This is a genomic window from Enterobacter cloacae complex sp. R_G8 (assembly GCF_024599795.1).
Lineage (GTDB): Bacteria > Pseudomonadota > Gammaproteobacteria > Enterobacterales > Enterobacteriaceae > Enterobacter > Enterobacter dissolvens.
Genome location: NZ_CP102246.1, coordinates 687,162 through 802,504, shown reverse-complemented (window position 1 = coordinate 802,504; position 115,343 = coordinate 687,162). Strand labels below are relative to the sequence as shown.

Here is a 115,343-nt window from a genome sequence, read left to right as displayed (position 1 = left end):
TAAGGTGATGGCAATCAAAAAGATTACGGGCTGATGTTTATGTCGTCAGCTATTGCTGGTCCGATTCTGCCAGGTCGTCTTGCTCCTGGCCCAAGAGCGATAATTCCAACAATGCATAACGGTGCTCAACGAAGTTGTGTACGTTGTTAGCAACCGCTAATTTGAACAGTGCCGTAGCGCTGTCCTTATCCCCCAGACTTAGGTAGTACTTACCTAAATAGAAGTTGGTTTCACTGAGATGCTCAGCGAGCGAGGTGTTATCCGTTGCGTCCGCCTTGAGGCGTTCCATCAGCGTTGCTTCGCTAATGTTGCCCAGGTAGAACTCGACAATGTTCCATCCCCACTGTTCCTTGTCCGATTTGTCGAAGCGCTGTTTCAGTGCCTCTTTTGCCTGCTTCTCATCGAGCTTCTGCTCAACGATGTAAAGCCACAGGCTACGGAAAGGATCATTAGGATCGTCTTGATAAAACGCCAGCAGATCATCTTGCGCTAACTTATCACGACCGCCGTAATACAATGCGATACCGCGATTCAAGTGCGCGTAGTTGTAAGTTGGATCAAGCTCAAGTACAGAATCAAACGCTTCATAGGCAGCATCAAAATTGCCTGCCTGCGTTAAATAAATGCCTAAGTAATTGAATACTTCAGGCATATCAGGTCGGATAGCCAGCGCTTGTGAGAAATCATTTCGCGCTAATGCCCTCAGACCGAGACTATCATACAACACTCCGCGCTCATATAAAAGCTGTGCGCGTTCGTCATCGGTTAAAGCCCGACTGGCAAGAATTTGTTCCATGCGTGCCAGAATCACTTCCTGTTGCAAAGTCGGTTGCAATGGCACTGCGAGGACTTCGCTCTTACGCCAGGCAGAGTTGCTGCATCCTGCCAGCGTTAAAGCTGTCGCAACGAAACACCAGCGCAAAAAAGGCTTCATTTCCCACTCCCGAAGACAACTATTGGATGAACGTCCTGTCCCCCGGCGGCTTAACAAGGCGTCCTGCCTGATAACGGCCCTCCGCGATGCGGAGGGCAAATGGCAACCTTACTCGCCCTGCTGTTCTGCTGCCGGTGCTTCTGGCGCAGCAGCTGGCTGAGACTGCTCGGTTGCTTCTTTAATGCTCAGACGGATACGGCCCTGGCGGTCAACTTCCAGAACTTTAACCGGTACTTCCTGACCCATCTGCAGGTAATCGGTCACTTTCTCAACGCGCTTGTCAGCGATTTGAGAGATGTGTACCAGACCTTCTTTACCGCCACCGATGGCAACGAATGCGCCAAAGTCAACGATACGGGTCACTTTACCATTGTAGATACGGCCCACTTCGATTTCTGCAGTGATTTCTTCGATACGACGAATGGCAAATTTCGCTTTCTCGCCGTCGGTCGCTGCGATTTTCACAGTACCGTCATCTTCGATTTCAATGGTGGTGCCGGTCTCTTCGGTCAGCGCACGGATCACGGAACCGCCCTTACCGATAACATCTTTGATCTTGTCTGGATTGATCTTGATGGTGTGAATACGCGGAGCGAATTCAGAGATATCACCGCGTGGCGCGTTGATAGCCTGTTCCATCACGCCCAGGATGTGCAGACGTGCACCTTTAGCCTGGTTCAGAGCAACCTGCATGATCTCTTTGGTGATACCTTCAATTTTGATATCCATCTGCAGCGCAGAGATACCGTCGCGGGAACCCGCCACTTTGAAGTCCATATCGCCCAGGTGGTCTTCGTCGCCCAGAATGTCAGACAGAACAACAAAGTTGTCGCCCTCTTTCACCAGACCCATTGCGATACCCGCAACGGCGGCTTTGATTGGCACGCCTGCATCCATCAGCGCCAGAGAGGCACCACATACGGAAGCCATGGAAGAAGAACCGTTAGATTCGGTGATTTCAGAAACCACACGAACGGTGTACGGGAATTTGTCTGCGTCTGGCATCACTGCCAGTACGCCGCGCTTCGCCAGACGACCGTGACCAATTTCACGACGCTTCGGCGAACCCACCATACCGGTTTCCCCTACGGAGTACGGAGGGAAGTTATAGTGGAACAGGAAGCTGTCAGTGCGCTCGCCCATCAGCTCGTCGATGATCTGTGCGTCACGTGCAGTACCCAAGGTCGCGGTAACCAGCGCCTGCGTTTCGCCACGGGTGAACAGCGCAGAACCGTGAGTACGTGGCAGTACGCCAGTACGCACGTCCAGACCACGGATCATGTCTTTTTCACGACCATCAATACGCGGCTCGCCAGCCAGTACGCGGCTACGAACTACGTTTTTCTCGATTGCGTGCAGAATCTCGCTCAGCTCGTTAGCATCCAGCGTTTCGTCTTCAGCAACCAGCGTGGCGATGGTTTCGTCTTTGATCACGTCAACCTGAGCATAACGCTCCTGTTTGTCGGTGATACGGTATGCATCGCTCAGACGCGCTTCAGCCAGCGCAGCAACGCGTGCGTTCAGCGCGTCGTTTACTGCTTCAGGCTGCCAGTCCCAACGTGGTTTGCCGGCTTCTTTCACCAGCTCGTTGATGTTCTGGATAACAACCTGCTGCTGGTCGTGGCCGAAGACCACAGCGCCGAGCATCTGGTCTTCGCTCAGCAGTTCAGCTTCAGATTCAACCATCAGAACAGCGGCTTCAGTACCCGCAACAACCAGGTCCAGCTTACTTTCTTTCAGCTCTTCCTGAGTCGGGTTCAGCACATACTGGTCGTTGATGTAGCCAACGCGCGCAGCACCGATTGGACCATTGAATGGAATACCGGACAGAGACAGCGCAGCGGATGCGCCGATCATCGCAACGATATCCGGGTTAACCTGTGGGTTAACGGAAACCACGGTCGCGATAACCTGCACTTCGTTTACGAAGCCTTCCGGGAACAGCGGACGAACCGGGCGGTCAATCAGACGCGCGATCAGGGTTTCGCCTTCGCTTGGACGGCCTTCACGACGGAAGAAGCCACCCGGGATTTTACCGGCAGCGTAAGTACGCTCCTGGTAGTTAACGGTCAGAGGGAAAAAGTCCTGACCTGGTTTTGCTTTTTTCTGGCCAACAACGGTCACGAATACCGCGGTGTCATCCATGCTTACCATAACGGCAGCAGTAGCCTGACGTGCCATCATGCCGGTTTCCAGCGTGACGGTATGCTGACCATACTGGAATTTACGAACGATCGGATTCAGCAAAATTCTGTCCTTTCTTAAAAGTTTGACAGCACACCACCGGTGTGCTGACGATTTAACCCGACCTTCTTCGCATCCTCGCGACTAATGACAACCAACACCCCCATGGGTGAAGCCTCTCATTAGCCGCGCGAACCTCTGCAAGGAAGATCATTTATAGCAACAATACAATAGTTTCCAGTGAATTGCTGCGGTCTGGTTGAAAAAAGGGGCCATCAGGCCCCCTTTTCTGAAACTCGCAAGACTTAGCGACGCAGACCCAGACGCTCGATCAGCGCGGAGTAACGTGCAACATCTTTACGTTTCAGGTAGTCGAGCAGTTTACGACGCTGAGAAACCATACGCAGCAGACCACGACGGCTGTGGTGATCTTTTTTGTGCTCTGCAAAGTGACCCTGCAGGTGGTTAATCTGTGCAGTCAGCAGTGCAACCTGAACTTCGGTAGAACCGCTGTCGTTAGTACCACGACCAAACTCAGAAACGATTTTAGCTTTAGCTTCAACGCTTAGAGACATTTTCAAACTCCAAAGTATAAAGAATGTAAGGATGCCGATCTCTAATTCAGCGATCCCCGTATACGCCCCGCAAAATTGTTAAACAATTTGCCGGACGTTAAGCCGCGATATTCTACTCGCCTCACCGGTTTACCGCAAGGTGAGCTGATATCGCCGTCAGCCTTCGACCGGGTATTCCACCACCAGACGGCGGGGCGCAACGCGTCCTTCACCGTCCATTTCACCCATGCCGATAAACTTACCGTCATCCCCTTCGGTCACGCGTACCAGCCCTTCCAGCGGTGCATTCATGGTCCGAACCGGGTTTCCGTTCTTAAAGTAAACGGACGATGTTAAAGGAAGATTAACAACCGGGAAGTCCGCCGCCGGGCTGTCCATCGGCATCAGCAGCGGATCGAGCAGTTCTGCTGCTGCCATCCCTTGCGCTTGCGCCTGCTCAACCAGCGCGTGCAGATGTTCAAGGGTCACCATCCGCTCAACCGGATACTTACTGACGGCCAGGCGACGCAGATAGATAACATGCGCGCCGCAGCCCAGTTTCTCGCCCAGATCGTCGATGATGGTACGAATATAGGTGCCTTTCGAACAGTGGACTTCCAGCTCCAGTTCGTCACCCTCGTGGCGAATAAAGAGCAGTTCATACACGGTGATCGGGCGGGCTTCACGCGGCACTTCAATGCCCTGGCGCGCATATTCGTAGAGTTTTTTGCCCTGATATTTCAGTGCAGAATACATCGACGGCACCTGCAGCGTATCGCCACGGAAGCTCTCCAGCGCCGCATCCAGTTGCTCTGCACTAAACGTCACAGGACGCTCCTCTACCACCTGGCCATCGGCATCGGAGGTGTCCGTGCGCTGGCCCAGTCTGGCGATGACGCGATAACGTTTATCGGAATCCAGCAGGTACTGAGAAAACTTTGTAGCCTCCCCCAGACAGACAGGCAACATTCCCGTCGCCAGAGGGTCCAGCGCACCAGTATGGCCCGCACGGTTGGCGTTAAAAATTCGCTTAACTTTTTGCAGCACGTCGTTGCTGGAAGCGCCCTGGGGTTTATCCAGCAGCAGCACACCATGCACGTCGCGACCACGACGACGAGGACGACTCATCAGTCCTCCTTGCTGTCGTCCGCCGGATTAACACGACGTTCGTCGTCATGTTTCACCACGCTGGTCACCAGGTTGGACATACGCATACCTTCGACCAGGGAGTTGTCGTAGAAGAAGGTCAGCTCAGGCACGATACGCAGGCGCATCGCTTTACCGAGCAGAGAGCGGATGAAACCAGAGGCTTCCTGCAGCGCTTTAATGCCATTTTTCACTGCCGCTTCGTCCTGATCGTTCAGGAACGTCACGAATACTTTGGCATACGCCAGGTCACGGGACATCTCCACGCCGGACACGGTGGTCATCATGCCCACACGCGGATCTTTAATTTCGCGTTGCAGGATGAGCGCGATCTCTTTCTGCATTTCCTGCGCTACGCGCTGCGGGCGACCAAATTCTTTCGCCATAATAAATTCTCCAGACAAAAAAGGGGCTAAAGCCCCTTTTTAAAATTATTGCCGGGTGGCACGAGGCGATCCCGGCCGACATATGGACCTATCCCAACAGGATTAGTCGATGCTGCGTTGGATCTCGATGATTTCGAACACTTCGATCATATCGCCAACGCGAACGTCGTTGTAGTTCTTCACGCCGATACCACATTCCATGCCGTTACGGACTTCGTTAACGTCATCTTTGAAGCGGCGCAGGGATTCCAGCTCGCCTTCGTAGATAACCACGTTGTCACGCAGTACGCGGATTGGGTTGTGACGCTTGATGGTACCTTCGGTAACCATACAGCCCGCGATCGCACCGAATTTCGGTGATTTGAACACATCACGCACTTCAGCCAGACCGATGATCTGCTGTTTCAGCTCTGGAGACAGCATACCGCTCATCGCTGCTTTCACTTCGTCGATCAGGTTATAGATGACGGAGTAGTAACGCAGATCCAGGCTTTCCGCTTCGATCACGCGGCGAGCAGACGCGTCAGCACGCACGTTGAAGCCAACCAGGATGGCGTTGGAGGCAGCCGCCAGGGTTGCGTCGGTTTCGGTGATACCACCTACGCCAGAACCGATGATCTTCACTTTAACTTCGTCGGTAGACAGTTTCAGCAAGGAGTCGGAGATCGCTTCCACAGAACCCTGAACGTCTGCTTTCAGTACGACGTTCACTTCGTGAACTTCGCCTTCAGCCATGTTCGCAAACATGTTCTCGAGTTTAGATTTCTGCTGACGAGCCAGTTTAACTTCACGGAATTTGCCCTGACGGTACAGTGCAACTTCACGCGCTTTCTTCTCGTCACGCACAACGGTCACTTCGTCACCGGCAGCCGGCACACCGGACAGACCGAGGATTTCCACTGGAATGGACGGACCTGCTTCCAGCACTTCCTGACCCAGTTCGTTACGCATCGCACGAACACGACCGTATTCGAAACCACACAGGACGATATCGCCTTTATGCAGTGTACCTTCGCGAACCAGAACGGTAGCCACTGGGCCACGGCCTTTATCCAGGAAGGATTCGATGACCGCGCCGCTCGCCATACCGTTACGGATCGCTTTCAGCTCCAGAACTTCAGCCTGCAGCAGGATCGCGTCCAGCAGCTCGTCGATACCGGTACCTGCTTTCGCAGACACGTGTACGAACTGGCTTTCACCGCCCCACTCTTCTGGCAGGATGCCGTACTGGGACAGTTCGTTTTTAACACGATCCGGATCCGCTTCTGGCTTATCGATCTTGTTCACTGCAACCACAACAGGCACACCCGCCGCTTTCGCGTGCTGGATAGCTTCGATAGTCTGTGGCATGACGCCATCGTCTGCAGCAACAACCAGAACAACGATATCTGTCGCCTGAGCACCACGCGCACGCATTGAGGTGAACGCGGCGTGACCTGGGGTATCCAGGAAGGTGATCATACCGTTGTCGGTTTCAACGTGATATGCACCGATGTGCTGGGTAATACCACCCGCTTCACCGGAGGCCACTTTCGTAGAACGAATGTAGTCGAGCAGCGAGGTTTTACCGTGGTCAACGTGACCCATGATGGTCACAACTGGCGCACGCGGTTCTGCCGCAGCACCGGTATCACGGTCGCTCATTACCGCTTCTTCCAGCTCGTTTTCACGACGCAGGATAACTTTATGGCCCATCTCTTCGGCAACCAGCTGTGCGGTTTCCTGGTCGATAACCTGGTTGATGGTCGCCATTGCGCCCAGTTTCATCATCGCTTTGATGACCTGAGAGCCTTTAACCGCCATTTTGTTCGCCAGATCGCCAACGGTGATGGTTTCGCCGATCACAACGTCACGGTTAACGGCCTGAGCTGGCTTCTGGAAGCCCTGCTGCAGGGAAGAACCTTTACGCTGTTTGCCGCCTTTACCGCCACGCACGGCTGCACGCGCTTCTTCACGATCAGCTTTAGACTCGGCGTGTTTGTTGCCTTTTTTCGCCGGACGCGCTGCTTTCGCATTGCGACCACGACCACGGCCGCCTTCAACTTCACGGTCGTTATCATCTTCAGCCTGACGCGCGTGCTGAGAAGTGGTCACGTGATAGTCGCTGGTATCTTCAGTCGGTTCAGCGGTATTCACACCATTCTTCTCGTTTTCTTCTGCCATACGGCGCGCTTCTTCAGCCACACGACGCGCTTCTTCTTCCAGCTTGCGGCGTGCTTCTTCTTCCGCTTTACGCTTCAGCTCGGCAGCTTCATTTTCACGGCGGGCTTTTTCAGCCTGGGCGGTTTTGGTCATTTCGTCTGTCTGTTGATTGCTCACTTTGTCTTTTTCCGCAGCTTCACGCTTCACTTTATCACTTGCGTCGCGTTTCGCTTTTTCTGCGGCCTCACGTTCAGCTTTTAATTCTGCCTCACGTTTGGCAGATGCTTCCGCCTCACGCTGAGCTTGTTCTTCCGCTTCACGCTGTGCCTGCTCTTCCGCGGCAAGGCGTTCTGCCTCTTGCGGATCACGTTTTACAAAGGTGCGCGTCTTGCGGACTTCAATTTGTACCGATTTACTTTTGCCACCGGTACCAGGGATATTCAACGTGCTGCGCGTTTTGCGCTGCAGCGTCAGCTTGTCAGGCGCAGAGCCGTGTTCACGGTTCAGGTGCGCTAACAAGGTTTGTTTTTCGTTTGCCGTCACCGAGTCATCAGCGGTCTTCGGGATCCCTGCATCAGCAAATTGCTGTACCAGGCGGTCCACGGAGGTCTGAATCTCGGCAGCCAGCGATTTTACAGTTACATCAGTCATGCTGTTCCTTCCTGCTACAGTTTATTACGCTTCGTCGCCGAACCAGCAAATATTACGTGCGGCCATGATGAGTTCGCCGGCTTTCTCGTCGGTTAAACCTTCGATATCAGCCAGGTCATCAACGCCTTGCTCAGCGAGATCTTCCAGCGTACAAACACCACGGGCAGCCAGCTTGAACGCAATCGCACGATCAAGACCTTCCAGATTCAGCAGGTCATCAGCCGGCTTTTTATCGCCAAGGCTTTCTTCCTGAGCCAGTGCCAGGGTGGTCAGTGCGTTTTTAGCGCGTTCACGCAGGGCTTCAACGGTTGGTTCATCCAGACCGTCAATTTCCAGCAGCTCTTTCATTGGCACATAGGCCAGTTCTTCCAGCGTAGAGAAACCTTCTTCTACCAGAACCGTGGCGAACTCTTCGTCAATGTCCAGGTATTTCGTGAAGGTATCGATCGCCGCATGGGCTTCAGCCTGATGCTTGGCCTGCAGGTCATCAACGGTCATGACGTTGAGTTCCCAGCCGCTCAGCTGTGACGCCAGGCGTACGTTCTGACCGTTACGGCCGATTGCCTGCGCCAGGTTGCCCGCTTCAACAGCGATATCCATGGTGTGTTTGTCTTCGTCAACAACGATAGACGCCACATCCGCCGGAGCCATTGCGTTGATCACGAACTGCGCCGGGTTGTCATCCCACAGAACGATATCGATACGTTCGCCGCCCAGCTCGGTAGAGACCGCCTGAACACGCGCACCACGCATACCGACGCAAGCACCGACCGGGTCGATACGCTTGTCGTTGGTTTTCACCGCAATTTTCGCACGGGAGCCCGGATCGCGAGCCGCCGCTTTAATCTCGATAACTTCTTCACCGATTTCCGGCACTTCGATACGGAACAGTTCAACCAGCATTTCTGGTTTAGAACGGGTCACGAACAGCTGTGCACCACGCGCTTCAGGGCGAACGGCATACAGCACACCACGGATACGGTCGCCAGGGCGGAAGTTTTCACGCGGCAGCATGTCTTCACGCAGGATCACCGCTTCAGCGTTGCCCGGCATCCCTTCAGATTTGATCTCCAGAGAGATGTTGTCGCGGTTCACTTTCTTCACCACACCCGTGATGATTTCGCCTTCCTGATCGCGGAACTGATCAACAACCAGCGCACGCTCGGCTTCGCGAACTTTCTGCACGATAACCTGTTTTGCGGTCTGGGTGGTGATACGGTCGAAGGTCACAGACTCAATCTGATCTTCAACATAGTCACCAACGTTCAGGCTTTCGTCTTCAAAACGTGCCGCTTCCAGAGTGATCTCTTTGGTTGGCTGGGTCACTTCTTCAACGATTACCCAACGACGGAATGTATCGAAGTCACCGCTTTTGCGATCGATTTCTACGCGAACATCGATCTCTTGTTCGTATTTTTTCTTGGTTGCTGTAGCCAGTGCACTTTCCAGCGCTTCGAAAATCTTTTCACGCGGCAGTGATTTCTCGTTGGAGACGGCTTCAACAACAGCCAAAATTTCTTTGTTCATCGCGGGCTTTTCACCTCAATCCAGACTGTTAAAAGTGGGGAACCAGGTTCGCCTTCTGGATATTACTCAGCGCGAACACTTCATCTTTGCCTTCGACTGTCACCGTGATCATTTCACCATCAACGGCTTTGATAATTCCCTGCCATTTACGGCGGTTCTGTACGGCCATACGCAGAACGAGAGCCACTTCTTCACCGGTAAAGCGCACATAGTGCTCGGCCGTGAACATCGGGCGATCGAGGCCAGGTGAGGAAACTTCCAGGTTGTACGCAACGGTAATCGGATCTTCAACATCAAGAACCGCACTCACCTGGTGGCTAACATCAGCACAATCATCAACATTGATGCCATCTTCACTATCAATATAGATGCGCAGCGTCGATGTGCGGCCGCGAACGAATTCGATGCCGACCAGTTCGTAGCCCAGTGCTTCGACCGGTGCAGTAATCATCTCTGTTAATTTTTGCTCTAATGTGGACAAGCCCACCCCCAAGACATAAAAAAAGGGCGTAAAGCCCAGTTATTCTGTAGTCAGATAACAAAAAACCCCGATAAATCGGGGCTTTAGATAACTGAACCCTATAGCCACAACGGTGGCCTGGAGCACTCTCCGAAAGAATTTTTTCAAATCCAGCTACGAAGGCTCTGAGTCTTCACAGTATATTTGAAAAATGACTTTATGGGAAAGTGGTTGCGGGGGCCGGATTTGAACCGACGACCTTCGGGTTATGAGCCCGACGAGCTACCAGGCTGCTCCACCCCGCGCCTGAAACGTGGCAAATTCTACGCTTTTTGGCGAGAAAATGCAAATAATGCTGGGATTTGGTACCGAAGACGGGACGTAAAATCGGCGTTCAGTATATTGATAGTGAACCCCGCCTGTCAACCCAGTTTCCACCAGGCCAAACGGAGGGAAATTTTTACAAAAAACGCACGAGTCTCTTCCGGTCATCGACAAAAGATGATTAAATGAATACTCACTTATTTTGCATAAACATGCATCGAGAGCGAAAGCGGTCTCTAATCAGTCAATCACGCAGGGTTTTATTTTATGACGACGATTCTCAAGCATCTTCCGGTAGGACAACGTATTGGCATCGCTTTTTCAGGCGGCCTGGATACCAGCGCTGCACTGCTGTGGATGCGCCAGAAGGGAGCGGTTCCGTATGCATATACAGCGAACCTGGGTCAGCCGGATGAGGACGACTATGATGCCATTCCTCGTCGTGCTAAAGAGTATGGCGCAGAGAACGCACGTCTGATTGACTGCCGTAAGCAGCTGGTCGCCGAAGGTATTGCCGCTATTCAGTGTGGCGCTTTCCATAATACCACCGGCGGTCTGACCTATTTCAACACCACCCCACTGGGCCGTGCCGTGACCGGCACCATGCTGGTTGCCGCCATGAAAGAAGATGGTGTGAACATCTGGGGTGACGGCAGTACCTATAAAGGCAACGACATTGAACGTTTCTATCGCTATGGCCTGCTGACTAACGCCGAGCTGCAGATTTACAAACCGTGGCTGGATACCGATTTTATCGATGAGCTGGGCGGCCGTCATGAAATGTCTGAATTTATGATTGCCTGCGGCTTCGACTATAAGATGTCCGTCGAAAAAGCCTACTCCACTGATTCCAACATGCTGGGCGCGACGCACGAAGCAAAAGATCTGGAGTTCCTGAATTCCAGCGTGAAAATCGTTAACCCCATCATGGGTGTGAAGTTCTGGGATGAAAACGTCCAAATCCCGGCAGAGGAAGTGACCGTGCGTTTCGAGCGTGGCCATCCGGCTGCCCTCAATGGCAAGACCTTCTCTGATGATGTGGAACTGATGCTGGAAGCGAACCGCATCGGCGGCCGTCACGGTCTGGGTATGAGCGATCAGATTGAAAACCGTATCATTGAAGCGAAGAGCCGTGGCATCTATGAAGCCCCGGGGATGGCGCTGCTGCACATTGCGTATGAACGTCTGCTGACCGGCATTCACAACGAAGATACCATTGAGCAATATCACTCTCATGGCCGTCAGTTGGGTAAACTGCTGTATCAGGGCCGCTGGTTCGATCCGCAGGCACTGATGCTGCGTGATGCTCTGCAACGTTGGGTGGCAAGCGCTATTACTGGCGAAGTGACTCTGGAACTGCGTCGCGGTAACGACTACTCCATCCTGAATACCGTGTCCGACAACCTGACCTACAAAGCAGAGCGTCTGACCATGGAGAAAGGCGAATCCGTGTTCTCACCTGATGACCGTATTGGTCAGCTGACCATGCGTAATCTGGATATCACCGATACCCGTGAGAAGCTGTTCAACTACGTTGAGAATGGCCTGCTGTCAGCCAGTTCCGGTAACGGCCTGCCGCAGGTTGAAAACCTGGAGCACAGCGATAAGAAGTAATCGCTGAGATGAAATGCAAAAGGCGTCCGATGGACGCCTTTTTTTGGTTTTTTTTCGATCGTACTTCAGACGAAAAAAAAGACGTCTTTCGACGTCTTTCTTCTGGAATATTGGTACCGAGGATGGGACTCGAACCCACAAGCCCGTTAGGGCACTACCACCTCAAGGTAGCGTGTCTACCAATTCCACCACCTCGGTACGGAATACTTACTGCGGGATATCGCTGGTTGGCTTAGCCGGTGCAGCTGGCTGAGTCTGCTCAGTTTTCGCTGGCGCGCTCAGGTTTTCCCACTCGCTTCCTTTGCTGGTCTTGTTGCTGTTGATATTGCCCAGCACCAGGCTGATGATGAAGAACAGCGTAGCCAGAATCGCTGTAGTACGGGTCATGAAGTTCGCAGAACCACTTGAACCGAACAGCGTACCGGAAGCGCCTGCTCCGAAGGAGGCTCCCATATCAGCGCCTTTACCTTGCTGCAGCATAATCAGCGCTACGAGAGCGATGGCTACAATAAGGAAAACAACTAAAAGAGCTTCGTACATAATCAACCTGTTCCTTGCGGATTTGCCGCATACCAATGCTTCGACCAATTAGCAGGATTTTTGTTTCCCACTGAAGCGGGTGTGAATACTAACCAAAGCGAATGACCTTCGCAAGGGCAATTTTGACGCATTGTATCAACTGCAGAAAAAAACAGCAAAAAGCCATTAAATGCTTAAAACTAAGGCGGCAAGCGCCGCCTTTTTAAACACTTACTGTGAAAAGTTATGCAGCTTTTACGGCATCCGCAATACGGTGCGCAAATTCCGTCACCTGCGTTTCGTCTTCACCTTCCACCATCACGCGGATCAGCGGTTCAGTACCCGACTTACGCAGCAGAACACGACCACGGCTGCCGAGCGCGGCTTCAACCTCAGTCATGACGGCTTTTACATTTTCATTTTCCAGCGGATCGCCTTTTCCTGCGGTGAAGCGCACGTTGACAAGGATCTGCGGGAACATTTTCATACCGCTGCAGAGATCCTGCAGGGTCATATGATTGCGGGCCATGGCGGCTACCACCTGCAGTGCCGCGACGATGCCGTCACCGGTGGTGGTTTTGTCCAGCAGGATCACGTGACCGGAGTTTTCTGCGCCAATACGCCAGCCTTTCTCCTGCAGTTTTTCCAGCACGTAGCGGTCACCCACTTTCGCACGAACAAACGGGATACCCAGCTGTTTCAACGCCAGCTCCAGTCCCATATTGCTCATCAGGGTACCCACGGCGCCGCCGCGCAACTGCCCCTGACGCAGGCCTTCACGGGCGATGATATAAAGAATTTGATCACCATCGACCTTGTTACCTTCGTGATCAACCATGATCACACGGTCGCCGTCACCGTCCAGCGCAATACCGAGATCCGCTTTTTCTGCCAGCACGCGTGCCTGCAGGGCACGAACGTCTGTCGCACCGACCTGTTCGTTAATGTTCAGACCATCAGGCTCACAGCCGATGGTGATCACTTTCGCCCCCAGCTCACGGAAAACATTAGGCGCAATGTGATACGTCGCACCGTTTGCACAGTCCACCACAATTTTAAGGTGAGCCAGGCTTAGCTCGTTCGGGAAGGTCCCTTTGCAGAATTCAATGTAACGGCCAGCTGCATCAACAATACGGTTTGCTTTGCCCAGTTCAGCGGAATCGACGCAGGTGATCTCTTTTTCCATTTCGGCTTCGATCGCCTCTTCCACTTCATCCGGTAGCTTGGTGCCATCGATGGAGAAGAACTTGATGCCGTTGTCATAGAACGGGTTATGCGAGGCAGAAATCACGATGCCAGCTTCCGCGCGGAAGGTACGCGTCAGATACGCAACAGCCGGGGTTGGCATTGGCCCCGTAAAGGAAGCTGAAAGCCCCGCTGCGGCCAGTCCGGCTTCCAGCGCGGACTCCAGCATATAGCCGGAGATACGGGTATCTTTACCAATGATAATTTTACGCGAGCCATGACGTGCCAGAACCTTGCCAGCAGCCCAACCAAGTTTAAGCACAAAATCAGGGGTGATTGGAGCATCGCCTACGCGCCCACGGATACCATCGGTACCAAAATACTTACGATTACTCATAGCGTTTCTTTTCCTTCGCTGCCAGTGTGGCTTCCACCACACGCATGGCTTCTACTGTTTCTTTAACATCATGGACACGGATAATGTGTGCGCCTTGCATTGCCGCAATCACCGCACAAGCCAGGCTACCGCTCAGGCGTTCACTCGGCCCTACATTGAGCAACTGCCCAATCATCGACTTTCTCGACATGCCAACCAGCAGCGGCAGGCCGAAATGATGAAACTCTGATAAGCGCGCAAGCAACTCATAATTGTGAGAGAGATTTTTACCGAAACCGAACCCCGGGTCGAGCAGCAATTTCTCTTTTGCGATACCTGCACCCTCACAGCGTGCAATATGCTCATTAAAGAAGCGATTCACATCCGCAAAAACATCCTCATACTTAGGCGCATCCTGCATCGTTTTCGGCTGGCCTTGCATATGCATCAGACAAACCGGCAGCCCGGTTTCCGCAGCCGCCTCAATCGCCCCTGGCTCGGTGAGAGAGCGGATATCATTGATGATGTGAGCACCCACTCGCGCCACTTCGCGAATGACCTCTGGCTTGGACGTGTCGACGGATATCCACACCTCAAAACGTTGTGCGATCGCTTCTACCACCGGCACCACCCGCGCCAGCTCTTCTTCCACCGAAACCTCTGCCGCCCCTGGACGCGTCGATTCACCGCCGACGTCAATGATTGTGGCTCCCGCGTTGATCATCAGATTGGCGTGCTTAACCGCCTCGATAAGCGTGTTATGCGTGCCACCATCAGAGAAGGAGTCAGGCGTGACATTCAGGATCCCCATCACATGCGGATGTGAGAGATCGAGATGCGAGTCCTGGGCGAATAGTTTCATGGTTAAATCCCTGGTATTAATGTGGTTTAACAGAAAAGAAAAACCCCGGAGCAAGCTCCAGGGTTTGAGGTACAGACATACTCACCAACAGCAGTGACTTACTTGTCGCCCAACTGTTCTGACATGGTGTTGCCCGGGTTCGGCGTACGTGGTTCATCAACCGGACGCGGCGCACGCGGGGTGCCATTGTTGTCAGAATTGTTGGAAGCACCTGGGTCTTCCCAGCCTGCTGGCGGACGCACTTCGCGGCGAGCCATCAGGTCGTCAATCTGCGGAGCATCGATGGTCTCATATTTCATGAGCGCATCTTTCATCGAATGCAGAATGTCCATATTGTCGTTCAGGATCTGACGTGCGCGACCGTAGTTACGTTCAATCAGCGCTTTCACTTCCTGGTCGATGATGCGAGCTGTCTCATCAGACATATGTTTCGCTTTCGCCACAGAGCGGCCCAGGAACACTTCGCCCTCTTCCTCTGCATACAGCAGTGGACCGAGTTTGTCGGAGAAGCCCCACTGGGTCACCATGTTACGCGCCAGGTTTGTCGCCACTTTAATATCGTTGGACGCACCGGTAGAAACATGTTCCGCACCGTAGATAATCTCTTCCGCCAGACGACCGCCGTACAGGGTTGAAATCTGGCTTTCCAGTTTCTGACGGCTGGCGCTAATCGCGTCGCCTTCAGGCAGGAAGAAGGTCACACCCAGCGCACGACCGCGCGGAATGATCGTCACTTTATGCACCGGATCGTGTTCCGGCACCAGGCGACCGATAATCGCGTGGCCCGCTTCGTGGTATGCCGTGGACTCTTTCTGCGCTTCCGTCATCACCATGGAGCGGCGTTCCGCCCCCATCATGATTTTGTCTTTCGCTTTTTCGAATTCCACCATCGATACCACGCGCTTGTTACCGCGAGCAGCAAACAGTGCAGCTTCGTTGACCAGGTTAGCCAAATCCGCACCGGAGAAGCCCGGTGTACCGCGCGCAATGATTGCCGCGTCGATATCTGGCGCCAGCGGTACGCGACGCATGTGAACTTTCAGAATCTGTTCACGACCACGGACATCCGGCAGACCAACCACAACCTGACGGTCGAAACGGCCTGGACGCAGCAGCGCCGGGTCAAGAACGTCCGGACGGTTAGTTGCCGCAATAACGATAATACCCTCGTTACCTTCAAAGCCGTCCATCTCAACCAGCATCTGGTTCAGAGTCTGCTCACGTTCATCATGACCACCGCCCAGGCCTGCGCCACGCTGGCGACCTACGGCGTCGATTTCATCGATGAAGATAATGCACGGTGCTGCCTTTTTAGCCTGCTCGAACATGTCACGCACACGAGATGCACCAACACCCACGAACATTTCTACGAAGTCAGAACCCGAAATAGTAAAGAACGGCACCTTCGCTTCACCCGCGATGGCTTTCGCCAGCAGGGTTTTACCGGTACCCGGAGGGCCGACCATCAGGACGCCTTTCGGGATCTTACCGCCCAGCTTCTGGAAACGGCTCGGCTCGCGCAGGTATTCAACCAGTTCACCCACCTCTTCTTTTGCTTCGTCACAACCGGCGACGTCTGCAAACGTGGTTTTGATCTGATCTTCCGTCAACATACGCGCCTTGCTCTTACCGAACGACATGGCACCTTTGCCACCGCCGCCCTGCATCTGGCGCATAAAGAAGATCCAGACGCCGATAAGAAGCAGCATCGGGAACCAGGAGATGAAGATAGAAGCCAGCAGGCTTGGTTCTTCTGGCGGCTCACCTACCACCTTGACGTTTTTAGTCAGAAGGTTATCAAGCAGCTTAGGATCGTTCACCGGGATGTAAGTCGTGTAACGGTTACTATCTTTCTTGGTAACGTTGATCTCACGTCCGTTGATACGCGCTTCGCGAACCTGGTCCTGATTGACCTCCTGCAGGAAGGTAGAATAATCCACCTTGCGGCCATTCGACTCGCTGGGCCCAAAGCTCTGGAATACTGACATCAGCACAACGGCAATGACCAGCCAGAGTATTAGGTTTTTCGCCATGTCACTCAAGGGATTAACCTCATATTACAACTGTGTTAAAAACAGCGTCAGGATACTCTATATCCAGTGTCATTCAAACTTTCGTCTGAAATCCACCAGCTATCATTTTCGCCCGGTCGCTACAATATACACTTCACGGGAACGGGCCCGGGAAGAGTCCGGCTTACGAACTTTGACCTTCGCAAACAGGGAGCGAATTTCCTTAAGGTACTCCTCGAAACCTTCGCCCTGAAACACCTTCACAACAAAACTACCACCAGGCGCTAGTACATCACGACACATTTCTAACGCTAGCTCCACCAGATACATGGCGCGGGGGATATCCACCGCCGGTGTTCCACACATATTTGGTGCCATATCTGACATGACAACCTGGACCTTACTGTCACCTACACGATCAAGTAACGCTTTCAGCACTAATTCATCACGAAAGTCGCCCTGAAGGAAGTCGACACCAACGATGGGATCCATTGGTAAAAGATCGCATGCGATGATTCGGCCCGTGCCGCCAATCTGCGTTACCGCATACTGGGACCATCCGCCAGGTGCCGCACCGAGGTCAACCACCGTCATCCCCGGCTTAAAAAGTTTGTCACTTTGCTGTATTTCATCAAGTTTAAACCAGGCACGGGAACGCAACCCCTTTTTCTGTGCCTGTTGAACATATTTATCGCTAAAGTGTTCCTGAAGCCAGCGGCTGGAACTGGCAGAACGCTTTTTACCTGTCATTTAACATTTCCGTCCTGGTTCATCGTTGCTTGCCTGTGACGTAAATTTCTACGCAGCTATTTGGCGATATAAGGGAGATGGCGGTAGAATGAACCGTTTTCAATCCCAACGTAAGCAAAAATATACGATGAATCTGAGTACTAAACAAAAACAGCACCTTAAAGGTCTGGCACATCCGCTCAAGCCTGTAGTCATGCTTGGCAACAATGGTTTGACCGAAGGGGTGCTTGCCGAGATTGAACAAGCGCTGGAACACCACGAGCTGATCAAGGTGAAAATTGCCTCTGAAGACAGAGACACGAAGAACTTGATCGTGGAAGCCATCGTGCGCGAAACCGGTGCCTGTAATGTACAGGTCATCGGTAAAACGCTGGTGCTCTATCGCCCAACTAAAGAGCGTAAAATCTCGCTGCCACGCTAAGGATATCCTGAATTAAACACATTTTCTGTGTAAAACGAGGGATTTCTGTCAGCAGGTGAGCAAAATGCCATGCTCCTTGAGTTGTTAAAAGGCCGCTATGCGGCCTTTTTCCTTTCTTTACAATGTATCAACATCTATGTGGCGAGGCGAATTACAGGTACTCAACCTTGATAATTTCGTATTCCACTTCCCCGCCCGGGGTACGGATGGTGACCACATCGTCCTGCTCTTTGCCAATCAGGCCGCGGGCAATCGGAGAGTTCACTGAGATCAGGTTCTGTTTGAAGTCAGCTTCATCATCGCCCACGATGCGGTAAGTCTGCTCTTCGTCAGTGTCCAGGTTCAGCACGCTAACGGTCGAACCGAAGATCACACGGCCATTGTTTGGCATTTTGGTGATATCGATAACCTGCGCATTGGACAGTTTTGCTTCGATATCTTTAATACGCCCTTCACAGAACCCCTGCTGCTCACGCGCCGCATGGTATTCAGCGTTCTCTTTCAGGTCGCCATGCTCACGCGCTTCCGCGATAGCGGCGATGATTTCAGGGCGACGAACCGATTTCAGGAAATCCAGCTCTTCGCGCAGTTTTTCGGCACCACGTAAGGTCATCGGAATAGCTTGCATTTGTTATACCTCTTAAACATTCCTGTTGGGAGCAGTGTTCCCTGCCCCGGCCCTCATGAGCGGGCCAGAAGCAAAAAGAAAACCGACCCGGGAGCTACGCCCCAGGTCAGCAGCAATTTTCAATTTGATACGCATTTTACCGCGAAGTTCACTATGGGTCATCGTTTACTTTGCAGTGCTATGCACCGTAGTATGACGGTTTGTTTTCGGGTTGTTAGCGCGAGATTATGCGATTTTCCAGATTTATCATCGGATTGACTACCAGTATAACGTTCAGCGTTCAGGCCGCGAATGTTGATGAGTACATTAATCAGCTACCCGCCGGTGCTAACCTTGCACTGATGGTGCAGAAGGTCGGGGCACAGGCACCAGAGATTGACTACCACAGTCAACAAATGGCGCTGCCTGCCAGTACCCAGAAGGTGATCACTGCGCTCGCCGCCCTGCTTCAGCTCGGGCCTGACTTCCGTTTTACCACCACCCTTGAGACCAAAGGCAAGGCTGAAGACGGTGAGTTGAAAGGCGATCTCATCGCCCGCTTTGGCGGTGACCCCACCTTCAAACGCCAGGATATCCGCAACATGGTGGCGGTGCTGAAAAAATCCGGCGTGCAGAAGATCGATGGCAACGTGTTGATCGATACCTCCATCTTTGCCAGCCACGATAAAGCCCCTGGCTGGCCGTGGAACGACATGACGCAGTGCTTTAGCGCGCCGCCAGCGGCCGCTATTGTTGACCGTAACTGCTTCTCGATTTCGCTTTACAGCGCGCCAAAACCGGACGATTTAGCGTTTATTCGCGTAGCGTCTTACTACCCGGTCACCATGTTTAGCCAGGTCCGTACGCTGGCCAAAGGCTCCCCGGACGCACAGTATTGCGAACTGGATGTCGTGCCCGGCGATCTTAACCGCTTCACCCTTACCGGATGCCTGACGCAACGCGCCGATCCCCTACCGCTGGCCTTCGCCATCCAGGATGGTGCAAGCTACGCGGGCGCAATTCTCAAGGACGAACTGAAACAGGCTGGGATCACCTATACCGGTACTCTCCTGCGTCAGACGCAGGTTAATCAACCCGGCACGGTTATCGCCAGCAAACAGTCTGAACCGTTGCACGATTTGCTAAGGATCATGCTGAAGAAGTCTGACAATATGATCGCCGACACGGTATTCCGCATGATTGGTCACGCGCGTTTCGGTGTTCCGGGAACCTGGCGTGCAGGCTCCGACGCCGTGCGTCAGATCCTGCGTCAGCAGGCGGGCATCGATCTGGGCAATACGATCGCTGTCGATGGTTCCGGGTTATCGCGTCACAATTTGATCTCTCCGGCAACCATGATGCAAGTGCTTCAGTACATTGCACAACATGACACTGAGCTAAACTTTATCTCGATGCTGCCCCTTGCCGGGCATGACGGTTCACTTCAGTACCGGGCCGGCCTTCACGCTGCCGGTGTGGACGGTAAAGTGTCCGCTAAAACAGGTTCACTGCAGGGGGTTTACAACCTTGCAGGCTTCATCACTACCGCCAGCGGGCAACGCATGGCATTCGTGCAGTATCTTTCCGGCTATGCCGTCGAACCGGCCGACCAGCGCAATCGCCGTATCCCGCTGGTACGCTTCGAAAGCAGGCTTTATAAGGACATCTACCAGAATAACTAGCGATGAAACTACTTATAGTTGAAGACGATCTGTTATTACAGGAAGGGCTGGCGCTTGCGCTGGCCAATGAAGGATATGCCCTCGACTGCGCCGCCACGGCGGCAGAGGCGGATGCCCTGATCCAGAGCGGGGAATACAGTCTGGTGATCCTCGATCTTGGCTTACCAGATAAAGACGGTGCCACATTGTTAAGCCAGTGGCGCCGCCGCGGTGTCGACAACCCGGTGTTGATCCTGACGGCACGTGATGCCATCGAAGATCGTATCAACGGCCTTGATTCCGGCGCGGATGATTATCTGGTGAAGCCTTTTGCCCTCGCAGAGCTACAGGCACGCGTGCGGGCGTTAATCCGCCGCTATCAGGGGCATAGTGATAACTTACTCACCGACGGGGATATTACGCTGAATCTGCAAACCCAGCAGGTGCTGCGTGAGTCACAACCCGTTGAGGTCACCCCCAAAGAGTTCGCTCTGCTTACGCGTCTGATCATGCGGAGCGGACAGACGGTACACCGAGAAACCCTCCAGCAGGATATTTACTCCTGGCAAGATGATCCGGGGTCAAACACCCTTGAAGTGCACATTCACAATCTGCGGCGCAAACTCGGTAAAGACAGAATAAAAACCGTACGCGGTGTGGGCTATCGTCTGGAGAGCCAGAAATGAACAGCATGCGTCGGCGATTGATGGTTCTGCTGGCGGTTATTCTGTTATTTTTCCAGTTGATAAGCGTAATCTGGCTCTGGCATGAAAGCCGCGAACAGATTGGTTTTCTGGTCAATGAAACGTTGTCGGCAAAATCACGCAACAACCACGTTGAAAAAGAGATCCGCGAAGCGATTGCCTCACTGCTGGTCCCCTCCCTGGTGATGGTTGGCTTCACCCTGCTCTTCTCCTTCTGGGCAGTTACCTGGATAACCCGCCCCCTGAACAAGCTGCGTGCCAGTCTGGCGAATCGTTCCGCGGACAACCTGACCCCGCTGCCAATGTATTCCGATATGGAAGAAATCGGTGCCGTCACCACCTCTCTGAATCAGTTGCTCGCCAGGCTGGATCACACCATCCAGCAGGAAAGACTCTTTACCGCCGATGCTGCGCACGAGCTGCGCACGCCTCTCGCCGGGATCAGGCTGCATCTGGAACTCATGGCGCAGTCAGGTTCGCCGCAGGCTTCGACACTCATCAGCCGTATCGATCAGCTCATGCATACCATTGAACAGTTGCTCATGCTGGCGCGTGCCGGGCAGGCGATGGCAAGCGGCCACTACGAGACGGTGAACTGGACAGACAATATCATCACCCCGCTTGGCCTTGAGCATGAAGCCAAAGAACATACGGTGATATGGCCGGCCAAAAGCCCACTAACGGTGCAGGGGGACGCGGTGCTTCTGCGATTGATGCTGCGTAACCTGCTGGAGAATGCCGGACGTTATAGCCCGGCAGGAACAACCATCACCGTGACATTAACCGGCCTGGACGGCGGTACGCGGGTCAGCGTTATCGATCAGGGACCCGGTATTGATGAAGCGCACCGGCAGTCGATCACCGAGCCGTTCCGTCGTCTCGACCAGCGCTACGGCGGTAGTGGCCTGGGTCTGAGTATCGTGCAACGCATCGTGCAGCTTCACCACGGAAAACTGACGCTGGAGAATGGCGCGCAAGGCGGTCTCATCGCCAGCTGCTGGCTGCCTTCAACACTGGAATAAAAAAAGCCCCTGTATCAACAGGGGCCTTCTGTGGTCATCAGTGCTTGTAGATGAACTCGACGCCTTCTTCGTCGTCTTCATCCCAGTCGTCGTCCCAGTCGTCTTCCTCCTCCGCTTCCAGCTCTTCAAGCTGTTGACGGTGGTAGTCATCCCACATGAATTCGACTTTTTCAGGCTGCTTCGCTTCTTCCGCCTGAACAACCGGGTTCTCGATGATAAAGGTCATCACATCCCAGCAGAGATCTTTCACGCCAACCTGGCTTGCCGCGGAGATCAGGTAGTATTTATCTTCCCACCCCATCGCTTCAGCAATGGCTTTCGCTTTTGCTTCCGCTTCGGCTTTGTCCATCAGGTCAATCTTGTTAAACACCAGCCAGCGTGGTTTGTTCGCCAGTTTCTCGCTGTATTTCTCCAGCTCGCCGACGATGATACGAGCATTTTCTACCGGATCGGAACCGTCGATCGGATCGATATCGATCAGGTGCAGCAGTACGCGGCAACGCTCAAGGTGTTTCAGGAAGCGAATACCCAGACCGGCACCTTCAGCAGCGCCTTCAATCAGACCCGGGATATCGGCAACCACGAAGCTCTTCTCGTTATCCATACGGACAACGCCCAGACTTGGCACCAGCGTGGTAAACGGATAGTCCGCCACTTTTGGCTTCGCTGCGGAGACGGCACGAATAAACGTCGATTTACCGGCGTTTGGCATACCCAGCATACCCACGTCAGCCAGCAGCATCAGCTCCAGCTGCAGGTCGCGCTTATCGCCCGGCGTACCCATCGTTTTCTGACGCGGTGTACGGTTGACGGAAGATTTGAAACGGCTGTTACCCAGACCGTGCCAGCCGCCTTTTGCGACCATCAGACGCTGACCGTGTTTGGTCATATCGCCCATGGTCTCACCTGTACCCTGATCGATCACACGCGTACCGACTGGCACCTTGATGGTCACGTCTTTACCGCGTTTCCCGGTACAGTCACGGCTCTGGCCATTCTGGCCACGTTCTGCGCGGAAAGATTTTTCGAAACGGTAGTCGATCAGCGTGTTGAGGTTCTCATCCGCCTCCAGCCACACGTCACCGCCGTCACCACCGTCGCCGCCGTCAGGGCCGCCACGTGGGATATATTTTTCACGGCGGAAGCTCACGCAACCGTTGCCGCCATCACCTGCCACGACCAGGATCGTCGCTTCATCAACAAACTTCATTTTACTCTCCGTAACTCATTCGCCTGAGCGGGGGACTACTACAACCGCTTCATTTTTGCGCCAACGCCCCCAGAGACGATGACCAATGGCGGAATACATCGCGCCCGCAACCACGACAAACGCACCGAGATAGCCCAACAGGTTGAGCATCGGTCTGACGAAGACATCGGGCCAGGCCATTGATAACAAATCTGAAAATAACAGCGTAAACAGCGGAGTGAGCGTAATCAATGCGCTCACCTGTGCTGCCTGCCAGCGCGCCATTGCTTCGGCCAGCGCGCCATAACCGACCAGCGTATTCAGCCCACAAAATATGAGGCACGCCAGCTGCCAGTCGCTAAGCTGGGTAATCACCCCCGGCTTCGCTAACGGCAATAATGCTATTGTACACAAAGTGTACAGCAAAAAGAGGATCTGCTGTGAAGCAAGACGACGCAATAACACCTTTTGCGCGACACCATAGCTCACCCAGACTGTTGCTGCCCCCACACCGAAGATCACACCCCAGGTGTAATCGGTCAGTCGGGTAAAAATCTCTATCAGGCTGGTATTAAAGAACATCACCAGACCACATAGCAGCATGCTCGCCCCGATAATCTGCGTACCCCGCATCTTCTCCTTGAGGATAAAGACGCTGGCGACCATCATGCCGACCGGTGAGAGTTGACCAATCACTTGCGACGCTGTCGGGCTGAGGTATTGCAGGGAAGAGCTGAACAGTATGAAGTTGCCAAACAGTCCACCGGTCGCGATAGCCAGCAACACCAGCCAGCGCGGTTTACGGAAGAGACGCAATGGTGGAAGCTTGCCTTTAACAGCGAGAATGGCACCCAGGCCGATACTTGCCATCAGAAAGCGATAAAACACCACCGTAGGCGGCTCCATCACTTCCAGTACCTGCTTCATTGCAATTGGCAGCGCACCCCAGCACATTGCGGTTGTGAGCGCCAAAAGAATACCAATGCCGGCCTGCTGCTTCATGCCCGTTTTCCCTACAGAAAAAATTACCGGGTTTCCAATGTAAAAAGCCCCGCAACAGGTTGCGGGGCTTTAATCCGTTACCGGACCGAGAAAACCTTACTCAGCAACGATGCTGATGTATTTACGGTTGTTCGGGCCTTTAACTTCAAATTTCACTTTACCGTCTGCTTTTGCAAACAGAGTGTGGTCACGACCGCAACCTACGTTGTTGCCAGCGTGGAATTTGGTACCACGTTGACGAACGATGATGCTACCCGCCAGAACGGATTCGCCACCGAAACGCTTAACGCCCAGGCGTTTAGCTTCTGAATCGCGACCGTTACGTGTGGAGCCGCCAGCCTTTTTATGTGCCATTTAAATCTCTCCTCAGGTCTTAGGCGCTGATGCCAGTAATTTTCACATCAGTGAACCACTGACGGTGGCCCTGCTGCTTACGGTAGTGTTTACGACGACGAAACTTAACGATTTTAACTTTCTCGCCACGACCGTGAGCAACAACTTCAGCTTTGATAACGCCGCCATCAACGAAAGGAACGCCGATTTTGACTTCTTCACCGTTTGCGATCATCAGAACTTCTGCGAACTCAACAGATTCGCCAGTTGCGATGTCCAGCTTTTCCAGGCGAACGGTCTGACCTTCGCTTACTCGGTGTTGTTTACCACCACTTTGGAAAACCGCGTACATATAAACTCCGCTTCCGCGCACATCCTCGTATGAATCAGAGTGCGCTATAAATATTCACAATAGGGCGCGAATATTACGCAAAACGCGAGCCTTTGACAAGTGCTACCGTCAATACATGAAGAAAAAAAACACAACACGTACGGTAGCGTTTATCTGAGCCGTTTTTTCAGTACAATCAGCAATACTATTGATAAACCGAAACCCTTCGTTACCCCATTGAAGATGGGATAAACAGGATAAAAAGCCCGGCTTTTGCGATGAATTTAGAAAAAATCAACGAGTTAACCGCGCAAGATATGGCGGGTGTGAATGCAGCAATCCTGGAACAACTCAACTCTGATGTTCAGCTAATCAATCAGTTGGGCTATTACATCGTCAGCGGTGGCGGTAAACGTATTCGCCCGATGATTGCCATCCTGGCTGCCAGAGCCGTTGGTTATCAGGGAAATGCCCATGTCACTATCGCTGCACTGATCGAATTTATTCACACTGCAACGCTTCTGCATGATGACGTTGTGGATGAATCGGACATGCGCCGCGGGAAAGCCACGGCAAACGCCGCCTTCGGCAACGCAGCCAGCGTTCTGGTCGGCGATTTTATCTATACCCGCGCCTTCCAGATGATGACCAGCCTCGGTTCTCTGAAAGTGCTGGAAGTGATGTCTGAAGCCGTTAACGTGATCGCGGAAGGCGAAGTACTGCAGCTGATGAACGTCAACGACCCTGACATCACCGAAGAAAACTACATGCGCGTGATCTACAGCAAAACGGCGCGCCTGTTTGAAGCCGCCGCGCAATGTTCCGGTATTCTGGCTGGCTGTACCGCTGCGCAGGAAAAAGGGCTGCAGGACTATGGCCGTTATCTGGGGACCGCATTCCAGCTGATTGACGATTTGCTGGACTACAGTGCTGATGGCGAAACGCTCGGCAAGAACGTCGGCGATGACCTCAATGAAGGCAAACCGACCCTGCCGCTGCTGCATGCCATGCGCAACGGAACGGCTGACCAGGCGAAAATGATCCGTGAAGCGATCGAGCAGGGAAATGGTCGCCATCTTCTGGAACCGGTACTGGAAACAATGGCTATCTGTGGCTCGCTGGAATGGACACGTCAGCGCGCTGAAGAAGAGGCGGATAAAGCCATCGCGGCACTTCAGGTCATTCCTGACAGTCCGTGGCGCGATGCGTTAATCGGTCTTGCCCACATCGCCGTACAGCGCGATCGTTAATGCCTCTCTTCTCCCCGTGCCCGTCGCGGGGAGATTCTTATAAGTGCTTATAAATTCCCTATTCACGTAAAATCATCGGTTTACAGGCCGCATGAATAAAGCTATGTCTTATTCTGAATATTCCTTCAAGTAACACGAACTTTTTAGGACCCGTGTTCGAAATGAGTATAGTAACTCCCGTCGTTTCAGTAGAAATGACATGGGTGATTACGAACACAAGGACAGCTTTATGGATATGAAATTTATCGACTGGCACTCAGCAGATATCATTGCTGCGCTGCGCAAAAAAGGAACGTCGCTCGCCGCAGAATCACGCCGCAATGGGTTGAGCTCTTCAACACTGGCAAATGCCCTGACTCGCCCCTGGCCAAAAGGTGAATTGATCATTGCGTCGGCGCTGGAGACGCATCCGTGGGTAATCTGGCCCTCGCGTTACCACGATCCCATTACCCATGAATTTATCGACAGAACACGCATGATTCGCCAGAAAAAAACGAAGAAAGAGCAGTCAGTCTGAGGCTCTTTTTTGACAGGAACAGCAACCCCCCGGTCATTTCTGGCAGGGGGCTGCCGGAACGATTACTCGCCCTTCACACGCTCGATATTGGCACCCAGCGCGCGCAGTTTGTCTTCAATACGCTCGTAACCACGATCGATATGGTAGATACGATCCACAACCGTCGTTCCTTCCGCGATACAACCCGCTAATACCAGGCTCGCAGACGCACGCAGATCGGTAGCCATAACCTGCGCACCGGACAGTTTCTCAACGCCGTGGCAAATCACTGTGTTACTTTCGATCTCTGCATGAGCGCCCATACGGATCAGTTCCGGTACGTGCATGAAGCGGTTCTCGAAGATAGTCTCGGTGATCACACCGGTACCTTCCGCCACCAGGTTCAGCAACGTGAACTGTGCCTGCATATCGGTCGGGAATGCCGGATGCGGGGCCGTGCGAACGGTGACCGCTTTCGGACGTTTACCGTGCATATCGAGGCTGATCCAGTCTTCACCGGTTTCAATATCCGCGCCCGCTTCACGCAGCTTCGCCAGCACCGCATCCAGGGTGTCAGGTTGCGCATTGCGGCAAACAATCTTGCCGCCAGAAATAGCCGCTGCTACCAGGAAAGTCCCGGTTTCGATACGGTCTGGCAGAACGCGATAAACACCGCCGCCCAGGCGCTCAACGCCTTCGATGGTGATGCGATCGGTACCCTGGCCAGCGATTTTTGCGCCCAGCGCCACGAGGAAGTTTGCGGTATCCACAATTTCCGGCTCGCGCGCGGCGTTTTCAATGATGGTAGTACCTTCAGCCAGCGTCGCCGCAGACATAATAGTGACGGTTGCGCCAACGCTCACTTTGTCCATGACAATGTGCGCGCCTTTCAGACGGCCATTAACGGACGCTTTAACGTAACCTTCTTCCAGTTTGATCTCCGCGCCCAGCTTCTCCAGACCGAAGATGTGGAGATCAACAGGACGCGCGCCGATGGCGCAACCACCCGGTAGTGACACCTGTCCCTGGCCAAAACGCGCCACCAGCGGGCCAAGCGCCCAGATGGATGCACGCATGGTTTTCACCAGGTCGTAAGGTGCTGAGAAGTTGTTCACATTGCTGGCATCGATCCAGACGGAACCATTACGCTCGACTTTCGTCCCCAACTGGGTGAGCAACTTCATGGTGGTGTCGATATCTTTCAGCTTCGGTACGTTCTGAATTTCTACCGGCTCTTCCGCGAGCAACGCCGCAAAGAGGATCGGCAGCGCGGCGTTTTTCGCGCCAGAAATTGTGACTTCGCCCTGGAGGCGCGTTGGCCCCTGTACACGAAATTTATCCATGGTGTGCTCTCTTATAAATTCAACCGTGCTGCGGGCGCATCGCCCTCAGCTCAAAAACCGTTTAGTTTGCGATCGCGTGCCCACTCTTGCGGGGTGAACGCTTTAATCGACAGGGCGTGGATGCGGTTATCCGCAATATATTCCATCAGCGGCGCGTACACAGCCTGCTGTTTCTTCACACGGCTCATACCGTCGAACATCTCACCCACAGCAATAACCTGGAAGTGACTGCCATCGCCAGTGACGTGGGCTTCCTGAAGGGAGAGTGCATTCATCAGCACTGTCTGGATTTCATGATTTTCCATGGGTTCTTAATCATCTGATAGTGAAAACAAGCCCAACATCTTAGAGCAAAGTGGCGTCGTCTTAAACAAGCAAAAAGCCCCGACGATGAAACTGTCAGGGCTTTCAGAAGTAACGCACTGAAAATATTAATGGGGCAGTACGTCCTGAGGGAGATTATAGAGCTGCGCCAGGGTCACGACATTATCGCTCACACCGTGAAGCGTAACGGTTGCCCCCTGCTTTTTCCCCACCGCAACGAGGTGAGCAAGCAGCGCGATCCCTGCCGTATCCACCCGCGTGACGTGGCTTAAATCGATCAGCGTAACGCCCTGCATGGCTTCATGGCGCTTATCCCACAATGGGTTAAGCAGATCCTGATCGAGTTCTCCGGACAGTGTTAACGTCTCGCCCTCACGTGACCAGCTCAGTTGCTGCGACATTACTTCTTCTCGTCCAGGGTGATTTTCTGGCGAGAGATGGACTGCAGCTGGGCGGTCAGGCCATCGATGCCTTTGGTACGCAGCAGGTCGCTCCACTCATTCTGCTTAGTGGTGATCATGCTCACCCCTTCGGCGATCATGTCATACGCCTGCCAGTTGCCGGTCTGGCTGTTTTTACGCCACTGGAAATCCAGGCGAACCGGTGGACGACCGTTAGGATCGATGATTGTGACGCGAATAGGCACAATGGTGGCATCCCCCAGCGGCTGTTCAGGTGCAATCTGGTAGGTCTGGCCATGGTACATCGCCAGCGCCTGGCCGTAAGCCTGTTTCAGGTATTCACGGAATGCAGCAAAGTAGGCTTCACGTTGTGCAGGGGTAGCGTCTTTGTAATAACGCCCCAGCACCAGCGCACCGGCATATTTGATCTGCACATAAGGCAGCAGTTCCTGATCGACCACATCACGCAGATAATCAGGATTAGAACGAATTTTAGGCTGTTCGTTTTTAAGACGATCGAAGGTTTTCTTCGCGGCTTCGTCCATCAGTTTGTACGGGTTGCTCTGATCCGCGGCGTGTGCTGCCGTGAGAGGGGCAATAACCAGCATGGCAACCATTAACAGTCGTTTAAACATGAATGACTTCTCCTGAAATTAATTCGTCGTGCCAGGTGTCGGTGCGACGTTGGTATGATCTTCAGTCTGCGCAGGGGCAGCATCGGACTTTTTATCATCTCCCTTACTGTTGTAAAGGAACTGACCAATCATATCCTCCAGTACCATCGCGGACTTGGTATCCTGGATCACGCTACCGTCTTTAAGGATAGTCGTTCCAAGCTCAGGATCTTCAAAGCCAACGTTCAGTGCCAGATATTGTTCGCCCAGCAGGCCAGAGGTGCGGATAGAAAGCGAGCTGGTGTCCGGGATATGGTTGTAACGCTCTTCAATATCCATCGCCACGCGCGGCAGATAGGTTTTCTCATCAAGCGTAATGTCAGACACGCGCCCGATCACCACGCCACCAATACGCACCGGTGAGCGCGCCTTCAGCCCGCCGATATTATCGAAAGTGGCATAGATGCGATAAGTCGGTTCGGTACGCACGGAGGTGATATCCGCCGCTCTCAGGCAGATAAACAGTGCGGCCAGCAGCGCCAGCAACAGGAACACGCCGACCCAAATTTCATTTTTTCTCGTTTGCATGAACTCAATTCCCAAACATCAGTGCGGTAAGCACAAAATCCAGACCCAGTACGGCCAGCGACGAATGTACGACAGTACGTGTAGTTGCACGGCTGATGCCCGCCGACGTCGGGATGGCATCGTAACCATTAAATAACGCAATCCAGGTGACCGTAATGGCAAATACCACGCTTTTAATCAAACAGTTAATCAGATCCATTCGCAGGTCGATGGCGTCCTGCATGGCAGACCAGAAGAAACCGGCATCAATGCCTTTCCAGTGAACGCCCACCAGCGAACCGCCCCAGATACCGACAGCCACAAACAGGATAGTCAGCAACGGTAAGGAGATAACCCCTGCCCAGAAACGGGGTGAGATAACACGACGCAGCGGATCGACCGCCATCATTTCCATACTGGAAAGCTGCTCGGTGGCACGCATCAGACCAATCTCAGCGGTTAACGCCGATCCTGCGCGTCCGGCAAACAGCAGTGCCGCCACAACCGGTCCCAGTTCACGCAGCAGCGAAAGCGCCACCAGCATCCCGAGGCTGGTTTCCGCACTGTAGGTCGTCAGAACCAGGTAGCCCTGCAGCCCCAGCACCATGCCGATAAACAGACCGGACACAATGATGATGAGCATCGACAGCACGCCGACGTTATAAAGCTGCCGCACCAGTAAAGGCGCATGCTTACGGAATTCCGGCTTGCCGACCAGCGCGTTGAATAACATCAATCCGGCGCGCCCGAACGTCCTGATGGTTTTTATGCCACGGTGTCCAAGAGCGGCCAACGCATTTAACAGCATGAGTGGCTTAACTCCCTATTCCCAATAAATCGTCACGATAGTCGCCCGCAGGATAGCGGAACGGCACAGGCCCATCCGCAATACCGTCGAGGAACTGCCGTACTCGCGGATCGCAGTTTTCCTGCAACGCCTGGGCGCTGCCGTGCGCGACGATCCTTTTGTCTGCCACAATGTAGGCATAGTCGGCAATACTCAACACTTCCGGCACATCGTGAGAAACCACAATGCAGGTGACGCCGAGCGCGCTGTTCAATTCAGAGATAAGCTTCACCAGCACACCCATCGTAATAGGATCCTGCCCGACAAACGGTTCGTCGAACATGATTAAATCGGGTTCTAAGGCAATGGCTCTCGCCAGCGCAGCGCGGCGCGCCATCCCGCCTGACAACTCTGACGGCATCAGTTTTGCGGCACCCCGCAGCCCTACCGCTTCCAGCTTCATCATCACCGTGCTTTTCAGCAGCTCCGGCGGAAGGTGCGTATGCTCGCGCAGCGGATAGGCGACATTATCGAAGACGTCCATGTCGGTGAACAAGGCCCCCGACTGAAAGAGCATGCTCATACGCTTGCGCACAGTATACAGGCGCGATCGCGACATCTCCGGAACGTTTTCACCGTCGAAGAGGATTTCACCGCTATCGGGTGGGATCTGCCCACCGATAAGTCGCAGCAGGGTCGTTTTACCGATCCCGGACGGTCCCATAATGGCAGTAATTTTGCCACGCGGGACGGTCAACGAAATATCATCAAAGATCAATCTGTTGCCGCGAGAAAAACTCACCCCACGGACATCGACTAAATTCGCCGTCGTTTGGCTCATTTACGGTTCCTTTCTTACCCTGCTTCATGCGAAGCGTGAAGCTTAAATCAGCCCTAAACCCCACATTTTTACAGAATATTAGCCGTAGAGGTTAGCGAAAGCTGGCATTTGTTTTACTTTTCCGGCGCATAAAGTCAAAATTAGGAATTCGTTACGTCTTAGGCTGTATGCAGCGCTAACAATTCCCGCGCGGTGGACCGGCGAGTATACCTGAAGAAAGGACTTTTGATGCTTTTAGCAACAGCACTGTTAATAATTGGTTTACTTTTGGTGGTCTACAGTGCTGACCGTTTGGTATTTGCTGCATCGATCCTTTGCCGTCTGAGTGGCGTACCGCCTGTTGTCATCGGGATGACCGTTGTCAGTGTTGGCACCTCCCTGCCTGAAATCATCGTCTCTGTTACGGCATCGCTGCATGGTCAGATAGACCTTGCTGTCGGTACCGCGATTGGCTCTAACATCGTCAATATTCTGCTTATTTTAGGTCTGGCCGCGCTGCTCCATCCATTTCGCGTGCATTCTGATGTTCTGCGCCGGGAATTGCCGCTAATGTTAATCGTAAGCCTGCTGGCAGGATGCGTATTTTACGATGGCGTTCTCAGCTACAGTGACGGCATTTTCTTGTTGGCACTGGCGGTCATCTGGCTGCTGTATAGTGTTAAAATCGCCCGCCAGGCGGAAAAACAGGGTCATGACAGCCTGACGCGTGAGCAGGTCGCGGAACTGCCGCGTGAAGGCACGCTGCCGGTTGCGCTGCTCTGGCTGGGTGTCGCGTTAATCATCATGCCAATGGCAACACGCATGATCGTGGATAACGCGACGGTGCTGGCGAACTATTTCGCCATGAGCGAACTGACCATTGGCCTGACCGTCATCGCTATCGGTACCAGTCTGCCGGAACTGGCCACGGCCATCGCGGGCGCACGTAAAGGTGAAGATGACATCGCCATCGGCAATATTATCGGTTCCAACATCTTTAATATCGCCATCGTCATGGGCCTGCCAGCCCTGATAACGCCTGGGCCGTTTAACCCGCTGGCCTTCTCACGTGATTACGGGGTGATGTTGCTGGTGAGCGTTATCTTTGCCCTGCTCTGCTGGCGGCGGCAAAGACAAATCGGCAAAGGCGCAGGCGCGCTGCTGACGGGTGGATTTATCGTATGGATGGCGATGCTGTACTGGCTTTCGCCTCTTCTCTCTGGGTAAACGGAAACGCATTATGTCGCAAATAGAATTGCAGCCGGGTTTTGACTTTCAGAAAGCAGGCAAAGACGTTCTGGAGATTGAACGTGAAGGTCTGGCGCAGTTAGATCAGTACATTAATCAGGATTTTAGTCTGGCCTGTGAGAAGATGTTCTACTGTGCCGGTAAAGTCGTGGTGATGGGGATGGGCAAGTCCGGTCACATTGGCCGCAAAATGGCTGCAACATTCGCCAGCACCGGAACCTCCTCATTCTTTGTACACCCAGGGGAAGCGGCACACGGCGATCTGGGCATGGTCACGCCGCAGGATGTCGTGATTGCCCTGTCGAATTCCGGTGAGTCCAATGAGATCCTGGCGCTGATTCCGGTTCTGAAGCGACTGCAGGTGCCACTCATCTGCATGACCAGCCGCCCGGAAAGCAGCATGGCGCGTGCGGCGGATATTCATCTCTGCGTGAAAGTGCCGAAAGAAGCCTGCCCGCTGGGCCTCGCACCGACGTCCAGTACCACCGCGGCGCTGGTGATGGGCGACGCGCTTGCCGTTGCGCTCCTTGAAGCCCGCGGTTTTACCCCTGAAGACTTCGCGCTGTCCCATCCTGGCGGTGCGCTGGGGCGGAAACTGCTGCTGCGGGTTAACGATATTATGCATACTGGCGATGAAATCCCTCACGTCAGTAAAGAGGCCTCCCTGCGTGATGCGCTGCTGGAAATCACCCGTAAAAATCTGGGCATGACGGTGGTGTGTGACGACCTGATGAAGATCGAGGGGATTTTCACCGATGGCGACCTGCGTCGCGTGTTTGACATGGGCGTGGATGTCCGCACTCTCGGTATCGCCGATGTGATGACGCCTGGGGGTATTCGCGTTCGCCCGGGCACGCTGGCGGTGGATGTGCTGAACCTGATGCAGTCCCGACATATCACCTCAGTGATGGTTGCCGATGGCGACCAGTTGCTGGGTGTGGTACATATGCATGATCTGCTGCGCGCAGGCGTAGTGTAATGAAGGATAAGACAATGAGTAATGCGGGTGCATCCCTTGCAACCTGTTATGGCCCGGTCAGTACCCAGGTAATGGCAAAGGCGGAAAACATCCGTCTGCTGATTCTGGATGTGGATGGCGTACTGTCCGATGGCCTGATTTACATGGGCAATAATGGTGAAGAGCTGAAAGCGTTCAACGTTCGCGATGGCTACGGTATTCGTTGTGCGCTCACATCGGGTATCGAGGTTGCCATCATCACCGGGCGAAAAGCTAAACTGGTAGAAGATCGCTGTGAAACGTTGGGCATTACCCATCTGTATCAGGGGCAATCCGATAAGATGGCGGCTTTCAACGATTTACTGGGTAAACTGTCTATCGCGCCAGAACAGGTGGCCTATGTCGGGGACGATCTGATTGACTGGCCGGTTATGGCCGAGATTGGCCTGAGTGTCGCGGTTGCGGATGCGCATCCGCTGCTGATCCCGCGGGCTGATTATGTTACCCACATCAATGGTGGCCGTGGTGCCGTACGTGAAGTCTGCGATCTGCTTCTGCTGGCGCAGGGTAAGCTGGATGAGGCCAAAGGGCAATCGATATGAGTAAAACCAGACGTTGGGTTATCATTCTGCTTTCGCTTGTCGCACTGATATTGATTGGCGTGAACCTTGCCGATCGTGACGATACGCAAACGGAAGTGATCAACAATAACGATCCAACTTATAAAAGCGATCACAGTGATACCGTAGTCTATAGCCCGGAAGGTGCGCTGAACTATCGCCTGATTGCCCAGCACGTTGAATATTTTTCAGATGACGGTATTTCGTGGTTTACCCAGCCGGTGATGACGACGTTTGATAAGGACAAAGTGCCGACGTGGTCAATTAAGTCTGACCGGGCAAAACTGACAAATGACCGTATGCTTTATCTCTATGGCCACGTTGAAGTCAACGCCCTGACCGCTGACGCACAACTGCGCAAAATTACGACAGATAATGCCCAGATCAACCTGGTAACCCAGGATGTGACGTCGCAGGATCTGGTTACTCTGTACGGCACAACATTTAATTCCAGCGGTTTAAGAATGCGCGGGAACTTACGCAGCAAAAACGCCGAGCTGATTGAAAAGGTTAGAACCTCCTATGAAATTCAAAACAAACAAACTCAGCCTTAAAGTAATTATCGCCAGCGCGATGCTGGCGGCCAGTCTTCCCGCGCTTGCTGTTACTGGCGATACTGAACAGCCGATCCATATCGAGTCCGATACACAGTCTCTTGATATGCAGGGTAATGTCGTTACCTTTACCGGCAACGTCGTCGTGACCCAGGGCACCATCAAGATTAACGCCGATAAGGTGGTCGTTACCCGTCCAGGTGGCGAACAGGGCAAAGAGATCATTGATGGCTACGGCAACCCGGCCACGTTCTACCAGATGCAGGACAACGGCAAACCGGTGAAAGGTCATGCCAGCCACATGCATTATGAACTGGCGAAAGATCTGGTCATCCTGACCGGCAACGCCTATCTGGAACAGCTCGATAGCAATATCACCGGTGACAAGATCACCTATCTGGTGAAAGAGCAAAAAATGCAGGCCTCCAGCGAGAAAGGCAAACGTGTCACCACCGTGCTGGTGCCGTCTCAGCTGCAGGACAAAGGCAAGGGCCAGGCCCCGGCACAGAAGAAGAGTAACTAATTCGTTATGGCAACATTAACTGCAAAAAATCTCGCTAAGGCCTACAAGGGCCGCCGTGTCGTGGAAGATGTCAGTCTGACCGTCAACTCCGGCGAAATTGTTGGCCTGCTTGGCCCTAACGGTGCGGGTAAAACCACGACCTTCTACATGGTCGTCGGTATTGTTCCGCGCGATGCCGGTAACATCATCATTGATGATGAAGACATCAGCCTTCTGCCGCTGCATGCGCGCGCGCGTCGTGGTATTGGCTACCTGCCGCAGGAAGCCTCTATTTTCCGTCGCCTGAGCGTCTTCGATAACCTGATGGCCGTTCTGCAAATTCGTGACGATCTGACCAGCGAGCAGCGTCAGGATCGCGCCAACGAGCTGATGGAAGAGTTTCACATTGAACACCTGCGTGACAGCCTCGGTCAGGCGCTGTCCGGGGGGGAACGCCGCCGTGTTGAAATTGCACGCGCGTTGGCCGCAAATCCGAAGTTTATCCTGTTGGATGAACCGTTTGCGGGTGTTGACCCGATCTCCGTTATCGACATTAAACGTATTATTGAGCACCTGCGCGACAGCGGGCTTGGCGTGTTGATCACCGACCACAACGTCCGTGAAACACTGGCCGTTTGCGAACGCGCCTACATTGTGAGCCAGGGCAATCTGATCGCCCACGGTACGCCGCAACAGATCCTCGAAGATGATCATGTTAAGCGCGTCTATCTTGGGGAAGACTTCAGACTCTGATAGGGTAGAGGTAACGTAACGCCGAACCGGAGAAAAATGCTCTGAACATGAAGCAAGGTTTGCAATTAAGGCTCAGCCAACAACTGGCGATGACGCCGCAGCTACAGCAGGCGATTCGCCTGTTGCAACTGTCCACATTAGAACTCCAGCAGGAGCTCCAGCAAGCGCTGGACAGCAATCCGCTGCTGGAGCAAGCCGATCTTCATGACGAGGTAGACACTCAGCAAGCGCAGGACACGGAAACCCTTGATTCCGTTGATGCTCTCGAACAAAAAGAGATGCCGGACGAGCTTCCACTGGATGCCAGCTGGGATGAAATCTACACCGCCGGGACCCCTTCCGGAACGCGTGCAGACTACCAGGATGACGAGCTACCTGTCTATCAGGGTGAAACTACCCAGTCACTGCAGGATTACCTGATGTGGCAAGTGGAGCTGACCCCCTTCTCCGATACCGATCGTGCGATTGCCACGTCCATTGTCGATGCCGTAGACGACACAGGCTATCTGACCGTCACGCTCGACGATATTCTGGAAAGCATGGGCGATGACGAGATTGAACTCGAAGAGATAGAAGCCGTTCTGAAGCGCATTCAGCGTTTTGACCCGGTGGGTGTGGCGGCAAAAGATCTGCGCGACTGCCTGCTGATCCAGCTTTCGCAGTTCAGTAAAGAGACGCCCTGGATCGATGAGGCCCGCTTAATCATCAGCGATCATCTGGATCTGCTGGCTAACCATGATTTCCGTACCCTGATGCGCGTTACGCGTCTGAAAGAAGAGGTGCTGAAAGAGGCGGTTAACCTGATCCAGTCGCTCGATCCTCGCCCCGGTCAGTCTATCCAGACCAGCGAACCTGAATACGTCATTCCTGATGTGCTGGTCAGAAAACACAATGGCCGCTGGGTCGTTGAACTCAACTCAGACAGCATTCCTCGCCTGCAAATCAATCAGCAATACGCCTCCATGTGTACCAGCGCACGTAACGACTCCGACAACCAGTATATTCGCAGCAACCTGCAGGAAGCGCGATGGTTAATCAAAAGTCTGGAGAGCCGGAATGATACGCTGCTGCGCGTGAGCCGTTGCATCGTTGAACAGCAGCAAGCTTTCTTTGAGCAGGGCGAAGAGTATATGAAACCGATGGTGCTGGCGGATATCGCCCAGGCCGTCGAGATGCATGAATCAACCATTTCCCGCGTGACCACGCAGAAGTATCTGCACAGTCCTCGCGGTATATTTGAGCTTAAGTATTTCTTCTCCAGCCATGTGAACACCGAAGGTGGGGGCGAAGCCTCCTCAACGGCGATTCGTGCCCTGGTGAAGAAGTTGATCGCCGCGGAAAACCCCGCGAAGCCACTGAGCGACAGTAAGTTAACCACCATGCTGTCCGACCAGGGTATTATGGTGGCACGTCGTACTGTTGCGAAGTATCGAGAGTCTTTATCCATTCCGCCGTCTAACCAGCGTAAACAGCTGGTCTGACACAACCGATAAGGAAGACACTATGCAGCTCAACATCACTGGACAAAACGTCGAGATTACTGAGGCCTTGCGCGACTTTGTGAATACTAAGTTCGCGAAACTTGAACAGTATTTCGAAAGGATCAATCAGGTCTATATTGTGTTGAAAGTGGAAAAAGTGACTCATATCTCGGATGCAACCCTGCATGTCAATGGGGGCGAACTCCACGCCAGTGCGGAAGGGCAAGACATGTACGCTGCTATCGACGGCTTGATTGATAAGCTTGCACGACAGCTCAATAAACATAAAGATAAACTGAAACAACACTAATTGTCCGGGCAGTTAACGGGTGCAGGAAGGCCTGTTGTGGAACACAACAGGCCATTTGTACAGTTAGCGCTTAGGTGAAATTATGATGAACAACGATTCCGCTCTTCAATTGAGCAATGTCCTTAACCAGGAATGTACCCGCAGTGGCGTTCACTGCCAGAGCAAAAAACGTGCCCTGGAAATTATCAGTGAACTGGCCGCAAAACAGCTGGGCCTGCCGCCGCAGGTCGTGTTCGAAGCCATCCTGACCCGTGAAAAAATGGGCAGTACCGGTATCGGCAACGGCATTGCGATCCCGCATGGCAAACTGGAAGAGGACACCCTGCGTGCCGTCGGTGTGTTTGTGCAACTGGAAACGCCTATTGCCTTTGATGCCATCGATAACCAGCCCGTTGATCTCCTCTTCGCGCTGCTGGTTCCTGCCGACCAGACGAAAACCCATCTGCATACGCTTTCACTGGTCGCTAAACGCCTGGCCGATAAAACCATCTGCCGTCGACTGCGCTCAGCGCAAAGTGATGAAGAGCTCTATCAAATTATCACTGAAGCAGAAGGCAGTCAGGATGATGCGTAACCAGGAGATGGCCTTCACATCTGTTGTCCTGAGGAGAAACGGAACATGGTGCTGATGATTGTCAGTGGCCGTTCGGGGTCGGGGAAATCCGTGGCCCTGCGCGCGCTGGAAGACATGGGTTTTTACTGCGTAGATAACCTGCCGGTGGTACTGCTGCCCGAGCTGGCGCGCACCCTTGCAGACAGACAAATCTCTGCCGCCGTCAGCATCGACGTCCGTAACATGCCTGAATCGCCAGAAATCTTTGAACAGGCGATGAGTAACCTGCCGGACACGTTTTCGCCTCAGCTGCTGTTCCTTGACGCTGACCGCAACACGCTCATCCGTCGCTACAGCGATACCCGTCGTTTGCACCCGCTTTCCAGCAAGAACCTCTCTCTGGAGAGCGCAATCGACGAAGAGAGCGACCTGCTGGAGCCGCTGCGCTCACGCGCCGATTTGATTGTCGACACCTCAGAAATGTCCGTTCACGAGCTGGCAGAAATGCTGCGCACCCGTTTACTGGGCAAACGCGAGCGTGAGCTGACGATGGTCTTTGAGTCATTCGGCTTTAAGCACGGTATTCCTATCGATGCGGATTACGTTTTCGACGTGCGCTTCCTGCCAAACCCGCACTGGGATCCGAAACTGCGTCCGATGACCGGTCTGGATAAACCCGTCGCGGCGTTCCTCGACAGGCACACAGAAGTTCACAATTTTATCTACCAGACGCGAAGCTACCTTGAGCTATGGTTACCTATGCTGGAGACAAACAATCGTAGCTATCTGACGGTGGCGATTGGCTGTACCGGCGGTAAACATCGTTCGGTCTACATTGCCGAACAGCTGGCCGACTATTTCCGTTCGCGCGGAAAGAACGTTCAGTCCCGTCATCGCACGCTGGAAAAACGTAAAACATGACCGTAAAACAGACCGTTGAGATCACCAATAAGCTGGGCATGCACGCGCGCCCGGCGATGAAGCTGTTTGAACTGATGCAGGGTTTCGATGCGGAAGTTCTGCTGCGAAATGATGAAGGGACCGAAGCGGAAGCAAACAGCGTCATTGCGCTGCTGATGCTGGACTCCGCCAAAGGTCGCCAGATTGAAGTCGAAGCCACCGGTCCACAGGAAGAAGAAGCGCTGGCGGCAGTCATTGCACTGTTTAACGCCGGGTTCGACGAAGATTAAGGTCTGCTATTCAGGCGGGTGGCGCTGCGCTTACCCGCCCTACATTAATTTATTGCGCTCCATAAAACCTTCCCCTCCCAACTGACGCATCTGGCGCATGATCCACGCCTGACGGCTTCGCACGTACCCTGACGGAGCGTTGGCCTTAAAGCGGATAGGATTTGGTAAGACGGCGGCCAGGAGCGCCGCTTCAGACATACTCAGTCGGCTGGCCGGTTTATTGAAATAGCGCTGCGCGGCGGCCTCCACACCGAATACACCGTCGCCAAACTCAGCGATATTGAGATAAACGGTCAGAATGCGTTTTTTGCTCCAGACCGTTTCCATCCCCAGCGTCAACCCCGCCTCCAGCCCTTTGCGCACCCAACTGCGGCCGTCCCACAGGAACAGATTCTTTGCCGTCTGCTGCGATAATGTCGATGCGCCACGCACGCGGTTTTCATGACGTTCGTTATGCGCCAGCGCTTTCTCGATTGCCGCCACGTCAAACCCCCAGTGCACCGGGAATTTCTGGTCCTCTGCGGCAATCACGGCCAGCCCCATATAAGGCGAGATCTCACTCATGCTTACCCAGTCCGAGTGGGCGACATAGCTGAAATCACCGGTGAACCATGCCCCAAGCTGACGCTCGACCATCACGGCAGAAAACGGTACCGGCATAATGCTGAATAAGGCGAGTCCACCGCCCCAGAACACCGCCAGCACAAGAACAATGCGCAACAGAATACGTTTCACCCATGCGCCTGCACCGAATTTACGACTCATTCAGTCAGCACCAGCACTCTGGCCACCAGCTTTTCGATGCCCGTCGCGGCCTCGGCAATATTCTGCGCCAGCATCCAGGCAGGGGTGGTGACGATCTTGTTGTCTTCATCCACCACAATGTCATCCACCGGACAAGGGACGTGCTCGCCGCCCATCTCCTCGATGATCTCGGCGGTATCAATGTCGGTGCCGATCGTCAGACGCAGCGGGAAATCAAAGATTTTTGGCAGCATCGCCGGCGCGATACAGATAAAGCCCAGCGGTTTACCCGCCGCATGCATCGCCTGTGATAACGCTTTCAGCTGGGGATCGATCTGACACGCCGCCCCTTCTGAAGCAAAGGTACTGAGATTTTTGGCCGCGCCAAATCCGCCCGGCACGATTAACGCGTCGAGCTCTGTCGCATCCGCCTGAATAAGAGGGTGAACATTGCCACGCGCTATACGCGCCGCTTCGATCAGTACGTTACGGGTTTCCGCCATGGGTTCGCCGGTCAGATGATTAATCACATCAGCCTGTTTTTTGTCCGGTGCGAAACAGATCGCTTCTGCTCCCTGCCTTGCCAGGGCCAGCAGCGTGATGACGGCTTCATGTATTTCGGAACCATCGTAAACACCGCATCCGCTCAGTACGACACCAATCTTTTTCATCATGACGTTCCTTCTTTGCAACTCGCTGAAGCACATAATTAATTTTGATTAAAACGCTATGCTTCACACATTTCACTGATTCATGTAACAAATCATTTAAGATTTGCTATCTTATCTGCGTGCGGCCTAAATTTTCAGGCGGCGCCCATGCGAAAACAACACGAAAAATCAGGCGCAGCCACGATTTCCCTGGTGTTGGCGCAGTATTCGCGCACCCCGGTTAAGCCGGGGTCATTTTTTTCTGGCATCCACCCAGGCTTTAAGCACCGCCACATCGTTCTGCCACTCTTGTTTCATCTCTTCGACCCAATCACCCACGTTATCTTCCCATGCTGGTAAATCAGGTGACTGAATCTGTTGACCCAATTGCTGCAGGTGGCGTAACCCGACAGAGCCAGCGGCGCCTTTGATCTTATGTCCTTCTTCCACAATCCCTTTCTGATCGCGCGCGGTCAGGTTGGACTCCAGTACGTTCAGGTAGCCCGGCATCATTTTTTCGAACACGGCCAGACCGTCGGTAATCAGTTTGGGGCCGACCAGGTCGATGTACTGTTCCAGCATGGCAGTATCCAGAATCGTTTGGGCTTTGGCGCTATCAACAGACGTCATGGTGCTCTCCTCTTCATCATGGGTATCCCAGAACTTCTTGATCATGGCGGTCAGAGCAGGCACCGCCAGCGGCTTGCTGAGCACATCATCCATACCGGCATCGAGGTACTCTTTTTTATCTTTCAGTACGTTGGCCGTCAACGCGACCAGCGGCGGCAGTTCATCGGCCGCATACTGCGTTGTCAGCGCGCGGGAGATATCCAGCCCGGTCATGTCCGGTAGCTGAATATCCAGCAGAACGAGGTCATACTCGCCCGGTTTGAACATCTCCAGCGCGGCTTTACCGGTCATCGCCACGTCCACGCTGTTACCCAGTTTTTCCAGCACCGAGCGCGCCACAATCACGTTTAACTCGATGTCCTCCACCAGCAGGACATGCAGCGCCGGGAGCGGCATATCATCATGTTCGAAGGTATCCTCAACCTCTTCCGCCACCGCCGGAGCATGCACCGTCAGGGTAAAGGTTGAGCCTTTGCCCGCCTGGCTGGACACGGTGATATCACCGCCCATGCTTTTCGCGAGCCGTTTCGATACCGCAAGGCCAATGCCCGTGCCGGTAGCAGGCTTACCGCCATTGCTGTCCTTCACCTGATAATACATGGCAAAGATTTTGTCCTGCTCTTCCTGCGGAATGCCAATCCCGGAGTCTTCCACCTCAAAGTGCAGCATGTCTCCTTCGTCATAACGGATACGCACCGCCACCTGGCCCTTCTGGGTAAATTTCACCGCGTTGCTGATCAGGTTCCACAGGATCTGACGCAGACGCGTGCCGTCCGTGACCACTTTGTGCGGCAGCGGCAGGGTTGGCTCCATGACAAAGCGTAATCCCTTCTGCTGCGCCTGCAGACCGGACAGGTTTTCCAGATCGGCAAGGAAGCTGGTGAAATCAACCGGCTGGTTATCCAGCTGGACTTTACGGCGCTCCATCTTATCCATGTCGATAATATCGTTGAAGATATTCCCCAGCGTGACCGCCGAGACATGGATCGTTTTGAGGTATTTCTCCTGCTCCGCCGTCAGGTCGGTGTCCAGCAGAATACGGCTTAAGCCAACGATGCCGTTTAACGGCGTACGCAGTTCATGGCTGATGGTGGAGATGAAGGTGGTCTTATCGCGGCTGGCGCGCTCAAGGGCATCCTGATAGCGCTTACGCTCGGTAATATCGCGGCCAAAGCCCATCAGGCCATGACGTTTCCCGACGCGGTCGTAGTACGGCACTTTACGGATCTCAAAGCACGCTTTGCGCCCGTCCGGGTAATCCAGCCACTGTTCATAGGTCAGCGAGACGTTGTGGCGGAAGACTTTTTCATCCGTCTCCATGACCTTGGCAGCCGCCTCTTCAGAATAGACATCCTGCGGCTTCAGGTGAATCAGCTGCTTTTCACTTTTGCCGGTCAGCAGCTCCATCGCCCGGTTACAGCCGGAGAACTCTTTGTCTTCGTTACGGTAGAAAACCAGATCCGGTGAAGCATCGAGGAACGAACGCAGGAAAGAGGATTGCTGCTCAAGCTGGATCTGCGTCACCTCGCGCTCTTTCATTTCGATTTTCAGCTGCTCCAGCGTTGCCTGACGCTCGGCTTCCGCCTTCTCACGATCCGAAATCTCCTGGTTAAGCTGGGCGATATTGTCTTTCAGCTGCACGTTGAGCTTCAGATCGCGCTCGCGCATCTCTTCCAGCTTATCGACCAGCTTTGACAGGCGCTGGCGGGACTCTTCCAGTTGCTCCACGACGACAGAGAGGAAATAGACCGCCCAGGGGGTGATCAGCAAACCGAAGAAGATAGAGCGGATCACGTCGATACTCTCGACCTGACCATGTAACACCATGGTCACGGCCATTTGTACCACAATGGCCAGAACGACCAGCGCCAGCGCCAGCAGCATGGAGAAACGCACCAGCCCGAGCTTCATCATCAGGTCGACGTAGTACTGGGCAAGCATTCGAATTTGCTTCATAGAGGATCCCTTCACGACTTTATCGCTCAATAATACTCAAATTCGCGGCGCGGCGTTGAAGGTTGTGAGAAAAAGTGCGGGGTGAAACAGGAGATTAGCCTCGCTTCCGGCTAACCGGAAGCGAGGAGAGGACAATCAGGAGCGTTTCAGCAGCAGCCAGAGGCTGATCAGCAGGAAGCTGGCGCTCGGCAGCAGCGCACCAATAATCGGCGGGATGCCGTAAACCAGCGTCAGCGGGCCGAAAATCTGATCGAGGACGTAGAATACAAAACCGAAGCTGATACCGGTGACCACACGAACCCCCATCGGCACGCTACGTAACGGGCCGAAGATAAACGACAGAGCCATCAGCATCATCACCGCCACGGACATCGGCTGGAAGATTTTGCTCCACATGTTGAGCTGATAGCGTCCGGCATCCTGCCCGCTCGACTTCAGGTATTTCACATAGTTGTGCAATCCGCTGATGGAGAGTGCATCCGGATCCAGCGCCACGACACCCAGTTTGTCCGGCGTGAGGTTGGTTTTCCACGTCCCGGACACCGTCTGAGAACCAGTGATCTGTTTTGGATCTGCCAGGTCAGACTCGTCAACCTGGGATAACCGCCACTGCTTGTGTTCAGGGTCAAATTTCGCCGACGACGCATGACGTACAGACTGTAAACGACGCTGATCATTGAAGGCATAAATACTCACGCCGCCCAGTTCATCATCGCCTTTCACCCGTTCGATATAGACAAAGTTATGGCCGTCTTTCGCCCACAGCCCTTGCTGTGTCGAGAGCAGCGAACCACCGTACATCGCCTGCGCACGATAGTTACGCGCCATCTGCTCACCCTGCGGCGCCACCCACTCGCCAATCGCCATGGTTAACAGCACCAGCGGGATCGCGGTTTTCATGACTGACAACGCCACCTGCATACGGGTAAAGCCTGATGCCTGCATCACAACCAGTTCGCTGCGCTGTGCCAGCATCCCCAGCCCCAGCAGCGCGCCCAACAGGGCGGCCATCGGGAAGAAAATCTGCACATCTTTTGGCACGCTGAGCAGGGTATACATCCCTGCGCCCAGCGCGTCGTAGCTCCCTTGCCCGGCTTTTTTCAACTGATCGACAAATTTGATAATGCCGGAGAGCGACACCAGCATGAACAACGTCATCATGATGGTGGTGAAAATGGTTTTACCGATATAGCGATCAAGAACGCCAAACGCCTGCATTAGATGGCTCCTTTACGCGAGAATCGGGCACGAAGGCGGCGCACTGGCACCGTATCCCACAGGTTTAATCCCAGCGCCAGCAGGATGTACAAACTGTTGACGGCCCACGTCCAAACCATCGGATCCAGCTTACCCTTAGCACCGTTGGAGCGAATCGAGGTCTGCAGCAGGAAGTAGATCAGGTACAGGAGCATCGCCGGAAGCATCGAGAGCACGCGTCCCTGACGCGGGTTCACCACGCTCAGCGGAACGACGATCAATGCCATCATAAAGACGGTGAATACGAGAGTGACACGCCAGTGGAATTCCGCACGCGCACCGTCGGTGTTGGTATTCCACAGGGTGAGCATATCCATCTGATCGGTATGGCTTGGATCCAGCGCCACAGCCTGATGGCCGATAATGGCCTGATAGTTCTGGAAATCCGTAATACGGAAGTCACGGAGCATCGCGGTACCTTCAAAACGGGTGCCTTTATTCAGCGTCACGATTTGGGAACCATCTTTGCGCTGAGCAAGCTGGCCAGAGTCAGCCACGACAACCGACGGCCGCGCGTTTCCTTTGGTACGCAGCTGCGCAAGGAAGACGTCGTTGAATTTACTGCCGTCGACGCTCTCAATAAACAGCACCGAGTTACCGTCAGTCGCCTGCTGGAATTGTCCCTGCGCTAACGCCGCCATGCCAGGATTCGCTTTCGCTTCGGCCAGCACTTCATCCTGATGACGAGAGGACATTGGGCCCGCCCACATCACATTCACCGCGGCGACGATCCCCGTGAACAGCGCCAGTATCATGGCGGCTTTCACCAGCACGGCCTTGCTCAGGCCGCAGGCATGCATCACCGTGATTTCACTCTCGGTGTAGAGCTTACCGAGCGTCATGAGCAGACCGAGGAAAAGACTTAGCGGCAGAATAAGCTGCGCCATTTCCGGGATCCCTAAACCAAGCAGGGAAAGCACCAGATTCGTTGGAATTTCGCCGTCAACGGCCGCACCGAGGATCTTAACCAGCTTCTGACAGAAAAAAATCAGCAACAGGATGAAGAGGATCGCCAGTTGGCTTTTGAGCGTCTCCCGCACCAGATATCTTATGATTATCACTTTAAATACGCCCGTAAAAACCCGTCTCTTTGCTGGAAAATCGCTTGTTTCATGGCTTAAACGTCATTTATTCTCTTGAGTCGTCGAAATCATCGCTAAGATTAAAACATCCGGCGGATTCACGCTTCAGGACTTTTTCTGACGTGTCGAAACCGTAATAACGTAAGATTAACACGAAGTCACCACAACAGCGGACTTGAGTTACGAAAGGTTTCAATTCTATCCGTAGCAGCCGCTGTTGTCTTTAAGATTCAGGAGCGTAGTGCATGGAGTTCAGTGTAAAAAGCGGTAGCCCGGAGAAACAGCGGAGTGCCTGCATCGTTGTGGGCGTCTTTGAACCACGCCGACTCTCCCCGATCGCCGAGCAACTCGATAAAATCAGTGACGGCTACATTAGCGCCCTGCTGCGCCGTGGCGAACTGGAAGGCAAACCTGGGCAGACGCTGTTGCTGCACCATGTTCCGAACGTGCTGTCCGAACGTATTCTGCTGATTGGCTGCGGCAAAGAACGCGAGCTGGATGAACGTCAGTATAAGCAGGTGATTCAGAAAACAATTAATACGCTGAATGATACCGGCTCTATGGAAGCCGTTTGCTTCCTGACTGAACTGCACGTCAAAGGCCGTAACACCTACTGGAAAGTGCGTCAGGCTGTCGAAACCGCAAAAGAGAGCCTGTACAGCTTCGATCAGCTCAAGACCAATAAAAGCGAGCCGCGTCGTCCGCTGCGTAAAATGGTCTTTAACGTGCCAACCCGTCGCGAACTGACCAGCGGCGAGCGCGCTATCCAGCATGGTCTGGCGATTGCCGCCGGGATTAAAGCCGCAAAAGATTTAGGCAACATGCCGCCTAATATCTGTAACGCCGCCTATCTGGCCTCTCAGGCGCGCCAGCTGGCTGATTCCTACAGTAAAAATGTCATCACCCGCGTCATCGGCGAACAGCAGATGAAAGAGCTGGGCATGCACTCTTACCTGGCGGTTGGCAACGGTTCGCAGAACGAATCCCTGATGTCGGTCATCGAATACAAGGGCAATCCGTCTGAAGACGCGCGTCCAATTGTGCTGGTCGGTAAAGGCCTGACCTTCGACTCCGGTGGTATCTCCATCAAGCCTGCCGAAGGCATGGATGAGATGAAGTACGACATGTGTGGCGCAGCGGCCGTTTACGGCGTGATGCGTATGGTGGCTGAACTGCAGTTACCCATTAACGTTATCGGCGTCCTGGCAGGCTGCGAAAACATGCCTGGTGGACGTGCTTACCGTCCGGGTGACGTCCTGACCACCATGTCCGGCCAGACCGTTGAAGTGCTCAACACCGATGCCGAAGGCCGCCTGGTGCTGTGCGACGTGTTGACCTACGTTGAGCGCTTCGAACCTGAAGCGGTGATCGACGTGGCAACCCTGACCGGTGCCTGCGTCATCGCGCTCGGTCACCACATCACCGGCCTGATGTCGAACCACAACCCGCTGGCGCACGAGCTTATCGGCGCGTCCGAACAAGCCGGTGACCGTGCATGGCGTCTGCCATTGGGTGACGAATACCAGGAACAGCTGGAGTCTAACTTTGCGGATATGGCGAACATCGGTGGCCGTCCTGGTGGTGCCATCACCGCGGGCTGCTTCCTGGCACGCTTCACCCGCAAGTACAACTGGGCGCACCTGGATATTGCCGGCACCGCCTGGCGCTCCGGAAAAGCCAAAGGTGCAACCGGTCGTCCGGTTGCGCTGCTGTCGCAGTTCCTGCTCAATCGCGCCGGATTTAATGGCGACGAGTGATGTAACACGCCGGGTGGAGGTTACGCCTTACCCGGCCTACAACGCCACTCAACCGTAGGCCGGGTAAGCGGTAGCGCCACCCGGCTTTGCATTTGAATCCAAACTAAGAAGCCCCATATATGAAGAATGCAACGTTCTACCTTCTGGACAACGACACCCATCAGGATGGCCTCAGCGCCGTAGAACAGCTGGTGTGTGAAATTGCCGCAGAACGTTGGCGCGCAGGTAAGCGTGTGCTCATTGCCTGTGAAGATGAACAACAGGCGATTCGCCTGGACGAAGCGCTGTGGGCCCGCCCGCCGGAGAGTTTTGTTCCGCATAACCTGTCTGGCGAAGGTCCGCGCGGCGGCGCACCGGTAGAGATAGCCTGGCCGCAAAAGCGCAACAGCAGCGCGCGCGATATTCTGATTAGCCTGCGGATAGATTTTGCAGATTTTGCCACCGCTTTCACAGAAGTGGTAGACTTTGTCCCTTACGAAGAATCCTTGAAACAACTGGCGCGCGAACGCTACAAAGCGTACCGCCTGGCTGGTTTTAACCTGAATACGGCAACCTGGAAATAATGGAAAAGACATATAACCCACGCGATATCGAACAGCCGCTTTACGAGCACTGGGAACAGCAGGGCTATTTCAAGCCTAACGGCGATGAAAGCAAAGAGTCCTTCTGCATCATGATCCCGCCGCCGAACGTCACCGGCAGTTTGCATATGGGTCATGCCTTCCAGCAGACCATCATGGATACCATGATCCGCTACCAGCGCATGCAGGGCAAAAACACCCTGTGGCAGGCGGGGACTGACCACGCGGGTATCGCGACCCAAATGGTGGTTGAACGTAAGATTGCCGCTGAAGAGAGTAAAACCCGTCACGACTACGGCCGCGACGCCTTTATCGACAAAATCTGGCAGTGGAAAGCAGAATCTGGCGGCACCATTACCCGTCAGATGCGCCGTCTCGGTAACTCCGTAGACTGGGAGCGCGAGCGTTTCACCATGGACGAAGGCCTTTCCAACGCCGTGAAAGAAGTGTTCGTCCGTCTGTACAAAGAAGACCTGATTTACCGTGGCAAACGCCTGGTAAACTGGGACCCGAAACTGCGCACCGCCATCTCTGACCTGGAAGTGGAAAACCGCGAGTCTAAAGGCTCCATGTGGCACATCCGCTATCCGCTGGCCGACGGCGCGAAAACCGCAGACGGTAAAGATTACTTAGTGGTGGCGACCACCCGTCCGGAAACCCTGCTGGGCGATACCGGCGTGGCCGTTAACCCGGAAGATCCGCGTTATAAAGATCTGATTGGCAAATTCGTGGTGCTGCCGCTGGTTAACCGCCGTATTCCGATTGTGGGTGATGAACACGCCGACATGGAAAAAGGTACCGGCTGCGTGAAGATCACCCCGGCACACGACTTCAACGACTACGAAGTAGGTCGTCGTCACGCCCTGCCAATGATCAACATTCTGACCTTCGACGGTGATATCCGCGAAAGCGCAGAAGTGTATGACACCAAAGGCAACGAATCCGACGTTTACTCCAGCGACATCCCGGCTGAGTTCCAGAAGCTGGAACGCTTTGCCGCGCGTAAAGCAATTGTGGCTGCCGTTGACGCCCTCGGCCTGCTGGAAGAGATTAAACCTCACGATCTGACCGTGCCGTACGGCGACCGCGGCGGTGTGGTTATCGAGCCAATGCTGACCGACCAGTGGTACGTGCGTGCCGACGTGCTGGCAAAACCGGCTGTTGAAGCGGTTGAAAACGGCAGCATTCAGTTCGTGCCAAAACAGTACGAAAACATGTACTTCTCCTGGATGCGCGATATTCAGGACTGGTGTATCTCCCGTCAGCTGTGGTGGGGTCACCGTATCCCGGCATGGTACGACAACGAAGGCAACGTGTACGTTGGCCGCAGTGAAGATGAAGTGCGTCAGGAAAACAACCTGAGCGCGGATGTTGCCCTGCGTCAGGACGAAGACGTGCTGGATACCTGGTTCTCCTCCGCGCTGTGGACCTTCTCCACCCTCGGCTGGCCAGAGAACACCGACGCGCTGCGTCAGTTCCACCCAACCAGCGTGATGGTCTCCGGCTTCGATATTATCTTCTTCTGGATTGCCCGCATGATCATGATGACCATGCACTTCATCAAAGATGAAAACGGCAAGCCACAGGTTCCGTTCCATACCGTCTATATGACCGGTCTTATCCGTGACGATGAAGGCCAGAAGATGTCCAAATCCAAGGGCAACGTCATTGACCCGCTGGATATGGTTGATGGTATCTCCCTGGAAGAGCTGCTGGAAAAACGTACCGGCAACATGATGCAGCCGCAGCTGGCAGAGAAGATCCGCAAACGCACCGAGAAACAGTTCCCGAACGGGATTGAATCTCACGGTACCGACGCCCTGCGTTTCACCCTGGCAGCGCTGGCCTCCACCGGTCGCGATATCAACTGGGACATGAAGCGTCTGGAAGGTTACCGTAACTTCTGTAACAAACTGTGGAACGCCAGCCGCTTCGTGCTGATGAACACCGAAGATCAGGATTGCGGCTTCAACGGCGGCGAGATGATCCTGTCTCTGGCCGATCGCTGGATCCTGGCCGAGTTCAACCAGACGGTGAAAGCGTTCCGCGAGGCGCTGGACAGCTACCGCTTCGACATCGCGGCGGGCATTCTGTACGAATTCACCTGGAACCAGTTCTGTGACTGGTATCTGGAGCTGGCGAAGCCGGTCATGAACGGTGGAACGGAGGCGGAACTGCGCGGTACGCGTAACACGCTGATTACCGTGCTGGAAGGTCTGCTGCGTCTGGCGCATCCGGTCATTCCATTTATCACCGAAACCATCTGGCAGCGTGTGAAAGTGATTGCGGGTATCAACGCCGACACCATTATGCTGCAGCCGTTCCCGGAATTCGACGCCGCTAAAGTGGATGAAGCTGCCTCAGCGGATACCGAGTGGCTGAAGCAGGCGATCGTCGCTGTACGTAACATCCGTGCAGAAATGAACATCGCCCCGGGCAAACCACTGGAACTGCTCCTGCGCGGTTGCAGCGACGCGGCTGTTCGTCGTGTCACCGAGAACAACACCTTCCTGAAAACCATGGCGCGTCTGGAAAGCATCACCGTGCTGCCAGCCGATGACAAAGGTCCGGTCTCTGTGACAAAAATCATCGATGGCGCTGAGCTGCTGATCCCAATGGCGGGTCTTGTCGACAAAGATGCCGAGCTGGCTCGTCTGGCGAAAGAAGTGGCCAAAGTCGACGTGGAAATTGGCAAAATCGAAAGCAAACTGGCGAACGAAGGCTTTGTCGCCCGCGCGCCGGAAGCGGTCATCGCCAAAGAGCGTGAACGCCTGGTTGCTTTCGCCGATGCGAAAACCAAACTGATTGAGCAGCAGGCGGTTATTGCGGCCCTGTAATGCTTTTACCCCTTACGCTTCAGGGCGTAAGGGGTACTCTTCCTGAAAACTCCTCGCTTGCACTCCCCTTTCTGCGGTGCTATTAACAGCAGTTGTGTGTCAATTTTTGTCATGAGTAATGCTATGAGCGTGATTACCCCCGTCGCGACGACGATGCGTCGGATCACTGAGCAGGACAACCCGGCGATTGCCGCCGTTATCCGCACCGTCTCTGCCGAGTATGGCCTGACGGCCGATAAAGGCTATACGGTTGCCGACCCGAATCTGGATGAGCTGTTTCAGCTGTACAGCCAGCCAGGCCACGCCTATTGGGTTATTGAACAGAATGGCCAGGTGGTAGGCGGCGGCGGCGTTGCGCCGCTCAGCTGCAGCGAGCCGGATATCTGCGAATTGCAGAAAATGTATTTCCTGCCATCAGTTCGCGGGCAAGGCCTGGCGAAAAAACTGGCGCTGGTTGCACTCGAACATGCCCGCAATCAGGGTTTTACACGCTGCTACCTCGAAACAACCGCCTTCCTCAAAGAGGCCATCGGCCTGTATGAACATCTGGGCTTTCAGCATATCGATGCGCCGCTGGGCTGTACCGGCCACGTCGATTGCGAAGTCAGGATGCTGAAAGCGCTGTAAATTTTGTTCCCGCCCTCTTCTGTTAAGCGATGGTTAACTGAATGCTCTACACTCTCAGTTCACACCACAACGGGGGAAACACGATGTCGAAGATAAAAAGCTACGCCGCACCGCAGGCGGGTGCAGAACTTGAGCTGTACGAGTACGATGCGGGCGAACTAAAAGCAGAAGACGTCGAAGTACAGGTTGATTACTGCGGGATCTGCCACTCGGATCTCTCCATGATCGACAACGAATGGGGCTTTTCAAGCTATCCACTGGTCGCCGGACACGAGGTCATTGGCCGCGTCGTGGCGCTCGGTAGCGCTGCGCAGGACAAAGGCCTGAAAGTAGGCCAGCGCGTGGGTATTGGCTGGACGGCACGCAGCTGCGGTCATTGCGACGCCTGTATCAGCGGTAACCAGATCAACTGCCTTGAAGGCGCCGTGCCAACCATCCTCAACAAGGGCGGTTTTGCCGATAAACTGCGCGCCGACTGGCAATGGGTCATTCCGCTGCCGGACAGCATTGATATCGAATCTGCCGGTCCGCTGCTGTGTGGCGGCATTACCGTGTTTAAACCGCTGCTGATGCACCATATTACCGCCACCAGCCGTGTGGGCGTGATTGGCATCGGGGGTCTCGGTCATATTGCCATCAAGCTGCTGCACGCAATGGGCTGTGAAGTAACGGCGTTCAGTTCTAACCCGGCGAAAGAGCAAGAAGTGCTGGCGATGGGGGCGGATAAAGTGGTGAACAGCCGCGATCCGGAAGCCCTGAACGCGCTGGCGGGTCAATTCGATCTGATCATCAACACTGTTAATGTCGATCTCGACTGGCAGCCGTACTTTGAAGCATTGGCCTACGGCGGTAACTTCCATACGGTGGGTGCCGTGCTGAAGCCGCTACCGGTTCCGGCGTTTACCCTGATCGGCGGGGATCGCAGCGTGTCCGGCTCTGCAACCGGTACGCCGTACGAGTTGCGCAAACTGATGAAGTTCGCCGGGCGCACGAAAGTGTCTCCCACCACCGAACTCTATCCGATGTCGAAAATCAACGAAGCTATTCAACACGTGCGTGACGGCAAAGCCCGTTATCGCGTGGTGTTGAAAGCGGATTTTTGATGTGATTGTGCCGGGGTATGTGCGGCCTGATACCCTCACCCCAACCCTCTCCCACGGGGAGAGGGCGCAAACACTAAAAACGGTAACGGTTGTTACCGTTTTGCTTCTACCATGGCCTTAAACACCTCTGCCACCGCGACCGCCCCCGGATCCATTACCCCATCCAGATTCTCTTTATTCACATACGACGAGCGCCCCGCACCTGCTTTGCCCATTCTGGCCGTTGCCTCTGCGCCCTGCTGTGCCGCCTGCGCTGCTGCCTTAAGATCCCCTTTCTGCAATGCCTCCAGCGCCGGTTGCAGCGCGTCGATCAGTGTGCGATCGCCAAGATCGGCCCCGCCATACTGCTTCATTTGTGCCAGCCCGCTCAGCAAGGCATCCGCAAGCGATTGTCCGTCATGCAGCTTTTGCCCGGCCGCCGTGAAGAAGATCGACATTAATACGCCGCTCGATCCGCCCATCACCGTTGCCAGCCGCTCCCCCACCAGCAGGAGTAATGTCGACACATCGTTAAGGGGCAGGTTGTTCTCCTCCAGACGCTGCGCAATCTCCCGCGCCCCTTGCGCAAAGGTGGATCCGGTATCGCCATCCCCCACTTTCGCATCCAGCGCGTTAAGACGGTTTTCCAGTCGAATCAGGGTGTTTGTCGCCACAGAGACATACTCGCCCACCTGCGGATTCGCGGACGGGGTAAACTCCACGCGGTCGTGGATCGCGCTATGCTCCTGGGTCCGCAACGGTGCAAACGCCACCGGCTTCTGCCAGCCCAACGTCTCCACCTCTTCATGAAGGGCTTTCTCGAACAGATCGTTCAGCTTCAGCAGCGTCAGCGAAAAGCCCTTCATATCCAGGGCACTCACCAGTGGTGCCGGGCCAATCAGGTACGCAATGTTCTCTTTCAGGGCCGAGTGCGCCAGCTCTTTGGTGAGCAGAGCCATCTCAAGCGCTGATACCCCACCCAGGTTATTGATTAACACAGCGAAGCGCCCGTCACCGGCCTGAGCCTTAAGCGGCGTCACCAGCGTGTCGATAATCGCTTTGCTGTTCTGCGTATCCACGACGGAAGCCCCCGGCTCACCATGAATGCCCAGACCCAGCTCGACATGGCCTTGCTTAATGCGCCCTTCTTCCTCGTCGCTTCCCGGCAAATTACACGTTTGCATCGCAACGCCCAGGCTCCAGAGGTTATCGCAGGCCTGTTGCGCAATATCACGCACTTCACTTAGCGATTTTCCATGCTCTGCGGCATAACCCGCGATCTTATGAACCAGCGCCGTACCGGCAATGCCGCGCGGCTGTTTGTTGTCCGGCAGCGCAATATCGTCTGCCACAATCACCATCTCCACCTTCAGGCCGTAGCGTTTAGCCTTTTCTGCCGCCAGGCCAAAGTTCAGGCGGTCACCGGTGTAGTTTTTAACGATCAGCAGGCAGCCACGGTCGCCCGTTACCGCCACAATGGCATTCAGCACCGCATCCACGCTCGGCGAGGCGAACAGGTCGCCACAGACCGCCGCCGTGAGCATCCCTTTACCAACAAACCCGGCATGTGCCGGTTCATGCCCTGAGCCGCCACCGGAGATCACCGCCACGCGGCTCTTGTCCCAGTCGCTGCGCGCCACAATGCGAATGGCGGGATCAACATCGAGCTTGACGAGATTGCCGTGCGGAGCAGAAATCAGAATGCCTTCAATAGCATCGTTGACCAGTTGTTTGCGATTATTAAAAAAGAATCTGGACATACATTCCCAACATGTTGTGAACCGTATGCAAAAGCATAGTCCGCGCTGGGTAATACGCCGCAAAGTAAGGAATTTTTACCGCCATTTTGCCGTCAGGTTGCCTATACTCCACCGAGGACTAAGAGAGGATGAGTATCATGAGTACACCATTGTTGATTGCCAGGACGCTGGAGAAAGAGCTGTTTTTACTGCCTGCGATGGCGAACCGTCACGGCCTGATCACCGGTGCCACCGGGACAGGGAAAACCGTGACCCTGCAGAAGCTGGCCGAATCGCTCTCTGAGATTGGCGTGCCGGTCTTTATGGCCGATGTAAAAGGCGATTTAACCGGTGTGGCTCAGGAGGGGACTCCGTCCGAGAAACTGATTGAGCGCCTGAAAAATATCGGCGTCAATGACTGGACGCCCCACAACAACCCGGTTGTTGTCTGGGATATTTTTGGTGAGAAAGGTCATCCGGTACGAGCCACCGTCTCCGATCTTGGCCCGCTGCTGCTGGCCCGTCTCCTGAACCTCAACGATGTCCAGTCCGGGGTGTTGAACATCATCTTCCGTATTGCCGATGACCAGGGGCTGCTGCTGCTTGATTTCAAAGATCTGCGCGCCATTACCCAGTACATCGGCGATAACGCTAAATCTTTCCAGAACCAGTACGGCAACATCAGCAGTGCCTCAGTAGGGGCTATTCAGCGCGGGTTACTGACGCTGGAGCAACAGGGGGCAGAACATTTCTTCGGCGAGCCGATGCTGGATATCAAAGACTGGATGCGCACCGACAGCAGCGGCAAGGGCATCATTAATATCCTGAGTTCAGAGAAGCTCTACCAGATGCCGAAACTCTACGCCGCCAGCCTGCTGTGGATGCTCTCTGAACTTTACGAACAGCTGCCAGAGGCGGGCGACCTTGAGAAGCCGAAGCTGGTGTTCTTCTTTGATGAAGCGCACCTGCTGTTTAACGACGCACCGCAGGTGCTGCTGGACAAGATCGAGCAGGTTATCCGCCTGATCCGCTCCAAAGGCGTCGGCGTCTGGTTTGTCTCGCAAAACCCGTCGGATATCCCCGATAACGTACTGGGACAACTCGGTAACCGCGTCCAGCACGCCCTGCGCGCCTTTACGCCAAAAGATCAGAAAGCCGTCAAAGCTGCCGCACAAACCATGCGCGCGAATCCGGACTTTGATACCGAAGCGGCGATCCAGGCGCTGGGCACCGGTGAAGCGCTGATTTCGTTCCTTGATGCCAAGGGCAGCCCGTCCATTGTGGAACGTGCCATGGTGATTGCCCCTTGCTCGCGGATGGGACCGGTGACAGACGATGAGCGCAATGCCCTGATTAACCACTCCCCGGTTTACGGGAAATACGAAGACGAAGTGGATCGTGAATCTGCCTTCGAGATGCTACAAAAAGGCGTACAGGCCACCACCGAATCGCAGGATGCGCCTCCTGCCAAAGGCCAGTCAGTCGCGGTGGATGACGGCATTCTGGGTGGGCTGAAAGACATTTTGTTTGGCAGCACCGGGCCGCGCGGCGGCAAGCGCGATGGCGTTGTACAGACGATGGCGAAAAGCGCCGCGCGGCAGGTCACGAATCAGATTGTGCGCGGCATGCTGGGGAGTTTGTTAGGCGGTCGCCGTCGGTAGCGGGGCAACCCACGGTCTTCCCAGCGCCGATCCCTGCACACCGTGCTCATGCAGATAGCGGTCAATTTCCACCATCCCCGTCCAACGGTTCTCACACCACAGCGGTGCCAGAAGCGTTGGACGGCGGGCGCTGGCGGAGATGCGGTGGTAGACAATCTCGGGCGGCGTATGGCGGATCATCTCCCCTGCCGTTTCCGTATACTCATCAAGTGGAATGCCGTTTAACCGTCCGGCTTGCCACGCTTTGGCCATAATGCTGCCCTGTACGATATGCAGCGGGTGCAGCTTGATCCCGTCTACGCCCGTTTCAACGACTTTTTCCAGCGTCTCCAGGCCATGCTGCAGCCCTTCGCCCGGCAGACCGGCAATCAGATGCGAGCAGACCTTCAACCCGCGCTCGCGCGCCAGGCGAGTGGTGCGCTGATAGCAGGCAAAATCATGCCCACGGTTAATACGATGCAACGTTTTGTCATGAGCCGTTTGCAAACCCAGTTCCAGCCAGATCTCGTACCCTTGATCCTGGTACTCGCTGAGTAGATCCAGCACCGCGTCCGGCACGCAGTCCGGTCGCGTGCCTACGCACAACCCCACAATATTGGCCTGGCTGACCGCCTGCTGATACAGGGAACGCAGCACCTGCACTTCCGCCCATGTGCTGGTGTAGGCCTGAAAATAGGCCAGATACTGCTTTGCCCGGTTCACAAGACGGGCCTGATGCGCGAGCTGTTCCGCGATAGATTTATGCTGCTGCGCTTCGTCCGCAAACGAAGCCACGTTGCAGAACGTACAGCCACCACGTCCGAGAGTGCCATCGCGGTTCGGGCAGCTAAAACCGCCATGCAGCGTCAGCTTGTGAACCTTTTGCCCGTAGCGCTGCAAAAGATCCCCACCAAACATATTGACTAATTTCTGTAACTGCATAATCTGATAGACCGTCCCGAAGAAAGGGGACAAGCCTGCCATTTTTAGCCACCGTCGGCGATGACCTGGATCAATCGCCCTGGATGGCCATTACCCTCATGAATAAATACTCAAGATTACTGCAATTTCATTCACGCCAGACGTGATTACTTTTCCTTATGTTCTGATTGTTTTTTTCATTTATCACGCCAGCATTGAAAAACAGTGTCTTTATGCGGGTTTAAACTCCATGACAGCGTATTATTCTGCTAAAAAACCGCTATTCAGCACGCTGCATCGATAATACCGCTTTCATATAGTGAGTCAGATCACACTCCTCGGCGACTTCCCCGGGCGCCAGGTGGTTGTAAAAATAGTTAAATACCTTTTATATACAATAACATAACTTATCTTTAGCACATTTTTGTATAAATAAGATTGCCATTTGACCTGTGTACCAATTCCCGATAAGTTGGAAATCCGCTGGAAGCTTTCTGGATGAGCGGCCTGCTCATCATATTTATGCAGTAATTGAGATTTCCCTCTGAAGCAAGTCCTCAAACTTGTTTACCTGCGCGAAAGGATGAAAAAGAGGGCGAATGCGAGGTCCGCGTATGAAACGCAAACCCCGTCGCCATGCTCTTTCTGTGCCTGTGCGCCACGGTTCAGTGGGAAGCCCGACGAGCCTGGGGAGGTTCACTGATATGTTGTACGATAAATCCCTTGAGAAGGATAACTGTGGTTTCGGCCTGATCGCCCACATAGAAGGCGAACCTAGCCACAAGGTAGTGCGTACTGCTATTCACGCACTGGCCCGTATGCAGCACCGTGGTGCCATCCTTGCCGATGGTAAAACCGGCGACGGTTGCGGTCTGCTGCTGCAAAAACCGGATCGTTTCTTCCGTATCGTAGCGGAAGAGCGCGGCTGGCGTTTAGCCAAAAACTACGCTGTCGGTATGCTGTTCCTGAATCAGGATCCTGAAAAAGCTGCCGCCTCACGCCGCATCGTCGAAGAAGAACTTCAGCGTGAAACCCTGTCTATTGTTGGCTGGCGCGATGTGCCAACCAACGAAGGGGTGCTCGGTGAAATCGCCCTCTCCTCGCTGCCTCGTATTGAACAGATTTTCGTTAATGCGCCTGCGGGCTGGCGTCCACGCGATATGGAACGCCGTCTGTTTATCGCTCGCCGCCGCATTGAAAAACGTCTCCAGGACGATAAAGAGTTCTACGTCTGTAGCCTCTCGAATCTGGTAAACATTTATAAAGGTCTGTGTATGCCGGCTGACCTGCCGCGCTTCTACCTGGACCTGGCGGATCTGCGTCTGGAATCGGCCATTTGCCTGTTCCACCAGCGCTTCTCCACCAACACCGTGCCACGCTGGCCGCTGGCACAGCCGTTCCGCTATCTGGCGCACAACGGTGAGATCAACACCATCACCGGTAACCGCCAGTGGGCACGCGCCCGTACCTATAAGTTCCAGACCCCACTGATCCCGGATCTGCACGATGCCGCGCCGTTCGTTAACGAAACCGGCTCTGACTCCAGCTCGATGGATAACATGCTGGAACTGCTGCTGGCAGGCGGCATGGATATTGTTCGTGCCATGCGTCTGCTGGTGCCACCAGCCTGGCAGAACAACCCGGATATGGATCCGGAGCTGCGCGCCTTCTTTGATTTTAACTCCATGCACATGGAGCCGTGGGATGGTCCGGCGGGCATCGTCATGTCCGACGGTCGTTTTGCCGCCTGTAACCTGGACCGTAACGGCCTGCGTCCGGCGCGCTATGTCATCACCAAAGATAAGCTCATCACCTGTGCCTCTGAAGTCGGTATCTGGGATTACCAGCCTGACGAAGTGGTTGAGAAAGGCCGCGTTGGCCCGGGCGAGCTGATGGTTATCGATACCCGCGGTGGACGTATTCTGCACTCCGCTGAAACCGACCACGACCTGAAGAGCCGCCATCCGTACAAAGAGTGGATGGAGAAAAACGTGCGCCGTCTGGTGCCGTTCGAAGATCTGCCGGATGAAGAAGTGGGCAGCCGCGAACTGGACGACGATACGCTGGCGAGTTTCCAGAAACAATTTAACTACAGCGCGGAAGAGCTGGACTCCGTCATCCGCGTACTGGGTGAAAACGGCCAGGAAGCGGTCGGCTCCATGGGTGACGATACCCCGTTTGCCGTGCTCTCCAGCCAGCCGCGTGTAATTTATGACTACTTCCGTCAACAGTTTGCGCAGGTGACCAACCCGCCAATCGATCCGCTGCGTGAAGCACACGTCATGTCATTGGCTACCAGTATTGGTCGCGAGATGAACGTTTTCTGCGAAGCTGAAGGCCAGGCCCACCGCCTGACCTTTAAATCGCCGATCCTGCTCTACTCCGATTTCAAACAGCTCACCACGCTGAAAGAGGATCACTACCGCGCCGACACGCTTGATATCACCTTCGACGTGACTGAAGCGAGCCTCGAAGAGACGGTGAACGCGCTGTGTGACAAAGCTGAACAGATGGTACGTAACGGTACCGTTCTGCTGGTGCTGTCTGACCGTAATATCGCGAAGAACCGCCTGCCGGTGCCTGCGCCGATGGCGGTGGGTGCTATCCAGACGCGTCTGGTCGATAAGAGCCTGCGCTGTGACGCTAACATCATTGTTGAAACCGCAAGCGCACGCGACCCACACCACTTTGCTGTGCTGTTAGGTTTTGGTGCGACGGCGATTTATCCATACCTGGCCTACGAAACGCTGGCACGTCTGGTCGATACCCGCGCGATCGACAAAGACTACCGTGCAGTGATGCTGAACTACCGTAACGGCATCAACAAAGGCCTGTATAAGATCATGTCCAAAATGGGCATCTCGACCATTGCCTCCTACCGTTGCTCGAAGCTGTTTGAAGCGGTTGGTCTGCATAATGAGGTCGCAAATCTCTGCTTCCAGGGCGTGGTCAGCCGTATCGGCGGAGCCGGTTTTGCCGACTTCCAGCAGGATCTGGTGAACCTGTCGAAACGCGCCTGGCTGGCACGTAAGCCGCTGGAGCAAGGCGGTCTGCTGAAATACGTTCACGGTGGCGAATATCACGCCTACAACCCGGACGTGGTGCGCACGCTGCAGCAGGCCGTTCAGAGCGGCGAGTACAGCGATTATCAGCAGTATGCAAAACTGGTTAACGAGCGCCCGGCGGCCACGCTGCGCGACCTGCTGGCGCTGAATCCGGGTGATGAAGCAGTCAGCATTAACGAGGTGGAGCCGGCGTCTGAGCTGTTCAAACGCTTTGACACCGCCGCGATGTCCATCGGCGCATTAAGCCCGGAAGCCCACGAGGCACTGGCCGAAGCGATGAACAGCATCGGCGGTAACTCTAACTCCGGTGAAGGCGGTGAAGATCCTGCCCGCTACGGCACCAATAAAGTGTCCCGTATCAAGCAGGTGGCATCTGGTCGCTTTGGCGTAACGCCAGCGTACCTGGTCAACGCTGACGTCATTCAGATTAAAGTCGCTCAGGGTGCGAAACCGGGCGAAGGCGGTCAGCTGCCGGGTGATAAAGTCACCCCGTACATCGCCAAACTGCGCTATTCCGTACCGGGCGTGACGCTGATCTCCCCGCCGCCGCACCACGATATCTACTCTATCGAGGACTTAGCGCAGCTGATTTTCGACCTGAAACAGGTCAACCCGAAAGCGATGATCTCCGTGAAGCTGGTTTCCGAACCGGGCGTCGGCACCATCGCTACCGGCGTGGCGAAAGCCTATGCGGATCTCATCACCATCGCCGGTTATGACGGCGGTACCGGCGCAAGCCCGCTCTCCTCCGTGAAATACGCGGGCTGCCCGTGGGAGCTTGGCCTGGTGGAAACCCAACAGGCGCTGGTGGCGAACGGTCTGCGTCATAAGATCCGTCTGCAGGTGGATGGCGGCCTGAAAACCGGCCTCGACATCATCAAAGCGGCGATTCTGGGTGCGGAAAGCTTTGGCTTTGGTACCGGCCCGATGGTTGCGCTGGGCTGTAAATACCTGCGTATTTGCCACCTGAACAACTGTGCGACCGGTGTGGCAACCCAGGATGAGAAACTGCGTAAGAACCACTATCACGGCCTGCCGTTCAAAGTGACGAACTACTTTGACTTTATCGCCCGCGAAACCCGCGAGCTGATGGCGCAACTGGGCGTGAAGCGTCTGGTGGATCTGATTGGCCGTACCGACCTGCTGAAAGAGCTGGACGGTTTCACTGCCAAACAGCAGAAACTGGATCTCGGCAAGCTGCTGGAAACGGCCGAGCCGCATCCGGGTAAAGCGGTCTACTGCACCGAGAACAACCCGCCGTTCGACAATGGCGTGCTGAACGCGCAGCTGCTGCAGCAGGCAAAGCCGTATGTAGATGAGAAGCAGAGCAAAACGTTCTGGTTTGATATCCGCAACACCGACCGCTCTGTGGGCGCGTCGCTCTCTGGTTACATCGCGCAAACACATGGCGACCAGGGGCTGGCAGCGGATCCGATCACCGCGCACTTCAGCGGTACGGCGGGTCAAAGCTTCGGCGTGTGGAACGCCGGCGGCGTTGAGCTGTACCTGACTGGCGATGCCAACGACTACGTCGGTAAAGGCATGGCGGGGGGTCTGCTGGCCGTGCGTCCTCCGGTGGGCTCAGCGTTCCGCAGTCACGAAGCGAGCATCATCGGTAACACCTGTCTGTATGGAGCAACCGGCGGTCGTCTGTTTGCCGCGGGCCGTGCGGGTGAGCGTTTTGCGGTGCGTAACTCCGGTGCCATCACCGTGGTGGAAGGCATTGGCGATAACGGCTGTGAATACATGACGGGCGGGATTGTGTGCGTGCTGGGTAAAACCGGCGTGAACTTTGGCGCAGGCATGACAGGTGGTTTTGCTTACGTCCTGGATGAAGACGGCGAGTTCCGCAAACGCGTGAACCCGGAACTGGTGGAAGTGCTGGACGTTGATACGCTGGCGATCCACGAAGAACACCTGCGCGGTTTGATTACCGAACACGTGCAGCATACCGGTTCTTCGCGCGGCGAAGAGATCCTGGCGAACTGGCCGGCGTTCTCTGCGAAATTCGCGCTGGTTAAACCGAAGTCCAGCGATGTTAAAGCCCTGTTGGGTCACCGTAGTCGTAGCGCAGCAGAGCTGCGTGTGCAGGCGCAGTAAGGAATTCAGATGAGCCAGAACGTATACCAGTTTATCGACCTGCAGCGTGTTGATCCGCCAAAGAAACCGCTGAAGATCCGTAAAATTGAATTTGTAGAAATCTATGAGCCGTTTTCAGAAGGCCAGGCCAAAGCACAGGCAGACCGCTGCCTGTCCTGCGGGAACCCTTACTGTGAGTGGAAATGTCCGGTCCATAACTACATCCCGAACTGGCTGAAGCTGGCCAACGAAGGACGTATTTTCGAAGCCGCTGAGCTCTCTCACCAGACCAACACCCTGCCGGAAGTGTGCGGCCGCGTGTGCCCGCAGGACCGTCTGTGTGAAGGCTCCTGTACGCTGAATGATGAGTTTGGCGCAGTGACCATCGGTAACATTGAGCGCTACATCAACGATAAAGCGTTTGAGATGGGCTGGCGTCCGGATATGACCGGCGTGAAGCAAACCGACAAGCGCGTGGCGATTATCGGTGCAGGCCCGGCGGGCCTGGCCTGTGCAGATGTCCTGACCCGTAACGGCGTGAAGGCGGTGGTCTTTGACCGTCATCCGGAGATCGGCGGCCTGCTGACCTTCGGTATCCCGGCCTTTAAGCTGGAGAAAGAGGTGATGACCCGCCGCCGTGAAATCTTCACCGGCATGGGCATTGAGTTCAAACTGAATGTGGAAGTGGGCCGCGACGTGCAGCTCGACGATCTGCTGAAAGATTACGACGCCGTGTTCCTCGGCGTGGGCACCTATCAGTCCATGCGTGGCGGGCTGGAGAACGAAGACGCGCCGGGCGTGTACGACGCGCTGCCGTTCCTGATCGCCAACACCAAGCAGATCATGGGTTATGGCGAAACGGCTGATGAGCCTTTCGTCAGTATGGAAGGTAAACGCGTGGTGGTGCTGGGCGGCGGTGATACCGCGATGGACTGCGTGCGTACCTCCATTCGCCAGAACGCGGCGCACGTGATCTGTGCTTACCGTCGTGACGAAGAAAACATGCCAGGCTCCAAACGCGAAGTAAAAAACGCGCGTGAAGAGGGTGTGGAGTTCCAGTTCAACATCCAGCCTCTGGGTATTGAAGTGAATGCCAACGGCAAGGTGAGCGGCGTGAAGATGGCGCGTACCGAGATGGGTGCGCCGGATGCCAAAGGCCGTCGTCGTGCGGAGATCGTGGCTGGCTCTGAGCATGTGATCCCGGCCGATGCCGTAGTGATGGCGTTCGGTTTCCGCCCTCACAGCATGGAGTGGCTGGCGAAACACAGCGTTGAGCTGGATTCACAGGGTCGCATTATCGCGCCAGAAGGCAGCGACAATGCGTTCCAGACCAGCAACCCGAAAATCTTTGCCGGTGGTGATATCGTTCGTGGCTCTGACCTGGTGGTCACAGCGATTGCCGAAGGGCGTAAGGCGGCAGACGGTATACTGAATTACCTGGAAGTGTAAAAACGAGCCGGATGGATAACCATCCGGCTTTTTTTATGCGGTTAACAGGCTGGCACGCACTTTCACCACGACCTTTTTTATTTCTCTCGCCGATTCGGTAATACACCCCGGTTTATGCGGTTCCCCCGGCATAAACACCACGAACATACCCGGTCTCAGAATGACGAATTGCTCCCCTTCAATGCGCCTGCAAAGCTGATAATCTTCGGCGTTATGCATTTCCTCGCACTCACGCGCAGAGCCGGTAACACCAAACAGAATGCGCTCTTCTCCGGCTAGCAACAGCTGGATATCGATATATTGCGCGTGCAGTTCTGCCTTTTTCTGTTCCGGCGTCTGCGTGTCAAACTGCATAACATTCATAAAGATATCGTTGCCCGGCAGTTCGTAGTGGCCCGGCGCCTTCTCCTGAGGTTGGGCAGCAACCGCCAGCGAGAGGGCGTTTGCCAGGACAGAAGGCAACCCGGAAGACGCCATTGACCGCAGTTCTCCCAAAATCATTATGTGTCTCCTGGTACTAACAGAGCCGCGGTGAGCATTGTTGCGCCAGTATCCATTGCCAGCATCGTCATTTTACCACCTGCTCGCTTTTTACTGTCCCCGCAGGAAAAGCGCCGCTCAGTGGTTTACCGTCGATGGCGTCATGAGTGCGCAGCGCTTCCGGCCTGATCCAACGCTGTACGCGAGACGGCATATCCAGGCCGATCAACAGAATAACCACAAACGTCAGGCCAAAGGAGAGCGATCCCAGCGCGGTTCCCAGTTCCATTCGTTGTGAAAGGAGTGCACCTACTACCGGCGCAATCGCCCCGCCCAGAGCGCCGACGTTATAGGTAAATCCAAGCCCAGCTGCCCGCTGATCGGTATCGTAATAGCCGCCAATCAGCTTAGGCAAAATCCCGGAAATACCCTGACCTAACATCTGCTGGAAAAAGAGCAATAACCCGAGCACCCAGATATTAGCGCCGCCAATCGCAAACACCGGAATGATGAGCAGCTGCGAGGCCAGCAGGCTATAGACGTAAGCTTTACGCGTTCCCAGCCAGTCGCCAAGAAAGCCGCCTACACAGCAGCCTACCGCCGCACCAAACCCGCTGAAGAACAGCACGCGAGCCACCGTAGCCGGATCGTAGGCCAGCTCCGTTTTCAGATAGGTTGGCAGCAATGCCTGAATCGGCCACGAGTAGAGAAAGGCAAACAGCACCACTACCATCAGCGTGACGCCGGTAGGCCAGCGTTTGCCGCTACTTTGCACCATAAAGCTGATAAAAACGACAGCGCACAGCAGCCCCAGTATGACCACCATCCCGACGTTATTAAGCTCTCCCGCAAAACAGAGCCACAGTGCCACTCCGGCAAACAACGTCATCGCAATGTTGATCACACGGTATTTGCCACGATAAAGAATATCGACCATCGTGTGCACCGGGGTTTTTCCTTCATGCTTCGCTTTCCAGTCCCCGGCTTCCGGGATGTTTTTACGCAGCCACAGGGCAAAGACAATAGGCAAGATGCCGATAAAGAATAATGCCCGCCAGCCCCAGACGGGTACCACAAGGCTGTACACCTGCGCCGCAACCACCGCACCAACAGAGAATCCAGAGATGAGAAAACCGCTGGCCTTATTGCGCAGATGTTTTGGCCAGCTTTCAATAACATAGGTTGCGCTGGAACCGTATTCCCCTGCCATTCCCATCCCAATCACCATGCGGGCGATAAACATGGTGACGTAGCCCGGTGCAAAACCGCAGGCCAGCGTACCGCAGGAAAAAAGCACAATGCTGGTGATCATCGCCAGCTTTCGGCCATAGCGGTCGCCCATCGCGCCCAGCAACAAGCCGCCGAACCAGCGCGAGATAAATGCCGCTGAAATAAGGCTCGCCGCTTCAACGGTCGTCAGACCAAATTCACTTTTTACTTCTGTCAGGACTAAGGCAATCAGTACAAAATCGAAGCCATCAAGCAGATACCCCAGCCAGGCGGCGGAGAAGGCACGCCATTGAGGGCGCGTAAGATGGCGATACCACGGGATGCTTTGGGTAGACATACTCATAACACTCTCCCGAACAGGATTTTTAGCCGGACAAGCAACGCGTCATCCGGCGATGCGTTAGCGTTTTTCCGCCATTAACTGCTCCGCCAGCGCTTTCAGCTCCGGCACATATTGTTCATCCACGGGGGCAAACGGTTTGCGGCACAGCGGCACGGAAACCACGTCCATGTAGTGCAATACCGTTTTTAGTCCACGGAATACACCTGACTTGATAAGCAGATCGATAGCCTTGTTACACTCGCTTTGCAGGCGCTGAGCGGTGGCGTTATCCCCGTCGCGAACCGCTTTTGCGATCGCCTGATAGCGCCAGCCCATGATGTTGTAGGTGCTGCCAATTCCCCCATCGGCCCCCGCCAGCAGGCCAGATGCGAAGATCTCGTCATAGCCGTTATAGAGCACCAGATCAGGATGCGCGCGACGGATCTGCTCCATCTGGAAAAGATCGCCTGAGGTTTGTTTCAGGGCACCGACACCCGGCAGCGTCACCAGGGTGTTGATCTGATCCAGACTTAACTTCACGCCGCTTAATGCTGGAATGTTATAGACCACCATCGGCAACCCCTCTGCTGACTCAATAATGGCGCGGTAGTGATCGCAATGCTCTTCAAAGCTGAAGGGATAGTAAAACGGCGTGACGGCGGACACTGCGTCAAAGCCCAGGCGAGCGGCGGCGATGGCGAGTTGCTGGCTTTCAGCCGTACTGATACAACCCACATGCGCGATGAGCGTGATTTTCCCCTTCGCCTCCTCCGCCACAATTTCCATTACCTGTTCACGCTCTGAAAGGGTTTGCACAAACGCCTCTCCCGTTGAGCCACCAACATAAAGCCCGTCGATCCCCTGCCCAATATTGAACTGGACCAAACGGCGCAGACTCTCTTTATCCAAAGCCTGGTGTTGGGTAAAAGGGGTCAAAAGTGCAGCCATTACGCCTCGTAATTGCGTTGTCATAGATACCTCCAGATTGGGTGAGTCAATAATAACGATATACCTTTATACCTGTTATACCAGATCAATTAAGCAGCAGTGGTGACCAGATCGTTTATATTGCGATCGACTTCACTAAAGGATCGTTATGTGTTGGCTTTGGCGTGCTGTCCGAAAGCGTGCCAGGTGGCTGAAACGCTGTTAAGGTGGGTTTGCAACGCCCGATCGGCTTCATCGGGATCGCGGCGGCGGATCGCATCAACTATCGCGATATGCTGGCGATAGCTGGCTTCATTATGCTGATAAAGCTCTACATCCGGCACTTTAGGGCGTGCCGCTATTAACCAGTCGAGCAGCGCAACGTGGATCGCATTGAAGATCGGATTGCCGGGGATCTCCGCCAGTACGCGGTGAAAATCGACATCGGATCGAATAAACAGCGTATTGTCATCCAGAGACTGGCTATTGATCTCCAGGGCTTTCGTCAGCTGCGTAATCTGATCGTCAGTCGCGTATTCGGCGGCATAACGAACGAGGCTGGATTCAAAGAACAAACGGAGCTGCTCAAAGTGGGCAATGCCGCCTGGCTGAGTCAGGAAGTCTTTCGCCATGCCCGACAATTCACTGATGATGGTATCAGCAGAAGGAATGGAGACGCGAGCACGTTCACCATTGTTAATCTGTACCAGTCCTTTACGCTTTAGTGCCGCCAGCGCTTCCCGCACCGAGGGCCGGCCCACATTAAAGACCTCCATCAGCTCACGCTCAGAGGGCAGTTGCTCTCCCTGTGCAAATTCTTTTCGGCGGATCATCTGCTCCAGCTCTTCTTCCACCATATCGGACAGTTTTTTGCGCGTCAGCGGTCGACGACGCAGGCTGCGCCCAAGAGGTTCATCAGAGTTTTCAGCTTTAAGATCAGTCGGTTTCATTGCAATCCGGTGCCATTGAAGAAGAACAATTCATCATAACACAGGAACAAGAGGGGGCGAAAAAGGACACAAAGCAAAACAGGCCCGTTGGGCCTGTTGAATTATTTCACGACACGTAGCGCCGGACGCCCGCCGCGTGGTGGCGGATCGTCATCCGGATCGTTATCATCCTGATGATCGGGTTTGTCGCCGTCGATAACAGACATCACCGTATCGCTTTCGCGTTCTTCGGTTGCATCGTCGTCATTCAGGCTGGCAACGTCTTCGTCGTAAGCCGCTTCCGGCTCAAACATCGTCCCCGCACCGTTTTCACGCGCGTAGATTGCCAGCACAGCAGCCAATGGCACAGAAACCTGACGCGGCACACCGCCAAAACGCGCATTAAAGCGGACTTCGTCGTTGGCCAACTCCAGATTGCCCACCGCACGTGGCGCAATGTTCAATACAATTTGTCCGTCGCGTGCATATTCCATAGGAACCTGCACGCCCGGCAGCGTCACATCCACAACCAGGTGCGGCGTGAGCTGGTTGTCCAGCAGCCATTCATAGAAGGCGCGCAGCAGATACGGACGGCGTGGTGAAAGTTGTGACATTTCCACAGTCATTAGCCTCGGCCGAGACGCATTTCACGTTCCGGTTCAGTTAAGGATGCCAGGAAGGAGTCGCGTTCAAAGACGCGGGTCATATAACCTTTCAGCTCTTTTGCACCTGGGCCACTGAACTCAACGCCAAGTGTTGGCAGACGCCACAGCAGGGGTGCCAGATAGCAGTCCACCAGGCTGAATTCATCGCTCAGGAAGAACGGTTTCTGGCCGAACACCGGGGCAATCGCCAGCAGCTCTTCACGCAGCTGTTTACGCGCAGCGTCCGCTTCAGCGGCAGAGCCGTTTACGATCACGTTCATCAGCGTATACCAGTCTTTCTCGATACGCTGCATGTACAGGCGGCTTTCACCACGCGCAACAGGGTAAACAGGCATCAGCGGTGGATGCGGGAAACGCTCATCCAGGTATTCCATAATGATACGGGATTCCCACAGGGTCAGCTCGCGATCCACCAGCGTTGGTACACTTTGGCTCGGGTTGAGATCGATCAGATCCTGAGGTGGGTTATCCTTTTCCACATGCTCGATCTCAAAACTGACACCCTTCTCGGCCAGCACGATACGAACCTGATGGCTATAAATGTCAGTAGGACCAGAAAACAGCGTCATTACCGAACGTTTGTTGGCAGCGACAGCCATGAAAACCTCCAGGTATATTCAGAATTTTTACTGCTACCGGCCCGGTGGGGCCAGCCAGATGATGTAGCGCCCATCCCCGAGAAGACACATTGTTCAAGAATCGAACAAAAATCGAGTATTCACCGATATTTGGGCAGAAAATTGGATGATAGTTTACCAGATTTTGATGGCTTTGTGGTGAGGGGATTCTGGAAATGTGGAAAAAGAGGAGATATATGCATTGATATTGTGGATAACCTGAGCATTATCCATAAAAAAACCCGCCGAAGCGGGTTTTTCGCCAATCGTTCTGCGTGAGCAGAAAATGATTAACGTTTGGAGAACTGTGGACGACGACGTGCTTTACGCAGACCCACTTTCTTACGTTCAACCTGACGAGCGTCACGAGTAACGAAGCCAGCTTTACGCAGTTCAGAACGCAGGGATTCGTCGTACTCCATCAGAGCGCGGGTGATACCGTGACGGATCGCACCTGCCTGACCGGAGATACCACCACCTTTAACGGTGATGTACAGATCCAGTTTTTCTACCATATCAACCAGTTCCAGCGGCTGGCGAACTACCATGCGGGCAGTTTCGCGACCGAAGTACTGTTCCAGAGAACGCTGGTTGATAACGATTTTACCGTTGCCCGGTTTGATGAAAACGCGAGCTGCGGAACTTTTGCGGCGACCAGTGCCGTAGTATTGATTTTCAGCCATTGCCTATAATCCCGATTAGATGTCAAGAACTTGCGGTTGCTGTGCCGCGTGGTTGTGCTCGTTACCTGCGTAAACTTTCAGTTTACGGAACATAGCACGACCCAGCGGGCCTTTTGGCAGCATGCCTTTAACCGCGATTTCAATCACACGCTCAGGACGGCGAGCAATCATCTCTTCAAAGGTCGCTTCTTTGATACCACCGATGTGGCCAGTGTGGTGGTAGTACATTTTATCTTCGCGCTTGTTGCCGGTTACAGCAACTTTTTCTGCGTTCAGAACGATGATGTAGTCACCAGTATCAACGTGCGGAGTGTATTCCGCTTTGTGCTTACCGCGCAGGCGACGAGCCAGTTCAGTAGCCAGACGGCCCAGAGTTTTACCGGTCGCGTCAACAACATACCAGTCGCGTTGTACGGTTTCTGGTTTAGCTGTAAAAGTTTTCATTAAAAGCTTACCCAAATAATAAGTTACACGTTGGTGAACACCCAAACGTTTAGTCAGTTGAGGTTCACACGACAAAGTCCGGCAAACCTACCCCTTCGAATAGCTCATGCCGACACATAGAAAGTTTCGGGAAAAAAACCTTCTCGTAACGTGGGGTCGCAAGATTATAGAGAAGTTGAGGTCAAAGATCGACCCTTAAATGTGATTTGGAATGGGTTTTTCGGGGGGCGAGTTTTTGCGGTCCGGTGCCCTCCCCCCCAGCCCCTTTCCCACAGGGCTAAGGGTTCCCCAGTAATTCATAACCAGAAGCGATAATGCTGCTCTCAGAATAACTGAGGGCGTTCAGCGATGCCCTGGTCCGGCTGTAAATCGCTGAGGCGTTTCCTGCAGGCCGGGGCGAGGCGCATGGATGCGCCGAGAGGGCGGCTTTACAGGGACGTTACATCCGCCCGTCCCCGATAAGCCGGAAGGAATAAGCCGAGGGCACCGCGAAGCGGCGATTTACCGCCGGGAGCCCGGGTCGCCAGGGCGGTGGCGATTGAGCCGCCCTGGCACGTTCACAAGTCATGCCGTTACAGAGTAGCAAGGAACATAAAGTGAACGGAATAACCACCAGAGCTGTATGTTCCCCCTCACCCCAGCCCTCTCCCCTGTACGGTCCGGGGACATAGTGAACACTTGTTCGGGGACATGGTAGACACTTACAACTAAGGCATAAGAACCCGTTTATGGAGTCGCTTATGCCCTGGGATGCGAGAGATACCATGTCATTACGTACCGAGTTTGTTTTGTTCGCCTCGCAGGACGGGGCGAACATCCGTTCCCTCTGCCGTCGCTTCGGCATTTCACCTGCCACCGGCTACAAGTGGCTTCGTCGCTGGATGGAGGAAGGTTCCTCCGGCCTTCAGGACCGCCCGCGCATACCGCACCATTCCCCGAACCGCTCATCTGACGACATCACTGCCCTGCTGCGTATGGCCCATGACCGCCATGAACGCTGGGGCGCACGCAAGATAAAGCGCTGGCTGGAAGACCAGGGGCACCGTATGCCCGCCTTCAGCACCGTTCATAACCTGATGGCCCGTCACGGCCTGCTGCCGGGCACTTCACCGGGCATTCCCGCCACGGGACGGTTCGAACATGACGCGCCGAACCGGCTCTGGCAGATAGATTTTAAGGGCCACTTTCCCTTTGGCGGTGGCCGCTGCCATCCGCTCACCCTGCTGGATGACCACTCCCGTTTTTCTCTGTGCCTGGCGCACTGTAGCGATGAACGGCGTGAGACCGTGCAGCAACAGCTGGTCAGCGTGTTTGAACGCTACGGCCTGCCGGACAGGATGACGATGGACAACGGCGCCCCATGGGGAGACACCACCGGCACCTGGACGGCGCTGGAGCTGTGGCTGATGCGCCATGGTATCCGGGTGGGGCACTCCCGGCCGTATCATCCCCAGACGCAGGGCAAGCTGGAGCGTTTTCACCGCAGCCTGAAGGCGGAGGTGCTGCAGGGGAAGTGGTTCGCGAGCGAGGGCGAACTGCAGCGCGCCTTCGACCACTGGAGGACGGTCTATAACCTTGAACGCCCGCATGAGGCGCTGGATATGGCGGTACCGGGCTCGTGGTATCAGCCGTCAGCACGGCAGTACAGCGGCAACATAACACCCCCGGAGTATGACGAGGGCGTGATGGTCAGGAAAGTGGATATCAGCGGAAAGCTGAGCGTGAAAGGGATAAGTCTGAGTGCAGGCAAGGCGTTCAGGGGAGAGCGGGTCGGGCTGAAGGAGATGCAGGAAGACGGCCGCTACGAGGTGTGGTGGTACAGCACAAAAGTGGGGGTGATCGACCTGAAGAAAAAGTCGATCACCATGGGTAAAGGATGTTAAAAAGTGTTCACCATGTCCCCGAACACCTGTCTACCATGTCCCCGGACCGTACACCCCTAAGAGGAGAGGGGGCCGTCCGTGCGCGCTTATTCTGTGGAGATCCCTCAGCCCACAGGGAGAGAGGAGGGCATTTAAGGCATATGCTCCAGCTTCAGATACTCCTCGCTCTGCATCTCCTGCAGGCGCGACAGGCAGCGCTGGAACTCAAACTTCAGACGTTCCCCCTGATACACCTCATATAAAGGCACCTCGGCGCTCACCACCAGCTTGACGTGGCGTTCGTAAAACTCGTCCACCAGCGCAATGAAGCGCCGCGCTTCGCTCTCCATCAACCGTGTCATGACGGGGACATCCAGCAGCATCACCGTGTGGAACAGACGCGAAAGGGCGATGTAGTCGTGCTGGCTGCGGGCATCGACGCAGAGCGTAGAGAAAGAGACCGCCAGCGTTTGATTTTCCACGCCAAGCGTTGGCAACGGTCGATGGTTAATCTCCAGCGTCGGCGCGTTTTCGCGCTTTGCCCCGGCCAGCGCCAGCCAGAGTTTATCCATCTGGCGGGTAGTCTCTGCGTTCAGCGGCGAGAGCCACAGGTGCGCCTGGGTCAGCGTGCGCAAACGGTAATCCACGCCCGCATCAACGTTCATAATGTCACAATGTTGTTTGATGGCATCAATGGCAGGCAGGAAACGCGCCCGTTGGAGGCCGTTACGATACAGCTCATCCGGTGGAATATTCGAGGTAGCGACCAGCGTGATCCCGCGGGCGAACAGCGCTTTCATCAGGCCGCCCAACAGCATGGCATCGGTAATATCCGAAACAAAAAACTCATCGAAACAGAGGACGTCCGTTTCGGCCTTAAACCTGTCAGCCACAATCTCCAGCGGATCGCTTTTGCCCTGCAGCGCCGTCAGCTCTTCATGCACCCGCAGCATAAAGCGGTGGAAGTGCAGACGCTGTTTTCGCTCACCCGGCAGGCTTTGATAAAAGAGATCCATCAGCCAGGTTTTCCCGCGCCCGACACCACCCCACATATATAAACCGCGCACGGAAGGGTTAGCCTGCTGCTCTTTTTTGCCAAGCAGCCGACCCAATGCAGCCTTCAGCCCACCGCTCTGCCCTGCCTCAGCAGGTTTTGCCGTGAGTTCCTGATAAATCGTATCCAGACGGTTAACCGCTTCACGTTGAACGTCATCCGGCTGATGTGAGCCCTCGTCCAGGGCCAGTTGATATCGCGATGCGGGGGACAGGGTTTGCATAATCTTGTTGTTATTCCTTCAATTAAACCTCATCAGCAGGCGTGACTGATGAAAAAAAGGCCGTTCTACACTACGCGATGATACGTCAGGATTCCACTTCTGCAGAAATAGCGGTTATAGTGGCAATATCAGGCACAGGCAGGAGCCGAGCCAACACCCTACGGAACAACAAGACAACGGGAGAAGTTCATGACCTGGGAATATGCGCTAATCGGTTTAGTCGTCGGCATCGTGATCGGTGCTGTGGCCATGCGTTTCGGTAATCGCAAATTGCGTCAGCAGCAGTCACTGCAATACGAACTGGAAAAGAACAAAGCCGAGCTGGAAGAGTATCGCGAAGAGCTGGTCAGCCACTTTGCCCGTAGCGCCGAGCTGCTGGACAACATGGCAACCGACTATCGCCAGCTGTATCAGCACATGGCAAAAAGCTCCAGCAGCCTGCTGCCGGAAATGACCGCGGAAACCAACCCGTTCCGCAACCGTCTGGCAGACTCTGAAGCCGGTAACGATCAGGCCCCTGTTCAGATGCCTCGCGACTATTCTGATGGCGCGTCCGGCCTGCTGCGCGGCGGTGTAAAACGCGATTAATCGCACAACCTGAATTTATTTTACGGGCGCAGCGATTGCGCCCGTCCTTTCTTCCTGACCCCAGCTATTATTTAGTTAAACACCTCATTGTTCAGCGGTTTAAAATTCAATAACATCAACATGTTTTTGGGCCCGTTTTTTCCTTTACTCCAGGTTACGAGAGTCAGCATCGATGAAGAAAAAGAACCAGCTGTTGAGCGCGTTAGCGTTAAGTGTCGGGTTATCTCTCTCGGCGTCCTTCCCTGCCCTGGCCGCCCTTCCTTCGCAGGTGCCGGGCCAGACGGCTATTCCGAGCCTCGCCCCCATGCTGGACAAAGTGTTGCCTGCAGTGGTTAGCGTGCAGGTAGAGGGAACGGCAGTACAAAGCCAGCGCGTACCTGAAGAACTGAAAAAATATTTTGGCGATGAGTCTCCCGACCAGCAGGCTCAGCCTTTTGAAGGGCTGGGGTCTGGCGTCATTATTGATGCGGCCAAAGGCTATATTCTGACCAACAACCACGTCATCAGTCAGGCCGATAAAATCAGCGTGCAGTTGAATGATGGCCGGGAATTTGATGCCAAACTGATTGGTGGCGATGATCAGAGCGATATTGCGCTTTTGCAGGTGCAGAACCCGAGCAACCTGACGCAGATTGCCATCGCAGACTCCGACAAACTGCGCGTCGGCGACTTTGCCGTTGCCGTGGGTAACCCCTTTGGTTTAGGACAAACCGCCACCTCCGGGATCATCTCTGCGCTGGGCCGCAGCGGTCTGAACCTGGAAGGGCTGGAAAACTTTATCCAGACCGACGCCTCAATTAACCGCGGTAACTCCGGCGGTGCGCTGCTGAACCTTAACGGTGAGCTGATTGGCATTAACACGGCAATTTTGGCCCCGGGCGGCGGCAGTATCGGGATTGGTTTTGCGATTCCCAGCAACATGGCCAAAACGCTGGCACAACAGCTTATCCAGTTTGGCGAAGTCAAACGCGGGCTGTTGGGTATTAAAGGGATGGAGATGAGCGCCGATATCGCAAAAGCGTTCAATATCAACGTGCAGCGCGGTGCGTTCGTCAGTGAAGTGCTGCCAAACTCCGGCTCGGCCAAAGCGGGCATTAAATCGGGCGATGTGATCGTCAGCCTGAATGACAAGCCGCTGAGCAGCTTTGCAGAGCTGCGTTCACGAATCGCCACCACTGAACCGGGCGCCAAAGTGAAATTGGGTCTGATTCGTGACGGCAAGCCGCTGAACGTGGAAGTAACCCTGGATAAGAGCACATCCTCCTCTGCCAGCGCGGAGCTAATCGCACCGGCACTGCAGGGCGCGACCCTTAGCGACGGACAACTGAAAGACGGGACAAAAGGCATCAGCATCGATACCGTCGAGAAAAGCAGCCCTGCTGCACAGGCAGGATTGCATCAGGATGATGTGATCATCGGCGTGAATCGCACGCGCGTGCAATCCATTGCTGAGCTGCGCAAAGTGCTGGAAAGTAAACCAACGGTCATTGCCCTGCAAATCATGCGCGGCAACGAGTCTATCTATATTCTGTTGCGCTAAGCATTTGCGATCCCGGGTATCACCGCTGCGTGTGATGTCCGGGATAACTCATGTTATGCTGCAAATCGTTCCTTTTTTAACGACACGCGCATCATGCTTTTAAAGCTCTTTCGTTCAATTGCCATCGGTTTGATTGTTGCAGCCCTGCTGTTAGCGGCCATGCCGTCTTTACGCCAGTTCAACAAGCTGTCGGCGCCCCAGTTTGACAGCACGGATGAAACGCCTGCTACCTATAATCAGGCTGTTCGCCGTGCCGCACCCGCTGTGGTTAACGTCTATAATCGCGGCCTCAACAGTTCCGCCCATAACCAGCTGGAGATCCGCACCCTCGGCTCCGGCGTGATTATGGACGATCGCGGGTACATTATTACCAACAAACATGTGATTAACGATGCGGACCAGATCATCGTTGCGCTTCAGGATGGCCGCGTGTTTGAGGCCTTGCTGGTGGGTTCTGACAGCCTGACCGATCTGGCGGTACTGAAGATCAACGCCACCGGCGGGCTGCCGGTTATTCCGATTAACCGTAAACGTACTCCTCATATTGGCGACGTGGTTCTGGCTATCGGTAACCCTTACAACCTGGGCCAGACCATCACCCAGGGGATTATCAGCGCCACCGGTCGAATCGGTCTGAATCCATCGGGACGGCAGAACTTCCTGCAAACCGATGCCTCCATCAACCACGGAAACTCCGGCGGTGCGCTGGTCAACTCCCTGGGCGAGCTGATGGGCATCAACACCCTTTCGTTCGATAAAAGTAACGATGGCGAAACGCCGGAAGGAATTGGCTTTGCCATTCCGTTCCAGTTGGCTACCAAGATTATGGATAAGCTGATCCGCGACGGCCGTGTCATCCGCGGTTATATCGGGATTGGCGGTCGTGAGATTGCCCCCATGCATACCCAGGGTGGCGGTATCGATCAGATTCAGGGGATTGTGGTCAACGAGGTGGCGCCTGGCGGCCCGGCAGCTAACGCGGGTATTCAGGTTAATGATGTCATTTTGTCGGTGAACGGCACACCGGCGGTATCGGCGCTGGAGACAATGGACCAGGTTGCGGAGATCCGCCCTGGCTCTATCATCCCTGTTGAAGTCATGCGTAACGATAAGAAGCTGACGATTCAGGTCACCATTCAGGAATACCCGGCCACCAACTGACAGCCATAAAAAAACCGAAGCCAGTCAGTGCTTCGGTTTTTTTTGCCGGGTGGCGCTAACGCTTACCCGGCCTGCGGAAGAAGGTTCGTGTTACTTGTTAACGAACTCTTCGCCCAGGGTGATATCTTTTTTCAGCGTATCCAGCATGCCTTCCATCGCGTGTTGTTCAAACGCGCTCAGCGTGCCAATTGGCTTACGTTCTTCAATACCGTTTTTACCCAGCAGCAGCGGCTGAGAGAAGAAGCGCGCGTGTTCGCCATCGCCTTCTACATAAGCGCATTCAACCACGCCCTTATCGCCCTGCAGCGCACGAACCAGTGACAGACCGAAACGTGCAGCCGCCTGGCCCATAGACAGCGTTGCAGAACCGCCACCCGCCTTCGCTTCCACCACTTCGGTGCCTGCGTTCTGAATACGTTTGGTCAGGTCAGCCACTTCCTGCTCGGTGAAGCTCACGCCTGGGATCTGCGACAGCAGAGGCAGAATAGTGACACCAGAGTGACCGCCGATGACCGGCACTTCCACTTCCGTAGGCTGCTTGCCTTTCAGCTCAGCAACGAAGGTGTTAGAACGGATGATATCCAGCGTGGTCACGCCGAACAGTTTGTTCTTGTCGTAAACACCCGCTTTCTTCAGCACTTCTGCCGCGATAGCGACCGTGGTGTTCACCGGGTTGGTGATGATACCGATGCACGCTTTCGGACACACTTCAGCGATCTGCTGCACCAGGTTTTTCACGATGCCTGCGTTGACGTTGAACAGGTCTGAACGATCCATGCCTGGCTTACGCGCCACACCAGCGGAGATCAGCACAACGTCAGCACCCTGCAGAGCAGGACGCGCGTCTTCACCGGAAAAGCCTTTGATTTTTACAGCTGTCGGGATGTGGCTCAGGTCAACCGCCACACCTGGGGTTACCGGAGCAATATCGTACAGGGAGAGTTCTGAGCCTGAAGGCAGTTGGGTTTTCAGTAGTAGGGCAAGCGCCTGGCCGATACCACCAGCAGCGCCGAGGACTGCGACTTTCATCCTAAACTCCTTATTATGGTTAACTTAAGTATCTGTAAATCCGTTGCGGCGACCTTAATTCAGCAGGTAATTAATTACAATTTTCGTAGCTAAAGAATTTGAGGTCACGCGACTTTATCTCTCACCAGAAGACTCTCTGACAACAGACGGCAACGAATTAAGAGGTGGTTACAATACACCCTGCCACGCCACCAAAACAACATCATTTTGATAACATTTAATTTACTTTTAAGCTTATTTGCGTGGCGTGACCCAGGCATGTTTTCTGATAACGAAATCTGATAAAATCACTCCCTTTCATAACATTATTTCAGGCTACTGCCTGGTAGATAATTTGCATAAAAATTCATCCACATGCATAATAATGTTGTTTCTATCGTCATATTCCGGGTGACTTATGCGAAGCTCGTCTAAGCAAGAAGAATTAGTAAAGGCGTTTAAAGCGCTACTCAAAGAAGAGAAATTCAGTTCTCAGGGAGAAATTGTTCAGGCGTTGCAGGAACAAGGCTTCGATAACATCAACCAGTCGAAAGTCTCCCGCATGTTAACCAAGTTTGGCGCGGTGCGTACCCGTAACGCCAAAATGGAGATGGTCTATTGCCTGCCGGCTGAACTTGGCGTGCCGACAACCTCCAGCCCGCTGAAGAACCTGGTTCTGGATATCGACCATAACGACGCCGTTGTGGTGATCCACACAAGCCCTGGCGCCGCACAGCTGATTGCCCGCATGCTGGACTCTTTAGGTAAAACGGAAGGTATCCTCGGCACCATAGCCGGTGACGACACCATCTTTACCACGCCGGCTAACGGTTTTTCCGTGAAAGATCTCCACGAGGCAATCCTGGTTCTGTTCGAACAGGAGCTGTAGTCCTCTCTAGCCCCGTAGCGCCGCTACGGGGTTCATTCTGCCCCCGCTGCGTTTTCCCCTGCTTTCTTCTGTCCCTGATTTGACAAATAGTGCTTTTTACCACCCATTAACATTCATCCAGTGAATGGTAAATCAAAAAATCGCACAAAAAATCAAAATCAAATATCCATATGATTTTCTTAGATATAACCCTTCATTGTGAACAAAAATCGACCAACATTATGCAGTTTGGTTATAAAAATGGCGCTGTTTAACGCGTAATTACCTGTGAAACAATTAGTCTGGTATTAATTTTTACCGTTATTAGTGTATACTTGATTTTGTGATGAGGGTCACGAAACAAAGACCCCACTAAAAATTCGACGAGGTAAAGAATCATGAAAATCAAAACTACTGTAGCGGCGCTGAGCGTCCTGTCTGTCCTGTCATTCGGTGCTTTCGCAGCGGACTCCATCAATGCCGACCAGGCGCAATCCCGTGAGGCTATCGGTACGGTTTCTGTCGGCGCGATCGGCACGTCTCCAATGGATATGCGTGAAATGCTGAACAAAAAAGCGGAAGAACAGGGTGCATCATCCTATCGCATCATTGAAGCGCGTTCAGGTGACCACTGGCACGCGACCGCTGAGCTGTACAAATAAGTTTTAGTAATAGCAAAAGACGAAAATCTCCACTCAACGGCACCAGGCATAAAAATAGCAGTTCAACCCTTCTCGCCGTTGAGCAAAAACCTCTTCAGGAGCAAAGACTATGAAAAGCAAATTAATCATCGCAACCCTCGGTCTGGCATCGGTTCTCTCTTTCGGTGCAAGCGCAGCCGTTCAGCAGGTGAATGCCGACCAGGCGCAGAATCTGCAGTCTATGGGTAGTATCTCCGTGACATCTGTCACCGGCTCTCCGATGGATATCCGTCAGGAACTGGCCGCAAAAGCTGAAAAAGCAGGCGCCAGCAGCTATCGCGTCACCGAACTGAATCAGGGTGACCACTGGCATGCGACGGCAGAACTGTATAAATAAACCCTCGTCGTATCTCATCATACGACTTGCCCCTGACCTCGCTGGTCAGGGGCTTTTTTTGATTAATCACTGGCGCGCGTTGAAACGCAACTGCCCTTCCAGCTCTTCTTCCGCTTCATCAAACAATAAAATCAGTGCACCAAAGCGTCTGCGCAGTTTCTCAGGCAGATGGATAAACTCTATCTCCAGCGGTAAAGGCAACTGACTGCCGGTTACCACATCCCACAACGTATCCAGATTCGTGACGCTTTCCCGTTCAAGATCAAACACCCGGATAAATTCACGATAGAAGTCTTCCTGACTGTCGATCTCGTCAAAATCAAAGGTATAGGTTTTCATTGCCAGCCACCCAGTCCAGGCGAGCGGCAGATGCCGCCCTGTCTATTATAATCCGCCGATATGCAGGGTTTTGACTTCCAGATACTCTTCCAGCCCCAGCACGGACCCTTCACGGCCCAGGCCAGACTCTTTTACTCCTCCGAAGGGGCCAAGCTCCGTGGAGACGGCGCACTCGTTAATCCCGATCATCCCGCTTTCGATCGCCTGCGACACACGGAACACCCGCGACAGATTCTGAGTATAGAAGTAAGCCGCCAGACCATATGGCGTGTTGTTGGCACGCTGGATGACTTCATCTTCAGAAGTGAAACGGAAGCAGGCTGCAACGGGACCAAACGTCTCTTCTTCTGCCAGTTTCATGCCTTCATGACAGTCGCCCAGCACGGTGGGCATCCAGAAATTGCCGCCAAGCGGGTGCGGTTTGCCGCCCGCCAGGACCGTTGCTCCACGGGCAACCGCATCCTCAACGTGCTCACGCACTTTGTTCACTGCGGAGGGTTCAATCAGCGGGCCTACGACCACACCGTCCTCCAGACCATTTCCCACCTTCAGCACGTTCACCGCATCGGCCAGTTTGTTCACAAACTTGTCGTAGACGGTTTCCTGAATATAGAAGCGGTTAACGCTGACGCAGACTTGTCCAGCATTACGGAATTTGTTGGCGATTGCCCCTTTGACGGCAGCATCGATGTCCGCATCCTCAAACACGATATACGGGGCATTTCCCCCCAGCTCCATAGAGACTTTTTTCATGGTCTCCGCGGCGTTACGCACCAGCGTTTTGCCGACGGAAGTGGAGCCGGTAAACGAGATTTTACGCACCTCATGGCTCGCCATAATCGCGTCGCTGATCTCATGCGTATTACCTGCCACGGCGTTGAGCACCCCATCCGGCACACCGGCCTGTTTCGCCAGCGTGAGGAGCGCAAAGGCGCTGAGTGGGGTGTTATTGGCCGGTTTAATCACCCCGGTACAGCCCGCAGCAAGTGCCGGACCTAATTTGCGGGTGAGCATGGCCATCGGGAAGTTCCACGGCGTGATCGCTGCCACCACGCCAACAGGTTCACGGGTAGCCAGAATGCGGGACCCCGGCTTGATCGGCGGAATAATTTCACCGTTAGCGCGCTTGGCCTCTTCGGCAAACCACTGAATAAAACTGGCGGCGTACTCCACCTCACCTTCGGCTTCTTTCAGGGGTTTGCCCTGTTCGGTGGTCATTAACCGACCAAGCCAGCTTTTGTGCTCAATAATCAGTTCGTACCAGCGATAGAGGATAGTCGAGCGCTCTTTCGCGGTTTTGGCTCGCCATGCCGGGAAGGCTTTCACGGCAGCAGCAATAGCTTCTTCGGTTTCTGCTTTACCCGCTTTCGCCACTCTGGCGATAACGTCACCGGTAGCCGGGTTCAACACATCAAAGGTCGTATCCAGCGTCTTCCAAATGCCGTTGACCAGATAACCGGTCTGAAAAAGGATGTTGTCCTGAAGCGCCTGAGTCGTCATGTGTCCTCCCTTTCTGAATGTAAGAGACTGCAGCAATAAGTATAGCTACAAAAAACCGACGCTTTTGGCGTCGGTTTTTTTACTTCAGTCAGTTATCCGTCAGGACGTTCTGGTAGCGGTGCAGCATAAGCACCAGCCGTCCTACCGGCTCTGTCACCTGAGGAGGCGCTTCCCAGACCCTGAGCTTCTCCTGGTAGACATCCAGCTCTTCCAGCAGTTGCTTAAAGTAGCGGCGCCGTTTGTCATCACTGGAGGCGGAAAGCACATGGTCGGCGGTGCGGCGCAACTGGCGATGGAAAGCCGACAAATCGTCGTTGATCGGCACCGGGGCGTTGCGCAGACGCTGGTGCGCAATGATCATCGTTAACGCCAGACGAAAACGGGCAATGTCGCCGGGGAATTTATTCAGCAGTAAAAACAGCTGCTGATAGAGCGCCGGTAGGCGGTTCTCTTTACGGCGCGCAGTATTGGTGGTCATGGACGAAACCGCGGCCGAGACGAACTGGTTCAGCAGCACGCGCCCCGTCCGTGCCTGGGAATTGTCGCGCACCAGCAGGATCACCATCATCGCCAGGAAACAGCCCACCAGCTGACCCAACGCGCTGTCGAGGAACTGGCTGAAATGAAACGTCATCGGGTTATCGAGCACCAGAATGTTAATGGTACTGGCGAGAGCACCCAGCGATCCCAGACGGCGCTTCTGCACTTCGATCCCGATAAAGAACGCCATCACCGCGAGACTGATACAGAGCAGCAACATGCTCTGCTGCGTGGACGGGAGGATCACCAGGAAATAGAGCGCACCAATGGGCAGCGCGGCTATCGTCCCGTACAGGAAATCGATGGCGACCATACGCGGGTTGGGCAGGCGCATTGCCAGCGCCGTGACAACAGCAATCATGACCATCGCGCCATTGCCGGAGGTCCAGCCGGTCCACAGCCAGAACAGCGTACCGAGCATACAGGCCAGCGTGGTACGCCAGAAGTTGACCATTGCGTGATGGCGTTCAGCCGATTCCGCCTTGATCACCACTTCCCCCTGCAGGACCTCTTCTTCCGCGGCGCTGATTTTGGTATTGCCAATCACGCCGCGTTTCAGCAAGAGGTAGCGCGTCGCAGCGCCAACCCAGGTGTATATGGTCACCGGCGTGTCGCGCTCTCCGGTCCAGGCAATGACCCGGCGCATGCGTTTGAGCTGCTTATGCACGTCCTGCACCGTTTCCACCGGCTCGGCAAACAGTTCGCGGAAGGTATCGGTGACCGATTCCGGGCGAGTGTTCTGGATGAGGTAGGTTTCGCACGCCTGGGTAATCAGCGTTAAGGAGACGGTATTGATCGCTTTGAGTCGGCGGTTGGCGCGTGCCCAGCGCGAAGACTCCATGTTAAGGTTGCTGCGCATTCCTTCCAGGGCCTGCGTACGGCGGACCAGTCCGCTCCACGCCTTGTCCACCTCTTCACTGTCACCGTGCTTAATGCACAGCTGCATCAGCTGGTACTGTGCGACAATCAGCGCGTCCAGCTCGCGATCCACTTCCTGTTTGATGGAGCGCGGGGAAAAAAGCAGGTCAGCGACAATTGCGCAGACGATACCAATCACGATCTCGCTACAGCGTTCCACAGCAAACTGCGGCGCGAGCAGCGGTTCGGTTTGAATGGTGATGACAATAATCAGCGCGGTATAGCCCGCCAGCCCCCAGGCATAAGAGTTCTCTACTTTCACCAGCGAGGAGAGCCAGGTGCAGAAACCCGCCCAGATACAGCATACCAACACCATCAGCAGCGGTGTGCGGATCATCAGAATGATGATGGTGAGCGCGGCGATACAGCCGATAAACGTCCCGATGATACGCAGCATGCCGCGATAGCGGATCGCCCCGGAGTAGGGCTCACCGCCGGCCGCAAATGCCGGGCCAGCCGCGACAATCGCCGCCGTCAGCACCGCCCAGCGCGGGGTTTCCAGCTGGAAGTGAAAGCCGACAAACAGCGCCAGCACAATAGCACTCGCCAGCTTCACGGCGAAGCGAATGTGCTGGCTGGCGATAGTAAAGATACCCATAGCGATTAACCAAATTCGCGCAGACGGTGGGCAATTTTACGGAAGATTGAGTCCTGGCTGGCGTCCCGATCTTTCTCACCGGTGATCACCACCGTCGCCGTCGTGCCAGCAGGCCACAGGTTGCCCTGCTGTTCGTCCAGATGAATACGTACCGGCACACGCTGGGCCAGACGCACCCACTCCAGGTTGGAATCGACGGTCGCCATCCCTTTTGCGTCGTTGGAGCTGCTGGAGTTGGTGACGCCAGCCGCGACGCTGTCGACGGTGCCTTTAAAGACGCGGTTGCTGCCAAGCGGCGTGATCTCTGCGCGATAGCCCGGACGAACGCCTTCCAGCTTGGTCTCTTCCATATAGGCAAGCACATAGAACGAGTTCTGTTTTACCAGCGCCACGGCGGTTGAACCGCGGGTAATAAACTCCCCGGCATAGACGTTAAGGTTAGTAACCCAACCATCGGCTGGCGCGCGGATCACGGTACGCTCCAGATCGAGCTTCGCCAGATCGCGCGTCGCCTGCGCTTTTGCCAGCTGATGCAGTACGGTTTGCAGCACGTTGTTGGACTGATCAATCTCTTCCCGGGACATCGCCTGGACACCCAGCTGGTTACGGCGGCCCGCCTCACGGCGTTTCTCTGCGGCCAGCGCCTGGTAATAGGCAACATCCGCTTCCGCTTCTTCCAGTGCTTTCTGGTAACGCGGCTGGTCGATGGTGAACAGCACCTGGTCTTTCTTCACCAGCTGGTTATCGTGGACGTTAACCGCGGTGATAAGACCGGCCACGTCGGGGGCGATCGCCACGACATCCGCGCTAAAACGCGCGTCACGTGTCCACGGTGATTCGGTGTAATAGACCCAGGCGCGAAAAATAGCGATGAACGCGAGGATAACCAGCGCCATGGTGATGGCGGTGCGGGAGATTTTTCTTGTTAGCGTTTTCACATCAACCTCAGACAAACATGCGCGATATCAGGTAGAACAGGCAGCAATACAGCGCGGTATTGAACAATGCAGGGTGCCAGACGAAATCGTAGATCCCGGTAGGAACCAGCACCTTGCGCACCAGCCAGAAGATCGCCAGTGATAAAAGAAGCTCGAAAAATATCGGTGGGAACGACAGACCGAACACCACGATAACGGGAAACAGACTCATGTTGACCTTGATAAGAGAGAGTGCAGGCTTCAGAATTTTTAGCGCACGCCATCGCAGGAGAGCAAGAAACGCCGGGCGAGAATGGCGCAGCCGTTATGTAATTAATAGTATATTAACGTAACTGTTATGCTGTTATCTATAATATGTGATCTAAATCACTTTTAAGCCAGAGTGAACAATGGAACGTTTAAAACGCATGTCGGTCTTCGCCAAAGTGGTTGAACTTGGCTCATTTACTGCTGCTGCCCGGCAGTTACAGATGAGCGTCTCCTCCATCAGTCAGACGGTGTCAAAACTGGAAGATGAACTGCAGGTGAAATTGCTCAACCGCAGCACCCGCAGCATCGGGCTGACGGAAGCGGGTAAAATTTACTATCAGGGCTGTCGCCGCATGCTGCATGAAGTGCAGGATGTTCACGAACAGCTCTATGCCTTTAACAACACACCCATCGGGACCCTGCGGATCGGTTGTTCTTCAACTATGGCACAAAATGTTCTTGCCGCCATGACCGCCGAGATGCTGAAAGAATATCCGGGATTAACCGTGAATCTGGTCACGGGTATTCCTGCCCCGGACCTGATTGCCGATGGCCTGGATGTAGTGATCCGCGTCGGCGCACTGCAGGACTCCAGCCTCTTCTCCCGTCGACTCGGCAGCATGCCGATGGTGGTCTGCGCCTCAAAGAGCTATCTGGCACAGTACGGCGTGCCGGAGAAACCCGCCGATCTCGCCAACCACTCCTGGCTGGAGTACAGCGTCCGCCCCGATAATGAGTTTGAACTGATTGCCCCGGAAGGGATTTCTACCCGACTGCTGCCGGAAGGGCGGTTTGTCACCAACGATCCGATGACCATCTCGCGCTGGCTGGTGGCGGGCGCCGGGATCGCTTACGTACCGTTAATGTGGGTGATCAATGAGATCAACAGCGGCGTACTGGAGATCCTGTTCCCTCGTTACCAGTCCGATCCGCGTCCGGTGTATGCCCTGTATACCGAAAAAGACAAACTGCCGCTTAAGGTGCAGGTGTGCATTAACTATCTGACCGAGTATTTTGTGGACGTGGCAGAACTGTTTCAGGGAATGCGGGGACGCAGAAAAGAGTAATGAAATTATCCCGGAACGCCTTTCTGGCATGACAATGTCCGGGATAATTTCCCCTGCATGGCGCAATTCCCCTCCCTCACTCTAAATAATAGTTAATTGACACCGTCGCCTTACGCCATTTATTTTGTGAGGAGCCTGAATCTCAGGCTGTTATATTTATGTTACCAATATGAATAATAAAATGTATTTCGCAGGATGACATTGAACAAGGAACAGAAATGAATATATTTGAACAAACACCGCCTTCACGCAGGCGCTATGGGCTAGCCGCATTCATTGGATTGATCGCAGGGATTGTCTCCGCCTTTGTCAAATGGGGAGCCGAAGTTCCACTGCCGCCGCGCAGCCCCACGGATTTATTCACCGGCGCATGCGGGCCAGAGCAATTAATAAGAGCAGCAAGTCAGATTGATTGTTCCCGCAATTTCTTAAATCCTCCCTATATATTTCTGCGTGACTGGCTGGGTGTCGTCGATCCGAACGCAGCGGTTTACACCTTTGCCGGACATATTTTTAACTGGGTCGGCGTCACGCATATTATTTTTTCTATCGTCTTCGCCGTAGGTTATTGCATAGTTGCGGAAGTCTTCCCGAAAATTAAACTCTGGCAAGGTTTGCTGGCGGGTGCGTTAGCGCAGCTTTTTGTCCATATGATCTCCTTCCCATTGATGGGACTGACGCCGCCGCTGTTTGAGCTGCCCTGGTACGAGCACGTCTCAGAGATCGTGGGCCATTTGATCTGGTTCTGGTCGATTGAAATTATTCGTCGTGATTTGCGTAACCGCATCACTCATGAGCCGGATCCGGAGATACCGCTGGGTCACTTGCGTTAAAAAAAAGGCGCTACCCCAGAGTAGCGCCATTTTTTTACAGGTCGTCAGGTCAGGCTGTACCGCCCACCGTCAGATTATCCACTTTCAGCGTTGGCTGACCCACACCCACCGGCAGGCTCTGCCCCTCTTTACCGCAGACACCCACGCCGTTGTCCAGCTTGAGATCGTTACCGACCATGGAGATCTGCTGCATAGCTTCAATGCCGGAGCCAATCAGCGTCGCGCCTTTCACCGCTTTGGTCACTTTGCCTTTCTCGATCAGATAGGCTTCTGACGTGGAGAAGACGAATTTACCGGAGGTAATGTCCACCTGGCCGCCGCCAAAGTTTGGCGCAAAGATACCGTAATCAACGGATTCGATGATCTCCTGCGGCGTAGATTTGCCCGGCAGCATATAGGTGTTGGTCATACGTGGCATCGGCAGGTGCGCATAGGATTCACGACGGCCGTTACCGGTTGGCGCTACGCCCATCAGGCGCGCGTTCAGTTTGTCCTGCATGTAACCTTTCAGGACACCGTTTTCGATCAGCACGTTGTACTGGCCGGGTGTGCCTTCATCATCGATGGAGATAGAGCCACGACGGTCAGGCATGGTACCGTCATCCACCACGGTGCACAGCTCAGAGGAGACAAGCTGCCCCATCTGACCGCTGAATACGGACGTACCGCGCCGGTTAAAGTCCCCTTCCAGACCGTGTCCTACCGCTTCGTGCAACAGCACGCCTGGCCAGCCGGCACCCAGCACCACCGGGAATGACCCCGCCGGTGCCGCCACGGCAGAAAGATTCACCAGCGCCATGCGCACGGCTTCTTTTGCCCACGCGTCAGCGCGCGCTTCACCGTCGACGTCACCCAGGAACCAGTCATAGCCAAAACGACCGCCGCCACCACTTGAGCCGCGCTCGCGTTTACCGTTGTCATCGACCTGCACGCTGATAGAGAGGCGCACCAGCGGACGGACATCCGCCGCCAGCGTGCCGTCAGTGGCCGCAACCAGAATCAGTTCATAGACACCGCTCAGGCTGGCAGACACTTCCTGCACGCGTTTATCGGCAGCGCGCGCCACTTTATCCACGCGGCGCAGGATATCCAGCTTCTCTTCACGGCTCATGCTCTGCAGTGGGTCGATGCTGGTGTAGAGCGCAGAATGCTGCACCTCACCCAGCGTTTTCACCCGCCCATCGCCAGCATCACGCACGATGGTACGCGCCGCCTGCGCGCTCTGCTCCAGCGCAGCCAGGCTTATCTGATCGGCGTAGGCAAAACCGGTTTTCTCGCCGCTGATGGCGCGCACACCCACGCCCTGGTCAATGTTGTAAGAACCATCTTTGATGATGCTGTCTTCTAAAACCCAGGATTCGTGATAGCTCGACTGGAAATAGAGATCGCCGTAGTCGAGACGGCGTTCGGTCAGTTGACCAAGAATGGAGAACAGGTCCTGATGGCTCAGGCCGTTCGCTGCGAGCAAATGTTCACTTACCAGGTTCAGACTCATCGTATTGCTACTCGTTCGTTGCCGCCCGTGGCGGTATAAAGATCGTATTTATTGAGAGTGAGGCAATTACCTGCCCACGTCAAATCATTGCTGTGCATCTTTGCGCGGCTGGCGCAGCACTTCATTAATCTGCGGTTTATCCACCGGACCGGTGATGCGGTAGCGCAGAATAGAGACCTTACTCCACAGCGGCCCCAGCACTTTACTGGCGGCAAACACCGCGGCCCCAACAATCGGGTTCACCACAAAGGCGGCTGCCACCCCGACGCTCGCGGAGATTTCCGGCGCCACCACGGCTTCCATATCCAGCTCGCGACGCACAAGGTTAACCGAGCCCTTCATGGCGATATCCGCTTCCAGGCCGTCCACCAGCGTGTCGTCCGTATGCATAACGCCGTCCTTGATCCACGCCGTACTGCGGATGGAATCGTAGTAGAACCCTTCGCTGAAGGTATCGCTGAAATCGAAGCGCAGCTTGCGCAGCAATGCATCAAAGCTCAGGAGACGCAGGATCTGCCCGGCGCGTCCCGTGCTCACGTCGGCAATTTCCCCTTTTCCGAAGCGGGTTTTCAGTATGCCGTTAAGCGAGGCCTCATCCGGCTTCCACGGCGCATCACGCCAGTGAAGATCGTAATCGACGTCAAATGACGAGCCGCGCAGCGGTGTACTGATACCAAAGAAATTGGCTGCCGCATCCAGTTTGTTGCCCTTAATGTCGCCTTTCAGCGAGGTGCGCTGTTCGCCAGGGTTATTCACCCACTCGCCCGCGGCCGTCAGACGACCAAAGCCGGTATCCACCAGCCCGCCCGTGAGGCTCAGCGTGTTGCCCTGAATCGCGAAGTCACCGTCAATGCGGCCATATTTTTGTCCCCACAGCCAGCACTCAGCGCAGCGCAGTTGCAGATCCGGCCAGCCGCTGAAGTCCACGCGGGAAGTGTTACTCAACGGCGATGCCGGAGTCGATTGATCTTTCCCGCCCGCCGTTGCCGGGTTGTAGTAGAGATAGCGGATGGCCGCCTGCCACGGGGCGTTATCGCGCATGGTCAGAGTGGCGTTGATCTCCCTGCCCTGAGCCTCTACTTTCGAGCCGTTAGCCGTCGGCTGAGAAACGATACTCAGGTTGTTCCACTGTTGCCCACCCAGCGTGAGCGACGGTGTACGCACGGTAACGGTCTGCGGGAACTGCGCAGCCTCATCCACGTTTTGCCCGACGCCTTTCTGGAACAGTGCCAGCCACTGCGCGCCATCCAGCGGTGGGAGATTCAGCTCAACGCCCTGGTGATCCGGGAGCGGAGGCGTGGTTCGACTGTCCGTCGTCCAGATGGCTTTGTCCAGCGTCAGCTTGCGGTTGAGCAACCAGCGGCTGTTAAAGTGGTTTGTGCCACCCGCGCTGCCGGTCAGTTCGAAACTGTTCAGGTTACCGTCGACGTTAAGCTTCACCGGCAATGCCTGTCCGGCCTGTTTATCCAGCGGTGCAGGCAACTGACTGCTGAGATTTTTCAGGTCACCGGTAAGGTCGACCTTATAATGCGCACTGGCATGGTAGGGCAGTTCTATATCAACCTTCCCTTTCCAGGCGGCAGCCCCCCCAACCGACTCCTGAATGGGTTTCGGCAGCATGTCCATCTGCGACGGTTGCCAGTTGCCATCCAGGTTGACGGCCACCTGATAGGCCTTCTCGCCTTCGGTGGTCGAGAAGTCAATATTCACAGGCTGATTGAACCAGCGGGCTGTGAGCGGCTCACTCTTCAGGTTGCCATTCACAAAGCTGAACTGCCCGCTGAGGTTCTTGAGCGTACTTTCCAGGGGCTTGATATACAGGCTGTTATTATTCAGACGGACGTCGCCTTTGGCGGTGGTCATTTCGCCGTCCAGCGGGATATCCAGATGTAAGCGAGCATTCACATCGCCATCAAGCTGGAGCTGCTCAAGCGTGGCCGCCAGCGAGGCTTTCAGCGGCGTCTCGTCAAAATAGGGGCCGACCGCCTTGCCTGGCCCGTTGATATCGGCATCAATCAGCAGTTTCTCTTTTGAGTAATCGGGGATATTTGCCGTCAGGTTGGTAGCCGTCACACCGCCCAGCGCGACGCTGTCTGACTTCATCCACAACCCGTCATTGAGAAAATTAAGCTCGATATCGAGGTTTTTCAGGGCAGGCCAGCCCGGCTGGAACGCAAAGGTGGCGTTATGCAACGGCACCAGCACCTGGAACTGACCTTCGTTATGTTTGTACGGGAAAAGATGCGGGTTACCGCCATAGACCAGCGTGGCGTTATCTGCCTGACCACCCTGGATCGCCCCGCTCAGGTAATCCACGAGCGCTTTACCCATCAGGTTTTCCGGGAAGTAACGCCAGGCCTGAGAACCGTCGCTGGTGCTGATCCCCGCCAGAATACCCAGCCACGGCTCTTCACCTTCAGGCTTTAAATAGCGGAAATCCCCGCGGGCATGAACCGCTTTGGCTTTCACATCAATATGTCGGCCATCAAGCTGGAAGCCTTTATCGTTGCGCAGCCAGTTAAGCACCGCGTTGCCTTTTTCAATTTCCAGAGGTGCCCTGAAGACCGTTTCGTAAGGCATTCTGGCGTCATGCATTTCAACGGTCAGTCTGCCGTTCTCAACGCTGCCCTCCAGCTTACCGCTGAAGTTTTCAGCCCCCGGCAGCAGTTTCCACTGTTTCCAGGCCAGATCTTTCCATGTTGCCAGGAAACGGGTTTTCTCGGTTGCCTGCAGCGGGATATCCAGCGCGAGGGCGTCAATTTCCCCACCTGGCTGCGTCGCCAGCCAAACGTCACCCAAATCCGGAGAGAGTTTCGCCGCCATGGAGCGCAGCCCTTCAATGGCCGCCAGGTCGAGATGCGTGGCGCGGATACGCAGCTCATCGCTACGCTTATTATTCGTGCCGCCGACATCCTGCTCAGGCATCCATGCCAGCGTCAGCGCGCCGCGCGGCCAGGGTTTGCCGTCCATGGTGATGCGTGTATCCGGGATGGCAAACTGCCAGCCCCCTTTCTCTTTCGTCACATGTGCGGTGAGGTTATCCACGGAGAGTTGATGCTGCTTGCTTTCGCCTTGCCAGCTTGCGCCGCCCTGCTTCAGCCAGATATCGCCGCTGGCGAACACACCTTTCGTCAGGGTCATCCAGCCTTCCAGGCTAAAACGGGCCGTTTCCAGCTGCATGTTTTGCTGTAACCAGTCACCGAGCCACGGTTTCACATCCACGTCGTCAGCCTGTAGCCACACCTTGCCGTTGTTGAGCAAGCCGTCGTCGTCACGCAGATCCATACGAACCTGCATGACCCCGTGCTGGCCGTTCAGGCTGGAGAGGTTCACCTGCCCCTCGGCACGGTGACGCTCTTTGCCGTTAAGCCAGGTCAGCTGCGGGATCTTCAGTTCGGCGCGCTGGCCGGAGAGGGTAATAAAGCTCACCTCACAGTCGCGCAGATCGAAATGATCGAACTGACGCAGAAAGAGATCGCTCAGGCGGTTGGCTTCAAGACGTTGATTATTATCACCGCCAGAGATCGGCGTGTTGGTCAAAAACTGCAGTTGATAAAAGGTAAGGTCGCGGAACTGCCAGCGCATGTGCAGCAGGCTTTGCCAGACATCCAGTGCCAGGGTCACGCGTTTGATTTTCAGATAGCCGCCATCTTTCAGGCTGGCATTGATGTCCCTGGCATCCAGCGTTGGGCCAAAGTTCTGCCAGCTGGCGCTGACCTGACTGACGTCAACCGGCACACCAGTGGCGGATTCGATCTTCGCCAGCACTTGTGGACGCCAGCTGTCCAGATGCGGCAAAACGAGGCGTAGCCCGCTCACGAGCAACGCGACAATCACGACAAGCGTTGCCCCTGTAAGCAGTAAAATCCCCGGCAATCGCCTCACGCATCTCTCCTTGTCAGCTTTGGTCACACAGCGAACTGCGTCTTACATCATGACGACGTCAAATTGCTCCTGGTTATAGAGCGGCTCAATTTGTACTTTTACCTGTTTGCCGACAAAGATTTCCACTTCCGCCAGCGCGTGCGACTCTTCGCCTTTCAGTGCTTCAGCCACCGCAGGGGAAGCATAGACCAGAAAACGATCGGAGTCGTAAGCATGATGAACGCGGACAATTTCACGCATGATCTCATAGCAGACGGTCTCCACCGTCTTTACGGTGCCGCGTCCGTGGCAGGTTGGACACTCATTACACAGCACATGTTCCACGCTTTCACGGGTCCGTTTACGCGTCATTTCCACCAGCCCCAACTGTGAGAAGCCGTTGATACTGGTTTTCACGCGATCTTTACTCAGCGCCTGCTCCAGCGAATGGAGCACGCGACGGCGATGGTCTTCATTATTCATATCAATAAAGTCGATAATGATAATGCCACCCAGATTGCGCAGGCGAAGCTGGCGCGCAATCGCCTGTGTCGCTTCGATGTTGGTATTGAAGATGGTGTCATCCAGGTTGCGATGTCCGACAAACGCACCGGTGTTGATATCCACGGTGGTCATTGCTTCGGTCTGATCGATGATCAGATAACCACCGGACTTCAGTTCAACCTTGCGCTCCAGCGCACGCTGGATCTCATTTTCGACATCATAGAGATCGAAGATTGGCTGACGCCCGGTGTAATGTTCGAGCAGGCCAGGCATCTCCGGAATGTACTCAGCGGTAAATTCCAGCAGCGCTTCATACGTCAGACGCGAGTCCACGCGGATTCGGTCGAGCTGAGCATCAGCAAAATCGCGCAGGACGCGCTGGGCAAGCGCCAGCTCACCGTACAGCTGATAGCGGGTCTGGTTGCGTTTTTTACGCTCCATCACCTTGGTCCAGACACGCTTCAGATAAGCCGCATCGGACGCCAGATCCTCTTCGCTGACCCCTTCGGCGGCGGTACGGATGATAAACCCGCCCTGTTCGTCGCAGTAGGCGCTGACCACTTTCTTCAGACGCTCACGCTCGCTCTCGCTTTCAATACGCTGGGAAACCCCCACGTGCGACGCGCCCGGCATAAACACCAGGTAACGGGAAGGTAGCGTGATGTCGGTTGTCAGACGGGCACCCTTAGTACCAAGGGGATCTTTGACCACCTGCACCATCAGATCCTGCCCCTGACGCACCAGCTCTGAAATGTCGCGCACGGCAAACTGCTTCTGCTCTTCGCCAGCGACACACTCGGTATGCGGCATGATATCGGAGGCATGTAAAAATGCCGCCTTATCCAGTCCAATATCTACAAAAGCCGCCTGCATACCTGGCAGTACGCGGCTGACACGACCTTTGTAGATATTGCCTACTATTCCGCGTCGCGCTTCACGCTCAATATGAATTTCCTGAAGAATGCCACCATCAATGTAGGCCACACGGGTTTCCGATGGCGTTACGTTTACCAACAATTCAGCCGTCATAATTATCCCTTCCCTCACGCAGTGAGTTAAAATTGCTCAGCAACTCATACGTTTCCACCAGCGGTAAGCCGACTACGGCGTGATAGCTGCCATTAATCTTCCTGACAAAACAGCCACCCAGCCCTTGAATACCGTATGCACCTGCTTTATCCATCGGTTCACCGCTGGCAATATACGCGGCGATCTCGTCGTTGGTCAGTACTCTGAAGGTGACGTCCGTCACGACCAGGCAATCCAGCACGTGCTGGCTGTCCGCCAGCGCCACGGCGGTCATCACCTGATGCGTTTGCCCGGACATTTTGTGCAGCATATGCGCCGCATGCTCAGCATCGCGCGGTTTCTCAAGCACTTCACCGTTAAGGATAACGATGGTATCCGCCCCCAACACCGGCAGGTCGCGTGGCACACGTGCTACGCCAGCCTGCGCTTTCTCACGCGCCAGGCGAGAGACATACTGCTGAGCGCTTTCACCCTCAGCCCGTTTTTCTTCGATGCCGGTAACGATACGTTCAAAAGAGATGCCCAGCTGTGTGAGCAACTCCTGACGACGTGGAGAACCGGAGGCAAGATATATAGACGTCATGGAAACCTTTTACTGCACAGCAAACTGCTGGCGAACCTTACGCATCAACAGGAACAGCCACGGCCAGAGCACACCGTTTACTACACTACTCCAGAACACTTCGGGTCGGAAAGAGACGTTGATCACTAAAAACTCTGCCCAGAAAACAACGATATCCGCGGCAAGCGACAACAACATCACCACCAGCGCCTGTTGCCAGAGCGCGAGGTTACGAAAGAGCTGGAATTTGAGTGCAACGAGATACGCAATAATGCTCATGGATAACGCACGAACACCCAGCGTTGAGCCACTAATGAGATCCAGTATGGCACCCATCACAAAACCTGTGCCAACATTTACGCGGTGCGGCAGGGCCAGGATCCAGTAGAGCAAAATGAGCAATACCCAGTTTGGCCGGAAAACGAGAATGTCGTCCGGCCAGGGCATAATCTGCAGCAACAGCGCAATGAGAAACGAGAGCCAGATAACCCAGCGTCCCTGGCTACGATAACTTGCCACTACTGCCCTCCGGATGAGAGTTTAGGCGGTGGCGGCGCATCCGTTATCCCGGTAGCCGGCGCGGGTACTGGCGCAGGCGGCCCCATTGCATCCGGCGCAGGGAGAACCTGCGGCATCATCTGCATCAGGCGCTCATTGGCGACGCGATGTACTTCTTCAGGCGTCATTGGGTTGGCACCGTTGCGATCGGCACCCCACAACAGCAGCAGGTAGCGAAGACGCTGTAAACCCGCCGTTGGACGCGCCTGAATCACGGTGTAGGCACGCTGCGTATCAAGCTTCACAGAAGAGACAACCGCAACCGGATACCCTTCAGGGAAACGTCCACCCAGACCAGACGTAACCAGCACGTCGCCCACACGGATGTCCGTGTTGGCTGGCAGGTGTTCCAGTTGCAGATCGTCCGTACAACCGTTACCCGCCGCAATGACGCGAATATCGTTACGCAGAACCTGAATAGGCAGCGCATGGGTGGCATCGCAGATCAGCAGCACACGGCTGGTCAGTTTGGCGACGGCGACCACCTGGCCCACCACACCTTTATCACTGATCACAGGCTGACCTTCATACACCCCGTTAACGCTACCTTTGTCGATCACCACCTGATCGCTGTAAGGGTCGTTCACGGTGGAGATCACCTGCGTCACCATCTTCTGTTCATCCTGACGCAACGGCGAGCCAAGCAGCTCACGCAGACGCGCGTTTTCCTGCTTGTATTGCCCTAACATCAGCAGTTCGCTGTTTTTCAGCAGCAGTTCCTGGCGCAATGCCCGGTTTTCAAGTTCGAGTTGGTCACGTGAAGACAGCGTTTGAGAAACGGAGTCGAGCAGTTCACGGGGACCATTGGATATAAAATAGAAAGGACTGACGGCGGTATCCATGTACGTTCTGATCTGACTGAACGTACCGAGGCGGCTATCGGCAATAATGACACCAAGCGCAACCAGAACCGCCAGGATCAGGCGAAACTGTAGCGAGGGGCCACGGCTAAAAATTGGCTTCATAGGCTATGCGTATTCTCGTGTCAGAGAGAAAGGGTAGCGATTCGCTACCCTTTCACAATGACTACTCTTCGCTGAACAAGTCGCCGCCGTGCATGTCGATCATTTCCAGCGCCTTGCCACCACCACGGGCGACGCAAGTCAGTGGATCTTCTGCAACTACGACAGGAATACCTGTCTCTTCCATTAACAGGCGGTCGAGGTTACGCAGCAGCGCACCACCACCGGTCAGAACCATACCGCGCTCAGAGATATCGGACGCCAGTTCTGGTGGGCACTGTTCCAGAGCAACCATCACCGCGCTCACGATACCGGTCAGTGGCTCTTGCAGCGCTTCCAGGATTTCGTTGGAGTTCAGGGTAAAGCCGCGTGGAACGCCTTCCGCCAGGTTACGGCCGCGCACTTCAATTTCGCGCACTTCATCACCCGGATAAGCAGAACCGATCTCGTGCTTAATACGTTCTGCGGTCGCTTCACCGATCAGAGAACCGTAGTTACGACGCACGTAATTAATGATGGCTTCGTCGAAACGGTCACCACCGATACGCACGGAAGAGGAGTACACCACGCCGTTCAGGGAGATAACGGCCACTTCAGTGGTACCACCACCGATATCCACCACCATAGAACCGGTTGCTTCAGAAACAGGCAGGCCTGCACCGATAGCCGCAGCCATTGGCTCTTCAATCAGGAACACTTCACGCGCGCCTGCACCCTGGGCAGATTCGCGGATTGCGCGACGTTCTACCTGGGTCGCACCGACCGGCACACAGACCAGAACACGCGGGCTTGGACGCATGAAGCTGTTGCTATGGACCTGCTTGATGAAGTGCTGAAGCATTTTTTCAGTCACGAAGAAGTCAGCGATAACGCCGTCTTTCATTGGGCGGATCGCGGCGATGTTACCTGGGGTACGACCCAGCATCTGCTTCGCGTCATGACCCACTGCGGCTACGCTTTTCGGCGAGCCGGCACGATCCTGACGAATGGCCACAACAGAAGGCTCATTCAATACGATGCCTTGTCCTTTTACATAAATAAGGGTATTCGCGGTACCCAGGTCAATGGACAGGTCATTGGAAAACATGCCACGAAATTTTTTCAACATACTAAGGGATAATCCTGAAAGCTGGGGCGGAAAACAAAATCCGCTTACTTTACCAACCACACGCAGCAGCGACAAGGCGCAAAAATCACCTGCTGCGGTGAAAATTTGTGCAGTACGTTTCCTTCTGTTACAAATTCATCCCCTGACTCCCTCAGGGCTGAGTACACAGTAGCGTTCCTCACTTTCATTTGTAACCCGCAAAAGGTCGTTCACTGGCTTTTTGCTCGTCATACTCAAAGCTACAGGCGCGATATTCTACGTGAAAACAGCGTAAACGGCAGGTCAAACCGAGTATCTTTGCAAATATTTTTTCACATTGGTGTCCAGCGGCTGAGAGGCGGCAAAAAAATCACCCTGACCGCCCATGACACCGCGCTCCGTCAACATCTGCCATTCGCCTCTGGAGCGTACGCCCGTAGCAAATACTTGTGTTCGCGTTCCCTTGCACGCTTCCACCAGACTCTGCACCAGCAGCTGGTTTTCCGTGCGCTTTTCAATATTCCTGACCAGCCCCGGATGTAGCTTTAATAATTCCACATCCAGCTCCTTGATCCAGCTGGTACTGACCAGCGTCAGGCCCGCCTGTGTCACCGCCACACGCGCGCCGAGCGCATTGATCAAACGTACCACCGGACGTAACCGGCTGATGTGTTGACCAACATCCGCCTCAGCAAGTTCAAAAATAATGTGTTTACGTTGCGATTTTTCGCATTGCATTAATGTATCGCGAAGCCAGCGCTGGAAACGCGGGCGTATTAACGACTCGACGGTCACCTGCAACGCCAGGTTTTCTTCAGGCCAGAACGATAAAAACGGAATCAGTCGGCTAATTTGCTGACGGTCATACTCTTCGGAGAGTCCAAATTGCAGGATCATCGGCAGATATTCAGCCGAAATAACCTCTTCCGTCCCGTCGAAAATACGGCACATCAACTCCCGGTGATGGACATGGCCGTTTTTCATGACCGCCGGTTTTTGATAAAGACGGGGTCCGCCGCGGCTCAACATTTGCTCAATCAGTGTCCGCCAGCGCACATTGCCGCGCCCTTTTTCCGGCAGGGAATCATCATACACCGCCCAACCGTTCGCCCCTTGCAATACGGCGTTGCGGGTTGCCGCTTCCGCGTGTTCCATGACCTGTTCTGTCGACTGCCCACCGCGCCAGGCGCAGATGCCCATATGTACCATATCGTCCCGGTCGAGCATTTTACTTTGCGGTAGCGCATCCACCGCCTTCAGCAACTGACTGGCGATGCTCTCTGACTCCTTCAGCGTGCGATGGGGTAACAGTACCGCAAAGTCGCTGCGGTGATAACGCGCCAGCAGTGCACCGGGGTAGCGCATAATAAAGGTCGAGAGCAAATTAATCAGCGTAAAGAGGTTCTCTTCCGCCACACGCCGTCCCCAGGTATCGCGCAGGAGATCAAAATCGGGAAGGCGGATCATCATGACCACTCCATGCGTTCCGACCTTTTCCGGATCGTCCAGCAGCGTGGCCAGCTGATTATCAAAGAACAGACGGTTGTTAAGACCGGTTTTGTTATCTTGCGCGGCATAGGAACGGATCAGCGTATCCATGCGGCTGCGCTGGTCGCTGGCGAACTGGATTTCAGAAAGCAAGGTATCCAGCGCGCTGCTGGTGCTGGACGGCCACTCATACACCGACCCGCGCACCTGCGGACCGCGCTCCCCGTTAAGTATCCGCACGGATCGGGTTTCCAGTAACTCCTGACCGGAGAGCTGGCGGCGTAGCCAGCGAACCGCAAGAAATATCAGCACTACAATAAAGGCGACGGCGACGGTAAGCGGCGCGGTGGTCATCATTGAGCGGAAGTAGCTGGCCATGGGATCGAGGTAGACCATGCGTATCGTCATCCCCGGATTTTTAAGCGAATGGACTTTCACTTCCCGATACTGGCTGACAACGCCCGCGGGACGATAACTTCCCTGGCGCTGATGGCTCAAAACCTGATGCTTTCCCTGGGTGATGTCTACCTGCACAATATCAACAGGTACCATTAACTCATCCAGCTCGCGGGAGAGTTCCGGAAGCGGAGTGGTAATCAAACGCGTATCGATAACCGACGCAACAGATTCAACCCGGTTGACCAGCTTGTCCTGAATGGCGTTATAAAAGCTCAGGGAGCAGCCAAGCAGCGTGACAAAAATGGTTAACCCCGTCAGCAAGGTGATAAAAGCTGAGAACTTCGTCGTTAATCGCATCCTTGAGATTACTCCGTGGGTTGATGGGGTAGCGAGTAAGCGCTAACTTGCATTTCAAATGCGGCATACTACCAAACCTGGTGTATCTGGCAATTTATTGCGTTAAATCGGCATAGCGTTTCACTGAGCGAGTATAGTCTTCAGAACGAATTTTCCAATCATCAGAATAGTGAGGATCCTGTATGCAGGCTTTGATCTTAGAACAGCAGGACGGCAAAACCATTGCCTCGGTGCAAGCCCTTGAAGAGAGCCGACTGCCCGAAGGCGACGTCACCGTCGACATCGACTGGTCCAGTCTGAATTACAAGGATGCGCTGGCCATCACCGGCAAAGGTAAAATCATCCGAAATTTCCCGATGGTGCCGGGGATTGATTTTGCGGGCCATGTTCATACCAGCGAAGATCCTCGCTTCCATGCAGGCCAGCAGGTGCTGCTCACCGGTTGGGGAGTGGGTGAAAACCACTGGGGCGGGCTGGCAACGCAGGCGCGGGTGAAGGGCGACTGGCTGGTGCCTATGCCAGCAGGGCTGGATGGCCGCAAAGCGATGATTATCGGCACAGCAGGCTTTACCGCCATGCTGTGCGTCATGGCGCTGGAAGATGCCGGTATCCGTCCTGAGTCGGGTGAGATTGTCGTGACTGGCGCCAGCGGTGGTGTTGGCAGTACAGCAGTGACGCTTCTGCATAAACTCGGGTATCAGGTCGTCGCGGTTTCTGGGCGCGAAAGCACCCATGACTACCTGCGTCAGCTTGGCGCCAGCCGCATTCTTGGCCGCGATGAGTTCGCCGAAACCCGTCCGCTGGAAAAACAGGTCTGGGCCGGTGCGGTTGATACCGTCGGTGACAAAGTGCTGGCAAAAGTGCTGGCGCAGATGAACTACGGTGGCTGCGTGGCGGCCTGCGGTCTGGCGGGCGGTTTTGCCCTGCCCACCACCGTGATGCCCTTTATCCTGCGTAACGTGCGTCTGCAGGGTGTGGATTCCGTCATGACCCCGGCGGCCCGTCGTGCAGAAGCCTGGGAGCGTCTGGTGCGTGACCTGCCGGAGTCCTTCTTCACGCAGAGCGCAACCGAAATCACCCTCAGCCAGGCCCCGGACTATGCCAGTAAGATCATGGATAACCAGTTCCACGGCCGTGCGCTGGTGAAAATTGCCTAATCTTCAAATTTTCGTGACATATTCGCGCTAATCCTTCTCCTCCGTCATGCTTAGAAAAACGCATGACGGAGGATGCCATGAAAACCCGAAAACTGACGGAAGCCGACGTAACGTCCGAATCTGTCTTTATGTTACAGCGCCGCCAGATCCTGAAAATGCTTGGCATCAGTGCCACCGCGTTGACGCTTACCCCTGCGGCTCACGCCGATTTGCTCGACTGGTTTAAAGGCAACGATCGGCCAAAAGCCCCTTCCGGTGCCCCACTCACCTTTACGAAACCTGCCGAGTGGCAAAACAAACTGACGCTCACGCCGGAAGATAAAGTCACTGGCTATAACAACTTCTACGAATTTGGGCTTGATAAAGCCGATCCTGCGGCCAATGCCGGCAGCATGAAAACCGATCCGTGGACGTTGAAAATTGACGGTGAAGTGGCAAAACCCTTAACGCTGGATCACCACGATCTCACCACCCGTTTCCCGTTAGAGGAACGCATCTATCGTATGCGCTGCGTGGAAGCCTGGTCGATGGTGGTACCGTGGGTCGGTTTTCCGCTGCATAAACTGCTGGCGATGGTTGAACCCACCAGCAATGCGAAATATGTCGCATTCCAGACGCGTTACGCCCCGGACGAGATGCCAGGCCAGAAGGACCGGTTCATCGGCGGTGGGCTTGCATATCCTTATGTAGAAGGATTACGCCTTGACGAAGCCATGCATCCTCTTACCCTGCTGACCGTCGGTGTTTACGGTAAAGCGTTGCCGCCGCAGAATGGCGCCCCCATCCGCTTAACCGTGCCGTGGAAATATGGCTTCAAAGGCATTAAATCTATCGTCAGTATTAAGCTCACCCGCGAGCGTCCGCCCACGACATGGAATCTGGCCGCGCCGGACGAATACGGTTTCTTCGCCAACGTGAACCCGCATGTCGATCACCCCCGCTGGTCCCAGGCGACGGAACGTTTTATCGGTTCCGGCGGTGCGCTGGATGTGAAGCGTCAGCCCACATTGCTCTTTAACGGCTATGCGGATGAAGTGGCGTCGCTCTACCGTGGGCTTAATTTACGGGAGAACTTCTGAGTGCGTTTAACGGCAAAACAGGTAACCTGGCTGAAAGTGCTGCTGCATTTAGCCGGGTTACTCCCTTTTATCTGGTTGTTCTGGGCCGCCAGCCAGGGGCTTTTTAGTGCCGATCCGGCTAAAGATATCCAGCACTTTACCGGTCGGATGGCTCTGAAATTTTTACTGGCGACCTTGCTGGTTTCGCCGCTGGCACGCTACGCTAAACAGCCATTATTGATACGCACACGTCGACTTTTAGGGCTATGGTGTTTTGCCTGGGCCACGTTGCACCTGACCAGCTACGCGCTGCTGGAACTGGGGATTAACAACCTGACACTGCTGGGCCGCGAACTGGTCACGCGTCCTTATCTGACGCTGGGCATTGTCAGCTGGCTGGTGTTACTGGCGTTAGCGCTGACTTCCACGCAATATGCGCAGCGAAAACTGGGTAAGCGCTGGCAGTTGCTGCATAACTTCGTCTATCTTGTGGCGATCCTCGCCCCCATTCATTATCTGTGGTCCGTGAAGATCCTCTCGCCGCAACCCGTCATCTACGCGCTGCTGGCTTTGGCGCTTTTAGCATGGCGTTACAAGAAGTTCCGCCAGTGGTTGCGATAGTTCGCGAAACTGTGCGTTTTCCCGCAGATTACTTATCAACCGCAATTCTTTTTCGGATAGCGGTTGATAATCTTCCCTGATAAGACCAGTATTTAGCTGCCAAATGCTACGAAATCGTTATAATGTGCGACTTTGGTTTTCCTGAATGCATTTTAGGAAAGTCATCAGGTGACTTTCGCGTTTCAAAGGTATATTTTGGTTTTTACCCGAGATTCGCAGGAGATAGCGACACAATGGCGGAAAAATTCCGAATCTTAGTTTTGAACGGACCGAACCTGAACATGCTCGGCACCCGTGAGCCAGAGAAGTATGGCACGCTGACATTGAGTGAAATTGTTAACCGTTTGGGCACGGAAGCAGCGTCACTGAATGTGGATTTGGATCATTTTCAGTCAAATGCGGAGTACGCACTCATCGACCGTATTCATCAGGCTAAAGACACTGTGGACTATATCCTGATCAATCCGGCCGCGTTTACGCACACCAGTGTTGCTATCCGCGACGCACTGCTGGCGGTGAGTATCCCGTTTATCGAGATCCACCTCAGCAACGTGCACGCCCGAGAGCCGTTCCGCCACCATTCGTATCTGTCGGATATCGCCGCTGGCGTTATCTGCGGACTGGGCGCAGACGGTTATTCATACGCTTTACAGACAGCGGTAAAACGCTTGTCACAATCACACTAAACAAGAGTACGGAACCCACTCATGGATATTCGTAAGATTAAAAAACTGATCGAGCTGGTTGAAGAATCAGGCATCTCCGAACTGGAAATTTCTGAAGGCGAAGAGTCTGTACGCATCAGCCGTGCAGCCCCAGCCGCTAGCTTCCCGGTAATGCAGCAAGCTTATGCTGCGCCAGTGCAGCAGCCTGCGCTTTCCGCAGCCGTTGCGCCAGCCGCAACTGAAGCCGCACCTGCCGCTGCAGCAGAAATCAGTGGTCACATCGTACGTTCCCCAATGGTTGGTACTTTCTACCGCACCCCGAGCCCGGACGCGAAGGCGTTCATCGAAGTGGGTCAGAAAGTCAACGTAGGCGATACCCTGTGCATCGTTGAAGCCATGAAAATGATGAACCAGATCGAAGCAGACAAATCAGGCACTGTGAAGGCGATTCTGGTCGAAAGTGGTCAGCCGGTAGAATTTGACGAGCCGCTGGTCGTCATCGAGTAACGAGGCGAACATGCTGGATAAAATTGTTATCGCCAACCGCGGCGAGATCGCACTGCGTATTCTTCGTGCCTGTAAAGAACTGGGCATCAAGACTGTCGCTGTGCACTCAAGCGCGGACCGCGATTTAAAACACGTATTGCTGGCGGATGAGACGGTCTGTATCGGTCCGGCTCCGTCCGTAAAAAGCTATCTGAACATCCCGGCTATCATCAGCGCCGCTGAAATCACTGGCGCGGTGGCAATTCACCCGGGTTATGGCTTCCTCTCCGAGAACGCCAACTTTGCTGAGCAGGTTGAACGCTCTGGCTTTATCTTCATCGGCCCGAAAGCTGACACCATCCGCCTGATGGGCGACAAAGTGTCTGCTATCACCGCGATGAAAAAAGCCGGTGTTCCAACCGTTCCGGGTTCTGACGGCCCGCTGACTGACGACATGGATGCAAACCGCGCACATGCTAAACGCATTGGCTACCCGGTGATCATCAAGGCGTCCGGCGGCGGCGGCGGTCGCGGTATGCGCGTAGTGCGCAGCGACGCTGAACTGGCACAGTCCATCTCCATGACCAAAGCGGAAGCGAAAGCGGCTTTCAGCAACGACATGGTGTACATGGAAAAATACCTGGAAAACCCACGCCACATCGAAATTCAGGTGCTGGCTGACGGTCAGGGTAACGCTATCTATCTGGCAGAACGTGACTGCTCCATGCAGCGTCGTCACCAGAAAGTGGTCGAAGAAGCACCAGCACCGGGCATTACTCCGGAACTGCGTCGCTACATCGGCGAGCGTTGTGCCAAAGCGTGTGTCGACATCGGCTATCGCGGAGCGGGTACCTTCGAATTCCTGTTCGAAAACGGTGAGTTCTACTTCATTGAGATGAACACCCGTATTCAGGTAGAACACCCGGTTACCGAAATGATCACCGGCGTTGACCTGATCAAAGAGCAGTTGCGTATCGCTGCCGGCCAGCCTCTGTCCATCAAACAGGAAGAAGTGGTGGTCAAAGGCCATGCGGTCGAGTGCCGTATCAACGCCGAAGACCCGAATACCTTCCTGCCAAGCCCGGGTAAAATCACGCGTTTCCACGCGCCGGGTGGCTTTGGTGTACGTTGGGAGTCTCATATCTACGCCGGTTACACCGTACCGCCGTACTATGACTCCATGATCGGTAAACTGATCTGCTACGGCGAAAACCGTGACGTGGCGATTGCCCGCATGAAGAACGCCCTGCAGGAACTGATCATCGACGGTATCAAAACCAACGTTGATCTGCAGATGCGTATCATGAGCGACGAGCACTTCCAGAATGGTGGGACCAACATCCACTATCTGGAGAAAAAACTCGGTCTCAACGAGAAGTAAGAAAGCATCTTTGCGAAAAGGCCGGTTTAACCGGCCTTTTTTATTTCTGGGGATCGTCAAGGCCCATCATGTACAATCCCCGCTTTCTTCATCCACAAGGGACAAAAAATGGACAAACGTTTTGTTCAGGCCCATAAAGAAGCGCGCTGGGCGCTGTGGCTGACCCTTCTCTATCTTATTGCGTGGTTAGTGACTGCTTACTTACCTGATTCTGCAATGGGCATCACCGGCCTGCCGCACTGGTTTGAAATGGCCTGTCTGCTGGTACCGCTGATTTTTATCCTGCTATGTTGGGCAATGGTGAAATTCATTTATCGCGATATTCCGCTGGAGGACGACGATGCAGCTTGAAGTCATTCTGCCGCTTATCGCGTATTTGTTGGTCGTGTTTGGCGTGTCCGTGTATGCGATGCGCAAAAGGGCAACCGGCACCTTCCTGAACGAATATTTCCTCGGCAGCCGTTCAATGGGCGGCATTGTGTTAGCGATGACGCTCACCGCCACCTACATCAGCGCCAGTTCATTTATTGGCGGTCCCGGTGCGGCCTATAAATATGGGTTAGGCTGGGTGCTGCTGGCGATGATCCAGCTTCCTGCCGTCTGGCTCTCTCTGGGAATACTCGGCAAAAAATTCGCTATCCTGGCGCGTCGTTATAATGCCGTGACGCTAAACGACATGCTGTTTGCCCGTTACCGCAGCCGTTTACTGGTATGGCTGGCAAGTTTAAGCCTGCTGGTCGCCTTTATTGGTGCGATGACGGTGCAGTTTATTGGCGGTGCGCGTCTGCTTGAAACCGCCGCGGGGATCCCTTACGAGACAGGCCTGCTTATCTTTGGGATCAGTATCGCGCTTTATACGGCGTTTGGTGGATTCCGCGCCAGCGTACTGAACGACACTCTGCAGGGCATGGTGATGCTCATCGGCACCATTGTGCTGCTGGTGGGGGTTGTCCATGCGGCAGGCGGCCTGAGCCATGCTGTTGAAACCCTGGAAGCGATTGACCCGAAACTGGTCGCGCCAGAAGGGGCTGATGATATTCTGTCGCCCACCTTTATGACCTCTTTCTGGGTGCTGGTCTGCTTTGGTGTCATTGGTCTGCCGCATACCGCCGTACGGTGTATCTCGTATAAAGACAGTAAAGCTGTCCACCGCGGGATTATTATCGGCACCATTGTGGTGGCGATCCTGATGTTGGGAATGCATCTGGCAGGAGCATTAGGCCGTGCGGTGATCCCTGACCTTACCGTGCCCGATCTGGTGATCCCTACCCTGATGGTAAAAGTCCTGCCACCGTTTGCTGCCGGGATTTTCCTTGCCGCACCGATGGCTGCCATTATGTCGACAATCAACGCTCAGTTGCTGCAAAGTTCCGCTACGATTATCAAAGATCTCTATCTGAATTTGCGTCCCGAGCAGATGGAAAACGAACGACGCTTAAAACGCATGTCTGCGGTGATCACTCTGGTGTTAGGGGCACTGCTGCTGCTGGCCGCCTGGCGTCCGCCGGAGATGATCATCTGGCTAAACCTGCTTGCGTTTGGCGGTCTGGAAGCGGTATTCCTCTGGCCGCTGGTGCTGGGCCTCTACTGGGAGCGCGCGAATGCTGCAGGCGCCCTGAGCGGCATGATTGTTGGCGGTGTCGTTTATGCTCTACTCGCCACCTTTAAGATCCAGTACCTGGGCTTCCACCCGATTGTCCCTTCGTTACTGTTAAGTTTACTGGCGTTTGTGGTGGGGAACCGTTTCGGTCAACCCGTCCCACAACCCGCTATGATGTCTACTGATAAATAAAGAGTTTTGCCATGCCGTGGATCCAACTAAAACTGAACACAACCGGTGCTCACGCCGAAGAGCTGAGCGATGCGCTGATGGAGGCCGGCTCGGTCTCTATCACCTTCCAGGACACGCATGACACGCCGGTCTTTGAGCCGCTGCCAGGTGAAACCCGCCTGTGGGGCGATACCGACGTCATCGGCCTCTTTGATGCCGAAACCGACATGAAAGAAGTGGTCGCGATTCTGGAACATCATCCTCTGCTGGGCGCAGGTTTTGCGCACAAAATTGAACAGCTGGAAGACAAAGACTGGGAACGCGAATGGATGGATAACTTCCACCCGATGCAGTTTGGCAAGCGTCTGTGGATCTGCCCAAGCTGGCGCGAGGTGCCCGATGAAAACGCGGTCAACGTGATGCTCGATCCGGGTCTGGCATTTGGTACCGGCACCCACCCGACCACCTCACTGTGCCTGCAGTGGCTGGATGGTCTGGATCTGGAAGGGAAAACCGTGATCGACTTCGGCTGTGGATCCGGGATCCTCGCCATTGCCGCACTGAAGCTGGGCGCCGCAAAAGCCATCGGGATCGATATCGATCCGCAGGCTATTCAGGCCAGTCGTGATAACGCCGAGCGTAACGGCGTTTCCGATCGCCTTGAGCTGTATCTCCCTGACGCGCAGCCAGAGGCCATGAAAGCCGATGTGGTGGTCGCGAACATCCTGGCGGGCCCATTACGCGAGCTTGCACCGTTAATCAGTGTGCTGCCCGTTGAGGGCGGTCTGCTGGGACTTTCCGGGATCCTGGCAAGCCAGGCTGACAGCGTTTGCGAAGCCTACGCCGATCTCTTCACCCTCGATCCGGTGGTGGAAAAAGAAGAGTGGTGCCGCATCACGGGCCGTAAAAAATAAGAACATTTTTCGTACTGAGATGATGTCCTAAAATGCGACACAGATCGCATAGAAGCGGGAGAATCTGCTGCTAAAAACAGCAGAATATCCCGCTCAACCGATTCATTTTTTGAGAAATGATGAGAAGTTACGGGAAATTGTAAGCGGTCATAAAATCGCCGTTAATACATAACACAATGATTTAAATAAAAAATAATTTTCATCATTGTGACTGGGTGGCGATTCCTTGATCTACAACAGTGGATTGTTCAAAGTTTGGCCTTTCATCTCGTGCAAAAAATGCGTAATATACGCCGCCTTGCAGTCACAGTATGGTCATTTCTTAACTCATGCGCATCGGACACCACCAGCTCAGAAATCGCCTGATCGCAGCCCCAATGGCAGGTATTACCGACCGGCCGTTCAGGACGCTGTGCTATGAGATGGGAGCCGGTTTAACCGTTTCCGAGATGATGTCGTCTAACCCGCAGGTCTGGGAAAGCGATAAATCCCGCCTTCGGATGGTGCACATTGATGAACCAGGTATTCGCACCGTGCAAATCGCCGGAAGTGTGCCTGAAGAGATGGCAGATGCCGCGCGGATTAACGTGGAAAGTGGCGCCCAGATTATTGATATCAACATGGGTTGCCCGGCCAAAAAAGTGAATCGCAAGCTTGCAGGTTCAGCCCTTCTGCAATACCCCGACCAGGTGAAGTCAATCCTGACGGCGGTTGTCAGCGCAGTGGACGTTCCTGTTACGTTGAAGATTCGCACGGGTTGGTCGCCGGAACACCGTAACTGTGTAGAGATTGCCCAACTGGCCGAAGACTGTGGCATTCAGGCCCTGACCATTCATGGACGCACTCGCGCCTGTTTGTTCAACGGTGAAGCTGAATACGACAGCATTCGGGCAGTTAAGCAGAAAGTTTCCATTCCGATTATCGCGAATGGCGACATTACTGACCCGCTTAAAGCCAGAGCTGTGCTCGACTATACGGGAGCTGATGCTCTGATGATAGGACGTGCAGCTCAGGGAAGACCCTGGATCTTTCGGGAAATCCAGCATTATCTGGACACTGGGGAGCTGCTTGCCCCGCTGCCACTGGCAGAGGTTAAGCGCTTGCTTTGTTCGCATGTTCGGGAACTGCATGACCACTACGGTCAGGCAAAAGGGTACCGAATTGCGCGTAAACACGTCTCCTGGTATCTCCAGGAGCACGCTCCAAATGACCAGTTTCGGCGCACATTCAACGCCATAGAGGATGCCAGCGAACAGCTGGAGGCGTTGGAGGCATACTTCGAAAATCTTGCGTAATGAAATAAAGAGCTGACAGAACTATGTTCGAACAACGCGTAAATTCTGACGTACTGACCGTTTCTACCGTTAACTCTCAGGACCAGGTAACTCAAAAACCCCTGCGTGACTCGGTTAAACAGGCACTGAAGAACTATTTTGCTCAACTGAATGGTCAGGATGTTAATGACCTCTATGAGCTGGTACTGGCTGAAGTTGAACAGCCACTGTTGGACATGGTGATGCAATACACCCGCGGTAACCAAACCCGCGCTGCGCTGATGATGGGTATCAACCGTGGTACCCTGCGTAAGAAACTGAAAAAATACGGCATGAACTAATTTCGGTTAGCGAAATGCTTGTTTAAAAAGGCGCTACCTGGCATGGGGATGCGCCTTTTTTATTGCCCCAGACCTGCTACCGTCAACGCTTTGTAAACCTTCGCTTCCCCCACTTTCCAACCGCGACTTTTCGTGTATATTTCCACCACCTTACTGGCTCTCTTCTCCCGGAATGTCACAATGATTCGTAAATACTGGTGGCTGGTTGTCTTTGCTGTCTCCGTTTTTATCTTCGATACGCTGCTGATGCAGTGGATTGAACTGATGAGCACCGAGACCGACAAGTGTCGCAATATGAATTCTGTGAACCCGCTTAAACTCGTCAATTGTTCAGAGCTGGACTGAGCCGCTAACGTCGCCAAAACCCCCGAAATCCCCTGGTAAAAACGGGGATTTAAATCCCTTTGAGTCATTACCTTACGATGATAATGTCTCGCCCTTCCCAATCGCTCCTGCGTAACCTCACACTCGAGTTGAACCGATCATGCTGGTTAGCCAATACAACCATATCCTTGTAGTCCTCTCCTTTGTTGTTGCCATCCTTGCTGCCTATACCGCGCTGAATATGGCCGCGCGTGTCGCGGGGAGTCAGGGGGTCGCAGCTCGCATCTGGCTGGCCGGTGGCGGTATTGCAATGGGTATTGGCGTATGGGCGATGCATTTCATCGGCATGCTGGCAATGGATCTCTCCATGAGCATGAGCTACAACGCCACCCTGACGGGGTTATCTATGGTCATTGCCGTAGGTTCATCCTTGTTTGCATTGTGGCTTGTCAGCTGCGAACAGCTGCGTTTGCGCCGTCTGCTGCCCGGTGCACTGGTGATGGGAAGCGGTATTGTGGCCATGCATTACACCGGTATGGCGGCACTGGAGGTCACGCCCGGTATTATCTGGGATAAAACCTGGGTGGGTATATCGGTGGCTATCGCGCTTGCGGCGTCGCTCACGGCACTGTGGCTGACATTCCGCCTGCGTCATGAAGCCGCCCAGGTGGCGCTAATGCGCATGGGTGCCGCGATCACGATGGGGATCGCCATTGCCGGAATGCACTACGCGGGGATGAAAGCCGCCCAGTTTCCGATGTCGACCATGGCACACCATGACGGCATTAACGGCAGCTGGCTGGCTGTGCTGGTGAGCGTCGTCGCGCTCGCCATCCTTGGGATCACCCTGCTGGTCTCCATGCTGGATGCGCGCCTTCAGGCACGCACCTCTCTCCTTGCCTCATCCCTGGCAGAAGCTAACCGGGAGCTGGCTCAACTGGCACTGCAAGATACGCTGACGCGCCTGCCCAATCGTATCCTGCTGGAAGACCGACTCGACCAGGCCATCAACAAAGCAGACCGTGAGGGTACGCATTTCGCATTGATGTTCATGGATCTCGACGGTTTTAAAGCCGTCAATGACGCCTACGGTCATGATGTCGGCGATAAGCTGCTGGTGGCCGTTACGCAGCGCCTGCTGCTCCCCCTGAAAGGCCAGTTCACGCTTGCACGTATTGGCGGTGATGAATTTGTGCTGCTCGCAGAAGCAGAAGGCCCGGACGATGCGGCCTCCCTCGCCAACGCGCTGGTACGCGCGATTGATAGCCCGTTCAATCTGGATCCGTATGAGCTGGTGGTGACCCTTAGCATTGGTATTGCGCTGTATCCGCACGACGGCAAAACCGAGCGCGAACTGATGTTTAACGCCGATGCGGCGATGTACCACACCAAGCATATGGGCCGTAACGGTTATCACTTTTTCCAGCCCTCCATGAACACCCTGGCGCAAACCCATCTGCAGCTCATGAACGATCTGTGGCTGGCCATCGATCGTAATGAACTCCAGCTGCATTATCAGCCCAAATTCCACGCTCCGGCAGGCCCGATACTTGGATTTGAAGCGCTCCTGCGCTGGCAACACCCGAAGCAGGGATTACTCACGCCAGACCTGTTCCTGCCGCTGGCGGAAAAAACAGGGCAGATCATTCCGATTGGTAACTGGGTTCTCAATGAAGCCTGCCGCCAGTTGCGTGAATGGCACCTTAAAGGACATCAAAACTGGTCGATGGCAGTGAATCTGTCGACGCTGCAGTTTGAACAGCCGTCACTGGTTAATACGGTGCTCGAGTGTCTGGCACGTCATCAGGTACCACCGGAAATGCTGATCCTGGAAGTGACGGAAACGACCGCGATGAGCAATCCGGATGAGAGCGTGCGGGTGTTGACGGAGTTGACGAATGCGGGCGTGAAAGCCTCCATTGATGACTTTGGTACCGGATACTCGAGCCTGCTGTATCTTAAACGCTTACCCGCCTGTGAATTGAAAATCGACAGGGCGTTTGTGAAAGAGTTAAGTGGGGAAAGCGAAGATGCGACGATTGTCTCCGCGATTGTCGCCCTGGCGAAAACGCTGAATCTGAAAGTGGTGGCTGAAGGGGTGGAGACCGAAGCCCAACAAGCCTTTTTGACAGAGCTGGGGTGTAATACCCTTCAGGGTTATTTGTTAGGCAAACCTGTCAGCGCACAGACCATTGAGACGCTTTGCGAGCAGGGAGAGATCTTGCCCGACACTGAGTCGTAAGTCTCTTCACGTGGCGACATTCGCGTAACAGGGAGTGTCGCCAGGATGTTATCGACCAGAGCGGGAGCCTGCTGATAAAGATTAAAACTGTTGTTATTCATTAACCAGTTTTTAATTATTCCACTAAAAAATCCATGGAACACAATCAGCGTTAAATCCACATTCATCTGCGCCGAAATAATGTTTCGCGAAATACACGTTTCCAGCGTCGCACGCAGAGCGTCATCGTTGAAGCCAATGCGCTTCCTGATTTCATACTCTGAAATCATATCGCTGGCAAATTCACACTTATGATACAAAATTTGTAAAAGTGCACACTGGCGTGGCTCATGTGCAATATATTGCAACGCCGTGATGAATTGCTCACGAAGCATTAACAATGGGTCAGCATTGGCGGAAAGAGAAAGTCTGTCGCGAATGATGTCACGAAGCGGCAATTGCTGTTCCCAAATCGCATTAAATATTTCTGCTTTGCTGCTGAAATGCCAGTAGACGGCACCACGTGTCACCTTTGCCGCATCCGCGATATCCGTCAGCGTGGTGTTTGCCACACCGCGCGTCGCAAACTGCCCGATAGCCGCTTCAATCAGCTGTTGACGGGTCTGTTGAGCCTCTGCTTTCTTTTTACGCACCATAGACGACTACTCGTTACTCACAAGATTTAAGCTGTAAATCGGAGGTTGGTCGTCGGGAGTATTCATTTAAACCGGTTTTATTTCTGCACAAAAAACGTCAATCCGCTTAATTTATAATTGAGATAAATATTTAGCAGCAATTAGATTCATATAATATATGAATACCGGTTATCAAACGCCCTTAACCTGATTAGCCTTCCAGAACTATTTTGTTGCTTCTATAAGTTCCGGCTCTGACTTTTTTATTATTAGTGAATTCATTCGCACTTATAAATTAAAAAACATTAAATACCCTCATTATTATACGCAGCTACATTTTTTGTTTTTGTCCCCTGCCCTGTCACCGATTCACGGAAATATCGGTTAATGGGTATTTAAAGGAACAGTAATGACGAATCATTTCAGACGCTTATCCTTAACCGGTTTTATTGTCTGCGCCGCACTGCTTACCGGATGCGATGGGCAGGAAAACCAACAACATCAACCGCAGCCTCCTCAGGTGAGTGTACATATTGTTAAAAGTGCCCCCCTGAATGTCACTACAGAGCTTCCTGGCAGAACCGATGCGTTTCGCGTTGCGGAAGTGCGTCCTCAGGTTAGCGGTATTATCCTGCGTCGCAATTTCACCGAAGGCAGCGATGTCAAAGCTGGTCAGTCACTTTATCAGATCGATCCCGCCAGCTATCAGGCGGCGTATGACAACGCAAAAGGGGAGCTGGCGAAAGCCCAGGCGGCAGCCAATATTGCGCACCTGACGGTGAAACGTTATCTCCCGCTCGTGGGCACACAGTATGTCAGTAAGCAGGAGTACGACCAGGCCGTCGCGACGGCTCAGCAGGCGGATGCCAGCGTCGTTGCCGCAAAAGCAGGGGTTGAAAGCGCACGCATCAACCTCGCCTATACCAAAGTCACCTCTCCCGTCGATGGTCGCATTGGTAAATCCAGCGTGACCGAGGGAGCACTTGTCACCAACGGCCAGGCAAACGCCATGGCAACGGTACAGCAGCTGGATCCGATGTATGTCGATGTCACCCAGTCCAGCAATGATTTTATGCGTCTGAAGCAGACAAGCCTGCAAAAAGGTGAGACCACCAGCACCGTCGAGCTGTTGATGGAGAATGGTCAGCCTTATCCGCTAAAAGGGACGCTGCAGTTTTCCGACGTGACGGTTGATGAAAGCACCGGCTCCATCACCCTGCGGGCGATTTTCCCGAATCCACAGCACCTGCTGTTACCGGGCATGTTTGTACGTGCCCGCATTAATGAGGGTACACAGCCGAATGCGATTCTGGTTCCCCAGCAAGGCGTGACCCGCACACCGCGTGGGGATGCAACCGTCCTGATTGTTAACGCCAAAAACCAGGTCGAGTCACGCACCGTCGTTGCATCCCAGGCCATTGGCGATCGCTGGCTGATCACGGAAGGACTGAAAGACGGTGACCGCGTGATTGTCAGTGGGTTACAAAAAGTCAGGCCTGGGGCTACCGTCGTCGCCACACCCGATACCTCTACAACTCCAGCCGGTTAAGGAACGACGACATGGCTAATTTCTTTATCCAGAGGCCGGTTTTCGCCTGGGTTCTCGCCATCATTTTGATGATTGCTGGTGGGCTGGCGATCCTCAAACTGCCCGTCGCGCAGTATCCGACTATCGCCCCACCCGCGGTTGCCATAACCGCGACCTATCCCGGCGCAGATGCCCAGACGGTGCAGGATACCGTGACGCAGGTTATCGAACAGAACATGAACGGCGTCGATAACCTGATGTATATGTCATCCACCAGCGACTCTGCAGGTAACGTCACCCTTACCCTGACGTTTGAGTCAGGTACAGACCCGGACATCGCGCAGGTTCAGGTCCAGAACAAACTTCAGCTCGCCATGCCGCTGTTGCCGCAGGAGGTCCAGCAACAAGGGATCGGCGTTAAAAAAGCCAGCAGCAGCTTCCTGCTGGTTGCCGGCTTTGTTTCCGACAATAAAAATCTCTCGCAGGACGACATCTCTGACTATGTCGCCTCGAATGTGAAAGATGCGATTAGCCGAACCACGGGGGTGGGTGATGTTCAGCTGTTTGGTGCCCAGTATGCGATGCGTATCTGGCTCGACAGCAACGCAATGAACAAATATCAGCTGACGCCGCTGGACATTATTAATCAACTGAAAACCCAGAACGATCAGATTGCGGCAGGCCAGTTAGGTGGCACACCGTCTGTACCGGGCCAGCAGCTGAACGCCTCGATCATTGCGCAAACCCGCCTGAAATCACCGGAAGAGTTTGGCCGCGTGACGCTGAAGGTGAACCAGGACGGCTCGATGGTGCATTTGAAGGACGTGGCACGCATTGAACTGGGTGGCGAAAACTACAATATGGTGACCAAAATCAACGGGCAGGCTGCAACTGGCCTGGGGATTAAGCTGGCAACCGGTGCAAATGCGCTGGATACGGCTGCAGCCATCAAGAGCAAGCTGGCCCAGCTACAGCAATTCTTCCCACAAGGTCTGAAGGTGGTTTATCCGTACGACACCACACCGTTTGTGAAGATCTCGATTCACGAAGTGGTGAAAACCCTGTTTGAAGCGATCATTCTCGTCTTCCTGGTGATGTATCTGTTTCTGCAAAACCTGCGCGCGACGCTTATCCCCACTATCGCGGTGCCGGTTGTTTTGCTGGGAACCTTCGCGGTGCTGGCGGCATTCGGGTTCTCCATCAATACCCTGACGATGTTCGGGATGGTGCTGGCAATAGGCTTGCTGGTTGATGATGCCATTGTGGTCGTTGAGAACGTCGAACGCGTGATGGTAGAGGACAAACTGCCGCCAAAAGAGGCGACACAGAAGTCGATGGAACAGATCCAGGGTGCTCTGGTGGGGATTGCCATGGTGCTCTCGGCGGTCTTTATTCCGATGGCATTTTTCGGTGGTTCAACCGGGGCCATCTATCGCCAGTTTTCACTGACCATCGTTTCGGCAATGGCGCTCTCCGTGTTGGTCGCCCTGATCCTGACCCCCGCGCTGTGCGCCACCCTGCTTAAACCGGTATCCGGCGATCACCACGAAAAAAAAGGCGGTTTCTTTGGCTGGTTTAATGCGCTTTTTGACAAGAGCGTGGAGCATTACAGCAACAGCGTGAGCGGTATTTTGCGCAAGACCGGACGCTATCTGGTGGTGTACATCATTATCGTCGGTGGCATGGCGGTACTGTTTCTGCGTTTACCCACCTCCTTCCTGCCCGAAGAGGACCAGGGCGTATTTATGACGATGGTTCAGCTTCCGGCCGGTGCAACCCAGACGCGCACGCAGCAGGTTCTCGACCAGGTACAGAACTATTACCTGAATAACGAAAAGGCCAACGTCGAATCCGTCTTTACGGTAAATGGTTTTAGCTTTAGCGGTCAGGGCCAGAACGCCGGAATTGCCTTCGTCAGCCTGAAACCCTGGGAAGCGCGACCGGGCGCGGAAAATAGCGTTGAAGCAATTGTTGGCCGCGCGACAAAAGCCTTCAGCCAGATAAAAGACGGTCTCGTATTTCCGTTCAACCTGCCTGCGATTATCGAGCTGGGAACTGCAACGGGCTTCGACTTTGAACTGATTGACCAGGCAAATCTGGGCCATACCCAGCTGACTCAGGCACGGAATAAATTGCTCGGACTGGTGAAAGCACACCCTGACATGCTGGTACGCGTGCGCCCCAACGGTCTTGAAGATACCCCTCAGTTTAAACTGGATGTCGACCAGGAGAAGGCTCAGGCGCTGGGTATCAGTCTTTCTGATGTCAACCAGACCAT

General features: G+C 54.5%; 106 protein-coding genes and 2 tRNA genes (1 of these 108 only partly in view). 50 read left to right on the top strand and 58 right to left on the bottom strand.

All coding sequences use genetic code 11. The features are described 5' to 3' along the window. Positions 1-49 precede the first annotated feature (49 nt). The 9 genes from nlpI to NQ842_RS03780 all read right to left on the bottom strand — a co-directional run bounded on the left by nlpI (position 50) and on the right by NQ842_RS03780 (position 10,289). Positions 50-934: a lipoprotein NlpI gene (gene nlpI, locus NQ842_RS03820; RefSeq protein WP_013098912.1), complete on the bottom strand. Its 885-nt coding sequence runs from the start codon at positions 932-934 to the stop codon at positions 50-52. A 108-nt stretch (positions 935-1,042) separates the two neighbouring features. After that, a complete protein-coding gene (gene pnp / locus NQ842_RS03815; RefSeq protein ID WP_014833429.1) occupies positions 1,043-3,181 on the bottom strand; it encodes a polyribonucleotide nucleotidyltransferase in 2,139 nt (712 codons plus the stop codon). 242 nt (positions 3,182-3,423) lie between these two features. Then, positions 3,424-3,693, bottom strand: a complete 270-nt coding sequence (rpsO, locus tag NQ842_RS03810; protein WP_013098914.1) for a 30S ribosomal protein S15 — start codon at positions 3,691-3,693, stop codon at positions 3,424-3,426. A 156-nt stretch (positions 3,694-3,849) separates the two neighbouring features. Then, positions 3,850-4,800: a tRNA pseudouridine(55) synthase TruB gene (gene truB / locus NQ842_RS03805; RefSeq protein ID WP_194516020.1), complete on the bottom strand. Its 951-nt coding sequence runs from the start codon at positions 4,798-4,800 to the stop codon at positions 3,850-3,852. After that, positions 4,800-5,204 (bottom strand): 30S ribosome-binding factor RbfA, encoded by a 405-nt coding sequence (rbfA, locus tag NQ842_RS03800; RefSeq protein ID WP_003024988.1) that lies wholly within the window; start codon positions 5,202-5,204, stop codon positions 4,800-4,802. The genes truB and rbfA overlap by 1 nt, the downstream gene beginning before the upstream one ends. Positions 5,205-5,306: 102 nt before the next feature. Then, positions 5,307-7,997 (bottom strand): translation initiation factor IF-2, encoded by a 2,691-nt coding sequence (gene infB, locus NQ842_RS03795; protein WP_014833431.1) that lies wholly within the window; start codon positions 7,995-7,997, stop codon positions 5,307-5,309. Between the two features lie 24 nt (positions 7,998-8,021). Next, positions 8,022-9,524, bottom strand: a complete 1,503-nt coding sequence (gene nusA / locus NQ842_RS03790; protein ID WP_013098917.1) for a transcription termination factor NusA — start codon at positions 9,522-9,524, stop codon at positions 8,022-8,024. Positions 9,525-9,552: 28 nt separating this feature from the next. Beyond that, complete coding sequence (rimP, locus tag NQ842_RS03785; protein ID WP_014833432.1) at positions 9,553-10,005, bottom strand: ribosome maturation factor RimP; 453 nt, start codon at positions 10,003-10,005, stop codon at positions 9,553-9,555. Between the two features lie 207 nt (positions 10,006-10,212). Beyond that, positions 10,213-10,289, bottom strand: a tRNA-Met gene (locus NQ842_RS03780). 286 nt (positions 10,290-10,575) lie between these two features. Between NQ842_RS03780 and argG the strand changes: the two genes are divergently transcribed. Then, positions 10,576-11,922, top strand: coding sequence for an argininosuccinate synthase (gene argG, locus NQ842_RS03775; protein WP_257256507.1), 1,347 nt, complete (start codon positions 10,576-10,578; stop codon positions 11,920-11,922). 111 nt (positions 11,923-12,033) lie between these two features. Here the strand turns inward: argG and NQ842_RS03770 are convergent. The 6 genes from NQ842_RS03770 to rlmE form a co-directional block, all read right to left on the bottom strand. Next, positions 12,034-12,120: transfer RNA gene (locus tag NQ842_RS03770), tRNA-Leu, on the bottom strand. 9 nt (positions 12,121-12,129) lie between these two features. Then, a complete protein-coding gene (secG, locus tag NQ842_RS03765) occupies positions 12,130-12,462 on the bottom strand; it encodes a preprotein translocase subunit SecG (protein ID WP_021242256.1) in 333 nt (110 codons plus the stop codon). Positions 12,463-12,685: 223 nt separating this feature from the next. Then, positions 12,686-14,023 (bottom strand): phosphoglucosamine mutase, encoded by a 1,338-nt coding sequence (gene glmM / locus NQ842_RS03760; RefSeq protein WP_014833435.1) that lies wholly within the window; start codon positions 14,021-14,023, stop codon positions 12,686-12,688. After that, positions 14,016-14,864 carry a dihydropteroate synthase gene (gene folP / locus NQ842_RS03755; RefSeq protein ID WP_257256506.1) on the bottom strand — a complete coding sequence of 283 codons (849 nt, stop codon included), beginning with the start codon at positions 14,862-14,864 and terminating at the stop codon, positions 14,016-14,018. The genes glmM and folP overlap by 8 nt, the downstream gene beginning before the upstream one ends. Before the next feature lie 98 nt (positions 14,865-14,962). Then, positions 14,963-16,897 carry an ATP-dependent zinc metalloprotease FtsH gene (ftsH, locus tag NQ842_RS03750; protein ID WP_014833437.1) on the bottom strand — a complete coding sequence of 645 codons (1,935 nt, stop codon included), beginning with the start codon at positions 16,895-16,897 and terminating at the stop codon, positions 14,963-14,965. A 102-nt stretch (positions 16,898-16,999) separates the two neighbouring features. Beyond that, on the bottom strand, positions 17,000-17,626 hold the full coding sequence (rlmE, locus tag NQ842_RS03745) for a 23S rRNA (uridine(2552)-2'-O)-methyltransferase RlmE (protein ID WP_003861812.1): 627 nt from the start codon (positions 17,624-17,626) through the stop codon (positions 17,000-17,002). A gap of 127 nt (positions 17,627-17,753) precedes the next feature. Here rlmE and yhbY point away from each other — a divergent pair, with 127 nt between their 5' ends. Then, entirely contained in the window at positions 17,754-18,047 is a 294-nt protein-coding gene (gene yhbY, locus NQ842_RS03740; protein ID WP_014833438.1) for a ribosome assembly RNA-binding protein YhbY, read from the top strand. 151 nt (positions 18,048-18,198) lie between these two features. Here yhbY and greA read toward each other — a convergent pair whose 3' ends face one another. Further along, positions 18,199-18,675: a transcription elongation factor GreA gene (greA, locus tag NQ842_RS03735; RefSeq protein WP_013098923.1), complete on the bottom strand. Its 477-nt coding sequence runs from the start codon at positions 18,673-18,675 to the stop codon at positions 18,199-18,201. A gap of 227 nt (positions 18,676-18,902) precedes the next feature. Here greA and dacB point away from each other — a divergent pair, with 227 nt between their 5' ends. The 3 genes from dacB to pmrB are packed head-to-tail and all read left to right on the top strand — an operon-like array spanning position 18,903 to position 22,041. Continuing rightward, positions 18,903-20,336: a serine-type D-Ala-D-Ala carboxypeptidase gene (gene dacB / locus NQ842_RS03730; protein WP_257256505.1), complete on the top strand. Its 1,434-nt coding sequence runs from the start codon at positions 18,903-18,905 to the stop codon at positions 20,334-20,336. A 2-nt stretch (positions 20,337-20,338) separates the two neighbouring features. After that, the gene (gene pmrA, locus NQ842_RS03725; RefSeq protein WP_014833440.1) at positions 20,339-21,001 is read left to right on the top strand and encodes a two-component system response regulator PmrA; all 663 of its coding nucleotides are present in this window, start codon (positions 20,339-20,341) and stop codon (positions 20,999-21,001) included. After that, positions 20,998-22,041: a two-component system sensor histidine kinase PmrB gene (gene pmrB / locus NQ842_RS03720; RefSeq protein WP_050859749.1), complete on the top strand. Its 1,044-nt coding sequence runs from the start codon at positions 20,998-21,000 to the stop codon at positions 22,039-22,041. Before pmrA ends, pmrB begins: the two co-directional genes overlap by 4 nt. A 37-nt stretch (positions 22,042-22,078) precedes the next feature. On the opposite strand, the gene cgtA is transcribed toward pmrB, so the two are convergent. From cgtA to rplU, 4 genes are all read right to left on the bottom strand, one after another. Continuing rightward, positions 22,079-23,251: an Obg family GTPase CgtA gene (gene cgtA / locus NQ842_RS03715; RefSeq protein WP_013098927.1), complete on the bottom strand. Its 1,173-nt coding sequence runs from the start codon at positions 23,249-23,251 to the stop codon at positions 22,079-22,081. A gap of 15 nt (positions 23,252-23,266) precedes the next feature. Continuing rightward, complete coding sequence (locus NQ842_RS03710) at positions 23,267-24,232, bottom strand: DMT family transporter (RefSeq protein WP_014833443.1); 966 nt, start codon at positions 24,230-24,232, stop codon at positions 23,267-23,269. A gap of 96 nt (positions 24,233-24,328) precedes the next feature. Further along, on the bottom strand, positions 24,329-24,586 hold the full coding sequence (gene rpmA / locus NQ842_RS03705) for a 50S ribosomal protein L27 (protein ID WP_004385076.1): 258 nt from the start codon (positions 24,584-24,586) through the stop codon (positions 24,329-24,331). 19 nt (positions 24,587-24,605) lie between these two features. Further along, the gene (rplU, locus tag NQ842_RS03700) at positions 24,606-24,917 is read right to left on the bottom strand and encodes a 50S ribosomal protein L21 (RefSeq protein WP_003025032.1); all 312 of its coding nucleotides are present in this window, start codon (positions 24,915-24,917) and stop codon (positions 24,606-24,608) included. Between the two features lie 257 nt (positions 24,918-25,174). On the opposite strand from rplU, the gene ispB reads away from it, so the two are divergent. Both ispB and sfsB read left to right on the top strand, forming a co-directional pair. Then, positions 25,175-26,146, top strand: coding sequence for an octaprenyl diphosphate synthase (gene ispB, locus NQ842_RS03695; RefSeq protein WP_014833444.1), 972 nt, complete (start codon positions 25,175-25,177; stop codon positions 26,144-26,146). Positions 26,147-26,375: 229 nt separating this feature from the next. Then, the gene (gene sfsB / locus NQ842_RS03690) at positions 26,376-26,663 is read left to right on the top strand and encodes a DNA-binding transcriptional regulator SfsB (RefSeq protein WP_014833445.1); all 288 of its coding nucleotides are present in this window, start codon (positions 26,376-26,378) and stop codon (positions 26,661-26,663) included. 62 nt (positions 26,664-26,725) lie between these two features. On the opposite strand, the gene murA is transcribed toward sfsB, so the two are convergent. The 7 genes from murA to mlaF form a co-directional block, all read right to left on the bottom strand. Next, positions 26,726-27,985, bottom strand: a complete 1,260-nt coding sequence (murA, locus tag NQ842_RS03685; protein WP_014833446.1) for a UDP-N-acetylglucosamine 1-carboxyvinyltransferase — start codon at positions 27,983-27,985, stop codon at positions 26,726-26,728. 50 nt (positions 27,986-28,035) lie between these two features. Continuing rightward, a complete protein-coding gene (gene ibaG / locus NQ842_RS03680) occupies positions 28,036-28,290 on the bottom strand; it encodes a BolA family iron metabolism protein IbaG (RefSeq protein WP_008501458.1) in 255 nt (84 codons plus the stop codon). Positions 28,291-28,416: 126 nt separating this feature from the next. Then, positions 28,417-28,710: a lipid asymmetry maintenance protein MlaB gene (mlaB, locus tag NQ842_RS03675; RefSeq protein ID WP_257256503.1), complete on the bottom strand. Its 294-nt coding sequence runs from the start codon at positions 28,708-28,710 to the stop codon at positions 28,417-28,419. Next, on the bottom strand, positions 28,710-29,345 hold the full coding sequence (gene mlaC / locus NQ842_RS03670; RefSeq protein ID WP_013098933.1) for a phospholipid-binding protein MlaC: 636 nt from the start codon (positions 29,343-29,345) through the stop codon (positions 28,710-28,712). Before mlaC ends, mlaB begins: the two co-directional genes overlap by 1 nt. Positions 29,346-29,363: 18 nt before the next feature. After that, positions 29,364-29,912, bottom strand: coding sequence for an outer membrane lipid asymmetry maintenance protein MlaD (mlaD, locus tag NQ842_RS03665; protein WP_014833448.1), 549 nt, complete (start codon positions 29,910-29,912; stop codon positions 29,364-29,366). A 4-nt stretch (positions 29,913-29,916) separates the two neighbouring features. Beyond that, complete coding sequence (mlaE, locus tag NQ842_RS03660; RefSeq protein WP_008501454.1) at positions 29,917-30,699, bottom strand: lipid asymmetry maintenance ABC transporter permease subunit MlaE; 783 nt, start codon at positions 30,697-30,699, stop codon at positions 29,917-29,919. A 7-nt stretch (positions 30,700-30,706) separates the two neighbouring features. Beyond that, positions 30,707-31,519 carry a phospholipid ABC transporter ATP-binding protein MlaF gene (gene mlaF, locus NQ842_RS03655; RefSeq protein ID WP_046887333.1) on the bottom strand — a complete coding sequence of 271 codons (813 nt, stop codon included), beginning with the start codon at positions 31,517-31,519 and terminating at the stop codon, positions 30,707-30,709. A 228-nt stretch (positions 31,520-31,747) separates the two neighbouring features. Here mlaF and NQ842_RS03650 point away from each other — a divergent pair, with 228 nt between their 5' ends. The 11 genes from NQ842_RS03650 (at position 31,748) to npr (ending at position 39,667) form a co-directional block, all read left to right on the top strand. Beyond that, a complete protein-coding gene (locus NQ842_RS03650) occupies positions 31,748-32,725 on the top strand; it encodes a calcium/sodium antiporter (RefSeq protein WP_014833451.1) in 978 nt (325 codons plus the stop codon). Positions 32,726-32,738: 13 nt separating this feature from the next. Beyond that, positions 32,739-33,725, top strand: a complete 987-nt coding sequence (gene kdsD / locus NQ842_RS03645) for an arabinose-5-phosphate isomerase KdsD (RefSeq protein ID WP_014833452.1) — start codon at positions 32,739-32,741, stop codon at positions 33,723-33,725. 14 nt (positions 33,726-33,739) lie between these two features. Continuing rightward, on the top strand, positions 33,740-34,306 hold the full coding sequence (kdsC, locus tag NQ842_RS03640; RefSeq protein ID WP_014833453.1) for a 3-deoxy-manno-octulosonate-8-phosphatase KdsC: 567 nt from the start codon (positions 33,740-33,742) through the stop codon (positions 34,304-34,306). Then, positions 34,303-34,878 (top strand): LPS export ABC transporter periplasmic protein LptC, encoded by a 576-nt coding sequence (gene lptC / locus NQ842_RS03635; protein WP_047361205.1) that lies wholly within the window; start codon positions 34,303-34,305, stop codon positions 34,876-34,878. The genes kdsC and lptC overlap by 4 nt, the downstream gene beginning before the upstream one ends. After that, a complete protein-coding gene (gene lptA / locus NQ842_RS03630) occupies positions 34,847-35,401 on the top strand; it encodes a lipopolysaccharide ABC transporter substrate-binding protein LptA (RefSeq protein WP_014833455.1) in 555 nt (184 codons plus the stop codon). Before lptC ends, lptA begins: the two co-directional genes overlap by 32 nt. Before the next feature lie 6 nt (positions 35,402-35,407). Further along, on the top strand, positions 35,408-36,133 hold the full coding sequence (gene lptB / locus NQ842_RS03625) for an LPS export ABC transporter ATP-binding protein (RefSeq protein WP_013098941.1): 726 nt from the start codon (positions 35,408-35,410) through the stop codon (positions 36,131-36,133). 47 nt (positions 36,134-36,180) lie between these two features. Further along, positions 36,181-37,614: an RNA polymerase factor sigma-54 gene (gene rpoN / locus NQ842_RS03620; protein ID WP_046887331.1), complete on the top strand. Its 1,434-nt coding sequence runs from the start codon at positions 36,181-36,183 to the stop codon at positions 37,612-37,614. Between the two features lie 22 nt (positions 37,615-37,636). Next, on the top strand, positions 37,637-37,924 hold the full coding sequence (gene hpf / locus NQ842_RS03615) for a ribosome hibernation promoting factor (protein WP_013098943.1): 288 nt from the start codon (positions 37,637-37,639) through the stop codon (positions 37,922-37,924). 82 nt (positions 37,925-38,006) lie between these two features. Further along, on the top strand, positions 38,007-38,498 hold the full coding sequence (gene ptsN, locus NQ842_RS03610; protein WP_014833457.1) for a PTS IIA-like nitrogen regulatory protein PtsN: 492 nt from the start codon (positions 38,007-38,009) through the stop codon (positions 38,496-38,498). Between the two features lie 45 nt (positions 38,499-38,543). Next, on the top strand, positions 38,544-39,398 hold the full coding sequence (rapZ, locus tag NQ842_RS03605) for an RNase adapter RapZ (protein WP_013098945.1): 855 nt from the start codon (positions 38,544-38,546) through the stop codon (positions 39,396-39,398). Next, entirely contained in the window at positions 39,395-39,667 is a 273-nt protein-coding gene (gene npr / locus NQ842_RS03600; protein WP_003861872.1) for a PTS phosphocarrier protein NPr, read from the top strand. The genes rapZ and npr overlap by 4 nt, the downstream gene beginning before the upstream one ends. A gap of 39 nt (positions 39,668-39,706) precedes the next feature. Here the strand turns inward: npr and mtgA are convergent, their stop codons facing one another. From mtgA to lptF, 5 genes are all read right to left on the bottom strand, one after another. Then, a complete protein-coding gene (mtgA, locus tag NQ842_RS03595; protein WP_047361203.1) occupies positions 39,707-40,432 on the bottom strand; it encodes a monofunctional biosynthetic peptidoglycan transglycosylase in 726 nt (241 codons plus the stop codon). After that, positions 40,429-41,082, bottom strand: a complete 654-nt coding sequence (gene elbB, locus NQ842_RS03590) for an isoprenoid biosynthesis glyoxalase ElbB (RefSeq protein WP_014833459.1) — start codon at positions 41,080-41,082, stop codon at positions 40,429-40,431. Before elbB ends, mtgA begins: the two co-directional genes overlap by 4 nt. Before the next feature lie 231 nt (positions 41,083-41,313). Continuing rightward, entirely contained in the window at positions 41,314-43,647 is a 2,334-nt protein-coding gene (gene arcB / locus NQ842_RS03585; protein WP_046887329.1) for an aerobic respiration two-component sensor histidine kinase ArcB, read from the bottom strand. A gap of 135 nt (positions 43,648-43,782) precedes the next feature. Beyond that, the gene (gene lptG / locus NQ842_RS03580; protein WP_257256502.1) at positions 43,783-44,865 is read right to left on the bottom strand and encodes an LPS export ABC transporter permease LptG; all 1,083 of its coding nucleotides are present in this window, start codon (positions 44,863-44,865) and stop codon (positions 43,783-43,785) included. Then, on the bottom strand, positions 44,865-45,965 hold the full coding sequence (lptF, locus tag NQ842_RS03575) for an LPS export ABC transporter permease LptF (protein WP_257256501.1): 1,101 nt from the start codon (positions 45,963-45,965) through the stop codon (positions 44,865-44,867). The genes lptG and lptF overlap by 1 nt, the downstream gene beginning before the upstream one ends. 266 nt (positions 45,966-46,231) lie before the next feature. On the opposite strand from lptF, the gene pepA reads away from it, so the two are divergent. From pepA to NQ842_RS03550, 5 genes are all read left to right on the top strand, one after another. Next, positions 46,232-47,743, top strand: a complete 1,512-nt coding sequence (gene pepA, locus NQ842_RS03570; protein WP_014833462.1) for a leucyl aminopeptidase — start codon at positions 46,232-46,234, stop codon at positions 47,741-47,743. A 119-nt stretch (positions 47,744-47,862) separates the two neighbouring features. Then, on the top strand, positions 47,863-48,306 hold the full coding sequence (gene holC, locus NQ842_RS03565) for a DNA polymerase III subunit chi (RefSeq protein WP_008502815.1): 444 nt from the start codon (positions 47,863-47,865) through the stop codon (positions 48,304-48,306). Continuing rightward, positions 48,306-51,161 carry a valine--tRNA ligase gene (locus NQ842_RS03560; RefSeq protein ID WP_257256500.1) on the top strand — a complete coding sequence of 952 codons (2,856 nt, stop codon included), beginning with the start codon at positions 48,306-48,308 and terminating at the stop codon, positions 51,159-51,161. Before holC ends, NQ842_RS03560 begins: the two co-directional genes overlap by 1 nt. Before the next feature lie 123 nt (positions 51,162-51,284). Beyond that, positions 51,285-51,788 carry a GNAT family N-acetyltransferase gene (locus NQ842_RS03555; RefSeq protein WP_096927605.1) on the top strand — a complete coding sequence of 168 codons (504 nt, stop codon included), beginning with the start codon at positions 51,285-51,287 and terminating at the stop codon, positions 51,786-51,788. A gap of 83 nt (positions 51,789-51,871) precedes the next feature. After that, a complete protein-coding gene (locus NQ842_RS03550) occupies positions 51,872-52,891 on the top strand; it encodes an NAD(P)-dependent alcohol dehydrogenase (RefSeq protein ID WP_046887327.1) in 1,020 nt (339 codons plus the stop codon). Between the two features lie 92 nt (positions 52,892-52,983). On the opposite strand, the gene NQ842_RS03545 is transcribed toward NQ842_RS03550, so the two are convergent. Continuing rightward, positions 52,984-54,630, bottom strand: a complete 1,647-nt coding sequence (locus tag NQ842_RS03545) for a glycerone kinase (RefSeq protein WP_063427212.1) — start codon at positions 54,628-54,630, stop codon at positions 52,984-52,986. Between the two features lie 137 nt (positions 54,631-54,767). On the opposite strand from NQ842_RS03545, the gene NQ842_RS03540 reads away from it, so the two are divergent. Next, positions 54,768-56,270 carry a helicase HerA-like C-terminal domain-containing protein gene (locus tag NQ842_RS03540; RefSeq protein WP_063427214.1) on the top strand — a complete coding sequence of 501 codons (1,503 nt, stop codon included), beginning with the start codon at positions 54,768-54,770 and terminating at the stop codon, positions 56,268-56,270. Here NQ842_RS03540 and NQ842_RS03535 read toward each other — a convergent pair. Continuing rightward, positions 56,250-57,191, bottom strand: a complete 942-nt coding sequence (locus NQ842_RS03535; RefSeq protein WP_096927749.1) for a TIGR01212 family radical SAM protein — start codon at positions 57,189-57,191, stop codon at positions 56,250-56,252. The two genes, NQ842_RS03540 and NQ842_RS03535, sit on opposite strands and share 21 nt — an antisense overlap. A 683-nt stretch (positions 57,192-57,874) precedes the next feature. On the opposite strand from NQ842_RS03535, the gene gltB reads away from it, so the two are divergent. Continuing rightward, entirely contained in the window at positions 57,875-62,335 is a 4,461-nt protein-coding gene (gene gltB / locus NQ842_RS03530) for a glutamate synthase large subunit (protein ID WP_014833469.1), read from the top strand. Positions 62,336-62,344: 9 nt separating this feature from the next. Then, positions 62,345-63,763, top strand: a complete 1,419-nt coding sequence (gene gltD, locus NQ842_RS03525) for a glutamate synthase subunit GltD (protein WP_014833470.1) — start codon at positions 62,345-62,347, stop codon at positions 63,761-63,763. 33 nt (positions 63,764-63,796) lie between these two features. Here gltD and nanQ read toward each other — a convergent pair whose 3' ends face one another. The 8 genes from nanQ to rplM all read right to left on the bottom strand — a co-directional run bounded on the left by nanQ (position 63,797) and on the right by rplM (position 70,060). Next, complete coding sequence (gene nanQ, locus NQ842_RS03520; RefSeq protein WP_046887322.1) at positions 63,797-64,264, bottom strand: N-acetylneuraminate anomerase; 468 nt, start codon at positions 64,262-64,264, stop codon at positions 63,797-63,799. Between the two features lie 67 nt (positions 64,265-64,331). Further along, on the bottom strand, positions 64,332-65,816 hold the full coding sequence (locus NQ842_RS03515; RefSeq protein ID WP_063412697.1) for an MFS transporter: 1,485 nt from the start codon (positions 65,814-65,816) through the stop codon (positions 64,332-64,334). A 57-nt stretch (positions 65,817-65,873) separates the two neighbouring features. Further along, positions 65,874-66,767: an N-acetylneuraminate lyase gene (gene nanA, locus NQ842_RS03510; RefSeq protein ID WP_083020541.1), complete on the bottom strand. Its 894-nt coding sequence runs from the start codon at positions 66,765-66,767 to the stop codon at positions 65,874-65,876. Positions 66,768-66,889: 122 nt separating this feature from the next. After that, the gene (gene nanR, locus NQ842_RS03505) at positions 66,890-67,672 is read right to left on the bottom strand and encodes a transcriptional regulator NanR (RefSeq protein WP_257256499.1); all 783 of its coding nucleotides are present in this window, start codon (positions 67,670-67,672) and stop codon (positions 66,890-66,892) included. Positions 67,673-67,773: 101 nt separating this feature from the next. Continuing rightward, complete coding sequence (gene sspB, locus NQ842_RS03500; RefSeq protein ID WP_014833475.1) at positions 67,774-68,271, bottom strand: ClpXP protease specificity-enhancing factor; 498 nt, start codon at positions 68,269-68,271, stop codon at positions 67,774-67,776. Positions 68,272-68,276: 5 nt separating this feature from the next. Then, on the bottom strand, positions 68,277-68,915 hold the full coding sequence (gene sspA / locus NQ842_RS03495; RefSeq protein ID WP_014833476.1) for a stringent starvation protein SspA: 639 nt from the start codon (positions 68,913-68,915) through the stop codon (positions 68,277-68,279). Between the two features lie 308 nt (positions 68,916-69,223). Continuing rightward, on the bottom strand, positions 69,224-69,616 hold the full coding sequence (rpsI, locus tag NQ842_RS03490) for a 30S ribosomal protein S9 (protein WP_000829818.1): 393 nt from the start codon (positions 69,614-69,616) through the stop codon (positions 69,224-69,226). A 15-nt stretch (positions 69,617-69,631) separates the two neighbouring features. Next, positions 69,632-70,060, bottom strand: a complete 429-nt coding sequence (gene rplM / locus NQ842_RS03485; RefSeq protein WP_013098967.1) for a 50S ribosomal protein L13 — start codon at positions 70,058-70,060, stop codon at positions 69,632-69,634. A 728-nt stretch (positions 70,061-70,788) separates the two neighbouring features. On the opposite strand from rplM, the gene NQ842_RS03480 reads away from it, so the two are divergent. Continuing rightward, entirely contained in the window at positions 70,789-71,943 is a 1,155-nt protein-coding gene (locus NQ842_RS03480; protein WP_373371743.1) for an IS481 family transposase, read from the top strand. A gap of 131 nt (positions 71,944-72,074) precedes the next feature. Here the strand turns inward: NQ842_RS03480 and zapE are convergent, their stop codons facing one another. Continuing rightward, on the bottom strand, positions 72,075-73,199 hold the full coding sequence (zapE, locus tag NQ842_RS03475) for a cell division protein ZapE (protein ID WP_257256498.1): 1,125 nt from the start codon (positions 73,197-73,199) through the stop codon (positions 72,075-72,077). A gap of 189 nt (positions 73,200-73,388) precedes the next feature. Between zapE and zapG the strand changes: the two genes are divergently transcribed. From zapG to degS, 3 genes are all read left to right on the top strand, one after another. Continuing rightward, positions 73,389-73,787, top strand: a complete 399-nt coding sequence (zapG, locus tag NQ842_RS03470; RefSeq protein WP_008502832.1) for a Z-ring associated protein ZapG — start codon at positions 73,389-73,391, stop codon at positions 73,785-73,787. Positions 73,788-73,959: 172 nt separating this feature from the next. Beyond that, positions 73,960-75,327: a serine endoprotease DegQ gene (degQ, locus tag NQ842_RS03465; RefSeq protein WP_014833478.1), complete on the top strand. Its 1,368-nt coding sequence runs from the start codon at positions 73,960-73,962 to the stop codon at positions 75,325-75,327. 93 nt (positions 75,328-75,420) lie between these two features. Then, positions 75,421-76,488 (top strand): outer membrane-stress sensor serine endopeptidase DegS, encoded by a 1,068-nt coding sequence (gene degS, locus NQ842_RS03460; protein WP_046889017.1) that lies wholly within the window; start codon positions 75,421-75,423, stop codon positions 76,486-76,488. 90 nt (positions 76,489-76,578) lie between these two features. On the opposite strand, the gene mdh is transcribed toward degS, so the two are convergent. After that, a complete protein-coding gene (mdh, locus tag NQ842_RS03455) occupies positions 76,579-77,517 on the bottom strand; it encodes a malate dehydrogenase (RefSeq protein ID WP_163280718.1) in 939 nt (312 codons plus the stop codon). 397 nt (positions 77,518-77,914) lie between these two features. Between mdh and argR the strand changes: the two genes are divergently transcribed. The 3 genes from argR to yhcN (NQ842_RS03440) all read left to right on the top strand — a co-directional run bounded on the left by argR (position 77,915) and on the right by yhcN (NQ842_RS03440) (position 79,402). Continuing rightward, positions 77,915-78,385, top strand: coding sequence for a transcriptional regulator ArgR (gene argR / locus NQ842_RS03450; RefSeq protein ID WP_013098972.1), 471 nt, complete (start codon positions 77,915-77,917; stop codon positions 78,383-78,385). Positions 78,386-78,762: 377 nt separating this feature from the next. Next, positions 78,763-79,026 (top strand): peroxide/acid stress response protein YhcN, encoded by a 264-nt coding sequence (yhcN, locus tag NQ842_RS03445; RefSeq protein WP_014833481.1) that lies wholly within the window; start codon positions 78,763-78,765, stop codon positions 79,024-79,026. A 109-nt stretch (positions 79,027-79,135) separates the two neighbouring features. After that, on the top strand, positions 79,136-79,402 hold the full coding sequence (gene yhcN / locus NQ842_RS03440) for a peroxide/acid stress response protein YhcN (protein ID WP_014833482.1): 267 nt from the start codon (positions 79,136-79,138) through the stop codon (positions 79,400-79,402). A 66-nt stretch (positions 79,403-79,468) separates the two neighbouring features. Here yhcN (NQ842_RS03440) and NQ842_RS03435 read toward each other — a convergent pair whose 3' ends face one another. The 5 genes from NQ842_RS03435 to aaeX all read right to left on the bottom strand — a co-directional run bounded on the left by NQ842_RS03435 (position 79,469) and on the right by aaeX (position 84,446). Then, complete coding sequence (locus NQ842_RS03435) at positions 79,469-79,741, bottom strand: barstar family protein (protein ID WP_014833483.1); 273 nt, start codon at positions 79,739-79,741, stop codon at positions 79,469-79,471. A 45-nt stretch (positions 79,742-79,786) separates the two neighbouring features. After that, positions 79,787-81,241, bottom strand: coding sequence for an NAD-dependent succinate-semialdehyde dehydrogenase (locus NQ842_RS03430; RefSeq protein WP_257256497.1), 1,455 nt, complete (start codon positions 81,239-81,241; stop codon positions 79,787-79,789). Between the two features lie 88 nt (positions 81,242-81,329). Continuing rightward, positions 81,330-83,297, bottom strand: a complete 1,968-nt coding sequence (gene aaeB, locus NQ842_RS03425) for a p-hydroxybenzoic acid efflux pump subunit AaeB (RefSeq protein WP_257256496.1) — start codon at positions 83,295-83,297, stop codon at positions 81,330-81,332. A 5-nt stretch (positions 83,298-83,302) separates the two neighbouring features. Beyond that, positions 83,303-84,235 carry a p-hydroxybenzoic acid efflux pump subunit AaeA gene (gene aaeA, locus NQ842_RS03420; RefSeq protein ID WP_013098978.1) on the bottom strand — a complete coding sequence of 311 codons (933 nt, stop codon included), beginning with the start codon at positions 84,233-84,235 and terminating at the stop codon, positions 83,303-83,305. A gap of 7 nt (positions 84,236-84,242) precedes the next feature. Next, complete coding sequence (gene aaeX, locus NQ842_RS03415; protein ID WP_003860416.1) at positions 84,243-84,446, bottom strand: p-hydroxybenzoic acid efflux pump operon protein AaeX; 204 nt, start codon at positions 84,444-84,446, stop codon at positions 84,243-84,245. Between the two features lie 178 nt (positions 84,447-84,624). Between aaeX and aaeR the strand changes: the two genes are divergently transcribed. After that, positions 84,625-85,551 (top strand): HTH-type transcriptional activator AaeR, encoded by a 927-nt coding sequence (gene aaeR / locus NQ842_RS03410; RefSeq protein WP_014833486.1) that lies wholly within the window; start codon positions 84,625-84,627, stop codon positions 85,549-85,551. A gap of 218 nt (positions 85,552-85,769) precedes the next feature. Beyond that, positions 85,770-86,384: a YagU family protein gene (locus tag NQ842_RS03405; protein ID WP_046889013.1), complete on the top strand. Its 615-nt coding sequence runs from the start codon at positions 85,770-85,772 to the stop codon at positions 86,382-86,384. A 49-nt stretch (positions 86,385-86,433) separates the two neighbouring features. Here the strand turns inward: NQ842_RS03405 and tldD are convergent, their stop codons facing one another. From tldD to csrD, 8 genes are all read right to left on the bottom strand, one after another. After that, a complete protein-coding gene (gene tldD, locus NQ842_RS03400; protein WP_046889012.1) occupies positions 86,434-87,879 on the bottom strand; it encodes a metalloprotease TldD in 1,446 nt (481 codons plus the stop codon). An 84-nt stretch (positions 87,880-87,963) separates the two neighbouring features. Next, complete coding sequence (gene yhdP / locus NQ842_RS03395) at positions 87,964-91,764, bottom strand: AsmA2 domain-containing protein YhdP (RefSeq protein ID WP_257256495.1); 3,801 nt, start codon at positions 91,762-91,764, stop codon at positions 87,964-87,966. A 42-nt stretch (positions 91,765-91,806) separates the two neighbouring features. Then, entirely contained in the window at positions 91,807-93,276 is a 1,470-nt protein-coding gene (gene rng, locus NQ842_RS03390) for a ribonuclease G (RefSeq protein WP_014833490.1), read from the bottom strand. Beyond that, complete coding sequence (locus NQ842_RS03385) at positions 93,266-93,859, bottom strand: nucleoside triphosphate pyrophosphatase (protein WP_096927598.1); 594 nt, start codon at positions 93,857-93,859, stop codon at positions 93,266-93,268. Before NQ842_RS03385 ends, rng begins: the two co-directional genes overlap by 11 nt. A 9-nt stretch (positions 93,860-93,868) precedes the next feature. Next, a complete protein-coding gene (mreD, locus tag NQ842_RS03380) occupies positions 93,869-94,357 on the bottom strand; it encodes a rod shape-determining protein MreD (protein WP_014071997.1) in 489 nt (162 codons plus the stop codon). Next, entirely contained in the window at positions 94,357-95,361 is a 1,005-nt protein-coding gene (gene mreC, locus NQ842_RS03375; RefSeq protein ID WP_013098986.1) for a rod shape-determining protein MreC, read from the bottom strand. Before mreC ends, mreD begins: the two co-directional genes overlap by 1 nt. Positions 95,362-95,422: 61 nt before the next feature. Further along, positions 95,423-96,466: a rod shape-determining protein MreB gene (mreB, locus tag NQ842_RS03370; protein WP_000913396.1), complete on the bottom strand. Its 1,044-nt coding sequence runs from the start codon at positions 96,464-96,466 to the stop codon at positions 95,423-95,425. A gap of 282 nt (positions 96,467-96,748) precedes the next feature. Next, positions 96,749-98,689, bottom strand: coding sequence for an RNase E specificity factor CsrD (gene csrD / locus NQ842_RS03365; protein ID WP_257256493.1), 1,941 nt, complete (start codon positions 98,687-98,689; stop codon positions 96,749-96,751). Positions 98,690-98,871: 182 nt separating this feature from the next. Between csrD and NQ842_RS03360 the strand changes: the two genes are divergently transcribed. The 13 genes from NQ842_RS03360 (at position 98,872) to NQ842_RS03300 (ending at position 110,923) form a co-directional block, all read left to right on the top strand. Further along, entirely contained in the window at positions 98,872-99,846 is a 975-nt protein-coding gene (locus tag NQ842_RS03360; protein ID WP_046889009.1) for an MDR family oxidoreductase, read from the top strand. A 77-nt stretch (positions 99,847-99,923) separates the two neighbouring features. Next, entirely contained in the window at positions 99,924-100,925 is a 1,002-nt protein-coding gene (gene msrP / locus NQ842_RS03355) for a protein-methionine-sulfoxide reductase catalytic subunit MsrP (RefSeq protein ID WP_040021899.1), read from the top strand. After that, on the top strand, positions 100,926-101,525 hold the full coding sequence (gene msrQ, locus NQ842_RS03350; RefSeq protein ID WP_046889007.1) for a protein-methionine-sulfoxide reductase heme-binding subunit MsrQ: 600 nt from the start codon (positions 100,926-100,928) through the stop codon (positions 101,523-101,525). A 233-nt stretch (positions 101,526-101,758) separates the two neighbouring features. Further along, the gene (aroQ, locus tag NQ842_RS03345; protein WP_013098991.1) at positions 101,759-102,211 is read left to right on the top strand and encodes a type II 3-dehydroquinate dehydratase; all 453 of its coding nucleotides are present in this window, start codon (positions 101,759-101,761) and stop codon (positions 102,209-102,211) included. A gap of 21 nt (positions 102,212-102,232) precedes the next feature. After that, the gene (gene accB, locus NQ842_RS03340; protein ID WP_013098992.1) at positions 102,233-102,697 is read left to right on the top strand and encodes an acetyl-CoA carboxylase biotin carboxyl carrier protein; all 465 of its coding nucleotides are present in this window, start codon (positions 102,233-102,235) and stop codon (positions 102,695-102,697) included. 10 nt (positions 102,698-102,707) lie between these two features. Continuing rightward, positions 102,708-104,057 (top strand): acetyl-CoA carboxylase biotin carboxylase subunit, encoded by a 1,350-nt coding sequence (gene accC / locus NQ842_RS03335; protein WP_003860388.1) that lies wholly within the window; start codon positions 102,708-102,710, stop codon positions 104,055-104,057. Positions 104,058-104,165: 108 nt separating this feature from the next. Further along, on the top strand, positions 104,166-104,408 hold the full coding sequence (locus NQ842_RS03330) for a YhdT family protein (protein WP_046889005.1): 243 nt from the start codon (positions 104,166-104,168) through the stop codon (positions 104,406-104,408). Continuing rightward, positions 104,398-105,849: a sodium/pantothenate symporter gene (gene panF / locus NQ842_RS03325; protein WP_014833497.1), complete on the top strand. Its 1,452-nt coding sequence runs from the start codon at positions 104,398-104,400 to the stop codon at positions 105,847-105,849. Before NQ842_RS03330 ends, panF begins: the two co-directional genes overlap by 11 nt. A gap of 11 nt (positions 105,850-105,860) precedes the next feature. After that, a complete protein-coding gene (gene prmA / locus NQ842_RS03320) occupies positions 105,861-106,742 on the top strand; it encodes a 50S ribosomal protein L11 methyltransferase (RefSeq protein WP_014833498.1) in 882 nt (293 codons plus the stop codon). Positions 106,743-107,071: 329 nt separating this feature from the next. Beyond that, positions 107,072-108,037, top strand: a complete 966-nt coding sequence (dusB, locus tag NQ842_RS03315; protein ID WP_013098996.1) for a tRNA dihydrouridine synthase DusB — start codon at positions 107,072-107,074, stop codon at positions 108,035-108,037. 23 nt (positions 108,038-108,060) lie between these two features. Further along, complete coding sequence (gene fis, locus NQ842_RS03310) at positions 108,061-108,357, top strand: DNA-binding transcriptional regulator Fis (RefSeq protein ID WP_000462905.1); 297 nt, start codon at positions 108,061-108,063, stop codon at positions 108,355-108,357. Positions 108,358-108,537: 180 nt separating this feature from the next. Next, positions 108,538-108,702 carry a DUF2556 family protein gene (locus NQ842_RS03305; RefSeq protein ID WP_014833499.1) on the top strand — a complete coding sequence of 55 codons (165 nt, stop codon included), beginning with the start codon at positions 108,538-108,540 and terminating at the stop codon, positions 108,700-108,702. A gap of 139 nt (positions 108,703-108,841) precedes the next feature. Then, entirely contained in the window at positions 108,842-110,923 is a 2,082-nt protein-coding gene (locus tag NQ842_RS03300; RefSeq protein WP_047361177.1) for a bifunctional diguanylate cyclase/phosphodiesterase, read from the top strand. Here the strand turns inward: NQ842_RS03300 and envR are convergent. Next, positions 110,839-111,558 carry an acrEF/envCD operon transcriptional regulator gene (envR, locus tag NQ842_RS03295; protein WP_118283310.1) on the bottom strand — a complete coding sequence of 240 codons (720 nt, stop codon included), beginning with the start codon at positions 111,556-111,558 and terminating at the stop codon, positions 110,839-110,841. The genes NQ842_RS03300 and envR overlap by 85 nt on opposite strands. A 388-nt stretch (positions 111,559-111,946) precedes the next feature. On the opposite strand from envR, the gene NQ842_RS03290 reads away from it, so the two are divergent. After that, positions 111,947-113,086, top strand: coding sequence for an efflux RND transporter periplasmic adaptor subunit (locus tag NQ842_RS03290; protein WP_248063059.1), 1,140 nt, complete (start codon positions 111,947-111,949; stop codon positions 113,084-113,086). A gap of 11 nt (positions 113,087-113,097) precedes the next feature. After that, a protein-coding gene (locus tag NQ842_RS03285) for an efflux RND transporter permease subunit (protein WP_257256491.1) crosses the window boundary here: on the top strand, positions 113,098-115,343 show its 5' portion. It continues 871 nt past the right edge of the window; 2,246 of the gene's 3,117 nt are visible here — the first part of the coding sequence; the start codon lies at positions 113,098-113,100; its stop codon lies beyond the right edge, outside the window.

Coding starts and splice junctions, on each gene's coding strand:
- NQ842_RS03330 (WP_046889005.1), top strand. CDS start 104,166: ATGGACAAACGTTTTGTTCAGGCCCATAAAGAAGCGCGCTGGGCGCTG.
- mlaB (WP_257256503.1), bottom strand. CDS start 28,710: ATGTCGCAGCAACTGAGCTGGTCACGTGAGGGCGAGACGTTAACACTG.
- hpf (WP_013098943.1), top strand. CDS start 37,637: ATGCAGCTCAACATCACTGGACAAAACGTCGAGATTACTGAGGCCTTG.
- csrD (WP_257256493.1), bottom strand. CDS start 98,689: ATGCGATTAACGACGAAGTTCTCAGCTTTTATCACCTTGCTGACGGGG.
- aaeR (WP_014833486.1), top strand. CDS start 84,625: ATGGAACGTTTAAAACGCATGTCGGTCTTCGCCAAAGTGGTTGAACTT.
- gltD (WP_014833470.1), top strand. CDS start 62,345: ATGAGCCAGAACGTATACCAGTTTATCGACCTGCAGCGTGTTGATCCG.
- accC (WP_003860388.1), top strand. CDS start 102,708: ATGCTGGATAAAATTGTTATCGCCAACCGCGGCGAGATCGCACTGCGT.
- panF (WP_014833497.1), top strand. CDS start 104,398: ATGCAGCTTGAAGTCATTCTGCCGCTTATCGCGTATTTGTTGGTCGTG.
- nlpI (WP_013098912.1), bottom strand. CDS start 934: ATGAAGCCTTTTTTGCGCTGGTGTTTCGTTGCGACAGCTTTAACGCTG.
- kdsD (WP_014833452.1), top strand. CDS start 32,739: ATGTCGCAAATAGAATTGCAGCCGGGTTTTGACTTTCAGAAAGCAGGC.
- cgtA (WP_013098927.1), bottom strand. CDS start 23,251: ATGAAGTTTGTTGATGAAGCGACGATCCTGGTCGTGGCAGGTGATGGC.
- NQ842_RS03560 (WP_257256500.1), top strand. CDS start 48,306: ATGGAAAAGACATATAACCCACGCGATATCGAACAGCCGCTTTACGAG.
- dacB (WP_257256505.1), top strand. CDS start 18,903: ATGCGATTTTCCAGATTTATCATCGGATTGACTACCAGTATAACGTTC.
- rpoN (WP_046887331.1), top strand. CDS start 36,181: ATGAAGCAAGGTTTGCAATTAAGGCTCAGCCAACAACTGGCGATGACG.
- rpmA (WP_004385076.1), bottom strand. CDS start 24,586: ATGGCACATAAAAAGGCTGGCGGCTCCACACGTAACGGTCGCGATTCA.
- envR (WP_118283310.1), bottom strand. CDS start 111,558: ATGGTGCGTAAAAAGAAAGCAGAGGCTCAACAGACCCGTCAACAGCTG.
- murA (WP_014833446.1), bottom strand. CDS start 27,985: ATGGATAAATTTCGTGTACAGGGGCCAACGCGCCTCCAGGGCGAAGTC.
- mlaF (WP_046887333.1), bottom strand. CDS start 31,519: ATGAGCCAAACGACGGCGAATTTAGTCGATGTCCGTGGGGTGAGTTTT.
- prmA (WP_014833498.1), top strand. CDS start 105,861: ATGCCGTGGATCCAACTAAAACTGAACACAACCGGTGCTCACGCCGAA.
- lptG (WP_257256502.1), bottom strand. CDS start 44,865: ATGCAGGCGTTTGGCGTTCTTGATCGCTATATCGGTAAAACCATTTTC.
- mtgA (WP_047361203.1), bottom strand. CDS start 40,432: ATGAGTCGTAAATTCGGTGCAGGCGCATGGGTGAAACGTATTCTGTTG.
- zapE (WP_257256498.1), bottom strand. CDS start 73,199: ATGCAAACCCTGTCCCCCGCATCGCGATATCAACTGGCCCTGGACGAG.
- rplU (WP_003025032.1), bottom strand. CDS start 24,917: ATGTACGCGGTTTTCCAAAGTGGTGGTAAACAACACCGAGTAAGCGAA.
- NQ842_RS03430 (WP_257256497.1), bottom strand. CDS start 81,241: ATGACGACTCAGGCGCTTCAGGACAACATCCTTTTTCAGACCGGTTAT.
- lptA (WP_014833455.1), top strand. CDS start 34,847: ATGAAATTCAAAACAAACAAACTCAGCCTTAAAGTAATTATCGCCAGC.
- NQ842_RS03385 (WP_096927598.1), bottom strand. CDS start 93,859: ATGACGTCTATATATCTTGCCTCCGGTTCTCCACGTCGTCAGGAGTTG.
- rbfA (WP_003024988.1), bottom strand. CDS start 5,204: ATGGCGAAAGAATTTGGTCGCCCGCAGCGCGTAGCGCAGGAAATGCAG.
- NQ842_RS03650 (WP_014833451.1), top strand. CDS start 31,748: ATGCTTTTAGCAACAGCACTGTTAATAATTGGTTTACTTTTGGTGGTC.
- argG (WP_257256507.1), top strand. CDS start 10,576: ATGACGACGATTCTCAAGCATCTTCCGGTAGGACAACGTATTGGCATC.
- lptB (WP_013098941.1), top strand. CDS start 35,408: ATGGCAACATTAACTGCAAAAAATCTCGCTAAGGCCTACAAGGGCCGC.
- lptC (WP_047361205.1), top strand. CDS start 34,303: ATGAGTAAAACCAGACGTTGGGTTATCATTCTGCTTTCGCTTGTCGCA.
- NQ842_RS03555 (WP_096927605.1), top strand. CDS start 51,285: ATGAGCGTGATTACCCCCGTCGCGACGACGATGCGTCGGATCACTGAG.
- npr (WP_003861872.1), top strand. CDS start 39,395: ATGACCGTAAAACAGACCGTTGAGATCACCAATAAGCTGGGCATGCAC.
- NQ842_RS03305 (WP_014833499.1), top strand. CDS start 108,538: ATGATTCGTAAATACTGGTGGCTGGTTGTCTTTGCTGTCTCCGTTTTT.
- folP (WP_257256506.1), bottom strand. CDS start 14,864: ATGAAACTATTCGCCCAGGACTCGCATCTCGATCTCTCACATCCGCAT.
- NQ842_RS03300 (WP_047361177.1), top strand. CDS start 108,842: ATGCTGGTTAGCCAATACAACCATATCCTTGTAGTCCTCTCCTTTGTT.
- rpsI (WP_000829818.1), bottom strand. CDS start 69,616: ATGGCTGAAAATCAATACTACGGCACTGGTCGCCGCAAAAGTTCCGCA.
- rplM (WP_013098967.1), bottom strand. CDS start 70,060: ATGAAAACTTTTACAGCTAAACCAGAAACCGTACAACGCGACTGGTAT.
- nanA (WP_083020541.1), bottom strand. CDS start 66,767: ATGACAACGCAATTACGAGGCGTAATGGCTGCACTTTTGACCCCTTTT.
- NQ842_RS03545 (WP_063427212.1), bottom strand. CDS start 54,630: ATGTCCAGATTCTTTTTTAATAATCGCAAACAACTGGTCAACGATGCT.
- rlmE (WP_003861812.1), bottom strand. CDS start 17,626: ATGACAGGTAAAAAGCGTTCTGCCAGTTCCAGCCGCTGGCTTCAGGAA.
- yhbY (WP_014833438.1), top strand. CDS start 17,754: ATGAATCTGAGTACTAAACAAAAACAGCACCTTAAAGGTCTGGCACAT.
- glmM (WP_014833435.1), bottom strand. CDS start 14,023: ATGAGTAATCGTAAGTATTTTGGTACCGATGGTATCCGTGGGCGCGTA.
- NQ842_RS03290 (WP_248063059.1), top strand. CDS start 111,947: ATGACGAATCATTTCAGACGCTTATCCTTAACCGGTTTTATTGTCTGC.
- rapZ (WP_013098945.1), top strand. CDS start 38,544: ATGGTGCTGATGATTGTCAGTGGCCGTTCGGGGTCGGGGAAATCCGTG.
- NQ842_RS03550 (WP_046887327.1), top strand. CDS start 51,872: ATGTCGAAGATAAAAAGCTACGCCGCACCGCAGGCGGGTGCAGAACTT.
- argR (WP_013098972.1), top strand. CDS start 77,915: ATGCGAAGCTCGTCTAAGCAAGAAGAATTAGTAAAGGCGTTTAAAGCG.
- NQ842_RS03540 (WP_063427214.1), top strand. CDS start 54,768: ATGAGTACACCATTGTTGATTGCCAGGACGCTGGAGAAAGAGCTGTTT.
- sspA (WP_014833476.1), bottom strand. CDS start 68,915: ATGGCTGTCGCTGCCAACAAACGTTCGGTAATGACGCTGTTTTCTGGT.
- NQ842_RS03535 (WP_096927749.1), bottom strand. CDS start 57,191: ATGCAGTTACAGAAATTAGTCAATATGTTTGGTGGGGATCTTTTGCAG.
- aroQ (WP_013098991.1), top strand. CDS start 101,759: ATGGCGGAAAAATTCCGAATCTTAGTTTTGAACGGACCGAACCTGAAC.
- aaeX (WP_003860416.1), bottom strand. CDS start 84,446: ATGAGTCTGTTTCCCGTTATCGTGGTGTTCGGTCTGTCGTTCCCACCG.
- pmrA (WP_014833440.1), top strand. CDS start 20,339: ATGAAACTACTTATAGTTGAAGACGATCTGTTATTACAGGAAGGGCTG.
- pmrB (WP_050859749.1), top strand. CDS start 20,998: ATGAACAGCATGCGTCGGCGATTGATGGTTCTGCTGGCGGTTATTCTG.
- elbB (WP_014833459.1), bottom strand. CDS start 41,082: ATGAAAAAGATTGGTGTCGTACTGAGCGGATGCGGTGTTTACGATGGT.
- gltB (WP_014833469.1), top strand. CDS start 57,875: ATGTTGTACGATAAATCCCTTGAGAAGGATAACTGTGGTTTCGGCCTG.
- mdh (WP_163280718.1), bottom strand. CDS start 77,517: ATGAAAGTCGCAGTCCTCGGCGCTGCTGGTGGTATCGGCCAGGCGCTT.
- nanR (WP_257256499.1), bottom strand. CDS start 67,672: ATGAAACCGACTGATCTTAAAGCTGAAAACTCTGATGAACCTCTTGGG.
- aaeB (WP_257256496.1), bottom strand. CDS start 83,297: ATGGGTATCTTTACTATCGCCAGCCAGCACATTCGCTTCGCCGTGAAG.
- NQ842_RS03405 (WP_046889013.1), top strand. CDS start 85,770: ATGAATATATTTGAACAAACACCGCCTTCACGCAGGCGCTATGGGCTA.
- dusB (WP_013098996.1), top strand. CDS start 107,072: ATGCGCATCGGACACCACCAGCTCAGAAATCGCCTGATCGCAGCCCCA.
- nusA (WP_013098917.1), bottom strand. CDS start 9,524: ATGAACAAAGAAATTTTGGCTGTTGTTGAAGCCGTCTCCAACGAGAAA.
- fis (WP_000462905.1), top strand. CDS start 108,061: ATGTTCGAACAACGCGTAAATTCTGACGTACTGACCGTTTCTACCGTT.
- degQ (WP_014833478.1), top strand. CDS start 73,960: ATGAAGAAAAAGAACCAGCTGTTGAGCGCGTTAGCGTTAAGTGTCGGG.
- yhcN (WP_014833481.1), top strand. CDS start 78,763: ATGAAAATCAAAACTACTGTAGCGGCGCTGAGCGTCCTGTCTGTCCTG.
- kdsC (WP_014833453.1), top strand. CDS start 33,740: ATGAGTAATGCGGGTGCATCCCTTGCAACCTGTTATGGCCCGGTCAGT.
- tldD (WP_046889012.1), bottom strand. CDS start 87,879: ATGAGTCTGAACCTGGTAAGTGAACATTTGCTCGCAGCGAACGGCCTG.
- msrP (WP_040021899.1), top strand. CDS start 99,924: ATGAAAACCCGAAAACTGACGGAAGCCGACGTAACGTCCGAATCTGTC.
- greA (WP_013098923.1), bottom strand. CDS start 18,675: ATGCAAGCTATTCCGATGACCTTACGTGGTGCCGAAAAACTGCGCGAA.
- degS (WP_046889017.1), top strand. CDS start 75,421: ATGCTTTTAAAGCTCTTTCGTTCAATTGCCATCGGTTTGATTGTTGCA.
- sfsB (WP_014833445.1), top strand. CDS start 26,376: ATGGATATGAAATTTATCGACTGGCACTCAGCAGATATCATTGCTGCG.
- holC (WP_008502815.1), top strand. CDS start 47,863: ATGAAGAATGCAACGTTCTACCTTCTGGACAACGACACCCATCAGGAT.
- ibaG (WP_008501458.1), bottom strand. CDS start 28,290: ATGGAAAATCATGAAATCCAGACAGTGCTGATGAATGCACTCTCCCTT.
- mlaE (WP_008501454.1), bottom strand. CDS start 30,699: ATGCTGTTAAATGCGTTGGCCGCTCTTGGACACCGTGGCATAAAAACC.
- infB (WP_014833431.1), bottom strand. CDS start 7,997: ATGACTGATGTAACTGTAAAATCGCTGGCTGCCGAGATTCAGACCTCC.
- mreB (WP_000913396.1), bottom strand. CDS start 96,466: ATGTTGAAAAAATTTCGTGGCATGTTTTCCAATGACCTGTCCATTGAC.
- NQ842_RS03435 (WP_014833483.1), bottom strand. CDS start 79,741: ATGAAAACCTATACCTTTGATTTTGACGAGATCGACAGTCAGGAAGAC.
- ftsH (WP_014833437.1), bottom strand. CDS start 16,897: ATGGCGAAAAACCTAATACTCTGGCTGGTCATTGCCGTTGTGCTGATG.
- NQ842_RS03710 (WP_014833443.1), bottom strand. CDS start 24,232: ATGAAGCAGCAGGCCGGCATTGGTATTCTTTTGGCGCTCACAACCGCA.
- accB (WP_013098992.1), top strand. CDS start 102,233: ATGGATATTCGTAAGATTAAAAAACTGATCGAGCTGGTTGAAGAATCA.
- pepA (WP_014833462.1), top strand. CDS start 46,232: ATGGAGTTCAGTGTAAAAAGCGGTAGCCCGGAGAAACAGCGGAGTGCC.
- mlaC (WP_013098933.1), bottom strand. CDS start 29,345: ATGTTTAAACGACTGTTAATGGTTGCCATGCTGGTTATTGCCCCTCTC.
- mlaD (WP_014833448.1), bottom strand. CDS start 29,912: ATGCAAACGAGAAAAAATGAAATTTGGGTCGGCGTGTTCCTGTTGCTG.
- NQ842_RS03360 (WP_046889009.1), top strand. CDS start 98,872: ATGCAGGCTTTGATCTTAGAACAGCAGGACGGCAAAACCATTGCCTCG.
- arcB (WP_046887329.1), bottom strand. CDS start 43,647: ATGAAGCAAATTCGAATGCTTGCCCAGTACTACGTCGACCTGATGATG.
- rpsO (WP_013098914.1), bottom strand. CDS start 3,693: ATGTCTCTAAGCGTTGAAGCTAAAGCTAAAATCGTTTCTGAGTTTGGT.
- mreC (WP_013098986.1), bottom strand. CDS start 95,361: ATGAAGCCAATTTTTAGCCGTGGCCCCTCGCTACAGTTTCGCCTGATC.
- truB (WP_194516020.1), bottom strand. CDS start 4,800: ATGAGTCGTCCTCGTCGTCGTGGTCGCGACGTGCATGGTGTGCTGCTG.
- ispB (WP_014833444.1), top strand. CDS start 25,175: ATGAATTTAGAAAAAATCAACGAGTTAACCGCGCAAGATATGGCGGGT.
- NQ842_RS03515 (WP_063412697.1), bottom strand. CDS start 65,816: ATGAGTATGTCTACCCAAAGCATCCCGTGGTATCGCCATCTTACGCGC.
- ptsN (WP_014833457.1), top strand. CDS start 38,007: ATGATGAACAACGATTCCGCTCTTCAATTGAGCAATGTCCTTAACCAG.
- NQ842_RS03480 (WP_373371743.1), top strand. CDS start 70,789: ATGGAGTCGCTTATGCCCTGGGATGCGAGAGATACCATGTCATTACGT.
- zapG (WP_008502832.1), top strand. CDS start 73,389: ATGACCTGGGAATATGCGCTAATCGGTTTAGTCGTCGGCATCGTGATC.
- secG (WP_021242256.1), bottom strand. CDS start 12,462: ATGTACGAAGCTCTTTTAGTTGTTTTCCTTATTGTAGCCATCGCTCTC.
- rng (WP_014833490.1), bottom strand. CDS start 93,276: ATGACGGCTGAATTGTTGGTAAACGTAACGCCATCGGAAACCCGTGTG.
- yhcN (WP_014833482.1), top strand. CDS start 79,136: ATGAAAAGCAAATTAATCATCGCAACCCTCGGTCTGGCATCGGTTCTC.
- nanQ (WP_046887322.1), bottom strand. CDS start 64,264: ATGATTTTGGGAGAACTGCGGTCAATGGCGTCTTCCGGGTTGCCTTCT.